This window comes from Terrabacter sp. C0L_2, from assembly GCF_036352015.1.
Lineage (GTDB): Bacteria > Actinomycetota > Actinomycetes > Actinomycetales > Dermatophilaceae > Terrabacter > Terrabacter tumescens.
The window spans coordinates 792,349-902,868 of sequence record NZ_CP143557.1 but is presented as its reverse complement, the minus strand read 5'-3'; the positions used below and the strand labels follow the sequence as shown (position 1 = coordinate 902,868).

The 110,520-nt window shown below is 72.6% G+C and carries 114 protein-coding genes, 1 pseudogene and 1 riboswitch (1 of these 116 only partly in view); of the genes and pseudogenes, 52 read left to right on the top strand and 63 right to left on the bottom strand.

The window, feature by feature from the left end; genetic code table 11:
• The 3 genes from U5C87_RS04265 to U5C87_RS04255 all read right to left on the bottom strand — a co-directional run.
• On the bottom strand, positions 1 to 177 hold the 5' portion of the coding sequence (locus U5C87_RS04265; protein WP_330475406.1) for a class I SAM-dependent methyltransferase. Its footprint begins 450 nt before the window's first position; the window shows 177 of its 627 coding nt (coding positions 1-177); the start codon lies at positions 175 to 177; its stop codon lies beyond the left edge, outside the window.
• Positions 178 to 187: 10 nt separating this feature from the next.
• Positions 188 to 1,327 (bottom strand): metallophosphoesterase, encoded by a 1,140-nt coding sequence (locus tag U5C87_RS04260; RefSeq protein ID WP_330475405.1) that lies wholly within the window; start codon positions 1,325 to 1,327, stop codon positions 188 to 190.
• A 91-nt stretch (positions 1,328 to 1,418) separates the two neighbouring features.
• Positions 1,419 to 1,694 carry a DUF2277 domain-containing protein gene (locus U5C87_RS04255; protein ID WP_330475404.1) on the bottom strand — a complete coding sequence of 92 codons (276 nt, stop codon included), beginning with the start codon at positions 1,692 to 1,694 and terminating at the stop codon, positions 1,419 to 1,421.
• A 158-nt stretch (positions 1,695 to 1,852) separates the two neighbouring features.
• On the opposite strand from U5C87_RS04255, the gene U5C87_RS04250 reads away from it, so the two are divergent.
• The 10 genes from U5C87_RS04250 to U5C87_RS04205 all read left to right on the top strand — a co-directional run bounded on the left by U5C87_RS04250 (position 1,853) and on the right by U5C87_RS04205 (position 14,795).
• Entirely contained in the window at positions 1,853 to 2,989 is a 1,137-nt protein-coding gene (locus U5C87_RS04250; RefSeq protein ID WP_330475403.1) for an ROK family transcriptional regulator, read from the top strand.
• Positions 2,990 to 3,149: 160 nt separating this feature from the next.
• Positions 3,150 to 4,517, top strand: coding sequence for an extracellular solute-binding protein (locus U5C87_RS04245; protein WP_330475402.1), 1,368 nt, complete (start codon positions 3,150 to 3,152; stop codon positions 4,515 to 4,517).
• 83 nt (positions 4,518 to 4,600) lie between these two features.
• The gene (locus U5C87_RS04240) at positions 4,601 to 5,548 is read left to right on the top strand and encodes a carbohydrate ABC transporter permease (protein WP_330475401.1); all 948 of its coding nucleotides are present in this window, start codon (positions 4,601 to 4,603) and stop codon (positions 5,546 to 5,548) included.
• Positions 5,545 to 6,408 carry a carbohydrate ABC transporter permease gene (locus tag U5C87_RS04235; RefSeq protein ID WP_330475400.1) on the top strand — a complete coding sequence of 288 codons (864 nt, stop codon included), beginning with the start codon at positions 5,545 to 5,547 and terminating at the stop codon, positions 6,406 to 6,408. The genes U5C87_RS04240 and U5C87_RS04235 overlap by 4 nt, the downstream gene beginning before the upstream one ends.
• Before the next feature lies 1 nt (position 6,409).
• Positions 6,410 to 7,834, top strand: a complete 1,425-nt coding sequence (gene nagZ / locus U5C87_RS04230; RefSeq protein WP_330475399.1) for a beta-N-acetylhexosaminidase — start codon at positions 6,410 to 6,412, stop codon at positions 7,832 to 7,834.
• Positions 7,831 to 8,865: an ROK family protein gene (locus tag U5C87_RS04225; protein ID WP_330475398.1), complete on the top strand. Its 1,035-nt coding sequence runs from the start codon at positions 7,831 to 7,833 to the stop codon at positions 8,863 to 8,865. The genes nagZ and U5C87_RS04225 overlap by 4 nt, the downstream gene beginning before the upstream one ends.
• Complete coding sequence (locus U5C87_RS04220) at positions 8,865 to 9,644, top strand: glucosamine-6-phosphate deaminase (protein ID WP_330475397.1); 780 nt, start codon at positions 8,865 to 8,867, stop codon at positions 9,642 to 9,644. The genes U5C87_RS04225 and U5C87_RS04220 overlap by 1 nt, the downstream gene beginning before the upstream one ends.
• A gap of 435 nt (positions 9,645 to 10,079) precedes the next feature.
• Positions 10,080 to 12,986, top strand: coding sequence for a replicative DNA helicase (gene dnaB, locus U5C87_RS04215; protein WP_330475396.1), 2,907 nt, complete (start codon positions 10,080 to 10,082; stop codon positions 12,984 to 12,986).
• A 374-nt stretch (positions 12,987 to 13,360) separates the two neighbouring features.
• Complete coding sequence (locus tag U5C87_RS04210) at positions 13,361 to 13,981, top strand: hypothetical protein (protein WP_330475395.1); 621 nt, start codon at positions 13,361 to 13,363, stop codon at positions 13,979 to 13,981.
• Between the two features lie 106 nt (positions 13,982 to 14,087).
• Entirely contained in the window at positions 14,088 to 14,795 is a 708-nt protein-coding gene (locus tag U5C87_RS04205) for a VOC family protein (protein ID WP_330475394.1), read from the top strand.
• Between the two features lie 24 nt (positions 14,796 to 14,819).
• Here the strand turns inward: U5C87_RS04205 and U5C87_RS04200 are convergent, their stop codons facing one another.
• On the bottom strand, positions 14,820 to 15,410 hold the full coding sequence (locus U5C87_RS04200; RefSeq protein ID WP_330475393.1) for a GNAT family N-acetyltransferase: 591 nt from the start codon (positions 15,408 to 15,410) through the stop codon (positions 14,820 to 14,822).
• A gap of 96 nt (positions 15,411 to 15,506) precedes the next feature.
• Positions 15,507 to 15,677, bottom strand: a complete 171-nt coding sequence (locus U5C87_RS04195) for a hypothetical protein (RefSeq protein WP_330475392.1) — start codon at positions 15,675 to 15,677, stop codon at positions 15,507 to 15,509.
• A gap of 959 nt (positions 15,678 to 16,636) precedes the next feature.
• Between U5C87_RS04195 and U5C87_RS04190 the strand changes: the two genes are divergently transcribed.
• The gene (locus tag U5C87_RS04190; RefSeq protein WP_330475391.1) at positions 16,637 to 17,161 is read left to right on the top strand and encodes a putative immunity protein; all 525 of its coding nucleotides are present in this window, start codon (positions 16,637 to 16,639) and stop codon (positions 17,159 to 17,161) included.
• Between the two features lie 36 nt (positions 17,162 to 17,197).
• On the opposite strand, the gene U5C87_RS04185 is transcribed toward U5C87_RS04190, so the two are convergent.
• The 5 genes from U5C87_RS04185 to U5C87_RS04165 form a co-directional block, all read right to left on the bottom strand.
• Positions 17,198 to 17,647: a VOC family protein gene (locus U5C87_RS04185; protein ID WP_330475390.1), complete on the bottom strand. Its 450-nt coding sequence runs from the start codon at positions 17,645 to 17,647 to the stop codon at positions 17,198 to 17,200.
• Between the two features lie 10 nt (positions 17,648 to 17,657).
• Positions 17,658 to 18,428 (bottom strand): MerR family transcriptional regulator, encoded by a 771-nt coding sequence (locus U5C87_RS04180; RefSeq protein WP_330475389.1) that lies wholly within the window; start codon positions 18,426 to 18,428, stop codon positions 17,658 to 17,660.
• Positions 18,429 to 18,478: 50 nt separating this feature from the next.
• The gene (locus tag U5C87_RS04175) at positions 18,479 to 19,249 is read right to left on the bottom strand and encodes an ABC transporter permease (RefSeq protein WP_330475388.1); all 771 of its coding nucleotides are present in this window, start codon (positions 19,247 to 19,249) and stop codon (positions 18,479 to 18,481) included.
• Positions 19,246 to 20,037 carry an ABC transporter ATP-binding protein gene (locus U5C87_RS04170; RefSeq protein ID WP_330475387.1) on the bottom strand — a complete coding sequence of 264 codons (792 nt, stop codon included), beginning with the start codon at positions 20,035 to 20,037 and terminating at the stop codon, positions 19,246 to 19,248. Before U5C87_RS04170 ends, U5C87_RS04175 begins: the two co-directional genes overlap by 4 nt.
• 79 nt (positions 20,038 to 20,116) lie before the next feature.
• Complete coding sequence (locus U5C87_RS04165; protein WP_330475386.1) at positions 20,117 to 21,013, bottom strand: hypothetical protein; 897 nt, start codon at positions 21,011 to 21,013, stop codon at positions 20,117 to 20,119.
• A 174-nt stretch (positions 21,014 to 21,187) separates the two neighbouring features.
• Here U5C87_RS04165 and U5C87_RS04160 point away from each other — a divergent pair, with 174 nt between their 5' ends.
• The 5 genes from U5C87_RS04160 (at position 21,188) to U5C87_RS04140 (ending at position 25,052) form a co-directional block, all read left to right on the top strand.
• Positions 21,188 to 21,859 (top strand): DUF4396 domain-containing protein, encoded by a 672-nt coding sequence (locus U5C87_RS04160; RefSeq protein ID WP_330475385.1) that lies wholly within the window; start codon positions 21,188 to 21,190, stop codon positions 21,857 to 21,859.
• Between the two features lie 172 nt (positions 21,860 to 22,031).
• The gene (locus tag U5C87_RS04155; RefSeq protein WP_330475384.1) at positions 22,032 to 22,814 is read left to right on the top strand and encodes a metal-dependent transcriptional regulator; all 783 of its coding nucleotides are present in this window, start codon (positions 22,032 to 22,034) and stop codon (positions 22,812 to 22,814) included.
• Between the two features lie 243 nt (positions 22,815 to 23,057).
• Positions 23,058 to 23,624, top strand: a complete 567-nt coding sequence (locus tag U5C87_RS04150; RefSeq protein ID WP_030197883.1) for a TMEM165/GDT1 family protein — start codon at positions 23,058 to 23,060, stop codon at positions 23,622 to 23,624.
• A gap of 72 nt (positions 23,625 to 23,696) precedes the next feature.
• Positions 23,697 to 24,563, top strand: coding sequence for a DinB family protein (locus U5C87_RS04145; RefSeq protein ID WP_330475383.1), 867 nt, complete (start codon positions 23,697 to 23,699; stop codon positions 24,561 to 24,563).
• A gap of 153 nt (positions 24,564 to 24,716) precedes the next feature.
• Complete coding sequence (locus tag U5C87_RS04140; RefSeq protein WP_330475382.1) at positions 24,717 to 25,052, top strand: twin-arginine translocase TatA/TatE family subunit; 336 nt, start codon at positions 24,717 to 24,719, stop codon at positions 25,050 to 25,052.
• Between the two features lie 78 nt (positions 25,053 to 25,130).
• On the opposite strand, the gene U5C87_RS04135 is transcribed toward U5C87_RS04140, so the two are convergent.
• On the bottom strand, positions 25,131 to 26,324 hold the full coding sequence (locus U5C87_RS04135) for a RimK family alpha-L-glutamate ligase (protein ID WP_030197895.1): 1,194 nt from the start codon (positions 26,322 to 26,324) through the stop codon (positions 25,131 to 25,133).
• Positions 26,325 to 26,348: 24 nt separating this feature from the next.
• On the opposite strand from U5C87_RS04135, the gene U5C87_RS04130 reads away from it, so the two are divergent.
• Positions 26,349 to 26,825: an ATP-dependent zinc protease family protein gene (locus U5C87_RS04130; RefSeq protein ID WP_330475381.1), complete on the top strand. Its 477-nt coding sequence runs from the start codon at positions 26,349 to 26,351 to the stop codon at positions 26,823 to 26,825.
• 74 nt (positions 26,826 to 26,899) lie between these two features.
• Here U5C87_RS04130 and U5C87_RS04125 read toward each other — a convergent pair whose 3' ends face one another.
• The 3 genes from U5C87_RS04125 to U5C87_RS04115 all read right to left on the bottom strand — a co-directional run bounded on the left by U5C87_RS04125 (position 26,900) and on the right by U5C87_RS04115 (position 30,230).
• Positions 26,900 to 28,399, bottom strand: a complete 1,500-nt coding sequence (locus U5C87_RS04125; RefSeq protein ID WP_330476655.1) for a SulP family inorganic anion transporter — start codon at positions 28,397 to 28,399, stop codon at positions 26,900 to 26,902.
• A 170-nt stretch (positions 28,400 to 28,569) separates the two neighbouring features.
• Entirely contained in the window at positions 28,570 to 28,971 is a 402-nt protein-coding gene (locus tag U5C87_RS04120; RefSeq protein WP_330475380.1) for a MerR family transcriptional regulator, read from the bottom strand.
• Between the two features lie 17 nt (positions 28,972 to 28,988).
• Positions 28,989 to 30,230: an MFS transporter gene (locus U5C87_RS04115; protein ID WP_330475379.1), complete on the bottom strand. Its 1,242-nt coding sequence runs from the start codon at positions 30,228 to 30,230 to the stop codon at positions 28,989 to 28,991.
• Positions 30,231 to 30,301: 71 nt separating this feature from the next.
• Here U5C87_RS04115 and U5C87_RS04110 point away from each other — a divergent pair, with 71 nt between their 5' ends.
• Complete coding sequence (locus tag U5C87_RS04110; protein WP_330475378.1) at positions 30,302 to 30,868, top strand: CGNR zinc finger domain-containing protein; 567 nt, start codon at positions 30,302 to 30,304, stop codon at positions 30,866 to 30,868.
• Positions 30,869 to 31,000: 132 nt separating this feature from the next.
• Here U5C87_RS04110 and U5C87_RS04105 read toward each other — a convergent pair whose 3' ends face one another.
• Positions 31,001 to 32,002: an NAD-dependent epimerase/dehydratase family protein gene (locus U5C87_RS04105; RefSeq protein ID WP_330475377.1), complete on the bottom strand. Its 1,002-nt coding sequence runs from the start codon at positions 32,000 to 32,002 to the stop codon at positions 31,001 to 31,003.
• 62 nt (positions 32,003 to 32,064) lie between these two features.
• Complete coding sequence (locus U5C87_RS04100; RefSeq protein WP_330475376.1) at positions 32,065 to 32,502, bottom strand: MerR family transcriptional regulator; 438 nt, start codon at positions 32,500 to 32,502, stop codon at positions 32,065 to 32,067.
• 60 nt (positions 32,503 to 32,562) lie between these two features.
• Here U5C87_RS04100 and U5C87_RS04095 point away from each other — a divergent pair, with 60 nt between their 5' ends.
• Positions 32,563 to 33,495, top strand: a complete 933-nt coding sequence (locus tag U5C87_RS04095) for an NAD(P)/FAD-dependent oxidoreductase (RefSeq protein ID WP_330475375.1) — start codon at positions 32,563 to 32,565, stop codon at positions 33,493 to 33,495.
• A gap of 33 nt (positions 33,496 to 33,528) precedes the next feature.
• On the opposite strand, the gene U5C87_RS04090 is transcribed toward U5C87_RS04095, so the two are convergent.
• The gene (locus tag U5C87_RS04090; RefSeq protein ID WP_330475374.1) at positions 33,529 to 33,972 is read right to left on the bottom strand and encodes a hypothetical protein; all 444 of its coding nucleotides are present in this window, start codon (positions 33,970 to 33,972) and stop codon (positions 33,529 to 33,531) included.
• 218 nt (positions 33,973 to 34,190) lie between these two features.
• On the opposite strand from U5C87_RS04090, the gene U5C87_RS04085 reads away from it, so the two are divergent.
• Positions 34,191 to 35,525: an aminopeptidase C gene (locus U5C87_RS04085; protein ID WP_330475373.1), complete on the top strand. Its 1,335-nt coding sequence runs from the start codon at positions 34,191 to 34,193 to the stop codon at positions 35,523 to 35,525.
• A 43-nt stretch (positions 35,526 to 35,568) separates the two neighbouring features.
• On the opposite strand, the gene U5C87_RS04080 is transcribed toward U5C87_RS04085, so the two are convergent.
• Positions 35,569 to 36,162 (bottom strand): dihydrofolate reductase family protein, encoded by a 594-nt coding sequence (locus U5C87_RS04080; RefSeq protein ID WP_330475372.1) that lies wholly within the window; start codon positions 36,160 to 36,162, stop codon positions 35,569 to 35,571.
• Positions 36,163 to 36,245: 83 nt separating this feature from the next.
• Here U5C87_RS04080 and U5C87_RS04075 point away from each other — a divergent pair, with 83 nt between their 5' ends.
• The gene (locus tag U5C87_RS04075; protein WP_330475371.1) at positions 36,246 to 37,163 is read left to right on the top strand and encodes an amidohydrolase family protein; all 918 of its coding nucleotides are present in this window, start codon (positions 36,246 to 36,248) and stop codon (positions 37,161 to 37,163) included.
• Between the two features lie 7 nt (positions 37,164 to 37,170).
• Here the strand turns inward: U5C87_RS04075 and U5C87_RS04070 are convergent, their stop codons facing one another.
• Positions 37,171 to 38,298, bottom strand: a complete 1,128-nt coding sequence (locus tag U5C87_RS04070) for an alpha/beta hydrolase family protein (RefSeq protein WP_330475370.1) — start codon at positions 38,296 to 38,298, stop codon at positions 37,171 to 37,173.
• Between the two features lie 169 nt (positions 38,299 to 38,467).
• Entirely contained in the window at positions 38,468 to 39,598 is a 1,131-nt protein-coding gene (locus U5C87_RS04065) for a glycoside hydrolase family 76 protein (RefSeq protein ID WP_330475369.1), read from the bottom strand.
• Between the two features lie 146 nt (positions 39,599 to 39,744).
• Here U5C87_RS04065 and U5C87_RS04060 point away from each other — a divergent pair, with 146 nt between their 5' ends.
• Genes U5C87_RS04060 through U5C87_RS04050 form a run of 3 tightly spaced genes read left to right on the top strand, consistent with a single transcriptional unit; the run spans position 39,745 to position 42,303 of the window.
• On the top strand, positions 39,745 to 40,140 hold the full coding sequence (locus U5C87_RS04060; protein ID WP_330475368.1) for a YciI family protein: 396 nt from the start codon (positions 39,745 to 39,747) through the stop codon (positions 40,138 to 40,140).
• A 13-nt stretch (positions 40,141 to 40,153) separates the two neighbouring features.
• On the top strand, positions 40,154 to 41,392 hold the full coding sequence (locus U5C87_RS04055; RefSeq protein ID WP_330475367.1) for an RNA polymerase sigma factor: 1,239 nt from the start codon (positions 40,154 to 40,156) through the stop codon (positions 41,390 to 41,392).
• Complete coding sequence (locus U5C87_RS04050) at positions 41,389 to 42,303, top strand: alpha/beta fold hydrolase (protein WP_330475366.1); 915 nt, start codon at positions 41,389 to 41,391, stop codon at positions 42,301 to 42,303. The genes U5C87_RS04055 and U5C87_RS04050 overlap by 4 nt, the downstream gene beginning before the upstream one ends.
• 268 nt (positions 42,304 to 42,571) lie before the next feature.
• On the opposite strand, the gene U5C87_RS04045 is transcribed toward U5C87_RS04050, so the two are convergent.
• Positions 42,572 to 43,534 carry a DNA gyrase subunit A gene (locus U5C87_RS04045; RefSeq protein ID WP_330475365.1) on the bottom strand — a complete coding sequence of 321 codons (963 nt, stop codon included), beginning with the start codon at positions 43,532 to 43,534 and terminating at the stop codon, positions 42,572 to 42,574.
• Positions 43,531 to 43,875 carry a hypothetical protein gene (locus U5C87_RS04040; protein ID WP_330475364.1) on the bottom strand — a complete coding sequence of 115 codons (345 nt, stop codon included), beginning with the start codon at positions 43,873 to 43,875 and terminating at the stop codon, positions 43,531 to 43,533. The genes U5C87_RS04045 and U5C87_RS04040 overlap by 4 nt, the downstream gene beginning before the upstream one ends.
• 86 nt (positions 43,876 to 43,961) lie before the next feature.
• Here U5C87_RS04040 and U5C87_RS04035 point away from each other — a divergent pair, with 86 nt between their 5' ends.
• Positions 43,962 to 44,786, top strand: coding sequence for an SDR family oxidoreductase (locus tag U5C87_RS04035; protein WP_330475363.1), 825 nt, complete (start codon positions 43,962 to 43,964; stop codon positions 44,784 to 44,786).
• A gap of 166 nt (positions 44,787 to 44,952) precedes the next feature.
• Positions 44,953 to 46,056 (top strand): SGNH/GDSL hydrolase family protein, encoded by a 1,104-nt coding sequence (locus tag U5C87_RS04030; RefSeq protein WP_330475362.1) that lies wholly within the window; start codon positions 44,953 to 44,955, stop codon positions 46,054 to 46,056.
• A gap of 29 nt (positions 46,057 to 46,085) precedes the next feature.
• Here U5C87_RS04030 and U5C87_RS04025 read toward each other — a convergent pair whose 3' ends face one another.
• Together U5C87_RS04025 and U5C87_RS04020 are read right to left on the bottom strand one after the other, a co-directional pair.
• A complete protein-coding gene (locus U5C87_RS04025; protein WP_330475361.1) occupies positions 46,086 to 46,553 on the bottom strand; it encodes a GNAT family N-acetyltransferase in 468 nt (155 codons plus the stop codon).
• A gap of 37 nt (positions 46,554 to 46,590) precedes the next feature.
• The gene (locus U5C87_RS04020) at positions 46,591 to 47,478 is read right to left on the bottom strand and encodes a DUF429 domain-containing protein (protein ID WP_330475360.1); all 888 of its coding nucleotides are present in this window, start codon (positions 47,476 to 47,478) and stop codon (positions 46,591 to 46,593) included.
• Between the two features lie 113 nt (positions 47,479 to 47,591).
• On the opposite strand from U5C87_RS04020, the gene gndA reads away from it, so the two are divergent.
• The 4 genes from gndA to U5C87_RS04000 all read left to right on the top strand — a co-directional run bounded on the left by gndA (position 47,592) and on the right by U5C87_RS04000 (position 53,454).
• Positions 47,592 to 49,043 carry an NADP-dependent phosphogluconate dehydrogenase gene (gene gndA / locus U5C87_RS04015; protein ID WP_330475359.1) on the top strand — a complete coding sequence of 484 codons (1,452 nt, stop codon included), beginning with the start codon at positions 47,592 to 47,594 and terminating at the stop codon, positions 49,041 to 49,043.
• A 112-nt stretch (positions 49,044 to 49,155) separates the two neighbouring features.
• Positions 49,156 to 50,550 (top strand): sigma 54-interacting transcriptional regulator, encoded by a 1,395-nt coding sequence (locus U5C87_RS04010; protein ID WP_330475358.1) that lies wholly within the window; start codon positions 49,156 to 49,158, stop codon positions 50,548 to 50,550.
• Between the two features lie 9 nt (positions 50,551 to 50,559).
• A complete protein-coding gene (locus tag U5C87_RS04005; protein WP_330475357.1) occupies positions 50,560 to 52,617 on the top strand; it encodes a vWA domain-containing protein in 2,058 nt (685 codons plus the stop codon).
• A 72-nt stretch (positions 52,618 to 52,689) separates the two neighbouring features.
• Positions 52,690 to 53,454: a GNAT family N-acetyltransferase gene (locus tag U5C87_RS04000; protein ID WP_330475356.1), complete on the top strand. Its 765-nt coding sequence runs from the start codon at positions 52,690 to 52,692 to the stop codon at positions 53,452 to 53,454.
• 2 nt (positions 53,455 to 53,456) lie between these two features.
• Here U5C87_RS04000 and U5C87_RS03995 read toward each other — a convergent pair whose 3' ends face one another.
• Both U5C87_RS03995 and U5C87_RS03990 read right to left on the bottom strand, forming a co-directional pair.
• Positions 53,457 to 54,401, bottom strand: coding sequence for an aminoglycoside phosphotransferase family protein (locus U5C87_RS03995; RefSeq protein ID WP_330475355.1), 945 nt, complete (start codon positions 54,399 to 54,401; stop codon positions 53,457 to 53,459).
• An 89-nt stretch (positions 54,402 to 54,490) separates the two neighbouring features.
• On the bottom strand, positions 54,491 to 55,039 hold the full coding sequence (locus U5C87_RS03990) for a thermonuclease family protein (RefSeq protein WP_330475354.1): 549 nt from the start codon (positions 55,037 to 55,039) through the stop codon (positions 54,491 to 54,493).
• Here U5C87_RS03990 and U5C87_RS03985 point away from each other — a divergent pair.
• On the top strand, positions 55,017 to 55,427 hold the full coding sequence (locus U5C87_RS03985) for a hypothetical protein (RefSeq protein ID WP_330475353.1): 411 nt from the start codon (positions 55,017 to 55,019) through the stop codon (positions 55,425 to 55,427). The genes U5C87_RS03990 and U5C87_RS03985 overlap by 23 nt on opposite strands.
• Before the next feature lie 98 nt (positions 55,428 to 55,525).
• Positions 55,526 to 55,960, top strand: a complete 435-nt coding sequence (locus U5C87_RS03980) for an iron chaperone (protein ID WP_330475352.1) — start codon at positions 55,526 to 55,528, stop codon at positions 55,958 to 55,960.
• A gap of 27 nt (positions 55,961 to 55,987) precedes the next feature.
• On the opposite strand, the gene U5C87_RS03975 is transcribed toward U5C87_RS03980, so the two are convergent.
• From U5C87_RS03975 to U5C87_RS03940, 8 genes are all read right to left on the bottom strand, one after another.
• Positions 55,988 to 56,269: a DUF427 domain-containing protein gene (locus tag U5C87_RS03975; protein WP_330475351.1), complete on the bottom strand. Its 282-nt coding sequence runs from the start codon at positions 56,267 to 56,269 to the stop codon at positions 55,988 to 55,990.
• Positions 56,270 to 56,388: 119 nt separating this feature from the next.
• The gene (locus U5C87_RS03970) at positions 56,389 to 57,735 is read right to left on the bottom strand and encodes an NAD(P)/FAD-dependent oxidoreductase (RefSeq protein WP_330475350.1); all 1,347 of its coding nucleotides are present in this window, start codon (positions 57,733 to 57,735) and stop codon (positions 56,389 to 56,391) included.
• Complete coding sequence (locus U5C87_RS03965; protein WP_330475349.1) at positions 57,732 to 58,802, bottom strand: semialdehyde dehydrogenase; 1,071 nt, start codon at positions 58,800 to 58,802, stop codon at positions 57,732 to 57,734. The genes U5C87_RS03970 and U5C87_RS03965 overlap by 4 nt, the downstream gene beginning before the upstream one ends.
• A 160-nt stretch (positions 58,803 to 58,962) precedes the next feature.
• Positions 58,963 to 59,163, bottom strand: coding sequence for a hypothetical protein (locus U5C87_RS03960; protein WP_330475348.1), 201 nt, complete (start codon positions 59,161 to 59,163; stop codon positions 58,963 to 58,965).
• 83 nt (positions 59,164 to 59,246) lie between these two features.
• The gene (locus tag U5C87_RS03955) at positions 59,247 to 59,837 is read right to left on the bottom strand and encodes a dihydrofolate reductase family protein (protein ID WP_330475347.1); all 591 of its coding nucleotides are present in this window, start codon (positions 59,835 to 59,837) and stop codon (positions 59,247 to 59,249) included.
• A 21-nt stretch (positions 59,838 to 59,858) separates the two neighbouring features.
• Positions 59,859 to 60,959 carry a DNA glycosylase AlkZ-like family protein gene (locus U5C87_RS03950; protein ID WP_330475346.1) on the bottom strand — a complete coding sequence of 367 codons (1,101 nt, stop codon included), beginning with the start codon at positions 60,957 to 60,959 and terminating at the stop codon, positions 59,859 to 59,861.
• 115 nt (positions 60,960 to 61,074) lie between these two features.
• Complete coding sequence (locus U5C87_RS03945) at positions 61,075 to 61,605, bottom strand: YceI family protein (RefSeq protein WP_330475345.1); 531 nt, start codon at positions 61,603 to 61,605, stop codon at positions 61,075 to 61,077.
• Complete coding sequence (locus tag U5C87_RS03940; RefSeq protein WP_330475344.1) at positions 61,602 to 61,937, bottom strand: hypothetical protein; 336 nt, start codon at positions 61,935 to 61,937, stop codon at positions 61,602 to 61,604. The genes U5C87_RS03945 and U5C87_RS03940 overlap by 4 nt, the downstream gene beginning before the upstream one ends.
• 179 nt (positions 61,938 to 62,116) lie before the next feature.
• Between U5C87_RS03940 and U5C87_RS03935 the strand changes: the two genes are divergently transcribed.
• From U5C87_RS03935 to U5C87_RS03925, 3 genes are read left to right on the top strand one after another with little or no spacing between them, the layout of a single operon-like run.
• Complete coding sequence (locus U5C87_RS03935; RefSeq protein ID WP_330475343.1) at positions 62,117 to 63,706, top strand: AAA family ATPase; 1,590 nt, start codon at positions 62,117 to 62,119, stop codon at positions 63,704 to 63,706.
• Positions 63,606 to 64,979, top strand: a complete 1,374-nt coding sequence (locus U5C87_RS03930; RefSeq protein ID WP_330475342.1) for a response regulator transcription factor — start codon at positions 63,606 to 63,608, stop codon at positions 64,977 to 64,979. The genes U5C87_RS03935 and U5C87_RS03930 overlap by 101 nt, the downstream gene beginning before the upstream one ends.
• 50 nt (positions 64,980 to 65,029) lie before the next feature.
• Positions 65,030 to 65,233, top strand: a complete 204-nt coding sequence (locus U5C87_RS03925; RefSeq protein ID WP_330475341.1) for a hypothetical protein — start codon at positions 65,030 to 65,032, stop codon at positions 65,231 to 65,233.
• 25 nt (positions 65,234 to 65,258) lie between these two features.
• On the opposite strand, the gene U5C87_RS03920 is transcribed toward U5C87_RS03925, so the two are convergent.
• From U5C87_RS03920 to U5C87_RS03905, 4 genes are all read right to left on the bottom strand, one after another.
• Positions 65,259 to 66,038 (bottom strand): methyltransferase family protein, encoded by a 780-nt coding sequence (locus U5C87_RS03920; protein ID WP_330475340.1) that lies wholly within the window; start codon positions 66,036 to 66,038, stop codon positions 65,259 to 65,261.
• A gap of 82 nt (positions 66,039 to 66,120) precedes the next feature.
• Positions 66,121 to 66,960, bottom strand: coding sequence for an alpha/beta fold hydrolase (locus U5C87_RS03915; RefSeq protein WP_330475339.1), 840 nt, complete (start codon positions 66,958 to 66,960; stop codon positions 66,121 to 66,123).
• A 238-nt stretch (positions 66,961 to 67,198) separates the two neighbouring features.
• On the bottom strand, positions 67,199 to 67,675 hold the full coding sequence (locus U5C87_RS03910; protein ID WP_330475338.1) for a DUF4440 domain-containing protein: 477 nt from the start codon (positions 67,673 to 67,675) through the stop codon (positions 67,199 to 67,201).
• A gap of 82 nt (positions 67,676 to 67,757) precedes the next feature.
• Positions 67,758 to 68,390 carry a dihydrofolate reductase family protein gene (locus tag U5C87_RS03905; RefSeq protein WP_330475337.1) on the bottom strand — a complete coding sequence of 211 codons (633 nt, stop codon included), beginning with the start codon at positions 68,388 to 68,390 and terminating at the stop codon, positions 67,758 to 67,760.
• A 205-nt stretch (positions 68,391 to 68,595) separates the two neighbouring features.
• Between U5C87_RS03905 and U5C87_RS03900 the strand changes: the two genes are divergently transcribed.
• Genes U5C87_RS03900 through U5C87_RS03890 form a run of 3 tightly spaced genes read left to right on the top strand, consistent with a single transcriptional unit; the run spans position 68,596 to position 70,228 of the window.
• Positions 68,596 to 68,949: a YciI family protein gene (locus U5C87_RS03900; protein ID WP_330475336.1), complete on the top strand. Its 354-nt coding sequence runs from the start codon at positions 68,596 to 68,598 to the stop codon at positions 68,947 to 68,949.
• A complete protein-coding gene (locus U5C87_RS03895) occupies positions 68,942 to 69,625 on the top strand; it encodes an N-acyl homoserine lactonase family protein (protein WP_330475335.1) in 684 nt (227 codons plus the stop codon). The genes U5C87_RS03900 and U5C87_RS03895 overlap by 8 nt, the downstream gene beginning before the upstream one ends.
• 9 nt (positions 69,626 to 69,634) lie before the next feature.
• Positions 69,635 to 70,228 carry a GNAT family N-acetyltransferase gene (locus tag U5C87_RS03890; protein WP_330475334.1) on the top strand — a complete coding sequence of 198 codons (594 nt, stop codon included), beginning with the start codon at positions 69,635 to 69,637 and terminating at the stop codon, positions 70,226 to 70,228.
• Positions 70,229 to 70,253: 25 nt separating this feature from the next.
• Here the strand turns inward: U5C87_RS03890 and U5C87_RS03885 are convergent, their stop codons facing one another.
• Positions 70,254 to 70,664 carry an MmcQ/YjbR family DNA-binding protein gene (locus tag U5C87_RS03885; protein WP_330475333.1) on the bottom strand — a complete coding sequence of 137 codons (411 nt, stop codon included), beginning with the start codon at positions 70,662 to 70,664 and terminating at the stop codon, positions 70,254 to 70,256.
• Positions 70,665 to 70,794: 130 nt separating this feature from the next.
• Here U5C87_RS03885 and U5C87_RS03880 point away from each other — a divergent pair, with 130 nt between their 5' ends.
• The 3 genes and pseudogenes from U5C87_RS03880 to U5C87_RS22635 form a co-directional block, all read left to right on the top strand.
• A complete protein-coding gene (locus tag U5C87_RS03880; RefSeq protein WP_330475332.1) occupies positions 70,795 to 72,651 on the top strand; it encodes a GMC family oxidoreductase in 1,857 nt (618 codons plus the stop codon).
• 71 nt (positions 72,652 to 72,722) lie between these two features.
• Entirely contained in the window at positions 72,723 to 72,875 is a 153-nt protein-coding gene (locus tag U5C87_RS03875; protein ID WP_330475331.1) for a hypothetical protein, read from the top strand.
• Between the two features lie 411 nt (positions 72,876 to 73,286).
• A pseudogene (locus U5C87_RS22635) lies at positions 73,287 to 73,625 on the top strand (hypothetical protein); the annotation flags it as partial.
• Positions 73,626 to 73,858: 233 nt separating this feature from the next.
• On the opposite strand, the gene U5C87_RS03870 reads toward U5C87_RS22635, so the two are convergent.
• From U5C87_RS03870 to U5C87_RS03850, 5 genes are all read right to left on the bottom strand, one after another.
• On the bottom strand, positions 73,859 to 74,992 hold the full coding sequence (locus tag U5C87_RS03870; RefSeq protein WP_330475330.1) for a VWA domain-containing protein: 1,134 nt from the start codon (positions 74,990 to 74,992) through the stop codon (positions 73,859 to 73,861).
• Between the two features lies 1 nt (position 74,993).
• Positions 74,994 to 75,998, bottom strand: coding sequence for a VWA domain-containing protein (locus U5C87_RS03865; protein ID WP_330475329.1), 1,005 nt, complete (start codon positions 75,996 to 75,998; stop codon positions 74,994 to 74,996).
• A 62-nt stretch (positions 75,999 to 76,060) separates the two neighbouring features.
• On the bottom strand, positions 76,061 to 77,083 hold the full coding sequence (locus U5C87_RS03860) for a DUF58 domain-containing protein (RefSeq protein ID WP_330475328.1): 1,023 nt from the start codon (positions 77,081 to 77,083) through the stop codon (positions 76,061 to 76,063).
• On the bottom strand, positions 77,062 to 78,207 hold the full coding sequence (locus U5C87_RS03855; protein WP_330475327.1) for an AAA family ATPase: 1,146 nt from the start codon (positions 78,205 to 78,207) through the stop codon (positions 77,062 to 77,064). Before U5C87_RS03855 ends, U5C87_RS03860 begins: the two co-directional genes overlap by 22 nt.
• Positions 78,208 to 78,277: 70 nt before the next feature.
• Positions 78,278 to 79,207: a S1C family serine protease gene (locus tag U5C87_RS03850; protein ID WP_330475326.1), complete on the bottom strand. Its 930-nt coding sequence runs from the start codon at positions 79,205 to 79,207 to the stop codon at positions 78,278 to 78,280.
• Between the two features lie 107 nt (positions 79,208 to 79,314).
• On the opposite strand from U5C87_RS03850, the gene U5C87_RS03845 reads away from it, so the two are divergent.
• Entirely contained in the window at positions 79,315 to 80,271 is a 957-nt protein-coding gene (locus tag U5C87_RS03845; protein WP_330475325.1) for a CHAD domain-containing protein, read from the top strand.
• Between the two features lie 167 nt (positions 80,272 to 80,438).
• On the opposite strand, the gene U5C87_RS03840 is transcribed toward U5C87_RS03845, so the two are convergent.
• The 5 genes from U5C87_RS03840 to U5C87_RS03820 form a co-directional block, all read right to left on the bottom strand.
• Complete coding sequence (locus tag U5C87_RS03840) at positions 80,439 to 81,926, bottom strand: sulfatase family protein (RefSeq protein ID WP_330475324.1); 1,488 nt, start codon at positions 81,924 to 81,926, stop codon at positions 80,439 to 80,441.
• The gene (locus U5C87_RS03835) at positions 81,923 to 82,552 is read right to left on the bottom strand and encodes a DinB family protein (RefSeq protein ID WP_330475323.1); all 630 of its coding nucleotides are present in this window, start codon (positions 82,550 to 82,552) and stop codon (positions 81,923 to 81,925) included. Before U5C87_RS03835 ends, U5C87_RS03840 begins: the two co-directional genes overlap by 4 nt.
• A gap of 67 nt (positions 82,553 to 82,619) precedes the next feature.
• On the bottom strand, positions 82,620 to 83,483 hold the full coding sequence (gene yidC / locus U5C87_RS03830; RefSeq protein WP_330475322.1) for a membrane protein insertase YidC: 864 nt from the start codon (positions 83,481 to 83,483) through the stop codon (positions 82,620 to 82,622).
• Positions 83,484 to 83,579: 96 nt separating this feature from the next.
• Positions 83,580 to 83,906 carry a hypothetical protein gene (locus U5C87_RS03825; RefSeq protein WP_330475321.1) on the bottom strand — a complete coding sequence of 109 codons (327 nt, stop codon included), beginning with the start codon at positions 83,904 to 83,906 and terminating at the stop codon, positions 83,580 to 83,582.
• Between the two features lie 28 nt (positions 83,907 to 83,934).
• Positions 83,935 to 84,468 (bottom strand): AAA family ATPase, encoded by a 534-nt coding sequence (locus tag U5C87_RS03820; protein WP_330475320.1) that lies wholly within the window; start codon positions 84,466 to 84,468, stop codon positions 83,935 to 83,937.
• 152 nt (positions 84,469 to 84,620) lie between these two features.
• Here U5C87_RS03820 and U5C87_RS03815 point away from each other — a divergent pair, with 152 nt between their 5' ends.
• On the top strand, positions 84,621 to 85,391 hold the full coding sequence (locus U5C87_RS03815; RefSeq protein WP_330475319.1) for a potassium channel family protein: 771 nt from the start codon (positions 84,621 to 84,623) through the stop codon (positions 85,389 to 85,391).
• 2 nt (positions 85,392 to 85,393) lie between these two features.
• Here the strand turns inward: U5C87_RS03815 and U5C87_RS03810 are convergent, their stop codons facing one another.
• Positions 85,394 to 86,392, bottom strand: coding sequence for a DUF389 domain-containing protein (locus U5C87_RS03810; RefSeq protein WP_330475318.1), 999 nt, complete (start codon positions 86,390 to 86,392; stop codon positions 85,394 to 85,396).
• Between the two features lie 86 nt (positions 86,393 to 86,478).
• Here U5C87_RS03810 and U5C87_RS03805 point away from each other — a divergent pair, with 86 nt between their 5' ends.
• On the top strand, positions 86,479 to 87,015 hold the full coding sequence (locus U5C87_RS03805) for a GNAT family N-acetyltransferase (RefSeq protein WP_330475317.1): 537 nt from the start codon (positions 86,479 to 86,481) through the stop codon (positions 87,013 to 87,015).
• A gap of 105 nt (positions 87,016 to 87,120) precedes the next feature.
• Here U5C87_RS03805 and U5C87_RS03800 read toward each other — a convergent pair whose 3' ends face one another.
• The 4 genes from U5C87_RS03800 to U5C87_RS03785 all read right to left on the bottom strand — a co-directional run bounded on the left by U5C87_RS03800 (position 87,121) and on the right by U5C87_RS03785 (position 91,417).
• A complete protein-coding gene (locus U5C87_RS03800; RefSeq protein WP_330475316.1) occupies positions 87,121 to 88,191 on the bottom strand; it encodes an alkene reductase in 1,071 nt (356 codons plus the stop codon).
• A gap of 265 nt (positions 88,192 to 88,456) precedes the next feature.
• Entirely contained in the window at positions 88,457 to 89,332 is an 876-nt protein-coding gene (locus U5C87_RS03795; RefSeq protein WP_330475315.1) for a CHAP domain-containing protein, read from the bottom strand.
• 4 nt (positions 89,333 to 89,336) lie between these two features.
• Positions 89,337 to 89,529, bottom strand: a riboswitch (cyclic di-AMP (ydaO/yuaA leader).
• Between the two features lie 284 nt (positions 89,530 to 89,813).
• Positions 89,814 to 90,620: a sortase domain-containing protein gene (locus tag U5C87_RS03790; protein WP_330475314.1), complete on the bottom strand. Its 807-nt coding sequence runs from the start codon at positions 90,618 to 90,620 to the stop codon at positions 89,814 to 89,816.
• A 17-nt stretch (positions 90,621 to 90,637) separates the two neighbouring features.
• Positions 90,638 to 91,417: a hypothetical protein gene (locus tag U5C87_RS03785; protein WP_330475313.1), complete on the bottom strand. Its 780-nt coding sequence runs from the start codon at positions 91,415 to 91,417 to the stop codon at positions 90,638 to 90,640.
• Between the two features lie 216 nt (positions 91,418 to 91,633).
• On the opposite strand from U5C87_RS03785, the gene U5C87_RS03780 reads away from it, so the two are divergent.
• Positions 91,634 to 92,017, top strand: coding sequence for a VOC family protein (locus tag U5C87_RS03780; protein WP_330475312.1), 384 nt, complete (start codon positions 91,634 to 91,636; stop codon positions 92,015 to 92,017).
• A gap of 40 nt (positions 92,018 to 92,057) precedes the next feature.
• On the opposite strand, the gene U5C87_RS03775 is transcribed toward U5C87_RS03780, so the two are convergent.
• The 4 genes from U5C87_RS03775 to U5C87_RS03760 form a co-directional block, all read right to left on the bottom strand.
• On the bottom strand, positions 92,058 to 92,429 hold the full coding sequence (locus tag U5C87_RS03775) for an iron chaperone (protein ID WP_330475311.1): 372 nt from the start codon (positions 92,427 to 92,429) through the stop codon (positions 92,058 to 92,060).
• A gap of 153 nt (positions 92,430 to 92,582) precedes the next feature.
• Positions 92,583 to 93,350, bottom strand: coding sequence for an alpha/beta hydrolase (locus U5C87_RS03770; protein WP_330475310.1), 768 nt, complete (start codon positions 93,348 to 93,350; stop codon positions 92,583 to 92,585).
• A 99-nt stretch (positions 93,351 to 93,449) separates the two neighbouring features.
• The gene (locus tag U5C87_RS03765) at positions 93,450 to 94,466 is read right to left on the bottom strand and encodes a zinc-dependent alcohol dehydrogenase family protein (RefSeq protein ID WP_330475309.1); all 1,017 of its coding nucleotides are present in this window, start codon (positions 94,464 to 94,466) and stop codon (positions 93,450 to 93,452) included.
• A 180-nt stretch (positions 94,467 to 94,646) separates the two neighbouring features.
• On the bottom strand, positions 94,647 to 95,645 hold the full coding sequence (locus U5C87_RS03760; RefSeq protein ID WP_330475308.1) for a pirin family protein: 999 nt from the start codon (positions 95,643 to 95,645) through the stop codon (positions 94,647 to 94,649).
• Between the two features lie 72 nt (positions 95,646 to 95,717).
• On the opposite strand from U5C87_RS03760, the gene U5C87_RS03755 reads away from it, so the two are divergent.
• Positions 95,718 to 97,013 carry an MFS transporter gene (locus U5C87_RS03755; protein ID WP_330475307.1) on the top strand — a complete coding sequence of 432 codons (1,296 nt, stop codon included), beginning with the start codon at positions 95,718 to 95,720 and terminating at the stop codon, positions 97,011 to 97,013.
• Positions 97,014 to 97,128: 115 nt separating this feature from the next.
• Here the strand turns inward: U5C87_RS03755 and U5C87_RS03750 are convergent, their stop codons facing one another.
• Positions 97,129 to 98,649 (bottom strand): S8 family peptidase, encoded by a 1,521-nt coding sequence (locus U5C87_RS03750; protein WP_330475306.1) that lies wholly within the window; start codon positions 98,647 to 98,649, stop codon positions 97,129 to 97,131.
• Between the two features lie 144 nt (positions 98,650 to 98,793).
• Positions 98,794 to 99,510: a hypothetical protein gene (locus tag U5C87_RS03745; RefSeq protein WP_330475305.1), complete on the bottom strand. Its 717-nt coding sequence runs from the start codon at positions 99,508 to 99,510 to the stop codon at positions 98,794 to 98,796.
• 293 nt (positions 99,511 to 99,803) lie between these two features.
• Here U5C87_RS03745 and U5C87_RS03740 point away from each other — a divergent pair, with 293 nt between their 5' ends.
• The 3 genes from U5C87_RS03740 (at position 99,804) to U5C87_RS03730 (ending at position 103,384) form a co-directional block, all read left to right on the top strand.
• The gene (locus U5C87_RS03740) at positions 99,804 to 100,142 is read left to right on the top strand and encodes a hypothetical protein (protein WP_330475304.1); all 339 of its coding nucleotides are present in this window, start codon (positions 99,804 to 99,806) and stop codon (positions 100,140 to 100,142) included.
• Position 100,143: 1 nt separating this feature from the next.
• Entirely contained in the window at positions 100,144 to 101,298 is a 1,155-nt protein-coding gene (locus U5C87_RS03735) for a hypothetical protein (protein WP_330475303.1), read from the top strand.
• 232 nt (positions 101,299 to 101,530) lie between these two features.
• On the top strand, positions 101,531 to 103,384 hold the full coding sequence (locus U5C87_RS03730) for a hypothetical protein (protein WP_330475302.1): 1,854 nt from the start codon (positions 101,531 to 101,533) through the stop codon (positions 103,382 to 103,384).
• Here U5C87_RS03730 and U5C87_RS03725 read toward each other — a convergent pair.
• Together U5C87_RS03725 and U5C87_RS03720 are read right to left on the bottom strand one after the other, a co-directional pair.
• Positions 103,356 to 103,745, bottom strand: a complete 390-nt coding sequence (locus U5C87_RS03725; protein ID WP_330475301.1) for an SRPBCC family protein — start codon at positions 103,743 to 103,745, stop codon at positions 103,356 to 103,358. The genes U5C87_RS03730 and U5C87_RS03725 overlap by 29 nt on opposite strands.
• A gap of 25 nt (positions 103,746 to 103,770) precedes the next feature.
• Positions 103,771 to 104,256 carry a cupin domain-containing protein gene (locus tag U5C87_RS03720; protein ID WP_330475300.1) on the bottom strand — a complete coding sequence of 162 codons (486 nt, stop codon included), beginning with the start codon at positions 104,254 to 104,256 and terminating at the stop codon, positions 103,771 to 103,773.
• 106 nt (positions 104,257 to 104,362) lie between these two features.
• Between U5C87_RS03720 and U5C87_RS03715 the strand changes: the two genes are divergently transcribed.
• From U5C87_RS03715 to U5C87_RS03705, 3 genes are all read left to right on the top strand, one after another.
• Positions 104,363 to 105,715 carry an FAD-dependent oxidoreductase gene (locus U5C87_RS03715; protein ID WP_330475299.1) on the top strand — a complete coding sequence of 451 codons (1,353 nt, stop codon included), beginning with the start codon at positions 104,363 to 104,365 and terminating at the stop codon, positions 105,713 to 105,715.
• A 78-nt stretch (positions 105,716 to 105,793) separates the two neighbouring features.
• Entirely contained in the window at positions 105,794 to 108,160 is a 2,367-nt protein-coding gene (locus U5C87_RS03710; RefSeq protein ID WP_330475298.1) for a glycoside hydrolase family 31 protein, read from the top strand.
• 126 nt (positions 108,161 to 108,286) lie between these two features.
• Positions 108,287 to 109,291 (top strand): cation diffusion facilitator family transporter, encoded by a 1,005-nt coding sequence (locus tag U5C87_RS03705; protein ID WP_330475297.1) that lies wholly within the window; start codon positions 108,287 to 108,289, stop codon positions 109,289 to 109,291.
• Positions 109,292 to 109,328: 37 nt separating this feature from the next.
• Here U5C87_RS03705 and U5C87_RS03700 read toward each other — a convergent pair whose 3' ends face one another.
• Positions 109,329 to 110,402, bottom strand: a complete 1,074-nt coding sequence (locus U5C87_RS03700) for a sodium:calcium antiporter (protein ID WP_330475296.1) — start codon at positions 110,400 to 110,402, stop codon at positions 109,329 to 109,331.
• Positions 110,403 to 110,520 lie beyond the last annotated feature (118 nt).

The following is a 110,520-nucleotide window of genomic DNA, read 5'->3' as shown; positions in this document are numbered from 1 at the left end:
GACGACGCGCGTCACGGCGGCCGGGTAGAGCCCGATGTTGTGCCCGCTGCCGAAGCCGAGCTCGACGACCTCACCGTGCAGGCCCGCGCAGGCGCGGGCACGCAGGGCGCGGATCTTCTCGTCCTCGCTGCCGGCCGCGACGAGCCGCGGCGTGACCTGGGTCGCCCAGATGCCCATGCCGGTCAGCCTAGGGTGCGCCCGCGCCCGCGTGCAGGGTGATGACCGGGATCTGCGGCGGCGCGAGGACGCGCACGGGCGGCCCCCAGGCGCCGGCGCCCCGGCTCGTCAGGACGGGCACGTCGCCGACCGCGTCGAGACCGTCGACGACCGGCTGCTGGAGCAGCACGGCATAGCGGAACGGCCAGAGCTGGCCTCCGTGGGTGTGCCCGGAGAGCTGGAGGTCGACCCCGCGCCCCTGCCCCGACTCGCCCGCCTTGGGCTGGTGCGCGGCGAGCAGGGTGAAGGCATCGGCCGGGATGCCCGACAGGGCCCGCTCGAGGTTGGGGGCGTCGGCGCCCGTGCCGGTCTCGTCGTGGATGCCGGCGAGCCGGATCGAGGTGGAACCCCTGGTCAGGGTGACGTTCTCGTTGCGCAGCACGTCGATGCCGAGCGTCTCCCAGTGGTCCATCCAGGCGTCGGCCTGCTGCGAGATGAACTCGTGGTTGCCGCTCACGGCATAGACGCCGAGCGGGGCCTCGAGGTCGGCGAGCGGCGCCAGGGCGTCGGACACCTGCGCCACCCTGCCGTCGATGAGGTCGCCGCCGAGCACGACGACGTCGGGCCGCTGGGCGTTGACCTGGTCGACGACGCGCCGCGTGAACGTGACGTCACGGACCGGGCCGACGTGCAGGTCGGTGACGAGGGCGACGCGCAGGCCGTCGAAGTCGGCCGGCAGGTCGGGGTCCGTCACGGTGACCGGGGTGACCGAGGGAGCCGCCGCCTCGTGGAGGCCGTATGCCGTCGTGCCGAGTGCCAGGAGCACGACGAGGGGGGTGCCCGTGCGCAGGACAGCCCGTCGGGCCTGCGGGCGGCCGGCGAGTCTCGTTGCGAGAGCGATGATCCCGAGGACGAGGACTCCGAGCAGGAGGTACCAGCTGAGGGCGAGCCACGTCATCCCGGCCCAGGCGAGCCACCGTGTGCCACGGGGGTCGATGACGCCGGCCTGGACGGCGAAGGCCGCGAGCGTCGCGGCCCACCCGAGGGTGAGGACGACCGCGACGGAGCGCCTGGCTGGTGTGGGCCAGCCGGGTGCGACGGCGAGGCGCCGGTGGAGCAGGACGGTGAGCAGGGCGAGCAGGGCCGCGACGGCAGCGACGAAGAACGACAAGGAGATCGGCCGGTTCCTGGGGTAGGCGGTCGGAAGTGGTTCGGGAGAGATTCGCGAGCGAGCTGGCAGTCAGGCGACCGTCAGGCGACCGTCAGGCGGGGGTGCCGAAGCGGACGGCGTTGCGCTCGCGCGCCTTCTGGCGCTCGACCTCGCGGTCCTTGGGCGGTGCGGACGTCGTCAGGTGCTCGAGCAGGTGGGCCGTCGCGTGGGCGATCGCCTCGACCGCCTCGTCGAACGCGGCCTGGTTGGCCTGGCTGGGCTTCGTGCTCCCGCTGACCTTTCGGACGTACTGCAGCGCGGCGTCGTGGACCTCGTCGCTCGTCGCGGCCGGCTCGAAGTTGTGGAGCTGTCGGATGTTGCGGCACATGCCTCGACTGTAGGTCGCGCCGGCCGTTTCGTGGGGTCGAGGTGATCGCGCGACCGGCGTCGGTGCCGGGATCACCTCGACCTGCAGCACGTGGGGCGGGCGGTGAATTCTCGGGAAACCCTTGCCAAGGTGAGAGTTAGTAAACTTTACTAACTCTCGTGACCACCGCTCTTCCCCGTGCCCGCCGGGTCTCGCCCCGCTCCGCCGTCCTGCCTGCCCACGGCCGGCGGCACAACCTCTCGCTCGTGCTCCAGATGCTCTACTCCGTCGGCGCGATGAGCCGGGCCGACCTCGCCCGCCGGCTCGGGATGAGCAAGGTGACGGTCTCGGACCTCGTCTCCGAGCTGATGGACAGCGGTCACGCGGTCGAGCTCGGTCCCTCCGTGGTCGTGCGTCCCGGCAAGCCCGGCACCCTCGTCGACGTCAACCGCACCGGTCTGCAGGCCATCGGCGTCGACCTCGCCGAGCACGAGGTGCTGCGCGCCGCCGTGCTCGACCTCGACGGCAACATCCTCGTCCGCGCCGAGCGGCCCATCGGCGATGACTCCGGCCAGGCCGTCGTCGACAAGGTGCTCGACCTCGTGCACGAGGTCATCGGGGCGGCCACCGCGCCGCTGCTCGGCATCGGCGTCGGCACGCCCGGCATCGTCGGGCTCGGCGGCGTCGTCGACACCGCCCCCAACCTCGGCTGGACCGACGTGCCGCTGCGCGACATCGTCGCGAACGCCACGGGCCTGCCCGTCTTCGTCGTCAACGACGCCGACGCCGCGGTGCACGCCGACTACACGCTCGGTGACGGCGGCGACGACCTCGTCCTCGTCAAGATCGGCCGCGGTGTCGGTGGCGGCCTCATCGTCGGCGGGCAGCGCGTCCGCGGCGCCCACTTCGCGTCGGGCGAGATCGGCCACGTCACCGTCGGCACCGACGGTGGCGCGACCTGCCGCTGCGGCAAGGTCGGCTGCCTCGAGACCTGGGTGTCGGCCCCGAACCTCGAGAAGGCGCTCGCCGCAGCATCCGGTGACGCCCCCCTCGAGCCCCTGCGCGAGGCCGGTGAGCGCCTCGGCATCGCCCTCGCACCCGTCGTCGCCGCCCTCGACCTCTCCGAGGTCGTGCTCAGCGGACCCGAGCACCTCCTCGGGGGCGTCCTGCGCGACGCCCTAGACGAGACGCTCCGGGCCCGCCTCCTGGCCCGCACCACCACCGACCTCACGGTGCGTCTCGCGCACCGCCCCGACGACATCGTCCTGCGGGGGGCGGCCGTCCTCGTCCTCTGGGACCAGCTCGGCGTCGCCTGACCGCCCGACCGGGCGGGACGGCATACGCCATCCCTCGACCACAGCGCCACGAAAGCACCACACAGCACCACCCCTCGACCTCCCCTCCACAGGGACACCCCTCCACTCGCGTCCAGCGAACAACCGGTCCGCACCGCGGCCCTTCGAAAGGAAGACAGGTATGAAGAAGACCCTGGGTCTGGCCGTCGCCACGACCACCGCGGCCCTCGTGCTCACCGCGTGCGGCGGCGGTGCGTCCGGCTCCACCTCCGACCCGTCGCCGAGCGCGTCGGGCACCGCCGGCAACGCCGGCAAGACGATCACCCTCTGGCTCGCGGGCTCCGACACCCCGAAGGAGCTGCGCACCTACCTGCAGGACACCTTCAAGGCCAAGACGGGCGCCACCCTCGCCATCGAGGAGCAGACCTGGCCCGACCTCGTCACCAAGCTGACGACGGCCCTGCCCGACCCGAAGAACACCCCGGACGTCACCGAGCTCGGCAACACCCAGAGCCCGACCTTCACCAACGTCGGCGCCTTCAGCGACGTCTCCGACCTCTACCAGGAGCTCGGGGGCAGCAAGCTGCTCCAGTCGTTCGTCGACGTGGGGACGGTCGACGGCAAGCAGTATGCGTTGCCGTACTACTTCGGGTCGCGCTACCTCTTCGCCCGCAAGGACCTCTGGAAGGAGGCGGGCGTCGCCCAGCCGAAGACGCTCGACGAGTTCGACACGGCGGTCAAGACGATCACGGCCAAGAACCCTCGGGGCATCAAGAACTTCTCCGGATTCTTCCTCGGCGGCCAGGACTGGCGCAACGGCATCTCCTGGATCTTCGCCAACGGGGGCGAGCTCGCCAAGCAGGAGAACGGCCAGTGGGTCTCGACCCTTGCGGACCCCAACACGGTCAAGGGCCTGACCCAGCTGCAGGACCTCTACCGCAACGCCTCCAAGGCGCCGGCCGACGCCAAGGACCAGACGCCGTGGCTCTACGTCAACGACGCCGACGAGATCCTCGACGCGAACCAGAAGGTCACCGGCAAGACCTCGCTCGCGGCCGCCACGATCATGGCCCCGGGCTGGGCGCACTGGTCGATCGGCGACCTCAAGGAGAAGGACGGCAAGAAGGTCCGCGAGTGGAACGACGCGACGTTCGGCGCGTTCGTGCTCCCGGGCAACGACGGCAAGCCGGCCCCCGTCTTCGCCGGCGGCTCGAACATCGCCATCTCCAAGGCCAGCCAGAACCAGGCCCTGTCGCGCGAGCTGCTCAAGATCATCTTCTCGGCGGACTACCAGAAGAAGCTCGGCGGCGCCGGCCTCGGCCCGGCCAACAGCGACTACGTCAGCTCGCTCGGTGACGACCAGTTCGCCAAGGCGCTCATCGAGTCCGCGTCGAACTCCAAGCTCACCCCGGCCGCTCCGGGCTGGGCGACGGTCGAGTCGAAGATGATCATGGAGGAGTTCTTCTCCAAGATCCGCGACGCCTCGGACCTCACGGCGCTCGCCAAGGAGTACGACGCCAAGATCACGCCGCTGCTCAACCTCACGTGACCTGACGCCCGCGTGACACCGCGTCCGGCGGCCGGGAACCCCTCCCAGCCGGCCGCCGGACCCCGGTCCGAAAGGCCCTCCCCATGACCTCCACGGCCACCGCGCCCCCGGAGACCGCCGCCGCACCGCAGCCGGCGCCGCCCACAACTCGGCCGCGCCGCCGCCTGCCCGCGCTGCTCGTCGTGCCCGCCGTCGTGCTCCTCGTCGCCGCCCTCGGCTACCCCGTCGGCTGGCAGGTCGTCACGAGCTTCCAGCACTTCGGGATGATGCAGCAGTTCGGCCAGCCGCCCGAGTGGGTCGGCCTGGCGAACTACACGGCCCTGCTCACCGACCCGAACCTCTGGGTCATCGTCGGGCGCTCCCTCGCTTTCTGCCTCGTGTGCGCGCTGCTGACCGTCGCCATCGGTCTCGCCCTGGCGCTGCTCATGGGAGCGGTCGGTCGCGCCGGTCGGCTGACCCTGCAGGTCGCACTGCTCCTCGCGTGGGCCATGCCGGTGGTCGCCTCGATGACGGTGTGGACGTGGATCGTCAACTGGCGCAACGGACTGCTCAACTGGGCCCTCGAGCGCGTCGGCGTCGACGCGCAGGGGCACAACTGGCTCGTCGAGCCGCTGTCGTTCTTCGTCGTCGCGGCCGTCATCGTCGTGTGGATGAGCGTGCCCTTCGTGGCGCTGTCGATCTACGCCGGCCTGACCCAGCTGTCGCCGGAGGTGCTCGAGGCCGCCGAGATCGACGGTGCCGGCGGGTGGAAACGCCTGCGGCACATCATCCTTCCGCTCGTGGCGCCCGTCATCTCGATCGTCCTGCTGCTCCAGCTGATCTGGGACCTGCGCGTCTTCACCCAGATCAAGCTGCTCCAGGACGCCGGCGGCGTCGCTAACGAGACCCACCTGCTCGGCACGTACATCTACCAGCTCGGCACGGGCGCAGGCGATTTCGGGATGGCCAGCGCCGTCTCGATCCTCATGCTGCTGCTCACCGTGGCCGTCAGCTGGTACTACGTCCGCTCCCTCATGAAGGAGGAGTCGTGAGTCGCACCCTCGGCCCCGCCCGGTCGCGCCACTCCACGCGGCGCACGGTGCTCACGGCAGTCGCCGTGGCCGTCGCCCTCGTCTGGGCGTTCCCCGTCTACTGGATGCTCAACTCGGCGTTCCTCGACAAGGTGACGCTCCAGTCGAGCACCCCGACGTTCCTGCCCTTCGGTGGCTCGCTCGACAACTTCGCGACCGTCTTCGGTGACCCGGGCTTCGTTCGGGCACTGGGGATCTCGCTCGCCGTCACCCTCATCACCGTCGCGGCCGCCATTGTCGTCGCCTTCCTCGGGGCACTGGCGATCAGCCGCTTCCGGTTCCGCGGGCGCCGCTCGTTCGTCCTCGCGCTGCTGCTCATCCAGATGCTGCCGGCCGAGGGACTGTTCATCGCGCAGTACAAGATGATGAGCTCGATCGGCCTGCTCAACAACATCCTCGGGCTCGCGCTGCTCTACACCGCGGCCGTCGTGCCCTTCACGGTGTGGATGCTGCGCGGCTTCGTGGCCGGGGTGCCGGTGGAGCTCGAGGAGGCCGCCATGGTCGACGGGCTCTCGCGCACCAAGGCCTTCCTGCGGATCACGTTCCCGCTGCTGGCTCCCGGGCTCGTCGCCTCCGGCGTCTATGCCTTCCTCCAGGCGTGGAACGAGTTCACCGTGGCCCTGGTCGTCATGACCGAGGAGCAGTCCCGCACCCTCCCGCTGTGGCTGCGGGGCTTCGTCCAGGCGAGCGCGACCCGCGAGACCGACTGGGGCCAGGTCATGGCCGCGTCGACCGTCGTGGCCGTGCCCGTCATCATCTTCTTCCTCGTCGTCCAGGGGCGCATGAGCAACGGCCTCGTCGGCGGGGCGGTGAAGGGCTGACATGACCACCTCACGAGAGGCGCTGCGGCGCCTCGCAGTCGGCACGCTCATGCCCGGATTCGTCGGCACCACCGTCCCCGCGTGGGTCGAGCGGGAGTATGCCGCGGGCCTGGCCTCCGTCTGCCTCTACGGCGCCAACGTGGTGGGTCCCGACCAGCTCGCGCAGCTGTGCGCGTCGCTCCGGTCGGTCGCTCCGGACCTGCTCGTCGCCGTCGACGAGGAGGGTGGCGACGTGACCCGGCTGCACTACCCGACCGGGTCCACCCAGCCCGGCAACGCGCTGCTCGGCCGGCTGGACGACACCGCGCTGACGCGGGACTCCGCGTCGGCCATCGGACGCGAGCTCGCGGCATACGGGATCAACCTCGACCTGGCGCCCGTCGTCGACGTCAACTCGGCCGACGAGAACCCGGTCATCGGCGTGCGGAGCTTCGGTGCCGACGCCTCGCACGTGGCGCGGCACTCGGCGGCGTACGTCACCGGTGTGCAGTCGGTCGGGGTCGCGGCCTGCGCCAAGCACTTCCCCGGGCACGGCGACACCGTGACCGACTCGCACCACGCCCTGCCTCGCGTGCACGTCGAGGCGCACGTGCTCGACGCGCGCGAGCTCGAGCCGTTCCGGGCCGCGATCGAGGCGGACGTGGCGTGCATCATGACCTCGCACGTCGTCGTCAGCGCCATCGACGCCGAGCGGCCTGCGACCTTCTCGGCGGCCGTGCTCGGGGACGTGCTGCGCGGACGGCTCGGTTTCGACGGGGTCATCGTGTCCGACGCCCTCGACATGGCCGGGGCCTCCGCCGAGACCGGCATCCCGGAGGCGGCGGTGCGCGCCCTCGTCGCGGGGTGCGACCTGCTCTGCGTGGGGTCCGAGACGACGGAGGAGTGCTACCTCGCGGTCGTCGAGTCGGTCGTCGACGCAGCAGCATCGGGGCGACTGCCGGTGGCGCGGCTCGAGGATGCGGTGGCACGAGTCGCATTGCTGTCCAAGCATTTTGGGGTCGAGGCGGCATTTGGGAGCGAGGGCAAGCGTGAAGCGCGTGGCTGGCTCAACGGCGCTCTCGTCGAGGGCTTCGAGGTCGGTGACGCGGTGCGGGCGTGGCTCGACGCGCCCGGGCAGCCGGTCATCGTGCAGGTGGCGTCGGACCCGAACCTCGCGGTCGGCCGCGTCGCCTGGGGACCGCGGGCCGTGGGGCTGACGACGGAGGAGGCCGACGTGCCCGCCGGCGCCAAGGTCGCGGTGGCAGGACGAGGGCTGTCGGCCGGTCACCCACTATGGGTTGTTGCGGACCGGCTTCGCGCGCAGGGACATCCGACGATTGTCGTGGACTGCGGGTGGCCCCGTGGCGGCGCCGATCTCGTGACCTTCGGTGGCTCCGTCGTCGTCGCCGAGGCGCTCGGACGCTATCTCGGGGTGCCGGCGGGATGACCGCCGGGCTCAGGCTCGGCATCGACATCGGTGGGACCAAGACCGCAGTGACCCTCGTGTCCGACGACGGCACGGTGCACGCGCTGCGCTCGGCTCCGTCGGGCCGCGGACCCGTCGGCGTCGTCGACGTGGCGGTGCGCGTGGCCCGAGACGTGCTCGAGGGGGGTGCCGCGGGATCGGCGGTCGACGTCGTGTCGGTCGGCGCATGCATGCCGGGGCTCGTCGACCCGGTGACCGGGCTCGCGCGGCACGCCGTCAACCTCGAGGTCGAGTCGCTCGACCTCGGCGGTGAGCTGTCGAGGCACCTCGGCGTGCCGGTCTGGGTGGAGAACGACGTCAAGGCGGCCGCGCTCGGGGCGTGGCGCCTGCGGACCTCAGCCGAAGGGCTTGTGCCGCCGGGCGATTCGTCGCCGGCGCTGGCCTACCTCAACCTCGGCACGGGGCTCGCGTCCGCCGTCGTCCGCGACGGTGTCGTCGTCCGTGGCATCGACGGTGCCGCAGGCGAGATCGGCCACCTCCCGGTGGGCGGCGACGCACCGTGCTCGTGCGGACAGGTCGGCTGCCTCGAGACGGTCGCATCCGGATCGGCCCTCGCACGGCTGTGGCCCGAGCCGCGACGACGGGCCCGTGACCCGTTCGCGGCGGCAGCCGCCGGGGACCTGCTCGCCGCGGCTGCCGTCGACGTGCTGTGCACGGGCGTGGGACTCGCCGTCCAGGTGCTCGCGCTCGCGTCCGGCGCCGAGCGCGTCGTCGTGGGTGGCGGTCTCGCGGGCCTCGGTGAGCCGCTGCTGCGTGGCGTCCGGGCCGACCTCGAGCGTCGCGGGCGCTCCTCACGGATCGTCGAGACCCTCGGGCTGCCCGAGCGGGTCGAGCTGCTGGCGGCTGACGTGCCGGTGGCCGCCCTCGGGGCCGCCTGGCTCGGGAGCGTGCGACCCGGGGCCGGACATCCTGCGTTCGGGACTGCCGGGACGGCTCGCACGACTGCGGACGCTGTCCGTGCGGTCGTCCCGTCCGGTGAGAGGGTGGGCTGATGGAGGTCCTCGTCCTGTCCACGCCCGCCGACGTCGCCCGCCGGGCCGCCGAGGTCGTCATCGACGGCCTCACCGCCGCAGGACGCCCCGAGCCGGCGCTCGGTCTCGCCACCGGGTCGTCGCCGCTCGGGCTCTACGCGGAGCTCGCGGCCGCCGTGCGGACGGGCCGGCCCGACCTGAGCCGGGCCCGCGGCTTCGCGCTCGACGAGTACGTCGGGCTGCCGGTCGGACACCCGCAGTCCTACCGCGAGGTGCTGCTGCGCGAGGTCTGCGGTCCCCTGGGGCTGCCTGCCGACCGCCTGCACGTGCCGGACGGCTCGGGCCGGACCGAGGCCGAGCTCGACGCCGGAGCCGCGGAGTACGAGCGTCGCATCGCTGCCGCGGGCGGGGTCGACGTCCAGATCCTCGGCATCGGGGCCAACGGCCACCTCGGCTTCAACGAGCCGGGCTCGGCCCTGTCGTCACGGACCCGGGTCAAGCGGCTGTCGGACCGGACCCGGCACGACAACGCGCGCTTCTTCGCCGCGATCGACGACGTGCCGACCCACTGCGTGACCCAGGGACTCGGGACGGTGCTCGACGCGCGGCGCCTCGTCCTCGTCGCGTCCGGGCCGGGCAAGGCCGACGCCGTGGCCGCCGCGCTCGAGGGCCCGCTGTCGGCGTCGTGCCCGGCCTCCGTGCTCCAGTGGCACGCCGACGCCACGGCCGTCCTCGACGAGGCGGCCGCCGTCGGCCTGCGCAACCGGGACTACTACGACGCCTCGGCCGCAGGACTGTGAGCACGGCGTGCACGGCCTTACCCCACGGCATACCCCACGCTCGGGCGTGTCGTGCGTGTCTGTGGACAACGCACAGGGGTGAGGAACTTGTTCTCCACACCCCGTGGACGGGCATCGGTGCAGGTCAGCGAGCACGGGAGGGTGTGACCGTCGCCACATGCCCACAGTTGTGCACACACGTTGTCCACACCTGTTGACGGCGTGTCGAGGGTGGCCGTCCACCGGTTGTCCACAGGCGTGTGGGAGTGAGGGGCTCGTGAGGTTGTTGTCGGCCGAGCAGCGCACCTACGGTGGGGCGGGTGCCCCACGGGAGGGCGGACGGACGGCCGGGAGGGCTACGTCCCGCCCCGGATCGGGCACTGTCAGGGCTGCGTTGTCTACTGGTGTGGACCGGGTTGGGCCGAGGTCATTCACCGTTCAGGGGAAGGGGAGCACGTGTCGCTCGACGAGCTGAGCACCAGTGCCTTTGCGTCGTCGTCGGCCCGTGATGGAGGGCCTCCGGACGACCGGCTCCCGCCCCAGGACGTCGGCGCCGAGCAGTCGGTCCTCGGCGGCATGCTGCTGTCCAAGGACGCCATCGCCGACTGCGTCGAGCAGCTCAAGGGCACCGACTTCTACCGGCCCGCGCACGAGCTCATCTACGACGCCGTGCTCGACCTCTACGGCCGTGGCGAGCCCGCCGACGCCATCACCGTCAGCGACGAGCTGACCAAGCGCGGCGACCTCGGACGCGTCGGCGGCCAGGCCTACCTCCACCAGCTCATCGCCTCGGTCCCCACCGCGGCCAACGCCGGCTACTACGCCCAGATCGTCGCCGAGCGCGCCGTGCTGCGCCGGCTCGTCGAGGCAGGCACCCGCATCGTGCAGCTCGGCTACGCCCAGGGCGGTGGCGACGTCGAGGACATCGTCAACGCCGCCCAGGCCGAGGTCTACGCCGTCGCCGACAAGCGCGGCGGCGAGGACTACCACGCCATCGGCGACATCATCGAGGCCACAGTCGACGAGATCGAGGTCGCGTCTGGCCGCTCCGGCGAGATGACCGGTGTGCCCACGGGCTTCACCGACTTCGACGCCCTGACCAACGGCCTGCACCCCGGCCAGATGATCGTCATCGCCGCCCGCCCCGCGATGGGCAAGGCGCTTGCACTCGACACGCCTCTCGCGGCCCCGGACGGCTGGACCACCATGGGCGAGGTCTCCGTCGGTGACTTCGTCATCGGGTCGGACGGACTGCCCACTCGCGTCGTGGCCGCCACGGAGGTCATGGTCGACCGTCCGTGCTACGAGGTCGAGTTCTCCGACGGGTCGGTGCTCGTCGCCGACGAGCAGCACCAGTGGTTCGTCGCGATCGACGGCAGTCCCGGTCGGGTGATGACGACTGCCGAGGTTCTGGGCGCCATTGAGCGCAGTGGCGTCGTGACGGTCGAGCGGCGACCGGCCACCGGCGTCACCGCCATCGACGCCACGGAGTGGAAGATCTCTGCGATCCGTCCGGTCGAGTCGGTGCCGGTCCGCTGCATCGAGGTCGCGGCGGCCGACCACCTGTACCTCGCAGGCGAGGCGATGATCCCGACCCACAACTCGACGATCGGCCTTGACATCGTCCGGTCGGCCGCGATCAAGCACAAGATGGCCGCCGTCGTCTTCTCGCTCGAGATGAGCCGCACCGAGATCACGATGCGTCTGCTCTCGGCCGAGGCCGGCATCCAGCTGCAGCACATGCGCAAGGGCACGATGCGCGAGGAGGACTGGACCCGCCTCGCCTCGACGATGGGCCGCGTCTCCGACGCCCCACTCTTCATCGACGACTCACCCAACATGTCGCTGATGGAGATCCGCGCCAAGTGCCGCCGGCTCAAGCAGCGCGAGAACCTCAAGCTCGTCGTCATCGACTACCTCCAGCTGATGAGCTCGGGCAAGCGCGTCGAGTCGCGCCAGCAGGAGGTCTCGGAGTTCTCGCGTGCGCTCAAGCTGCTTGCCAAGGAGCTCGAGGTCCCGGTCATCGCGATCTCGCAGCTGAACCGTGGTCCCGAGCAGCGCACCGACAAGAAGCCCGCGATGAGCGACCTGCGTGAGTCGGGCTGCCTCACGGCCGACACCCGCATCCTGCGCGCCGACACCGGCGCCACGATGTCGATCGCCGAGCTCGTCGACGAGTACGCCCGCCACCCGGACCGCGAGGTCCCGGTGTGGGGACTCGACGAGTCGCTGCGCTACGTCAAGCGCCCGATGACCACGGTCTTCTCCACCGGCGTGCGTCCGGTGTTCCGGCTGACGCTGGCGTCCGGCAAGACGGTCCGCGCCACCGAGAACCACCCGTTCCTCACGACGTCCGGCTGGACCCAGCTCGGTGACCTGCGCACCGGCAGCCGGGTCGCGGTGCCGAGGCACGTCCCCGCCCCCGAGATGTTCGACGAGGTCCTCGACGACGCCGACATCCGGCTCGGCGCGCTGATCCTCTCGTCGCGGACTCCCGACGACTCGCAGGGCCGCCTCGCGGCGCGCGGGTGCTCCATCGGGTTCGACGTGACCGAGATGAGTGCCCGCGCGCTCATGCCCGACATCGCGCACTTCCCGAAGCGGCAGATCGGGCTGCTCGTCGACGGGCTCTTCGCCCTGGACGGCGAGATCACCGTCGACGAGGAGGCGCGCGAGGGACGCATCGTCCTGCGCCACGCCTCGCGGCGGCTGCTCGACGACGTGGCCCACCTGCTGCTCCGCTTCGGCATCTCGACCGCCGTCGCCGCGCGCGACGACATCTGGGAGCTCGACGTGCGCGGGGTCGACGACCAGCGCCGCTTCCTCCAGGAGATCGCGGTCCACACCGAGAAGTCCGAGGCAGCCGAGCTGCTGCTGCAGATCGTGCGCGAGCGCTCCGGAGCCGACGTCCCCGAGGACGCTGCCGTGGCGACCCGCTCGTCCCGCCGCGTCGGCTTCCGTGCCGAGGACATCGCCGACGGCGTGCTCGACGACAACGGGATGAGCCTCGAGCGACTCGAAGAGGTCTTCCACAGCCTCGACCTCGACCTCGAGGCGGCCAACGACGTCCTGTGGGACGACGTCGTGACCATTGAGCCCGACGGGGTCGAGGAGGTCTTCGACGCCACGGTCATCGGCACGCACAACTTCATCGCCAACGGCATCGCCGTGCACAACTCGATCGAGCAGGACGCCGACATGGTGATCCTGCTCCACCGCGAGGCCGCCTACGAGAAGGACTCTCCCCGAGAGGGCGAGGCCGACCTCATCGTCGCCAAGCACCGAAACGGACCGACCGACACGATCGTCGTCGCCTTCCAGGGTCACTTCAGCCGCTTCACCAACATGGCCAACAACTTCTGACACCGGTGGACCGACGACGAGGGCGACCGCAGTCGCCCCTGTCGTCACCGCCCGAACGCGTAGAGCCGGTCGAGCCTCGAGGTAGCGCCGCGTCATCTCATCCGCCGCGCGATGCAGGGCAACGCATCGGCGCGCGACGACTCGACGACACGACGGAGGCAGCCTCAGCGCGCCCGGGGCAGCGGGAGGGCACACTCCAGGACATGACGTCAGGGGCAGCACGGACAGCGCGACGACCACGACCGGGGCGACGCGCCGCGGCCTACCTGATCGCGGCGGTGGCGGCGCTTGCCGTCGCCGGGTGCGACAGCCGTGGGTCGACCTCGCCGCCACAGCCGTCACCAGTCGGCGCTTCCACCAGTCCCGGACCGTCGATGACCGAGGTCGTCGACGCCGCGCAGTGCGCGATGCGCCGTGACCTCGGAACGGACACCACGGCCGAGCTTCCCTTCGGGGACCTGTTCGGCAAGGGCGTCTCACGGGGCATCGACCTCAACGACGAGTTCACCCCGGGACCGGACTCACGGGACGACCCGCGCTGCTCCAGGGGCTCGCTTCCCGGCGGCGACGCGGTGTGGTGCGGCCAGCCCCCACCGTGGTTGTCCGCCGACTGGATGGGCATGGTCGACGCGCTTGGGGCGGACCGGATCCGGCGCGCCTTCCTCAGCGCCGACGATGGCGCAAGTGTGGACGGCCAGATGCCGGGCCGCACGGTCGCCTACGTCGAGATCGAGCTGCGCCGGGGCGACCCCCGGGGGACCCTCGCGTTCCTCGAGTCGGCGTTCACGTCCTGCGCCGACGCGGCGCCGGGCACGGTAAGCGGCCTCAAGGTCATGGCCGGCTCCGTCCCCTCCGCACACGGCACGCAGGGTGAAGCGTCCGCGGTCGCGTTCCTGACGCCGGAACGAGCGGCATGGGTCGTCCTCGACGGCGGCGAGTGGACCAAGACCGAACGCGACCGCGCCCTCAGGGCGATCGCCGCCCACCTGGCCTGAGGGCCGCCGGCAGCGGTAACGGTGCGTTCCGTCCATCGAGGAGACCCACGAGGTCGCCACCGCCTTCCCAGCTATCGGACGACGATCGCGGATATGGTCCTCGCGTATGGACATGCTGACAGGGGAAGCGATCGCGGGGGCCCGTCTGGCCGACTGGCGCAAGCTCGCGCAGGGACTGCACGCGCGCTACGTGGTCGCGGACTTCGCCGCCGGCATACGCTTCCTCGCCGCGGTGGGTGAGGCGGGCGACGCCGTCGGGCACCACCCCACGGTGTCGATGGGTCGCGGTCACGTCGACCTCAAGCTGGTCAGCGACGACGCCGTCTACCGCGACGACGAGGGCACCGAGCACGTCGTCCAGTGGGTGACCCAGCAGGACGTCGACCTCGCCCGCCGGATCACCGAGATCGCCGCCGACCACGACCTCACCGCAGACCCGGCGTCCGTCAGCGTCATCGAGCTCGGTCTCGACACGGCGAGCTCCTCGACCATCGCCCCGGTGTGGGCCGCGCTGCTCACCGGGAGTCCGGAGTCCCAGGGCCACGGCTCACCCAGCGACGAGATCCGCGACGCCACCGGACGCATACCGAATCTGTGGTTCGGGGGCGCCGACGAGCACGAGAGCCCGCGACAGCGGTTCCACGTCGAGGTCTACGTGGCGCCGGAGGTCGCCGAGCAGCGAGTCGCCGCAGCCCTCGCCGCGGGTGGCACCGTGGTCGACGACAGCGAGGCACCGTCGCTCGTCGTCGTCGCCGACCAGGAGGGCAACAGGGGAGTCGTGTGCGTCGCCGCGCCCGCGGCACTGACGGACTGAGCTGCCCGCCGGGGGCCGCGAGCCTCAGGCAGGCTCGACGACCTTGACCATGACGCAGTTCTTCAGCCCTTTGGGCCGGTCGTAGGTGAAGCCGAGCCGCTCGTAGAGACGTCGGGTGCCGTTGTAGAGGAACGACGACGACATCTTCTTGGTCTGTTCGGTCAGGTCGTGCGGGTAGCTCTCCACCGTCCCGCCGCCGGCCCGGGCGATCAGGTCGAGCGCACCGGTGATCGCCAGCTCCGTGACGCCCTGTCGCCGGTGCCGCTTGTCGACGAAGACGCAGGTGATCCGGTAGTCGGGGTCCGCCGTCTTGGTGGCGTCGTACTCCTTGCGGTGGTGCAGGCTCGGCAGCTCGACCGGCGTGCCGTACTCGGCCCAGGCGATGGCCTCGTCGCCGTCCATCACGAGAGCGGCGTGCGCCTTGCCCTGCTCGACGTAGGACTTCTTCAGCGCCCGGTTGGCCTCCGCGCCCTGGCCGCGCTCGGGACCGTCGGGGTGGAACCAGATGCACCAGCAGCCGCCGAAGATGCCGTTGTGCCGCTGCACCAGCGCATCGAACGCGGGCCAGGTCTCGGGGCTGAGCGGCGCGATGGAGTAGGACGACTCGGTGGCCATTCCGCACGATAACCCCGCTCGACCCGTGGCGAGTCCCGTAGGCGGTGACCGGTCTCGACCGCGACGACGGCCGTGACCCCGAGGGCGGCGGGGCGTTCAGGCGCCTCCCTGGAAGAAGCCGAGGAGCGCCGGAGCCGGGTGCAGGGCCGTGCTGAGGTTTGCGGCCGTGATGACTGCGAAGGCCGCCGCCGACAGCAGCGCGACCGTGGCTCCGGCCGAGCGGACCCGTCGTGACGGTGCCGCCGCTGCCCCCGCGCGCGTCGCCACCAGCGCGCGGCCACCACGACGAGGCAGACGGTCACGATCGCTCCCAGCCACACCATGACGACGTGGTATGCCGTGAAGTCCTCCACGAGCCGCGTCAGGGCAGGCGTCGCCGTCCTTCCCGACGGGTTCTCGAGACCGTCCCTGATCTCGCGGAGGGTCGTCGCGACCGCGGGGTCGGTCGGGTGGACGTCGAGCAGGCCGAGGGCCGAGGACAGCGGGGCGAGAGCGCCCTGCACGTTGGCGACGACGAGGAGGGCGGCGAGCAGCACGAGGGGTGCTTCGACCAGGCCGGCGAGCGTGAACCAGGCACGGCGTCGTCCGCTGCGCGCGGTGACGCACTCGCTCCAGATCCGCCTCCCGAGCATGATGGCGAGCACGAGCAGCGGCACCGCGAGAGCGGCCTTGACGGCGTGGAACCGCGCCCAGAAGGCAACGGGCGCCGCGAGGCTCGGGGGCAGCTCCGGGGTGCCGCCCTGCCAGAAGTGCACGAGTCCGTCCGCGACGGCGGTCCCGAGCGTCGACACGTCCAGGTAGCCCCCGCCCGGACCCAGTCCGGCTGCGGGGAACGGCAGCACGGCAACAGCGGCGAGCGCGAGCGCGGTGCCGCCCGTGAGAGCTGCCTAGGCGCGCCAGCCCGGTCCGGTGACGGGCGGGTCGGTGACGGGCGAGCGGGTGACGGGCGAGCCGGCGCCGGGGCCAGCGGGTCTGTTGCGGGGGACGGGCTGCATGTCGGATCCTCCGGGTCGGTGGTGGTGGCGGCCGTCTGCAGCCGCAACGCTAGGCACGCCTCAGACCGGCGGCGTCTGACCCTGGAGCGATGTTGCGGGCTCCGCCGTGCGCCCCGGGTCGCAGGTGCGTACGACGTCGGGTGGAGGCCCGGCGCCTCCGGTCTCACCCACTGCGTGCCTGGCTGCGTAACCTCGACGGATGCAGTCGGCAGCGGTGACGGGAGCCCGCGCGTGATCCTGCCCGCGACCCCTGACCCGCGCCTCGTGACGATCCGTCGCGGCGGGACCCTGACGGACGCCGACCACCACCTGCTCGTCCTCTGGGCGGCGACGTGCGCGGAGCACGTGCTCGGGCTCTTCGAGTCCGAGCGCCCCGACGACCCACGGCCGCGCGACGCCATCGAGCACGCCCGCGCCTGGACGCGCGGCGAGGTGACGATGATGACGGCCCGCGCCGCGGGTGGTCACGCCATGGGTGCGGCCCGCGACCTGCGCGGCGCACCTCGCTTCGCGGCCTACGCAGCAGGGCAGGCCGCGTGCGTCGCGCACGTGGCTGCCCACGACCTGGGGGCGGCGGCCTATGCCATCAAGGCCGTTCGTGCCGCCGCGTCCGTAGACGCCCCAGCCGAGAGCGAGGCGGCCGGACGGCGCGAGTGCCGCTGGCAGCGCGACCAGCTCCCGTCCGCTGTCCGCGAGCTCGTCCTCGACGACCAGCGGGCGCGCAACGACATCTGCTGGTCGGTCTTCGACGACTGACGGCAGCCGCCCTGCGCACCCCGAGCGACGCGCCGCTCAGGACCCGTCGACGCGTTCGGCGAGCGACACGATGATGCCCTCGGGGCCGCGGACGTAGGCCATGCGCCACACGCCTTCGTACTCACCGACACCGCCGACGAGCCCGTGGCCGTCGGCAGCGAGACGATCGACCGTGGACCGCAGGTCGTCGACCTCGAAGGCGACGTTGCGCAGGCCCAGCTCGTTGGCCATCGCGTCCGGCGAGCCGGGCTCGTGGTCGGGTCGGACGAAGCTCGACAGCTCGAGGCACGTGTCGCCGCCCGGCGGGCGCAGCATGACGATCTCGGTGCGGGCGCCGGGGATGCCGATGACGGTGTCGAGGAAGTCGCCCTCGACCGTCATGCGCGGACCGGTCGGCTCGAGCCCGAGCCCGACGAAGAAGGCCGTCACCGTGTCGAGGTCGGCGACGGTGATGCCGACGTGGTCGAAGCGACGCACCGTGGTCATGGGTCCATCCTCACACCGTGGCCGTGCGACGGATGTCGGTCCACCCGGTCCAGCCGCGCTCCTCGAGCAGCTCGAGCAGGCGCGCCGCGCATGCGAAGGACTCGAGGAACGCTGCGTCGAGCAGCTCGACGAGCTCGGCGCTGACGGGGTGCTCCTCCTCGAGGCCCTCGCCCTGGGCCGCGGCGGCCTCGATGAAGGCGGCCACCCGGTCGGCCAGGACCGGCAGCCGCGGGTCGTCGGGACCGCAGTCGACGAGGTCGCCGATGTCGAGGTAGAGACGCCGCAGCGGCTCGTCGTCGATCTGGGTCTGCTTGATCGCCATGAGGGCCGCGACCGCGTCGGGCATCTGCGCGGAGATGAGGATCCAGCTGTCGCGCTCGACCTCGATGAGCCGCTCGGGGAAGCCGAGCTCGCGCATGCGGTCGACGTAGGCCACGACCTCGGGCGGCAGCGCCAGGCTCTCGCCCGCCGCGAGCTGGGCGATCCGCTCCCGGTGCCGCTGCCGCTCGCGGATCTCCGCGCGCAGGCGGCGGTCGATCTCCTCGACCGCCGCCGCGAACTCCTCGTCACCGGCCGTCAGCAGCTCCTGCACCCGCGAGAGGGGCACGCCCGCGTCGGCGAGGACGCGGATCCGCACGAGCTGCACGACCGCGGCCGCGTCGTAGCGTCGGTAGCCGGACCGGTCGCGCTCGGGCTCGGGCAGCAGTCCCTTCGCGTGGTAGTGCCGCACCGCACGCACGGTCACGCCGGCGTATGCCGCGAGCTGGCTGATGGTCAGCATGTGCCCATTCTCCTGTGGTGACGGTGTTCCCGCGCCTCGTCAGCGTCTGGTCAGCCGAGCTTGCGGCGGTAGGTGCGCATCGCCAGGGCGTAGGCGAGCACGAGCAGGCCGACGCACCAGGCGAGGGCGACCCAGACCTCGCTGCCGAGCGGCTGGCCGGCGAAGAGGTGGCGGATCGTGTCGACGATCGAGGTGACCGGCTGGTGCTCGGCGAACCACCGCACTGGTCCCGGCATGCCCTCGGTCGGCACGAACGCCGAGCTGATGAAGGGCAGGAAGATCAGCGGGTAGGAGAAGCCACTGACGCCGTCGACCGACGTCGCCGTGAGCCCCGGGATGACGGCGAGCCAGGTCAGCGCCAGCGTGAAGAGGACGAGGATCCCGAGGACCCCCAGCCAGGCGAGCACACCTGCGCCCGAACGGAATCCCATCGCCAGCGCGACGAGCACCACGAGCGCGAGCGAGACGAGGTTGGCGACGAGCGAGGTGAGCACGTGGCCCCACAGCACGGCGGACCGGGCGATCGGCATGGACTGGAACCGCTCGAAGATGCCGCTCGACACGTCGGTGAAGAGCCGGAACGCGGTGTAGGCGATGCCCGAGGCGACGGTGATGAGCAGGATGCCGGGCAGCAGGTAGTCGACGTAGCTGTCACCGCCGACGCGGATCGCGCTGCCGAAGACGTAGACGAAGAGCAGCAGCATGGCGATCGGGGTGATGGCCGTCGTGATGATCGTGTCGGGGCTGCGCAGGATGTGGCGCAGGGACCGCTTGAGCAGGACCGTCGTGTCGCCGGCGACGTGGGTGGGGGTGGTAGTCATCGCGAATCTCCTTGGGTGACAGCGTGGTCGGCGTCGTCGTGGCCCACGATCGCGAGGAAGACCTCCTCGAGCGTCGGCTGCTTCTCGACGTACTCGACGACGGTCGGGGGGAAGAGCTGCTGGAGCTCGGCGAGGGTGCCCTCGGCGATGATCCGGCCCTCGTGGAGGATGGCGATCCGGTCGGCGAGCTGCTCGGCCTCCTCGAGGTACTGCGTCGTGAGCAGCACCGTCGTGCCGTGGCCGGCGAGCTCGCGCACCGTCTTCCACACCTCGTTGCGCGACTGCGGGTCGAGGCCGGTCGTGGGCTCGTCGAGGAAGAGCACGGGAGGGTCGCCGATGAGGCTCATGGCGATGTCGAGGCGCCGGCGCATGCCGCCGGAGTAGGTGGCCGTCCGGCGCCCGGCCGCGTCGGCGAGCGCGAACCGCTCGAGCAGCTCGTCGGCGATGCGGTGGGGCTGCTCGAGCCGTCGCAGCTGCGCGACGAGCACGAGGTTCTCCCGCCCGGTGAGGATCTCGTCGACGGCGGCGAACTGCCCGGTGAGGCTGATCGACTCGCGCACCCGCGCCGGTTCGGCGGCGACGTCGAAGCCGTTGACGCTGGCGGTCCCGGCGTCCGCGCGGAGCAGCGTCGAGAGGATGCGGACGGCGGTCGTCTTGCCGGCGCCGTTCGAGCCGAGCAGGGCGAGGACGGTGCCGCGGGGGACGGTCAGGTCGACCCCCCGGAGCACCTCCTGGTCGCCGTAGGACTTGGTGAGTCCGGCGATCTCGATGGCGTGTGAAGTGGTCATGGACCAAGGCTGCAACCCTGACGCAGCGTCAAGGTCAAGCCTGCGTCGTGACCTCGTCACCCATCGCGCTCCGGGACGGTCAGCGGGCCTCGTCGAGGATGCGCTGCCGGACCGCCCGCACGGCCGCGGCGTTGGACGTGGACACCCGCTCGGGGTCGGTGAGCCAGTCCACGAGCGAGCTGTCGTCGGGTGTCAGCCCGGCCCGCTCGTCCGCGATGGCCGCCGCGAGCAGGGCGCCGGTGTGCGGCACCGGGAGCGCGTCGCCGAGGGCGGCGTCGGCCCAGAGGTCGGCCGAGCGCATGAGGTCGTCGTCGACGTGCTGCCGCCGCGTCCCGCCGAGGGCCGCCGCGCCCACCGGGAGGGAGCCCACGGCGTGCTCGCCCGCGACCGACTGCACCTCCGACACGAGGGCGTCGAGGTGGATCTCGAGCAGCCACGTCGGCATGCCGCGGGCGGCGAGCACGCGGGAGAGCCACTCCACCTGGTGGATGGCGCGCTCCGCGGAGAGGCCGGCCAGGGAGAGCAGCCACGCCGAGTCCGTCGTCGCGAAGCGCGAGCCCCGCGCCCCGTAGCGGGCGCCGTAGTAGGGCATCGCGTTGATCGACCCCTGGGCGGCGCGCACCGCGGCGCGGAGCAGGGTCGCATCGGTCGTGATCTCGTAGCCGCCCGAGGCCGGGTTGACCACGCCGGCGTCGACGGCCTGACCGGTCGCGCGACGGATGAGCCCCGCCGCGACGTGGCTGCGTCCCTCGGCGACGAGCTCGGCAACGTGGGTCTCGTCGGACCCCGGGACCGGCCTGCCGAGGAGCGCGTCGCGCAGGACCTGCGCGTCGGTCGATCCCGTTGCCACGACGAGGCGTTCGACGGCAACGACGGCGGCGACGACGGCCGGGTCGGTGAGCGCGCCCGTCGTGGCCCGGTCGGCCTGGGCGAGGAGGAGCTCGTGCACGTCGTCGGTGCTCTCGGGCGGGTTCATGGGCGCATTCTTGCGTGAGCGGGACGTCCCGATCCAGCGGGTCGCCCGCCGCGGGGAATAGCAGGGGAGCGCCCCTCGTTGTCTGACCGTACGGGATACCCATGGGGGGTATGCCGCGTGGTGACGACAGCGGGCCGGGAACGTCCCCGCCCCGACGACGGAGAGGCCGAGACCATGACCGACGCAGCCCACGCCCAGCACGCCGAACAGGCGGCCACCCACCAGCACGACCAGCACGACCAGCACGACCAGAAGGGCGGCCACAGCTCGCACGCGAGCCACGGGGGCGGCCTCGCGTCGATGGCGGCCAGCGCCACCCTGCACTGCCTCACCGGCTGTGCCATCGGTGAGATCCTCGGACTCCTCATCGGCACCGCCACCGGCCTCGGCAACGGCGCGACGATCGCGCTGTCGATCGGGCTCGCCTTCCTCTTCGGCTACACCCTCTCGAGCCTGCCGCTGCTGCGCGGGGGCCTGGCGCTCGGCACGGCGCTGCGGCTCGTCCTGGCCGCCGACACCGTCTCGATCCTCACGATGGAGGTCGTCGACAACCTCGTCATGGCCGTCATCCCCGGCGCGATGAACGCGGGTCTCGTCAACACGGTCTTCTGGGTCGGCATGGCGATCTCGCTCGTCGCGGCCTTCGCCGCCGCCTATCCCGTCAACCGCTACCTGCTCTCCCGCGGCAAGGGACACGCCCTGACGCACGAGCACCACGGCGGGAGCGGACCGGTCACCGGTGCGCGCCGGTTCATCCCGGTGCAGCCCACCGGTGCGCTCGCGGCCGCGATCGCCGCCTTCATGCTCGGCGGCTTCGTCGTGGCCCTCGCGGACAGCCTGACGTGACGCGCCTCTCGCGGGGGACCGGCGACGATCGGTCCCCCGCTAGGTGTGCCCATGATAAAAGTTGGGTATGCCGAACTCTGTGTCCCGACGTCTCCTGACGGGGGTGGCCGCGACGGTTTTCTTCGTCGGGTGCTTCGTGCTCGTCGCCACCCTGCTCCCGTAGTCTCTGGCGGTGGCCAAGACCGAGAACCGCACCGCGATCGAGGACTACCTCAAGGTCATCTTCAGTCTCGGCGAGTGGCAGGACGAGACGGTCAGCAACGCTGCCGTCGCCGCCCGGCTCGGGGTGTCCACCTCGTCCGTCTCCGAGATGGCCCGCAAGCTCGCCGACAGCGGCCTCGTCGCGCACAAGCGCTACGGCGGGATGCGCCTGACCGACGAAGGGCTCGAGCAGGCGCTGCGGATGGTGCGCCGCCACCGGCTCGTCGAGACCTTCCTCGTGACGTCGCTCGGCTACGCCTGGGACGAGGTGCACGACGACGCCGAGGTGCTCGAGCACGCGGTCTCGACCCTCATGGTCGAGCGCATGGACGCCCAGCTCGGCCACCCGTGGCGCGACCCGCACGGTGACCCGATCCCGACGGCCGACGGGGTGCTCCACCAGCCCACGGCCGAGCCGCTGGCGACGACTCCCGTCGGCCAGCGCCGTTTCGTGGCGCGCATCGACGACGACGACCCGGCCCTGCTGCGCTGGCTCGCTGAGACCGGGATCGCGGTCGACGCCGAGGTCGTCGTGCGCGAGCGGAAGCCGTTCGGGGGTGCGACCCGGCTCGACGTCACGGCTCCCGGCGCCGCGGCCGACGGACACCTCGTCGCCGAGCTCGGAGACCAGGCGGTGGCCGCGCTCCTCGTCAGCGTCGAGGCGGCCTCGCCGAAACCGTTGAACGCCAAGGGTTGTCACTACTCCGACTGTCGACACATAGGCGCCCCAAGGGTTTCCGAGAAGAATCGCTAGGCACACCGAGACGTTGCGCCCACGGCAGAGCTGCACCTACGGTCGTCACATCGAAAGGGAGTAGTCCCCAACGACCGCATCGACACACTGGCTCCGGCCCGGTGCGGCCGGCCCCGATCGCGACGCCCTCCGGGCAGGCGCGGCCCGCGGCGGACGAGACTTTCGACCTCGTGCCGACCCACCGACGGGCGCGCCAGGTCGAGGCTCCCCGGGTGCTTCGAGCGCGCGCCGAGGAGAACCACCGTGTCCGCCTTTCTGATCAGCGCCGCCGTCATCTTCGTCGCCGAGCTCGGCGACAAGAGCCAGCTCATGGCGATGACGTTCGCCACCCGCTTCAAGATGCTCCACGTCCTCGTCGGCATCACCATCGCGACTGCCGTCGTCCACCTGGGCTCGGTCGCCATCGGTGCCGCGATCGGCGACAACCTGCCGCGCGACGCCATCTCCGTCACCGCGGGTGTCGCCTTCCTCTTCTTCGCCGCGTGGACGCTGCGGGGCGACTCGCTCTCCGACGAGGAGGCGGCCGTCGCCCGCACGACCCGGCGCACCGCGATCATCGCCGTCACCGTCGCCTTCTTCCTGGCCGAGCTCGGCGACAAGACGATGCTCGCCACCATCACGCTCGCGACGCAGCACGGCTGGTTCGGCACGTGGCTCGGCAGCACGGTCGGCATGGTCGCGGCCGACGCGCTGGCCATCGTCGTCGGGGCCGCCCTCGGCAAGCGGCTGCCGGAGCACGTCATCAAGTGGGGAGCGGCAGCGGCCTTCGTCGTCTTCGGCGTGCTGCTCATCGTCGAGGGACTGCGCTGACCGGACGCCGATCGTCCGGGTCGGGTCCTACGCTGCCCCTGACGCGATGGCTGCGAGGCGAGGGAGACCGGGATGAGCGACGTCACGTACGAGGACCGGACCGGGACACGGTTCGAGCGGGTCCGCCTCACCGGGGCGAGCTTCGAGGACGTCCACCTCGACGGTGCCCGGCTGCACGACGTCGACCTCCGAGGCGCGTCGCTGCGCATGGTCGACCTGCGGGGCCTGCGGGCCCGTGACGTCTGGCTCGAGGACGTCGACATCACCGGCGACGTCGAGAACCTCGTCATCAACGGCGTCGACGTCGCGCCGCTCATCGACGCCGAGCTCGACCGCCGCGACCCGGACCGCCCGAAGATGCGGCCCACCGACGCCGCCGGCTATCGGGAGGCCTGGGACGTCGTCGAGCGGCGATGGGCCGAGACGGTCGAGAGGGCCCGCGCCCTCACGCCCGAGCAGCTCCACGAGCGGGTCGACGGCGAGTGGTCGTTCATCGAGACCCTGCGCCACCTCGTCTTCGCCACCGACGCGTGGGTGAACCGGGCGCTGCTCGGTGACCCGGAGCCGTGGGACGCCCTCGACCTGCCGCACGACGACATGCCCGACAGCCCGCCCGTGCCGCGCGACCGCGACGCCCGCCCGACGCTCGACCAGGTGCTGGCCCTGCGCGCCGACCGCATGGCCACGGTGCGCCGCGTCGTCGACGGCCTCACCGACGAGGCGCTCACCGCCACGACCGAGCCCGTCCTCGAGCCCGGCTACCCGGAGCCCGAGCCGTATGCCGTCACCCGCATCCTGCGCACGATCCTCAATGAGGAGTACCTCCACCGGCTCTACGCCGAGCGCGACCTCGCCGAGCTCTCGGAGCCTGCCGCAGTCGCCGCGACCCCGGACCCCACGCCGCCCTCGTCGGACGCACAGCCGGCCACGACCCCCTGAACGGACCAGCGGAGCGCAGCAGGTCACAGCAGGGCACAGCGGACTCCCGGCTGATTCGCGGCGGTCTCCCATCCGCGACTCCTACGGTGACGGCAGCAAGCGTGCGCGGGACGCTGACCGTCGTCCGTTCCCGCCGACCGTCAGGAGGTTCCCGTGGCCGATCTCGGGTGGCCGGAGCTCACCATCATCGCTATCGCCGTCGTGCTCCTCTTCGGCTGGAAGCGCATGCCCGACATGGCTCGCAGCCTCGGGCGCTCGGCCCGCATCTTCAAGTCCGAGGTGGACCAGATGCGGCCCTCGTCCGAGCCGTCGGGCACCCCGTCGCGCGAAAGCGTCCCCGACGCGGCCCCTCGCGCGGGGTTCGACGAGGACCGCGACGCGGCCCACGAGGCCGTGGCCCGCGCGGACGACCGCGTGGCCGAGGCCGACGCCGAGGTCGCCCGCCTGCGGGCCGAGCTCGTGCGGCGTCGCAACGTCAGCGGCAGCTAGCCCTCGTCACGGAGCGCGCCGGACGGCATACGCCATCGGGCGCGCTCGGGCGACCCTCACGCGGCCCTCCCGCGGCCCTCACGCGACGGTGTGGATCGGGTCGTTCGGCAGCTTGCGCACCTTGGCGCGCCGGCGGCGCCGCTCGGGGATCATCGAGCGCATCTCCTCGAGGCGGCCGAAGCACAGCAGCCGGTCCTCGGCCTCGAGCACGACGCGGCGGCGCGGGTTGGGGATGACGCTCGTGCCGCGGTGCAGCGTCAGCACCTGCAGGTCGCGCTCCTCGAGGCCGGAGTCGCCGATCGTCTTGCCGATGATGTCGGCGCCGGCGTGGACGACGAGCTCGGCGACGCCGTAGCCCGTCGAGACCGTGAGGCGCTGGCGCACGTCGATCTCGGGGAAGGCGACCTGGCCGGCGATGTGGTCGATGATCGCGCCGGCGACGTCGAGGTTGGTCGCGGTCTCGATGCCCTCGAGGCCGGGGGAGGAGTTGACCTCCATGACGAGCGGGCCGTCGTTGCCCTCGAGCATGTCGACGCCGGCGACGCGCAGGCCCATGATCTGCGCCGAGCGCACGGCGGCCTGCTCGTACTCAGGCGTCAGCTCGACCGGCTCGACGGTGCCACCGCGGTGGACGTTGGAGCGGAACTCGTCGCCGCTGGCCCGGCGGCGCATCGCGGCCACGACGCGGTCGCCCACGACGAGGGCTCGGATGTCGCGGCCCCGGCTCTCGGTGATGAAGCTCTGGATGAGGACGTTCTGCTTGGTGCTGTGCAGCGTCTCGATGATCGCCTCGGCGATCTTGATGTCGGGCGCGAGGATGACGCCGATGCCCTGCGTGCCCTCGAGCAGCTTGATGACGACGGGGGCGCCCCCGACGCGCTCGATGGCCGGCATGACGTCGGCGCGGTTGCGCACGAACGTCGTCGCGGGCATGCCGATCTGGTGGCGCGAGAGGATCTGCGCGGCGCGGAGCTTGTCGCGGGCGTTGGCGATGCCGTTGGCCGTGTTGGGCGTGTAGACGTCCATCTGCTCGAACTGCCGCACGACGGCTGTGCCGAAGTAGGTGATCGAGCTGCCGATGCGCGGCAGGATCGCGTCGTAGTCCGACAGCGGGCGGCCGCGGAACTGCAGGTCCGGCTCGGGCCCCGACAGGTCGATGGCGAAGCGGAGCGTGTTGAGCACCCGCACCTGGTGCCCGCGGTCGAGCGCTGCGGTGCGCAGGCGCTGCGTCGAGTAGGCACGCGGCGCGCGCGAGAGGATCGCGAGTTTCATGCTGGGTCCTGCCAAGATGGGCGGGTGTCTGGGCCGGCCTATTCAAGCACTCCCGTCGGGTGGCGGGAGTGGGTCTCCCTGCCCGGCGCGGGACTGCCGTGGGTCAAGGCCAAGATCGACACCGGTGCCCGCACGTCGTCGCTGCACGCCGAGGACGTCGAGGAGTTCGAGCGCGACGGCGAGCCGTGGGTGCGCTTCACCGTCCACCCGTGGCAGGACACCAGCGACGACGCGCACACCGTCGAGTGCCGGGTGCGCGACCGCCGCAGCGTGCGCAGCTCGTCGGGCCACGTGACCAAGCGCTACGTCGTGCGCCTGGACCTCTCGCTCGCCGGCCGCACCGTGCCCGCCGAGGTCACGCTGAGCAAGCGCGACCGGATGGGCTTCCGCATGCTCGTCGGCCGCGAGGCGTTGCGCCAGGGCTATGTCGTGGACCCCTCGCGCTCGTATGCCGGCGGCCGCCCCCCGAAGGACGTCCGCCGCCGCAACCGCGGCCGCTGACCGGCTCGCTCGACGAGCGCCTGCGCGCACCCGACCGAGGGCGTATGCCGGGTGGCCGGGTCCCCGAGCCGTCCTCAGTGCGCGCCGGTCAGCTGCCCACTGAGCCGGTCGTGCCGCTCCTGGCTGGAGTCGTTCAGGCCGGTGATCGTCACGGTCTTGCCCTTCGCGGCGTACTTCTCGGTGATGGCGTCGAGGGCCGCGACGGTCGAGGCGTCCCAGATGTGGGAGCGCGACAGGTCGATGACGACGTGGGCCGGGTCGCCGACGTAGTCGAACTGCGTCACGAGGTCGTTGCTCGAGGCGAAGAACAGCTCGCCCTCGACGGCGTACACGCGGGTGTCCGCGTCGGGGTGGGCGACGTCCACGACCCGCGTCAGGTGCGCCACGCGGCGGGCGAACATCACCATCGCGACGAGGACGCCGACGACGACACCGATGGCGAGGTTGCTGGTCGCCACGACGACCGCGACGGTGGCGAGCATGACGGTGGTCTCGCTGCGCGGCATCCGGCGCAGGGTGGCGGGCCTGATGCTGTGCCAGTCCATCGTGCCGACCGACACCATGACCATGACGGCGACGAGGGCTGGCATCGGGATGACCGCCACGATGTCGCCGAGCCCGACGACGAGGACGAGCAGGAAGGTGCCGGCCAGGAAGGTGGAGATCCGGGTGCGAGCACCCGAGGCCTTGACGTTGATCATGGTCTGGCCGATCATCGCGCAGCCACCCATGCCGCCGAAGAGGCCGGTGACGATGTTGGCCACGCCCTGGCCCCACGCCTCGCGGGTCTTCGGCGAGTGGGTGTCGGTGACGTCGTCGACGAGCTTGGCGGTCATGAGCGACTCCATGAGCCCGACGAGGGCCATCGCCAGCGCGTAGGGCGCGATCGTCGTCAGCGTGTCGAGCGTGAAGGGGACGTTGGGCACGAGGAGGCTCGGGAGCGACTCGGGCAGCTTGCCCTCGTCGCCGACGGTCGGCACGGCGATCGAGGCCGCGACGGTCAGGACGGTGAGCACGACGATCGCGACGAGCGGCGCCGGCACGACGGTGGTGACCCGCGGCAGCAGCACGATGAGGGCGATGCCGACGGCGACGAGCGGGTAGACCATCCACGGCACCCCGAGCAGGTGCGGCACCTGGGCGAGGAAGATCAGGATCGCGAGCGCGTTGACGAAGCCGACCATGACCGAGCGCGGGACGAAGCGCATCAGCTTGGCCACGCCGAGCAGGCCGAGGACGACCTGGATGACGCCGCCGAGGATGACGGTGGCGATGAGGTGGTCGAGGCCGTGGTCGCGCACGACCGGGGCGACGACGAGGGCGACCGCCCCGGTCGCGGCCGAGATCATCGCGGGCCGGCCACCGACGAACGCGATGGTGACCGCCATGGTGAAGGACGCGAAGAGTCCGACGCGGGGGTCGACGCCGGCGATGATCGAGAACGAGATCGCCTCGGGGATCAGGGCGAGGGCGACGACGAGGCCGCCGAGGACCTCGACGCGCAGCCGGCGGGGCGAGCGCAGGGCGGCGCGCACCGACGTCACGTCGGCCTCGTGCGCGAACGGCGGGGTCACCGCGCTGGTGGGGGAAGTGGTGGGGGTGGGCAAGGTCGGCTCCTGGTACGTGGGGGCGACACGGCATACCTCCTCGTCGGCTCTCGCCGGGGAGGGAACGGTCGCGGGGTCCGGGACGACGGTGTCCGGGTGGCTGTGAACTGCTCTGGGCTTCTGAACTGCTGTGTGGCTCAGTCGAGCTCGTCGCCGAGCTGGCGCGCGAAGGCCTCGGCGCTCTCGACGCGCTCGCGCAGGCGGCCGAGCTGCTGCTCGACGAGGGCGTGGTAGGCGCGCAGGCGCTCGGTCAGCTCGCCGCGCCGCGCCGTGCCGAGGCGGGGGCGGCCCAGCTCGTCACGGATGTCGATGAGGTCGCGCATCTGCTCGAGCGTGAAGTCGAGCGGCTTCATCCGCTTGATGAGCAGCAGGCGCTCGACGGCCAGCTCGGAGTAGAGGCGGAAGCCCCCGGGGCTGCGCTGCGGCTCGGGCAGCAGCCCGACCTCCTCGTAGTGCCGGATCGTGCGGAGGCTGAGGCCCGTCCGGTCCGCGACGTCGCCGATCTGCAGCAGGTCGGCGGACACTCGAGACTCTGGCACGACGAGGAACCCTACCCTCACGTGAGGGTAGGGTCCAAACGCGGCCGGCCATGCCGGGCGCGCAGCACTGCCGACGCGAGGAGCACGAGCGCCGCTGCGCCGAAGGGCGCTCCGGGGGCGTATGCCGTGCCGAGCGTCGTGAGGACGACCGGTGCGACCGAGGTGGCGAGTCCCCACGTCAGTCCCAGCACGGCGAGGTAGGTGCCGCGCGCGTGGTCGGGAGCGAGGGTGCCGGCGCGCGCCATCGTCGTGGCGATGACGAGCAGGCTGCCGATGTCGAAGGCGATGAGGCCGGCGGTCAGCCCGAGCGGATGGGTGGCGAGCGCGATCGTGCCGAGGCCTGCTGCGGCGACGACCTCGCCGACGAGGAGGACTCCCCGCTCGTCGGTGCGGCGGCGCAGCGCGGCCGCGACCCAGGCGCCGGGGACGCTCGCGGCTGCGCCGGCGGCGAGGATCCATCCGGTCGTCGCCGGCGCGAGGCCGCGCTGCTCGACGAGGAGCGGCACGCCGAGGACGACGAGCATCGTCACGGTGGCGACGACGGTGCCGAACGCGACGACCGGGCGCAGTCGCGGGTCCGTGAGGGCGCCGGCCCACCGGGCCCGGGACGACGTCGGGCTCGCCGGCGAGTCGTCCGTGCGCGCGGTCGCGTCCGACCCAGCGGTCCCTGCGGGGATCCGGGTCCCCACGAGCAGCGCCGCGGCGACGCAGGTGACGGCGTCGACGACGAAGAGCCACCGGAGCCCGAAGCCCGAGACGGCGGCGGCGACGAGACCGGCCAGCACGCCGGCGACGGCGAGCGAGGCGTTGAGGGCGGAGTAGGCGAAGGCGCGGTCGCGCGCGGGGACGAGGTCCGAGACCAGGGCCTGGGTGGGTGGCTCGACGATCTCGTAGGCGAGACCGAGCAGCACGGCGCCGACGAGCGTCCAGGTGACCGTCGGTGCCGCTGCGACGACGAGCTGGGCGACGGCACAGCCGAGCAGGCCGAGGACCATCGTCGACCGGTGGCCCCAGCCGTCGGCGAGGTGTCCCCCGAGGAGGCGCGACGGGATCGTCGCGACGCCGAAGCAGGTGAGCGCGAGGGCGGTCTCGCCGGGGCCGGCCCCGAGCTCGCGCACGAGCAGCACGCCGAGGAAGGCCATCGAGAAGCCGCCGAGCCGATTGACGCAGCGCGCGGCGATGAGCACCCACAGCCGAGCCGGCAGGGAGGACCGTCGGGAGGGTCGTCGAGCGAGCAGGGCTCGTGGAGTGGCGCTCACGGGAGATCATCCTGACTGTCGAACTACACTTTGGCAGTCATGAACCTACGATCGGACGGGTGACTGGTCAAATGAAGTTCGACAGTCACGTCGAGCGGCTCCTCGATGTCACGGTGGCGCTCGTCAACCTCGCGACCCCCGGCGAGGCCCGCGGGACGGCATACGCCCCTCCGGTGGGGACGGACCTCGTGCGGGCGGTGTCCGACGCGACGTCGACCCCCGACCGGCGCTCGCGACCCACTGCGGCGCAGGCCGAGGCCCTCCTCGAGGTGGTGCCGCAGGCGCGCGCCGTCTTCGAGACGGCGGCGCGCGACGACCTCGGCACGGCCGCCGGCATCGTCAACGACCTGCTCGAGTCCACCGCCGCGCGTCCGAGGCTCGACCCCGATGCGGAGGGGCGTTTCCAGCTGCACTTCCACGGGCCCGACGACGGCTACGTCCGCGGGTGGCAGGCCGGTCTGGCCTCGGGTCTCGCCGTGGCGCTCGGCAGCGACCTCGGCGGGCGGCTCGGCGTGTGCAGCGCGCCGGCGTGCGACCGCGTCTACGTCGACGGGTCGAAGAACGGGACCCGGCGCTTCTGCTCGACCCAGTGCCAGAGCCGCGTCAAGGCCGCCGCCCATCGCGCCCGCACCCGCTGACGCTGCGACCCACGCGTGCCTCACCCGCCGTCGAGTGGCCCCGTCGTCACACCGGTGCGTGGGAACGGTGTCGCAGGTGTCGTGTCGCGTGTGACGACGGGGCCACTCGACTGGTGGTGGCGTCGGGGCGGGTCAGGTGGCGGTGCGAGCCGCGTGGGCGGCCCAGAGGCGGGCCTCGGCGGCGGCGTCCATGGGCCCGCCGCCGCGGTTGGTCGGCCGCTCGGGCAGCCCCTCGCGCTGGAGCCACCCCCACGTGTCGGCCACCGTCTCGGTCATAGGCCGGCAGCGCAGTCCGGCCGCCGCGGCAGCCGACGTGTCCAGCGCGTGCAGCCCGGCCAGCTCGCCGGTGGGTGGCACCCAGATGGGCAGCTCGGTCCACGGCTCGACGCCCGCGGTCTCGACGGTCTCGGGGTCGAGCCAGACCAGCTCGGCGTCGCCGCCCGTCACGGAGCGCACCTGCTCGAGCAGGGCGCCGGTCGTCGTGTGGCCCGGCGCGCTCACCGTGTTGAAGGTGCCGATCGGCCGCGACCCGAGCACCCAGTCCGCGATGTCCCGGGCGTCGACGAGCTGCAGCGCCCGGTCCCGCGGCCCCGGCGCCGGCACGCGACCTCCTGCGGCGATCCGCCTGAGCCAGAAGGGCAGCCGGCCGACCATCTCGTACGGGCCGAGGATGAGCCCGGCCCGGGCGATCGCGACGTCGCCGTCGAACTCGGCGAGGACCGCGAGCTCCCCGCCCCGCTTGGCGGCAGAGTAGTCCGAGGCGTCCTGCGAGCCGGCGTCCGCGTCGACGACGGGTGCGCCCTCGTCGGACCCGGGCACGATGGGCCAGGTGTAGACCGAGCACGACGAGATGTACGTGTAGTGCGAGGCGCGTCCGCGAAGTAGTCGCGCCGAGGTCTGGACCGCGACCGGCGCCGCCGACCACGTGTCGACGACGGCGTCCCACTCGTCGTCGCCCAGTGCCGCGCTCAGCGCGTCGGGGTCGAGCCGGTCGGCGTGGCGGGCCTCGGCGCCCTCGACCGGCGTGCCGCTGACGCCGCGGGTGACCGTCGTGACGTCGTCGCCGCGGGCGACGGCGGCCTCGACGAACGCGCGACCGACGTGGTGGGTGCCTCCGAGCACGAGAAGTCTCATGGGCCCGATCCTCGCCGGGGACCGGCGTCCCGCCAAGGACCCTTCGCTCTCGGCGTGAGCGGCTAGGACCAGTCGGTGATGCGAGCCGTCGGCGCCCGGCCCTCGGTCAGGTCGGCGACGTGCTGCGAGAAGCGCGGGCACGCGACGATGTCGTGGGCCCGGCAGCGCAGCGCGTGCTCGGTCATCTCGCGCGACCGCTCGATCGAGCGGGCCCGCTCGGCCAGGTCCCGCAGGTGCGCCTCGAGCACCTCGTGCCGGCCCTGCGCCTCGCCGTCGAGCAGCACCCCGATCTGCTCGAGCGACATGCCGGCGGCCTTGTTGCGCAGGATGACTGCGACACGGACGAGGTCGCCGCGCCCGTAGCGGCGGTAGCCGGACGCGTCGCGCTCAGGCGCCAGCAGCCCGAGCGTCTCCCAGTGCCGCAGCACGTGGGTCGGCAGGTCGAAGCGGGCCGCCAGCTCGCCGACGGTCCAGGTCTCCTCGCGCGTGCTTGCCTTCATGTCGACCTGAAGGTACACGCTGGGCTCAGACCGGCATCCGACCTCGCCCGAGGAGATCCCATGGACTCAGACCCGAACACTGACCAGCGCACCCAGCTCCACACCGAGGTCGCCGTCGTCGGCGGCGGCCCGGCCGGCCTCCAGGCCGCCCTCAGCCTCGGCCGGATCCACCGCGACGCCGTCCTCTTCGACGACGGCACCTACCGCAACGCGACGGTCAGCCACATGCACAACGTCGTCGCGCACGACGGCACCCCGCCGGCGGAGTTCCGCACCGACGCGCGCAGGCAGCTCACGGCATACGACACCGTCACGGTGCGGGAGGAGCGGGTCGAGGCGATCGAGGAGGTCGACGGTGCGTTCCACCTGCGCGCGGCCGACGGCACGACGCTGACCGCGCGAGCCGTCGTCCTCGCGACAGGTGTGCGCGACGAGCTGCCGCCCGTGCCCGGCATCGAGCAGCTCTGGGGCGACCTCGTGGCGCACTGCCCGTTCTGCCACGGGCACGAGCTGAGCGGCGGGCGGGTCGGCATCCTCGGCGCCGCCGTGGCCCCGCACCTGTCGGCGATGCTGGGCCGCATCGCCTCTGAGGTCGTCGTCCTCACCGACGGCGAGGAGCTGCCGGCGGACTGGCAGGACCGGCCGACCGTGCGCACCGAGCGGGTCGTCGCGGTCGAGCGGCACGACGGGGGCGTACGCGTCGTGCTCGCGGGTGCAGACGGCGAGCAGGTGCACGAGCAGGTCGCCGGCCTCTTCGTGCGGCCCGCGCTGCACCAGTCGGCGCCGTTCGCGGAGCAGCTCGGGCTCGAGCTCAACCCGTCGGGCGGCGTGCGCATCGACGAGTTCGCGCGCACGAGCCGCGAGGGCGTCTTCTGCGCCGGGGACATGGCCCACCTCGCGGCCTACCCGATGCCGATGGCCTCCGTCGTGGCTGCTGCGGCGGCAGGTCAGCTGGCGGCCTCGGCGGCGATCATGTCGCTGCTGTCGCACTGACCGCCGCACCGACCACAGCGCTGACGGGGCCTCCTACAGGCGGGCCTCGGGTCGGCGCAGGCGTCGGCGCACCGTGCGGGCGATGTCCCACAGCCACCAGGCCAAAAAGGCGCCCGCCGCGACCAGGTAGGCGGCGATGAGGACCCAGAGGTCGGAGCCCGGCACGTGCACCTGCGCCGGGCTCGACTCGCCCAGGTAGACGACGGACACCCGGTCGCCGACCGCGCCGTCGCCGTCGAGGTGCGCGTCGGGGAGCGTCACGCTGCCGTCGGTGCTGACGTAGCGGCCGAACGGTTGGCAGCCACCCCTCGTGCACTGCTCGCGGGTGACCGTGACGGTCCCCGGCAGGCCCTCACCCCGCGAGGCGGCGAGGGCGGGTCCGAGGGCTCCGGCGCCGACCACGAGGGCCGTGAGCGCCATGATCGGGATGAGGATGCGGAGCACGCCGACGCGACCCACCCAGCCCAAGACCGACACCGCGGCAACGTAGCACCGGCTCCGATGCAGCGTGGCGGGCGGTCCGCGCGCGCCCCTGCGGACGGACGCAGCGGGCTGTGACGAGGCGCTGAGCCGACGGGAGTCGGGAGGGAGGTGCCGCGACGGGACGGGACATCGACGAGCAGGTCGGAGCGCCCGATCGGGCGGGACCCCCGGCATACGATGCAAGGATCCCGAGAAGCTCGAAGGAGTGGCCCATGCCGCACGACCTCGCCCCCGACCTCGTCGAGCGCCTCACGAAGGCGTTCGAGGCCGACCCCACCGCCCGCATGCTGCAGAACGCCGTCACGACGACCTCGGTCGACGACATCGCCCTCGACCGCCGGGTCGTGACGGGCATCGACCACTCGGTGTCGCACCTGCTCGACGACTGGGCCGCGACGTCGCAGGAGAAGAGCGGCCGCTGCTGGCTCTTCGCCGGCACCAACCTGCTGCGCGCCGGTGCGCGCGCCAAGCTCGGCGTCAAGGACTTCGAGTTCTCGCAGAACCACCTGCTCTTCTGGGACAAGTTCGAGAAGGCCAACCACTGGCTCGAGTCGGTCATCGCGACGGCCGACCGCGACGTCGACGACCGCACCGTCGCCCACCTGCTCGCGACGCCGGCCGAGGACGGCGGGCAGTGGAACATGTTCGTCGCGCTCGTCGTCAAGCACGGCCTCGTGCCCAAGGTCGCGATGCCCGAGACGAAGAGCTCGAGCAACACGCGCCTGATGAACCGCGACATCTCGACGATCCTGCGCCAGGCGGCACGCGACCTGCGCGCCCAGGCGGCCGACGGCGCCTCCGAGGCGGACCTGCTCGAGACCAAGGAGCAGGTGCTCGCCTCGATCCACCGCCTGCTGAGCATCCACCTCGGCACGCCGCCCGAGTCGTTCGTCTGGCAGTGGAAGGACACCGACGGCGGCTTCCACCGCGACGGCGCCATGACCCCGCTCGAGTTCGCCGAGCGCTACGTCACCGTGCCGCTCGAGGACTACGTCTGCCTCGTCAACGACCCGCGCGCCACCAGCCCCTACGGCCGCACGTTCACCGTCGAGCACCTCGGCAACGTCGTCGGCGCCCCGCCCGTCACCTACCTCAACGTCGAGCCCGACCTCATGAAGTCCCTGGCGGCGCAGGCGATCGTCGGCGGCGAGCCCGTGTGGTTCGGCTGCGACACGGGCCAGATGTCGCACGCCGACCTCGGTGTCTGGGACGCCGCCCTCTTCGACCACGCCGCGCTCTACGGCACCGAGCCGAGCCTCGGCAAGGCCGACCGGCTGCTCCACCACGAGTCGCTCATGACGCACGCCATGCTCTTCACCGGCGTCGACCTGCACGACGACGTGCCGCGGCGCTGGCGCGTCGAGAACAGCTGGGGCACCGAGAAGGGCGACAAGGGCTTCATGACGATGAACGACTCGTGGTTCGGCGAGTTCGTCTTCGAGGTGGCCGTGCGCCGCGACGCGCTGCCGGCCGAGCTGCAGGAGGCGCTGGACCAGGAGCCGATCGTGCTGCCCTCGTGGGACCCGATGGGCGCCCTCGCCGGCTGACCCGGCTCCCGTCCGGCTCGAGTCGACGAGCGCGCTGCCGCCCTCAGGCGGTGGCGCGCTCGTACGTCAGGATCACGGTGTCGCCGACCGCGGTGTGCTCCGTGAGCCGCCACGCGTGCGGGCTGAACTCCGCGCCGCGGCCGAGCAGGGGTATGCCGTCCCCGACCGTCACGGGGCCGACCTTGACGACGAGCCGGTCGATCTCGTCGACCAGCGCGGCGGCGAGACGTCCGCCGCCGACGAGCCAGAGGCCCTGGCCGTCCTCGGCCTTGAGGCGCCGGACCGCCTCGACGGGGTCGTCGGCCGTGATCTCGACGGAGGGGTCGTCCCCGCGCGGGAGGGTCGTCGAGAAGACGACGTGCCGCAGGTGCGGGTAGGCGTTCGTGACGCCCGCGTCGAGGCCGACCTGGTAGGAGCCGCGGCCCTCGAGGACCGTGTCGAAGTGCCGCCACGGGCCCTGGATGCCGAGCGCCTCGTGGGCCATGGCCGGCAGCGTCTCGGGGTACTCCTCGACGAGGTGGGCGACGTACTCCGGGGAGATGGGCCAGAAGCCGCCCGGTGCCGATGGGTCGCTGCCGTCGGGTCCGGCGATGAAGCCGTCGATCGTCGAGGCGATGAGGTAGGTCAGGGTGCGCACGGGCGGAGTCCTGTCGTTGCGGGTCTTCGTCAAGGGTCGTCCGGGCCGTCCACCCTGCCACACGGTCGCCTACGCTGCGAGACGTGACGACGGCTGACGCGACCACGACGACGCCGGGCCCGGCGACGGATGCCGAGGTGCCGTCCTACCTGCGCTCCCTCGGGCTGCCGGGGCTCGCGGACATCCACGTGCACTTCCTGCCCGACTCGATGCAGCGCAAGGTGTGGGGCTACTTCGACGAGGCCGAGAAGCACTACGGCGCGCCGTGGCCGGTCACCTACCGCGACGACGAGGCGCAACGGCTCGACACGCTGCGCACCTTGGGGCTCAAGGCGATCCCAGCGCTGGCCTATCCGCACAAGCCCGGCATGGCGCAGTGGCTGAACGACTGGTGCGCCGACTTCGCGCGGCGCGTGCCCGATGCCGTGCACTGCGCCACCTTCTACCCGGAGCCCGGTGTCGGCGACTACGTGGCCACAGCGCTCGACGACGGTGCGCGCCTGTTCAAGATGCACGTCCAGGTCGGTGACTTCACTCCCGACGACGAGCGGCTCGAGCCGGCGTGGGCGCACCTCGAGGCTGCACGCGTGCCGGTCGTCGTCCACGCCGGCTCGGCGCCGCTGCAGGGCACGCACACCGGCCCGGCGGCGGTGCGCGAGGTGCTGCGCCGGCATCCCGACCTCGTGCTCGTCGTGGCACACCTCGGCATGCCGGAGTATCACGAGTTCGCCGACCTCGCAGACGAGTTCGCAGGGGTGCACCTCGACACGACGATGAACGGCACCGACTTCACCAACCGCTTCGCGCCCTTCCCCGACGGCTACGTCGAGCGCCTCGCCGGCCTGCGTGACCGGGTCGTGCTCGGCTCCGACTTCCCGAGCATCCCCTATGCCTACGCCCACCAGCTCGAGGCGCTCGCGCGGCTGGGTCTCGGTGACGACTGGATGCGGGCGGTGCTGTGGCACAACGGTGCCCGCCTGCTGGGGCTGTCCGATAGCTGAGCAGCTCTCAGGTCAGGTGCTTGGCGAGGAAGGCCTCGGTGCGCCGGATCGAGGTGTCCCACTGGGGTGAGGTCAGCGTGTGCCGGCCGCCGGGATAGACGTCGAGCTCGACCGACTTGCCCTTGGCCCGCAGCGCCGCGACCGACTCGCGCGACCACGCGATGGGGCAGTCCTCGTCGGCCGTGCCGTGGTGGATGAGCAGCGGCTCGGTGATGCGCCCGAAGTAGGTCCGGGGGCTCGTGGCCGCCCACGCGGCCGGGTTCGCCTCCGGGGTGCCGAGCCGACCGATGACGGCACGGGCCGCGCCCGCACGGGAGGTCTCGCGCCGCACCCACTTGTCGAAGTTGTCGACGGTGTCGGAGCTCACCGGGGCGTAGGCCACGGCCGCGCGGAAGAGCCCGGGCCGAACGACGAGCACGTTGTAGACGACGCCGCCGCCCATCGAACGTCCGATGAGCGCGACCCGGTCGGGGTCGACGTACGAGGCCTTCTTCAGCGCGAGTCCGGCGTTGATCGCGTCGACGGTGTAGCCGGCGCGGAGGTTCGCGTCGTTGCGCGGGTCCTTGTCGGACTGCGCGTGGTTTCGGTAGTCGATGTGCAGCGTGACGTAGCCCTGGCGCGCGAGGCGGTCCCGCTCGCGAAGCATCGTCTCGCCGTTGGTGTAGACCGCCGGGTCGACGTAGCCGTGCGCGAGGACGACCGCCGGGAAGGGGCCCTTGCCGCGCGGGATGTTGACGCGCCCGGAGATGCGGAGGCCATTGCTCTCGTAGGTGACGAAGTACTGCCGGTAGGCGCTCGTGCTCCCGCGCTCGCCCCCGAGCCGCAGGTCACCGGGGTCGTAGCGGTTCGCGATGAGCGCCGCGATCGAGGCCGGGTCGGGCGCCGGCTTCGTCTCCGAGGGTGCCGGCGTGCTCGTCGTCGGCGCCTTCGTCGGGGTGGTCGCGCTCGTCGGAGGCGGCGGGGCGGTCTGGGTGGGGCCGGCCGACGTGCTGGCGTATGCCGTGGGGCGCGGTCCCGTGGTCCCGTCGCCGCCGTCGTCGCTCGGCCCCGGGGTGGAGCAGGCGCCGAGCAGCAGGCCGGCGGTCAGGCCGGCGACGGCGGTGACCGCAGCGGTGGCGGATCGGCGGGTGCGCACCCCTCGAGTCTCACCCGGGAGCGGCGCGATTCCCAGCCCGCTCCCAGCCTTCGTGCCCGAAGCGAGACCTGCCCGGCCGTCCGACGACCGTTGGTGCAGCCCGCCCGGCGACGCACCGCGCGACACGCGGAGATCGCGTCTGCCGGCATACCAACGGTCGTTCGTCGGCTCAGGGGAGCGTGGCGGCGGCCTCGAGGACGGTCCACGCCTGCAGCTGCGGCGACAGCTCGAGCGGCGGCGCCGGCGGGCGTCCGCCCGGCTCGACGGGGAAGACCGACGGGTCACGGGCACCCGCGACGGGCAGGCTGCCCCGACCACGCCACAGTGCGTCGGCCGTGCCGGAGACGAGCTGCCCGGCGGTGTCCCGCGCCGCCGCGTCGAGCGCCGGGGCGGCGGCCGCGAGCGCGAGGTGGCGCGCGAGGATGCCGGTGAAGAGGCCACCGTCACCGCCGCCGTGCGTGCGCAGCACCCGCACCCCGTCGACCTCGACGGTCAGCCTCGCGTCGACCGCGGCGACGAGCGCCGCGGCCCGGGCGAGGCTCTGGGGGTCACCGAGCGTGACGAGGGCGCCGAGCACCGTGCCCTGGTTGTAGGACCACACGTCGGGGACGAGCACCTCGGCGCCACCCTGCAGCCGGATGCCGTCGAGCACGAGCCCGCTCTCCGGCGACCACAGGCGCGCGTAGAGCCAGTCGACGAGCCTGCGGGCCTCGTCCGTCTCGCCGAGCCGCGCGAGGTGGAGGGCGGCCGGACCGGTCGCCGGGCTGTTCTTGAAGTCGCGGTCGCGGCTCCAGAAGAGGCCGCCGCCGAGGTCGTCGGTGTGCGCCGACCGGAGCTGGTCGGTGAGGTGGCGGTCGGCCGAGCGAAGGCGCCGGCGCCGGGCCGTGCGTCCGATCGCGTCGTGCAGGAGCCGGAGCCGGCCGGCGGCCAGGGCGAGCCACGCCATGTCGTCGTAGAAGTCGTTGGTCCAGCGCACCCGGTTGCGCAGCCGGATCGTGCTCAGCAGCCGGTCTCCGCGAGCCGCACGCTGGGCCGCGCCGGCCGGGTCGCCGGTCCGGAGCGCGCGGAGGCCGGCGTCGACGACGGCGTCGAGGTAGTGCGCCTGCCACCAGTAGTGCCACGTCCCGCGGAGGCCGCCGAGCGTGCGCGGCCCGGGTGCGGGGTGCACGATCCGGGCGAGGTGCGTCAGCGGCACACCGCCCAGCGAGCCGGCGAAGAGCGCCGTCACGGACCGCTCGGCCTCGGCGGCGCGGTCGTCGAGGGCGGTCGGGCGGTGGGGAGGGACGTCGCCGGCGGACACGCAGCGACGCTACCCCGAGCCGATCCGGACACCGGTGTGGAAGGGTCGGCAGCGGTGTCGAGATCGCGCCGCCCGCTCCGACGTCCCGGACGACACAGCGATGGCGAGGCCGCGCGACGGCGTGACGGCGTGACGAGGGAGTCGAGATGAAGTACCTGCTGATGATCTGGAGCAACCCGCAGACGTGGGGGCACCCGATCTTCCTGCGCACTCCCGAGGCCGCGGCCATGACCGACGACGAGCGCGCCGGGATGCTGCGCGACTTCGAGGAGCTCATGGCCGAGATCAGCGAGTCCGGTGAGCTCGTGACCGCCCAGGCGCTCGCCGACCCCTTGACCGCTCGCAGCGTGCGGGTGCGCGACGGCGAGAGCCTCGTCACCGACGGGCCGTTCGTCGAGTCGAAGGAGCAGATGGCGGGCTACTTCGTCGTCGACTGCGCGACGCCGGAGCGGGCCGAGGAGATCGCGGGGCGCTTCCCCGACGCCCGCTTCGCCGCCGTCGAGGTGCGACCGCTCATGGGCGGATCGGCCGAGGACCTCTGAGAAGGCTTGTGGCGTGGGCGCATCCGTGGTGACCGACGAGCTGTGGCGCAGCGTGCTGCCGCAGGTCATCGGTGCGCTCGTGCGCCGCTACCGCGACTTCGGCCGCGCCGAGGAGGCCGCGCAGGAGGCGCTGCTCGCGGCTACGGCCCAGTGGCCCGAGGAGGGCGTGCCTGACGACCCCAAGGCGTGGCTCATCCGCGTCGGCTCGCGGCGCCTCATCGACGGGCTGCGCAGCGACGAGGCGCGCGAGCGTCGTGAGCTCGCCGATGCGACGAGGGCGCCTGCCGACTCCCTGGTCGCACCGCCTGCGTATGCCGTGGGGCCGGCCGATCGCGACGACACCCTCACGCTGCTCCTCCTCTGCTGCCATCCGGCACTGGCCCCGGTCGCGCGGATCGCCCTGACGCTCAGGGCCGTCGGCGGACTGACGACGGCCCAGATCGCGCACGCGTTCCTCGTGCCCGAGGCGACGATGGCCCAGCGGATCAGCCGCGCCAAGAAGCAGATCCGCGACGCTGGGGCCGAGTTCCGCATGCCGCCCCCGGATGACGTGGCGGCACGGCTGAGGGAGGTCCTGCACGTCCTCTACCTCGTCTTCACCGAGGGCCACACTGCGAGCAGCGGTGGTGAGCTGCACCGGGTCGACCTGACGGCAGAGGCGATCCGGCTCGTCCGCCAGGTGCACGCCCTGCTCCCCGACGACGGTGAGGTGACCGGCCTGCTCGCCCTCATGCTGTTGACCGAGGCACGCCGCCCGGCCCGCACGAACGCCGCCGGTGAGCTCGTCCCGCTCGCCGAGCAGGACCGTTCTCGGTGGGACGCGGCATACGTCAGCGAGGGCGTCGCCCTCGTCAGCGACGCGCTGACCCGGACCAGGCTCGGGCCCTACCAGGTGCAGGCGGCCATCGCGGCCGTGCACGACGAGGCGCCGTCGGCGGCCGAGACCGACTGGGCGCAGGTGCTGGCGCTCTACGGGCTGCTCGAGCAGCTCGCCCCGGGGCCGGTCGTGAGCCTCAACCGGGCCGTGGCGCTCGCCATGTTCGAGGGCCCGGCGGCCGGGCTCGCCGTGCTCGACGACCTCGAGCAGGACAAGCGCCTGGCCCGGCACCACCGGCTGCACGCGGTGCGCGCACACCTGCTCGAGATGGCCGGTGACACCGAGCAGGCCCGCGTGAGCTACCTGCTCGCGTCACGCCTGACGACGAGCATCCCCGAGCAGGACCACCTCCGACGAAAGGCCGAAGGACTGTGACCGACACCCCGAGCACCCCGAGCACCCCGAGCACCCCCGTGACCGTGATCGAGAGCGACGTCGACCTCGGCGACGGGCACGTGCTGCACGTCTACGACACGGGGGACCCGGGAACCCCGGGCGTCGAGCCGCTCGTCGTCGTCTGGCACCACGGCACGCCCAACATCGGCGCGCCGCCCCGGCCGCTCTTCGAGGCCGCGGCCCGGCTCGGCGTCCGGTGGGTGTCCTACGACCGGCCCGGCTACGGCGGGTCGACCGCTCGCCCAGGTCGAGACGTCGCCTCGGCGGCGCGCGACGTGGCTGCGGTCGCCGACCACCTCGGCGTGGGTTCCTTTGCGGTGATGGGCCACTCGGGCGGTGGCACGCACGCGCTCGCCCCGGCGGCACTGCTCGCCGACCGGGTCCGCGGCGTCGTCAGCGTCTCGCCGGTGGCGCCGTTCGGCGCGTCCGGGCTCGACTGGTTCGCCGGCATGGCGCCGGGCGGAGAAGCGTCGCTGCGGGCTGCCGCGGCAGGGCGGGAGGCCAAGGAGGCGCACGAGGCCGCCGCCGCGCAGGTGCCGGAGGGCGAGGTCGACTTCGGGTTCGTGCCCGCCGACGAGGGGGCCTTCTCCGGGCCGTGGGGCTGGTTCGGGTCGGTCGTCGGCCCGGCCATGGCTGCCGGACCGGCTGCGCTCATCGACGACGACCTCGCCTACGTCTCCGACTGGGGCTTCGACCCGGCGGACATCGCGGCGCCCACTCTCGTCGTGCACGGCGCCGCCGACCGCATGGTGCCGGCGTCCCATGGCGAGTGGCTCGCCGGAGCCATCCCGGGCGCCGAGCTCTGGCTCCAGCCCGGCGACGGCCACATCTCGGTGCTGCGCACGGCCGAGGACGCCCTGACCTGGCTCGCCCGAGCGGCCCGCGCCTGACTCCTGACCCCTCACCTCGAACGGGCGGTGGGGTTGAAGGCCCAGAGGGTGTACTCGTCGAGCCACCGGACGATCGATCTGAGGCGGTTCATGGCTCCTCCTTCGCGGGATCACGACAGACGACCCCACGGCGGCCTCATCGCATGCACTCCGCGATCCCCGCGAAGCCGTCATCACCCACGCTGCACCCCCGACGTTGCGCCTCGGTGAGATCGGCGTGACAGCGGTGTTTCACCTCGCAAGACCTCGTGTGCTGCCTCGACGTGCCTCAGTCGGCCTCCGGCGCGACACGGCTGATGAGCTCGTCGAGCGCGTGCACCCCGCTCTTGTCGACGTCGTGCCACGTCGCGAACCGGTCGTACGTCTCCTCGTACGACGCGCAGTCGACGTGCACGGTGACGGGCCAGACAGACCTGACGCAGTCGACGGCGTCGATGACGTCGACACCGTCGGCGACCCTGATGACGATGCGCGTGCCCATCCGGCCGCTGCTCATGTCCAGGAGCTCGACGAACGGGACGGGCTCGGCCTCCATCCGGGGGGTTGGTCGCTGCGGGACCTGGGCGTCGTGCTGGAGCCGCGCACCCGCCTGGTGCGCTCGGTCGAGCAACGCAGTGACGATCGCGTCGGTGCCGACGAGGAACGGCGGTGACGTGATGACGAGCTCGGCATGGCCCCTGCCGGTGCGGATCGTCGCGCTCAGCTGGTAGCGCGTCAGCCATCGTCCCTGCCGCTCGAACCGACCTGCGGGGTCGCGCGTGATCGAGCCGGTCGGTGTCCGCGGCGTCCCCGGGCTCGCCGAGCCGTCGAGGACCGCGCGGACCGTCGCCGCCGGGTCGAAGGGCGGCAGCAGGCCACCGCGGTAGAGGGAACCCTCGACGAGATCGAGCGGCAAGGGGCCGACGTCGCCGCGCTCGGAGGTGAGGGCGAGCGCGCCGACTGCCGACAGGCGCACCTCGGTGTAGCGCGCGTCGGCCGGCTCGTCACCCGACATCGAGCCGAAGTTGCCGTAGCCGTCGACGAGGGGCAAGTGGCGCACCCACGGCACGGCGAGGTCGGCCAGGATCCGCTCGGAGTAGCGACGGCCCACCCCGGTCTCGGCGTCGACGCGCTCTAGGACGGCGAGCGTGCGCACATAGGGCGCGTCGGCGGCGCCACCGAGGTCCTCGATCGCCCGCAGCACCGAGATCTCCATGGGGGTGAGACCGCTCGCGGTCGGACGCGGGCTCATGCCGGCACCACTGCCAGCTGCCACGTCCGGCCTCCGCGGTCGTACTTCGCGACACGGGGCTGCGTCGTGTCGTCGACGAAGACGTCCAAGGGTCCCCATGACGTGTCGACATGCGACTGTCCGGCCAGGCCCAAGCGGTCAGCCGTGGTCGCCACGCCCAGCCCGGCGAGGGCGGTGGCGAGCACTGGGAGGTCGTCACGGCATACGGCCACGTCGAGGTCACGTGGGGTGCCGTCGCCGGTCGTGAGCCACCGCGCCGCGCTGCCCACGACGACGAACCTCGCTCCGCGCCGGTGCAGCTCGGTCGCGAGCTGGGCAGGTCGGTTGCTCAGGTCGGTCATGGCGTCACCCTAGGGACAGCGGCGCCGGCGAGGGGTCTAACGCGCAGCTTGCGTTGGAGCGCACTCGAAGTCATAGCGTCGAGCGCATGACGAAAACGTGGTTCATCACCGGAACGTCCCGTGGGTTCGGTCGCGAGTGGGCGGCCGCCGCCCTCGAGCGGGGCGACAACGTCGCCGCGACCGCCCGCGACACCAGCACCCTCGACGACCTCGCCCAGATCTACGGCGACCGGCTGCTGCCGATCGCCCTCGACGTCACCGACCGTGACGCCGACATCGCCGCCGTGAAGCAGGCGCACGAGCGCTTCGGCCGCCTCGACGTCGTCGTCAACAACGCCGGCTACGGCCACTTCGGCTTCGTCGAGGAGCTGAGCGAGGACGACGTCCGCGCCCAGATGGAGACCAACTTCTTCGGCGCGCTCTGGGTGACCCAGGCCGCGCTGCCGATCATGCGCGAGCAGGGCTCGGGCCACATCATCCAGGTCAGCTCGATCGGCGGCATCTCCGCCTTCCCGATCGTCGGCGCCTACCACGCGTCGAAGTGGGCTCTCGAGGGCCTGAGCCAGTCGCTCGCGCAGGAGGTCGCCCCCTTCGGCATCCACGTGACCCTCATCGAGCCGGGCGGATTCTCGACCGACTGGGCGGGTCCGTCGGCCAAGCACTCCGAGCCTCTCCCGACCTACGACGACATCCGGGAGCGCACCCACCGCGAGCGGGCGGCCCGCAACACGAGCGGTCCCGGCGACCCCAAGGCCTCGGCCGCCGCCGTCCTCAAGGTCGTCGACGCCGACGAGCCGCCGCTGCGCGTCTTCTTCGGCGCAGCCCCGCTCTCGATCGCCAAGGCGGACTACGCCTCGCGGATCGAGACGTGGGAGAAGTGGGACGACGTGTCCCAGCTCGCGCAGGGCTGAGCCCCCGCCACCCGCAGAGGAGGTATGCCGTCACGACCGTCGTGACGGCATACCTCCTCTCGCTCCACCTGCGTCCACGGCTGCAGGTGCGGGACTCCTCGCGTGACCTCGGCGGTGCCGGCCTCGTTCTCCTCACGAGACCGACACCGGACGAAGGAGTCCTGCCGTGCCCCGAACCTCACTCACCACCCGTCTCGCACGCACGGCGGTCGCGACCGCCCTGACCGTGGCCGCGGGCCTCGGCGCGACCGTGGCGCTGACCGCCCCCACGGCCCGGGCAGCGACGACGCCCCACGTGGTCCAGCTCGGCGACTCCTACTCGGCCGGTAACGGCACGGGGACCTACGAGGAGCGCAGCTGCTACCGCTCGCCCGACAACTACGGCTCGCAGGTCGCGGCCTCGATCGGCGCGAGCTACACCGACGTGGCCTGCAGCGGCGGGGTCGTCGCCGACCTCCTGCACCCCCGCGACCTCGGCAACGCCTTCACGAAGTCTGCGACCTACTCGATCGACCCGGCGGCCCACCCCGACCAGAAGAGCGAGTGGCTGAAGCGGGCCCAGGGCGAGCGGCTGTGCGGCGTGCCGGCCCAGCCCGACTTCTCGTACCGCTACACGTTCGCCGCCGGCGCGGGTGTGAACGACCTCTACACCGGCACCGTCTCGTGCCAGCTCGTCACGCGGGCGCAGATCGACGCGGTCACGCGGGACACCGACCACGTCTTCGTCACCATCGGCGGCAACGACATCGGCTTCTCGACCATCGTCGTCAACTGCCTGACGCTGCGCGACCCGTCCAGCTGCAAGCAGGCGCTGGACGCGGCCACGGCGAAGGCGCCGCAGATGGTCGAGAGCACGAAGGACGCCCTGCGCGCCGTCGAGCAGAAGTCAGGCGGCCACGCGCAGGTCTACCTCCTGAGCTACCCGTTCCTCATCAACTCCGAGAGCTACGGCATCCCCGAGGTCGCCCCGGTCTACGACGCCGGCACGGCGCTCAACGACCTCCAGCGCCTCGGCGACCAGCTCCAGGCCCAGGGCGTCGCCGAGCTCAACGCGGAGCCGGGCGCCGACAACTACCACTTCGTCGGCACGGTGAAGCAGGCCTGGGGCGGCCGCGTGCACGGGCTCGACCCGCACGTCGTCGCCGACAACTCCAAGGCGTGGCTCGTGCCCGTCGGCACCCCCGGTCGCGACACGGCCGAGTTCGTCCACCCGACCCAGCCCGGCTGGGACGCGACCGCCGGAGCCCTGCGGACCGCCGTCGGCAGCTGAGGCCCACCTCGCGGCTGACGTCTGCGTCGTCAGTCGCGAGGTCGGAGCTCGAGGGTCATGAAGGTGCTGAGCGGGTCGGGGCGGTAGCCGCCGAACGGCTCGCACTCGGTGAAGCCGTGCGCCGCGTAGAGCGCGCGGGCCGGCGCGAAGAAGTCGTCGGAGCCGGTCTCGAGGCTGACGCGGGCCAGTCCACGGCGGCGGGCCTCGGCGAGGATCTCGCCCAGCACCGCGCGAGCGACCCCGCGGCGCTGCGCGTCCGGGGCGGTGCGCATCGACTTCACCTCGCCGTGGCCGGGCCCGGCCTCGGCCAGGGCTCCGCACCCGAGCACCGCGTCGCCGTCGCGCGCCACCCAGAGCGTGACGCCCGGCGCTCGCAGCCCGTCGAGGTCGAGGGCGTGCGTGCTCTCCGGCGGCGACATCGACCGCAGCTGCGCGACGTGCCCGTGGAGCAGGTCGATGACGGCCGGGTCCGTCAGGTCGTCCACCGTGATCCGCATGGGGCCATGCTGGGGCACGCCCGCCGGTGGCCGACGATCAGGCCCAGATGGCGGCCGGGATCCCGTCGGAGAACACCTCGGGCGGGTCGGGGAGCGGCCGCGCCAGGCCTGCAGCGTGCCGGGCGGCCGACCACGCGACCGCACACGCGTCGAGGACGTCGTCGGCGGCATACCCCGAGCCCTTGAGCACGGACGGGCGCGCGATGCCCGCGGCAGCGAGGGCCTCGAGGCGCCGGTCGCGACCCTCGTCGGTCTTCTTGCTCGCGGCGATGGGCGCCCCGGTCATGGCCGCGAAGGACACCTCCGGGTGGACCTCCAGCACCGTGACGGTCGGCCGGGTGCGCAGCCACGCGTCGACCTCGACGATCTTGTCGCGCAGCGCGAAGGCCTGCGCGCCCACGCCCTGCCCGACGAGCCCGCGGTTGACGGCATCGGCCTCGAGACGGGTCGCCGCGGCGTACGCCGAGCGCGTCAGCGTCGAGAAGATCGACGACGCCTTGCCGGGGAGCGCCCGACGCGCGAGCTGGTCTGCCTGGCGGATCGTGCTGTCGGGCAGGCCGATCGGGATGTCGATGCCGACAACCCGGATGCCGGTCGACTCGCGAACCATCGCGACGAGCTCAGCGACGGTCGGCGCCACGACGATGCGCGGCCGGGGCGCACCGGGCTCGAGCAGCGCGCCCACCCAGCCGGCCTTGCAGCCGTCGACGCCGAGGACGGGCGCGACGACGTCGACGGGAGCCGGTCGGCCCGCCGCGGCCGCGTCCGAGGCCCGCTCGAGCACGTCGGCCAGCCGCCGCAGCGACGCGACGCCGTCGGCGAGGGCCTCGCGGACGCCCGGGTCGGCGTCCGCGGGCAGGCCGGACAGCTCGCCGGCCAGCTCGTCACCCAGCTCCACGACCCGCCGCTGCACTCCCACGTCCATGGGTCCACCCAACCCCATCGCCGGGCGGCCGGGCAGGGGTGGTGGCAGGGGTGGTGTGTGCCGAGGGGTGGACGGGATGGAATGCGCCGGCCGCCGAAGAGGTTGCCGCCCTCATGGAGACACGCGCAACGATCGGCGTCACCGGCCTCGCCACGATGGGCCGCAACCTCGCCCGCAACATCGCCCGACACGGCCACACGGTGGCGGTCCACAACCGCACGACCTCGCGCATGACGAGCCTCGTGGAGCAGTTCGGCGACGAGGGTGACTTCGTCGGCGCCGAGACGGTCGAGGACTTCGTCGCGGCGATCCAGAAGCCGCGGGCCATCATCGTCATGGTCAAGGCCGGCGCTCCGACCGACGCCGTCATCGACGAGCTCGTGCCGCTGCTCGACGAGGGCGACATCGTCGTCGATGCCGGCAACGCGCACTTCGCCGACACCCTCCGCCGCGAGAAGGCGTTGTCCGACAAGGGGATCCACTTCGTCGGCATGGGTGTCTCCGGCGGTGAGGAGGGTGCGCTCAACGGCCCGTCGATCATGGTCGGCGGCTCCGACCACGCCTACGAGCGCCTCGCGCCCGTCGTCGAGTCCATCGCCGCGCAGGTCGACGGCACGCCCTGCGCCGCGCACCTCGGCCCCGACGCCGCCGGACACTTCGTCAAGATGGTCCACAACGGCATCGAGTACGCCGACATGCAGCTCATCGCCGAGTCCTTCGACCTGCTCCGCAGCGTCCTCGGGCTCGAGCCGGCCCAGATCGCCGACGTCTTCCGTGAGTGGAACGAGGGCGACCTCGAGTCCTTCCTCATCGAGATGACCGCCGACGTGCTCGCCCACACCGACGCCACGACCGGCAAGCCGTTCGTCGACGTCGTCGGCGACGCGGCCGAGCAGAAGGGCACCGGTCGCTGGACCGTGCAGAGCGCCCTCGACCTCGGCGTGCCCGTCACCGGCATCGCCGAGGCGACCTTCGCCCGCAGCCTGTCCGGGCACACGAGCCAGCGCGCCGCCGTGCGCGAGACCTTCGCCGACCTCGCCGAGCTCGACCCGTCCACGCAGCGTGACGTGGACCGCGATGCCTTCGTCGACGACGTCCGCGCCGCGCTCTACGCCTCCAAGATCGTCGCGTACGCGCAGGGCTTCGACCAGCTCGCCGCCGGCTCGAAGGAGCACGGCTGGGACCTCGACCTCGGTGAGGTCGCGACGATCTGGCGCGGTGGCTGCATCATCCGCGCCCGCTTCCTCGACCGCATCAAGGAGGCGTATGCCGCCGAGCCCGGTCTCGAGACCCTCCTGACCGCGCCGTGGTTCGCCGACGCGATCGGCAACGGGGTGCAGGCCTGGCGCCGCGTCGTCGCCGTGTCCGCCGAGCGGGGCGTGCCGGCTCCGGCCTTCGCGTCGTCGCTCGCCTACTTCGACGGCCTGCGCCGCGACCGCCTGCCGGCCGCGCTCATCCAGGCGCTGCGCGACAACTTCGGCGCGCACACCTACACGCGCATCGACCGCGAGGGCACCTTCCACACCGACTGGGCGGGCGACCGCGCCGAGTCGTCGGCCGGCTGAGCCCGGGGCCTCGGGCATATGGCCTACGGCATACGGCATACGGCATACGCGGCGACGACCAGCCCTCGACGGATCCTTCGACACTGTCGGGAGTCGGACGTAGCGTGAAGCAATGACCCACCCCGACACCGGTGCCACCACCCTCGGCGAGCTGCGTGCCTCCGGCCACGTCCACCGCAGCGTCAAGAGCGAGATCCGCGAGAACCTCCTGGCCCGGCTGCGGGCCGGTGAGGACGCCTTCCCGGGGATGGTCGGCTTCGACGAGACGGTGCTTCCCGAGCTCGAGACGGCGCTGCTCGCCGGTCACGACCTCGTGCTGCTCGGCGAGCGCGGCCAGGGCAAGACGCGCCTCATGCGCACGCTCGCCGGCCTGCTCGACGAGTGGAGCCCCGTCGTCGAGGGCTGCGAGATCGGCGACGACCCGCACCAGCCGTCGTGCGTGCGCTGCCGGCGGATGACCGTCGAGCTCGGCGAGGACCTGCCCGTCGTGTGGCGCCACCGCAGCGAGCGCTACACCGAGAAGCTCGCGACCCCCGACACGAGCGTCGGCGACCTCGTCGGCGACGTCGACCCGGTCAAGGTCGCCCAGGGCCGCACGCTCGGTGACCCCGAGACGGTGCACTACGGGCTCGTGCCGCGCAGCAACCGCGGCATCTTCGGCCTCAACGAGCTGCCCGACCTCGCCGAGCGCATCCAGGTCGCGCTCTTCAACGTGCTCGAGGAGCGCGACATCCAGATCCGCGGCTACTCGCTGCGGCTGCCCCTCGACCTGCTCCTCGTCGCCACGGCCAACCCCGAGGACTACACCAACCGTGGCCGCATCATCACCCCGCTCAAGGACCGTTTCGGCGCCGAGATCCGCACCCACTACCCGACCGAGGTCAGCGACGAGGTCGCCCTCATCGCGCAGGAGTCCAACCTCGTCGCCAACGTGCCCGAGCACCTCCTCGAGGTCGTGGCGCGTTTCACCCGCGGGCTGCGCGAGTCCTCCGCCGTCGACCAGCGCTCCGGGGTGTCGGCGCGCTTCGCCATCGCCGGGGCCGAGGGGGTGGCCGGCTCCGCGCTGCGTCGCGCGGCCCGCACCGGGGAGGCGTATGCCGTCGCGCGCGTCTGTGACGTCCCCACCGTCGTGCCCACCCTCCTCGGCAAGGTCGAGTTCGAGATGGGCGAGGAGGGTCGCGAGCGCGACGTGCTGACGCACCTGCTGCGCCTCGCCGTCGCCGAGACCTACCGGTCGCGCCTGTCGGGCCTCGACCTGACCGGCTTCACCAACCTCTTCGCCGAGGGTGCCGTCGTCGAGACCGGAGAGCTCGTGCCCGGCTCCGACCTGCTCGCCCAGGTGGGTCCGGTGTCGGGGCTGTCCAAGGTGCTCGACCGGCTCGGCCACGGCGACGACGCGACGCCGGGACAGGTCGCGGCGGCCATCGAGTTCGTCCTCGAGGGCTTGCACCTGACCCGACGCATCGACAAGGACTCCGTCGCCGGCCGCACGGTCTACGGGGCGTAGGTCGTGCCGATGACACCGCCGATGCCACCACGAGGTCCGGGCGAGGGCGGTGACGTGCACGGGCGCTTCCGCTACACGCCGTGGCACGGTGGGCCCGACCCGCTCGCGCCGCCGTTCGACGTGCGGTCGGCCCTCGACGAGGTCGGGCAGGACGTCCTGGCCGGTGGCTCGCTGCGTGAGGCGCTGCGCGAGCTCATGCGACGGGGCATGGACGGGCGCCGCGGGCTCGACGACCTCGTCGACCGCGTCCGCCGGCTGCGGGAGGCCGCGCGCCGCCGTGGCGACCTCGGCGGCACGCTCGACCAGGTGCGCGCGATGCTCGACCAGGCCCTCGCCGAGGAGCGCGACACCCTCGCCGGCGAGTCCGGCGACGACGCCCGCCTCGCGGAGATGGACCTCGCGACGATCCCCGACGACGTCGCCGGCGCCGTCCGCGCCCTCGGGGGCTACGCATGGCACTCGCCCGAGGCGCAGCAGACCTTCGAGCAGATCCAGCAGATGCTCCAGCGTGAGGTCGTCGGCGCGCAGTTCGAGGGCCTCAAGCAGGCGCTGTCGGGCAACGACCCGCAGGCCATGCAGGCTGTCAAGGACATGCTCGCCGACCTCAACCAGCTGCTCGCCGCGCACGCCCGCGGCGAGGACACCGAGGACCAGTTCCGCGACTTCATGGACAAGCACGGCGACCTCTTCCCGGAGCAGCCCGGATCCGTCGACGAGCTCATCGACGCCCTCGCCCGGCGCCAGGCCGCGGCCGACCGGCTGATGGCCTCGCTCAGCCCCGAGCAGCGCGAGCAGCTCGGCCAGCTCATGTCCGACGCCCTCGGCGACCCCGACCTCGCCTCGCAGATGGCGCAGCTGTCCGACAACCTCCGGGCACTCAGGCCGGGTCTCGACCGACGCAGCCCGGTGCAGCAGGGGCAGGGCGAGCCGATGGGCTACGGCGACGCCGTCGGCGCGGTGGCCGAGCTCGCCGACCTCGAGCAGCTCGGCGAGCAGCTCGGACAGGGCTACTTCGGCGCGACCCTCGACGACGTCGACGTCGAACGGCTCGAGCAGTACCTCGGCGCCGACGCCGCCCGAGACATGGAGGCCCTGCGCCAGCTCGAGCGCGAGCTCGAGCGGCAGGGCTACGTCTCGCGCGGCGACGACGGCCTGCGCCTGACACCGCGGGCCGTGCGGCGGCTGGGGGAGACGGCGCTCAAGCGGGTCTTCGAGCGGGTCGAGGCAGCGGGACGCGGCGACCACGACGACCGCGCCGCCGGGCAGGCCGACGAGCTGACGGGCCTCAGCCGGCAGTGGGAGTTCGGCGACGAGCTTCCCATCGACACGGTCCGCACCGTCTCCAACGCCCTGCAACGCAACGCGCGCTCGGGTGGGGGAGCCTCCCCGGCAATGGGCGACCCGGCATTCCGGCGCAGAGCGCCGGCTCCAGGGAGCGGCGGGGTGGAGCTGCTCGTCGAGGACTTCGAGGTCGCCGAGACGGAGCGGCGGGCCGTCGCCGCGGTCGCGCTGTGCGTCGACATGTCCTTCTCGATGATGCAGGAGGGGCGGTGGGGGCCGATGAAGCAGACGGCGCTCGCGCTCTCGCACCTCGTGCAGACCCGCTTCCGGCACGACGCGCTGCAGATCATCGGCTTCAACCTCACGGCGCGGAGGCTGACGCCCACCGAGCTCACCGAGGCCGAGCCCGAGTGGGTGCAGGGCACCAACCTCCAGCACGCCCTCATGCTCGCGTCGCGGCACCTGCGCCGGCACCCCGACGCCGAGCCGGTCGTCCTCGTCGTCACCGACGGTGAGCCGACGGCGCACATCGAGGTCGACGGGCGGCCCACCTTCCACTGGCCCGCGACGCAGCAGACCGTGCGCGCGACGGTCGCCCAGGTCGACGAGCTGCGACGGTCCGGTGCCCAGCTCAACGTCTTCATGCTCGGCGACGACCCGGGGCTCGCGCGCTTCGTCGATGCCGTGGCGCGCCGGGCGGGCGGTCGGGTCTTCACGCCCGACATCGCGCGGCTCGGCGAGTACGTCGTCGCCGACTACCTGCGCACCCGTCGCGGGCGGCGCTGAGCGGGCCGAAGGGCACTGGGGCGCGCGTCAATTCGGTCGCTCCGAGAGGGCAGCGCCTGTCATGGTGACGCCATGGGGCGAGCTCACGACGCGCGGCTGGACCGCATCGAGGCGTACTACGACTGCGTGCCGCGCGCCGTCGCCTCGGCCGAGGAGGTCGGGCCCTTCACGCTCTTCGTCGCCGACGAGGGCACGGGGTGGCAGTTCTACGCGCGGCCGCGCCTGGGTGGCCGGGGCGTCTTCACGCCCGACGACGTATGCCGTGTGCTCGAGCGCCAGCAGCAGCTCGAAGTCCCGCGGGCCATCGAGTGGGTCGACGAGGTCACGCCGTCGCTGCTGCCCGCGGTGCGCGCGGCCGGTCACGAGCCGCACCTCTACCCGCTGCTCGTCATGCCGGCCGACGTGGTCGTGGCGCAGGACCCGCGAGCCCGGGCGCTGCAGCCGGCCGAGCCGCACCTCTCGCTCGCCCTGGGCTCGGTGTCGGCGGGGTTCGCCGGGCACGACGAGGTGAAGCCGAAGGACCCGGGGCGGCGCCCCGAGCTCATGGAGCGCGGCGACCTCGTCGTCGTCGCCTCGTTCGAGGACCACCGTCTTTGCGGCGCGGGGTCGGCGGCTCCCCGCGGCGACGTCGCCGAGCTGATGGGGATCGCGGTGCCGCCGGGTCACCGGGGGCGCGGTCACGGCACGGCGATCACGAGCACGCTCGTCGCCTCGTGCCGCGAGCGCGGCGTCGACACCGTGTTCCTCTCGGCAGGATCCGACGCGGCAGCCGACATCTACCGCCGCGTGGGCTTCGTCGACGTCGGCACGGCCTGCATCCTCGGCCTCGACGACTGAGGTCAGCCGACCTCGGCGAGTGCCTCCGTGAGGTAGGGGCGGAAGGCATCGGCCCACCGCGCGCTCGTCGCGGGCAGGGTCGGCAGACTCTGCGGTGCCGGCTCGGTCGACCTCGACACGAACGACATCGCCGCGGCGGCGGCGAGGGCGAGCAGGTCCGCCGGGTCCCGGTCGCGCAGGGCGGGGTCAGCGTCTGCCAGCTCGGCCGTGGACGTCTCGCTGCCGCTCATGGAGCAGTCGAGCGCGAGCATCGCGTGGTCCATCCACGCCGCACCCCGCCGTGCCTGCCCCCAGTCGACGAGGACGGTCCGGTCCGGCGTCAGCACGACGTTGTCGGCACGGATGTCGCAGTGCACGAGGGCATCCCCGTCGATGAGGCCGGCGGCGCGCTCGGCGTGGTGGGCCAGGGCGTCGTGGTGCGCCGCCCACCACGGGTCGACGAGGTGGAGCTGGTCAGCCAGCGCTCGCCACCGGGTCAGGAAGATGGGTGAGGACTCCACCGCCGCAGGCACGTCGCCGACGTCGACGGCGTCCAGCACCGACCGCGCTTCGGCGAGTGCGTCGCTCACCCGGACCAGGTCGGCGTGGCGCCAGGGAGCCGGGGGTGGTGAGCCGGGCAGGTCCTCGATGAGCAGCACGACCCAGTCGCCGTCGTCCTGGACGTCGAGCAGGCGCGGCAGGCAGGGGTGCTCGGGCAGTGCGGCCAGCACTCGCGCCTCGGCGCGCAGCAGGTCCGGGGTGTTCGGGTTGAGGCCGGCGCCACAGGCCTTGACGAAAGCGGCCGACCCCGAAGCGGTGCGGACGCGAGCAGCCGGTCCGGGCGACATCCCGCCGACGCAGTCGATGACCTGCGCGAGGTCGCCGCCGAGCCGGTCCTCGACCCAGCGCTGCACGTGGCCCGGGGCCTGCGCGTAGGGGATCCGGACTCCGACGGCGTGACCGCTCATCGGGCGAGCATGCCGACTCGGCGGAGCGGACTCAACCGGTTGTGCGGGTCGTCATTGATGGGCGGCACGGGACGGGACGCCAATGATGCTCAGACCTTGGCGGGTCGGAAGCCGGCGGCCTCGGCGGCGGCCATCGTCGCGAAGCACTGCTCGGGCTTGGTGACGTTGTAGTAGCGGTCGGTCGGCTCGTGGGCGATCATCGAGCCCTCGTTGCCCTTGACCGGTCGCGACTGCGGACAGGGGTACTTGTCGCCAGCCTGGGGCCAGGTGCCGGCGAGGCCGTTGCCGCTCGTGCCACCCGACGTGCTGCCGGCGTTCGGGTCGACACAGGCCGCCTTCGGGCTCGCGGCGTCGGCGCGCACGTAGGCGCCCTCGCGCGGATGGGACCCGTAGCCGTCCCGCGAGTCGTAGCGGGCGACGGCATGCCCCTGCTTGATGAGGCGCAGGCCGGCGTCGACCCCGTTGACGTCGACGTAGCGCAGGGCCCGGCCGTAGCGGTCGACGTCGGTCCGGGCGCCCGGGGTCCGGGTGACTCGCTGGCCGCCGATGATGCCGCGCAGGGCGTTGCGGGCCTCGGTGAAGCCGCACTGACCCGTCTCCGGGGTGTCCATGCCGATGAAGCGGACCTTCTCGGTCACGCCGCCACGTGAGGCCCAGATCGTGTCGCCGTCGACGACCTTCGTCACCACCCATGTCGTGGCGGCAGAGGTCGACTTCGTCGTGCTCTTCGGCGTGGCCTTCGACGTCGTCCCGGTCGTCGCCGGCACTGTCGCCGCGGCCTTCGCGGTCGGCGTCGTCGAGGTGGTTGCGGGCGCGGAAGGGGTCGTCACCGGGGACGCCGGCGGCGCCGGGGTGTGGGTGACCGTGACGAGCGGCTCGGCCCCCGAGCCGGCGAGCGCCACGTCGCCGGACCCGCGCGTCGCGTTGCCGCCGATCGCGGCCAACGCCACGAGGGCGGCGATCGTGACGAGTCCCTTGGTCCTGCGCATGGTGCTCCCTGGTCCCCTGGTGGTCGGCTCACGCTAGGCGATCGCCGCACCGGTGTCCGGCGAATCGACCATGGCCGCAGGGGACGCCGTCCGTCACACTGGCGAGGGGCAGGGTGGTGACGACGAGGGGGACCGATGGCCGAGGCAGAGACGACACCCACGAAGCCACCCACGAAGGCGCCCACGAACGCATCCGCGAAGGCACCCGCGACCAAGGACACGGCGGCGCCGACGTCGGTGACGGCATACCTCGACGGGTTTCCCGCCGAGCAGCGCGAGGTGCTCGAGCAGGTGCGCACAGCGATCCTGCGGGCCGTGCCGGGTGGCGAGGAGAAGATCCGCTACGGCATGCCGGCCGTGATGTTCGCCGACCGCTACGGACTGCACTTCGCGGGATGGAAGAAGCACGTCGGGCTCTACCCCGTCGGCGAGCTCGACCCGGACCTCGAGGCCGAGGTCGCGCGGCACCGTAGGACGAAGGACACGGTGCGGTTCTTCTACAAGGACCCGGTGCCCTACGACCTCGTCGAACGGATCGCCCGCGCGCTCGCGGCTCGCCACACCAGGTGACGGAGCCGCGACTGCGCGGACGAGACCTCAGTCGGTGACGGTGACGCCGCGCCAGAAGGCGACGCGGTCCTGGATCTGCGCGGCGGCGCTCTTCGGCGTCGGGTAGTACCACGCGGCGTCGCGGTTGGTGTCGCCGTCGACGGCGATCGAGAAGTAGGAGGCCTGGCCCTTCCAAGGGCACGTCGTCTGCGTGCTGCTCTCGACGAGCACACTGTCGTCGACGGACTCGCGGGGGAAGTAGTGGTCGCCCTCGACGACCACGGTGTCGTCACTCTCGGCGATGACCTTGCCGTTCCAGATCGCGCGCACGTTCAGCTCCTCGTCGGTCGATCCCCGGGGTGGGGACGTCTGAGGCGACAACGGAGGGGCCTGGCGAATCCTTCCGAACGTTGGACAACGTGGGCCTGCTCGGCCGATGCCGGCCGTCGTCAGGCGGTGCGGACCCCGGCGAGGTCGGCGTCGGCGGGTGCGGTGGTCGGAGCGCTACGGCCGTGTGTGGCGTGGCGGGCGAGGTCGACCACGACCTGGGCTGCCTTGCGCCGGCTCGGCATGAACCGCAGGAAGAACGTCAGCCGCAGCACCCACGCGACCCAGCCAGTGAACGGGATGCCGTAGAGCTCCGAGATCGACCGGCCGAAGCCGAACGACGCCGCCTGGCCGAGGCCGCGGTACGCGAACGGCCGGGTCGGGCGACCGCGCAGGGTCCGCGCGAGGTTGCGGCCGACGTGCTCGCCACCCTTGATCGCCCACAGCGCGTTGGCCGGCACGGGTTCGCCACTCGTCGGGTGGACGACGCACGCGGCGTCGCCGGCGGCCCAGACGCCGTCGACGACCGACAGGTCGGGCCGCGTCACGAGCCGGCCCCGGGGGTCGCGGTGGGCGTCGATGCCGGGGACCAGGACGGGTCGCTGGCCGAGGGTCGCGATGACGGTGCTCGCCGGGAGGGCCGTGCCGTCGGAGAGGTACGCGTGGTCCTCGGTCACTGAGGCGAGGCGCACTCCCAGCCGGACTCGGACGCCGAGCCGCTTCAGCTCCTGCTCGGCGCGGCGGGCCAGACGGGGCTGGTCGTCGCGCAGCTCGGGCAGGATGCCGTCGCCCGAGTGGACGAGCTCGACGCGGACCCGCGCGCCGCCGAGGTCGGCGACCGCCGCAGCCATCTCGACGCCGGCCATCCCGCCACCGGCGACGAGCACCGTCTGCCGGCGCAGCCCGCGGTGGGCGGCTGCCGCGCGGACGCGCTCGGTCAGCACGGCGATGTCTCCGGGCGCGCGCAGCGTGAAGCCGTGCTCGGCCAGTCCCGGCACCGCGGCGGCGGGCTCTCGCCCACCGGTGCCGACGACGAGCGCGTCGTAGTCGAGGACCCGTTCCGTGCCCGACTCGCCGGACCCTCTGGTCTCCCCGTCCGAGCCGGACGCGGCGGCGAGCTCGTAGCGGACGACACGGCGCTCGGCGTCGATCGAGGTCACCCGCCCGAGGACGACGTGCGCGTGCGGCATCGCCTCGACGAGGGGAGTCCGGGTGCGGTCGTAGGGCAGCAGGCCCGCGAGCACTTCGCCCGTGAAGCCATGGAAGCTGTGGGCGTCGTCGGTGCTGATGACGACGACCTGGACGTCGCCGCGGCGGACGGCACGTCCGGCGTGACGCATCAGACCGGCATACGCGTGGAGGGTGACGTAGCCGCCGCCGAGGAGGACGACCCGGTGGCTGGCACGGTGGCTGGCACGGTGGCGGGCTCGCTGGTGAGCGGGACGACCACCGCGGGCGAGGGTCGTCACGACGCCACCGCCAGAGTCGGAGCGGTCGTGGCACGGTGGGCGGTGACGGGCCGGCCGAAGCTCGTCGGCTCCGCGGCCCGGAAGCCGAGGTGCGCGAGGTCGGCAGCCATGCCGCGGGTGGCGTCGACGAGCTCGAGCGTCGGCACGCCGATGGAGAAGTGGCCGCGATGTCCCGAGAGGGCGAGCAGTGCGGTCTCGGCGAAGCACGCGTAGGAGCGGCCGTCGGGCAGTCCGATGTCGCCGCCGACGAGGCGCAGGCTCGGGATGTCGACGACCCCGCCGTCCACGACGAGCACGTCGGGCCGTTCGTCGACGAGCGAGGGCGAGGTGTTGCGCGGCTGGGTGGCGTCGAGCACGACTGCGCCGGGCGCGAGGTGCTGCGGCCCGAGGAGGGCGTCGGCCGAGGCGGTGAGGAGGATGACGAGGTCGGCGGTGGCGACGGCGTCCAGGGTCGTGGCCGTGGTCGTCGGGACCTGCCGGCCGACGTCGGCGGCGAGTGCGTCGAGGCGTCCGGCCCCGCGGGCGACGAGGGTGAGGCGGGCGACGGCCCGGTCGCGGGCGAGCAGCCGGGTGACCGCCGCGCCGACGCTGCCGGTGGCTCCGACGACGGCGACGTGCGGGTCGGACGCGTGGCCGACAGCGTCGCGCAGGAGCCGCCGGGCCTGGTCGTCGACGATGGCGGCCGTGAAGGCGTTGCCGTTCGTGACGCCGATGTCGGTACGGCTGCGCAGCGAGACCCCGCCCGCGGTCACCGTGGCGGTCAGCGCTCCGAGCCCCACGACGTCGCAGCCGAGGGCGCGGGCCTTGTCGACCGCACGGTGAACGCGGGCTCGGCCTTCGCCGGGCGAGGTGAGCAGGTGGCGCGCCCCGAACGGGACGAGCACGACGTGGCCGACGGAGGCCCCGCCGATCTGGATGCCGGCCATGGCGACCGGGCGCAGCGGGAGACGGCGCAGTGCCGCGTCGTAGACGGGGTCCGGCACGCGGCCGAGGGGCGACCAGACGCGGGCGAGGTCCTCGCCGAGGCGGGCCCGCGGGTGGACGGTGAAGGCGAACGTGCTGCTCACGTGGTGCTCCTGAGGGGTCTGCGTGTGCCGGGTGGCGCGGGTCCGCCGGATCTTGGGTCACGGGGTCGGCGCCGTTGCAGGAGAGGAGGAGCGGACGGAAGGGGTGATACCTCGCGAAGGGCAGCGGACGGCATACGTCCTCGGATCTGGGTACGCGTGCCTAGGCTGGGCGCATGCCGAGGTCACGCAGGGGGAAGTGGTCGATCGCGTCGAGGGACTCGTTCCTGTCGATCGGGTCGACGGGGTCGGTGCTCTCGATCGGGAGCGTGGGCTCGGTGCTGTCGATCGGCGGCGTCGGCTCGTTCGCGTCGTTCCTGTCGATCGGGTCGTCGATGAGCGCGGTGTCGCTATTGTCGAACATGTCCCGGCTGTCGGTGCTCTCGCACCAGAGCGACGCGTCGATCCTGTCGGCGCAGTCGAAGCGGGCGGTGCGCGGCTACCGCGTCAACGGGACGCTGGGGCGTCGCCCCTAGGGCGGTAGACGAGCCACAGCGCCCCGGTGGGCGTCGGCGTGGCGCTGACCAGCGCCAGCCGCTGCAGGTCGGTGGCCCGCTCGAAGAGCCGACGGCCCTCGGGGTCGACGACCGGCGCTACGGCGAGGTGCAGCTCGTCGACGAGGCCTTCGGCGATCAGTGACTGGGCGAGCTCGATGCTGCCGTGCACGCCGATGTCGTTGCCGGGCAGGGCTTTCAGGTCGCGGACGGTGTCGGCGAGCGTGCCGTGGACCGCCTCTGCATCGCCCCACTCGGTGGTGAGCGGCGTCGAGGTGACGACGTACTTCTTGACGCCGTTGATGAAGTCGGCGAAGGGCTGGACGTCGGAGGTCGGCCAGTAGCGCGACCACGCGTCGTACATGTGGCGGCCGAGGAGCACGGCGTCCTGCTGCCCGATGAGCGCGCTCTCGCGGGCGATGAGCTCGTCGTCGAAGGTGGGCGGCTCGGGGTGGTCGGGGTCGACGTCGGCCGGGAAGAGGCGGTTCGGGTCGTCGACGGCGCCGTCGAGAGAGGTGATGACGTAGGCGACGATGCGACGCACGGGGGCTCCTGGTGTCGGGGTCTAGGGCGCGGCGGGGCCGCTGAGGGTGAGGCCGAGCCACGCTGCGAGGTCGGCGATCTCGCGGTGGACGGCCGTCGTGATCGCCTTGGTGAAGCGGACGTCCTCGTGGATGGCGTTGACGACGAGGGTGCCGGCCTTGCGGTCGGCCTGGGCGTCGAGCTTCCCGACGAGCCGGTCGTGGTGCAGGATCGGCAGCGCGAAGTAGCCCCAGCGGCGCTGGGGCTTGGGCTTGTACATCTCGAGGATGTACTCGAAGCCCCACAGCTGCTCGGCGCGGGCCCGGTCGTGGATGAGCCGGTCGAAGGGGCTCAGCAAAGCCGTGCGCCCACGGAAGTCGTCGACGACGTCGAGGTATGCCGGGTGGACGCGCCACGTGCCCGGTACCCCTTCGACCTCGGCGGGCTCACCCGCCTCGCCGACGAAGGGACCCTCGCCCGGCATGACGGTGCCGCTCGAGGGGGCGATGCCGAGGGCGGCGAGGCGGCGCTCGTTGCGGTGGGCGATGGCCTGCTCGAGGGTGAGCCGCGGCAGGTCGGGCGGGTAGACGCGCTCGGGGAGGTCGAAGTAGCGCTGACGCCCCTTGCGGCCCGCGATGGCGACCTCGCCGCGCAGGGCCAGGGCCTCGAGCATCTTGGTGATGTTGCGGTTGTTGGTCCAGCCGGTCGAGGGCCACGGGACGACGCTGGTGTCGGGGATGTCGCGCGAGAGCAGCGGCCCGTCGGCCTCGAGGGTGGCGAGGATGTCGCGGCGGAAGGAGTCGTTGGCCTCGAGCCAGTCGGCCATGAAGGGGTAGGGCTCGGCCTCGCGGACCTCGGCGAGCACGGCCGGGACGTCCTTGGGGCTGCGCACGTAGGCGACGGTCTCGACGAGGGAGCGGTCCTGCTCGATGGCCGCGGTGAGGTGGGCGGGGTCGTAGGTGCGGCCGAGCCGGCTCCAGAGGACGAGGTCGGCGCTGGGGGCGATGGCCGCCGTCGGGTCGATCTGCAGGATGGTCAGCCGCTCGACGGTCGCGACGAGGTCGGTGGGGCGCGGACGGTCGAGCAGCTGCGCGTGCACCGCGATGCGGCGTGCATTCTCGACCGTGAGCTGGTGGGCCACCATGCCGCCGACCCTAGCCACCCCCACCGACACGTGCCGGTCGGAGCGCCGGGCGCGACTGGACGCGGGCTCGCGGCCCCACCCGCGAGCCCGCGAGTCCGACGGGGTGCGCTCGTGCTCAGCCGCGGGTGAGCACGAGGTCGACGTCGAGCTCGACGTCGCGAGCGACGATGAAGGTCGGCACCCGCATACCGAGGCCGGTGCGGTCGAGGCGTCCGGTCACGTGCACCCGCACGTGCTCGTCGTCGAGGGTCGTCGGCGTGACCTCGAGGTCGAGGGGACAGGAGGCCCCGCGAGCCGACAGGTGCGCGTGCACGGTCCATCCGCCGTCGCTGGTCGTGGTGGTCCCGGCCTCGACGACGATGCGGGGGTGGGCCCCGGCGTCGAGGAAGTGACGGCCCAGCAGGTCGCGGTCGCGGCGGCCGTTGCCGGTCATGATGCCGGCCGTGTCGAGCTCGACCGTGGCGCTGACGACCTGCGCGGCGACATCCGTCACGACGGCACCGGTGGTGACGGGCAGGCTGCCCCGGACGGTGTGGACGAGCTTGTCCTTGATGGCGAAGCGCGCCGTGCTGGCGGGTCCGTCGACGGTCCACGTGCCGGCAGGGACGTCAGCCGGTCGGAGGGCCCTGTCGGCCTGGCTGCTCATCGCGCACCCGCCGTCTCCGCGACGAACGCCTCGGCCACGGTGTAGCGCTCGGCCCGGGACGCCCCCGGAAGCAGCGCCGGGTCCTCCCCGGGGACGAGGTTGGACGTCATGATGAGCTCCGTCATCGCGTCGAGGGTGGCCTCCGACCCGGTGACGGTGAGCATGGCGCGACCGCCGTCGGGCTGGCGCAGGTCGTAGCGCGCGACGATGTCGTCGCGGATCTGCGGGTGGGACTCGACGAGCGGCCTGATGCGTTGCGAGTCGGCGAGCTCGGCGGCCGCGAGCAGCTCGGGCGACTGCGGTCCGTCGAAGATGACGAGCTGGGCGTGCATGGTGTCTCCTCGGGTTGGCTGTCCCGGTTTCGGGTGCCCCGGACGGGCGATTCGGTGGCCCGGTCGGGCGATGCGACCACCGTCCCGCTCGGGGGGCAGGTCGCGCCTCAGTGGAGCCACGGAGGTCGCCACTGAAAACGCGGGCGACGGGCGACCGTGGCGGGCGGGATACTCGCCTCGTGGTCGCGATCGTCGGTCGCTCCGAACAGCTCGCCGTCATCGACGGGGCGCTCGCCGCCGCGGCGGCGGGCCGGGGCGGTCTCGTGCTCGTGACCGGTGAGAGCGGCATCGGCAAGACATCGCTGGCTGACGCGGCCCGGCAGCGGTCGGCGGCCCTGGGCCTGCAGGTCGCCCACGGGTATGCCGTCGACGACCCGGGTGCGCCCGTGCTGTGGCCCTGGCGCCGGGTCGGCACGCGCATCCCGGAGCTGGAGGAGGTCCTCGCGACCGTGACCGCGCCGGATCTCGACGACGATGCGGTGCGTTTCCGCGTCAGCGAGGCCGTGGCCGAGGGGCTGCGGCGGGCAGCGGGCGCGTCGGGGCTGCTGATCCTCCTCGAGGACCTGCACTGGGCCGACTCGCTGTCGGTGGCGCTGCTGCGACACGTCGCGCTCGACCTCGCGACGTCGCCGGTGCTCGTCGTGGCGACGGCTCGCGATGACCCGTCGACGCCGGTCGGTCGCACGTTGCCCGACCTGTTGCGGGGGAGCGCAGCCGAGTCGCTCCCGCTGCGGGGGCTCAGCCCAGACGAGGTGGTGCAGTGGCTGGCGAGCGACGAGGCGACGGCGGCATGGTGTCCGCTCGCCGACGAGCTCGTGACCCGGACCGACGGCAACCCCTTCTACATCCGCGTCCTCACCTCCGAGGCCCCGCCGCAGTCGGGCAGCCTCGACGACCTGCTGGCCGAGCGCAGCGGGATGCGGGGACTCCTCGTCGCGCCGCTCCTCCGGCTGGCCGACGACGCGCGGCACACCATCACCAGCGCCGCGCTGATGTCCGAGCGGATCTCGCCGACCCTGCTGGCCGCGGCCACGGACCGGACGGTCCCGGTCGTCAGCGACCACATCGCGGCTGCCACGCGGGCGGGCCTGCTGCGACACGGAGCGACGGGCCTGTCGTTCGTGCACGCGCTCGTGCGCGACGCGGTCGTCGCCCACACGGACCCGCAGGAGCGCTTGGGCGCAGAGGCCGCCATCGCCGCGGCGATGGCGGCGACGGGGGACGAGCTGCTCCTCGGGGCTGCTGCCGCGCACTGGGACCGGGCCGGCACGCCCGAGGCGTCGCTGCGCTGCCGCGACAGCGCGCGGACCGCGGCTGCACAGGCCGCCACCGCGCGCGCCCACGAGGAGGCGGTGGCCTTCGCCCGGATGAGCCTGCGCCACGCGCGACGACTCGGTGTCGAGGGAGCCGACCTGGCCGAGCGCCTGGGTCGAGCTGGCGCGCTACGAGTGGCTGGCCAACCTCGTGCCCGACGCGGTCGCGACGTGCGTCGAGGCCGTCGACGTGGCCGAGGCCTCTGGGCGCCGGGACCTCATGGCGCGGGCAGCCTTGGTGCCGCAAGGGATCGGCTCCGTGGAGACCGCGCAGGTCGCCGGCCGGCTGTGCCGACGGGTGCTGGCCCTCATCCCGGAGGACCGGCTGGCCGAGCGGTCCGGGCTGATGTGTCTCATGGCCGTGGCCGCCGCGGACGAGGCTGTCGACGAGAGCGCCGGACCCCTGTCGGCCAGCGCCTTGGACCTCGCGCGACGGTCCGGCTCGGCGCAGGCTGAGCTCGAGGCGGTGGCCGCCCGCCACTACGTCCTGTCCTATCCGCAGGCCATCGAGGAGCGCACGCTGCTCGCCGACCGGGCGGTCGAGCTGGGGCGCACCTCGACCACGGCCATGGGCGAACTGTGGGGACACCTGTGGCAGTGCGAGATCGCCCTGCAGCGCGGTGACCTCGGGGCGTTGAACCGATCGATCGAGGAGGTCGAACGCGTTGCGGCCCAACGGTCCTCGCCCGTCGGGCGCTGGCACACCCATCGGCTGCGGGCCGCGCTGGCCGCCATGACCGGTGCCTTCGACGAGGCACGGCGCGAGTCCGACGCCGGCCTGCAGATCGCCGAGCGCGTCGGTGACGTGTCGATGGTCGGCATGTGCCACGCCCTGCGCATCCAGCTGGCCATCCTGCGCGGGGACACGAGCGACGTGCCCGAGGGTGCCTTGCCGCTCATGGAGAGAGGCGCTCCCCCCATCCCGATCCTGACGGCCTCGATCGCCCAGACCCTGGTGCTCGTGGGCGAGCGCGACCGGGCTGCGGCCGTGCTCGAGCCGTTGCGCGACCTGCCGGGCCGGATGCCGCTCGGGCCCCGCTGGATGGGCACCGTCGGCCAGATCGGGCTCGGTGCAGCGGCAGTCGGTGACGCGGAGCTGGCGCGCCGCTGTCATGCGCTGCTGGCCCCGATCGCGCACTGGGGCACCGGCGACGGCGGCGGGAGCCCGTTCTTCTACGGCTCGAGCGAGTACCTCATCGGCACGCTCGCGCTCGGCGGCGGCGACCTCGACGTGGCCGCAGGCCACTTCCGGCGCGCGGTCGATGCCGACCTGCGCCTCGGCGCTCGCCCGTTCGTGGCGCTGTCCCGGCTCCGCTGGGCGCAGTGCCTGTCGCGCCTGCCGCGCGCGCCGGCCCCGACGACCCCGACGAACCGGACGAGCCCCACGAACCAGACGGAAGCGACCAGGCCGCCCTCCTCGCCGTCGGTCCGTGCGCTGGCCGAGTCGGCGGCGGAGGACTTCCTCGTCCTCGACATGCCGGGGCCGCTCGACGAGGCCGGACGCCTCCTTTCCGGGCTCGCGCCGGACGGTGAGGCCGGCCCGCTCACCGCCCGCGAGCTCGAGGTGGCGCGGCTCGTCGCCGACGCCTGCACCAACCAGCAGATCGCCGAACGTCTCTTCCTGTCGGTGCGCACCGTCGAGTCCCACGTGCGCAGCGCCCTGGCAAAGCTGGGCTTCAGCACGCGGACCGAGCTGGCCCTCTGGGTGCGCCACCACTCCCGCGGCTGAGACCCGGTCGTTCGGTCCGGTCCTCGCCGCGACGCCACTACTGTGGCGGCATGGCTGGTGAGGTGCAGGCGCCCTTCTGGGCCAAGGTCATCGCGACGTTCACCGGGTGCGCGTCGATCGGGGCGCTCGTCGGGCTCATGGGCGGCGCGCTGACGAAGGACGTGGGCCGTGGGCTCGTGGTCGGCATCGGCGCCGGGATCGTCGTCGCGGCGGCGCTCGTCGTGCTCAAGCCGGAGCGCATCCGGGGGGAGTGACGTCCGCCGGTTCGGCCGCGACCGCTCAGGCCTGACCGCGTCGTGACGGCGCGACCGCCGCCCTGCCCCGTCCCACGCGGAGCCCGGGCACGAACGCGGGGACGCGGGCGGCATACGCCACGTAGGCGTCACCGAAGGTGCGGCGCAGGTCGCGCTCCTCGAAGCTGGTCCCGACGGCGATGTAGCCGGTCGCGGCGACGGCGAAGAGCAGGTGCGGCGCGCTCATCCGCGGGGTGGCCCAGAAGGCAAGCACCATCCCGGTCATGAGCGGGTGGCGCACGATCGCGTGCAGGCCGCCGACCTCCAGCGCCTCGGGCGCGCCGGCGTCGGGACGGGGTCGGCCGCCCCAGCCGGCCTGCCGAAGGCCGAGCAGCTCGAGGTGGTCGACGGCGTAGGTCGCCGCGATCGCGAGCGCCCAGCCCGCCGCGCTCAGCGCCCAGAGGCCGTATGCCGCGACGCCATCGACGTGCCAGACCGCCTGGTCCCAGGGTTGCCAGAGTGCGAGCAGCAGGGCGAGGCAGACGTCGGTGGCGAGGACGTAGGTGGTGCGCTCCAGCTCGGCGGGGACGTGACGGCGCAGCCACGCCTTCGCGGGGCGACGGGCCATGACGGAGTGCTGGATGGCGAAGAGCAGCAGGAGGGCGAGGTCGACCGCGACCGCCCACCCGGTCGGGATCCGGACTGGACCGTCGACGGTCCGGCGGAGCCCCACTCCGGCGAGGAAGGCCATCGTCCACACGGTGACGGCGACGAAGCCGCACCACGCGGCGGCGGAGACGGTCAGCAAGGCGATGCGTCGTGACATGACTTCAGGCTGGCCGGACGCGGTGGGGGAGGCAGCCGTGGAACTACCCCACTTCCCTGGGTTCTGCGTCCGAAGGTCACGTCTATCGGGTGCGCGCGACGTACCAGGCGGCGACCTGCGAGCGGGAGCTGAACCCGAGCCGCAGCCGGATCCGCTCGAGGTGCGACTCCGCGGATCGCTCTGAGATGCCGAGCCGCTCGGCGATCTGGCGGTTCGTCAGGCCCTCGGCGACGAGGGCCGCGATCTCGGTCTGGCGTTCCGTGAGACCCGTCGGCACGGCGCGGCGCAACGTCGGCAGGCCGAGGAAGCGCCGCACCTCGTCGACCACCGCCTGCGCGTCGCCGATGGCCGGGAGGTGTGAGCGACCTTCGAGCTCAACGACTTCCGCGCCCGGGATGGCATCTGCGAGGGCCAGGCCTCCGGCCAGGGGTGCCGCCCGGTCGCCACGCCGGTGCAGCACCAGGGTCGGCGCGCGGACCTGGCCCAGGAGCGGGCGCACGTCGAGGGCATACGCGAGCTCCAGCAGCGCGACGGCCGTCCCGGACGAGGAGGCCGCGCACTGGTAGGTCGCGAGGGTCCGCCGCGTGCCGGCGTCCGCATCGGGGGCGAAGAGCTCGGTGAGCAGGTCGGACCCGAGCCCCCAGTGCGTCGCGAGCAGGCCGAGCACGTGCCGCCGGCTGTCGGCGTCCCCGATGGACTCACCGGCGGGCCAGCCGCCGTAGAGCACAAGTCGCGAGACGCTGTCCGGCCGTTCGGCGGCCCACTGCACGGCGGCCGCGGCGCCGAGCGACCAGCCGAGCAGGTCGAAGCGGTCCGCGCCGACCGCCTCGGTCACGGCCGCGATCGTCGCCATCTCGAGCTCCATCGTGCGCGGGCCGTCGTAGGCGTCCGACAGCCCGCAGCCCGGCCGGTCGTAGCGCACGAGGGTGCGTCCCGACGACAGTGCCTCTGGAACATCCGCTCGGCGGGGATGGCCCAGCCCACCTCGAGGTGACTCAGCCACCCCGGGGCGACCACGAGGAACGGACCACTGCCCGTGACGGCATACGCCACCCGTCGCCCGTCCGTCAGGAAAGCGGTCCTCAGGCGCTGCACACCCACGTTGCCCAGTGAACCGCACGACGCCCGTGAGGGTCAGGCGCGCAGGTCAGGCGTGCGGGTCAGGAGGGCGGCAGCTCCAGGCCGTCGCGCTCGTCGTCCCACGCGGCCGCGCTGATGCGCCAGCCGCCGGCCGTGCGGACGAGCTGGATCGTCTTCATCCCGCGCCCCGTGAACGGCTCGCCGTCCTGCTCGCCCGCCTTGGCGTAGCTGCCGAACCAGTGCGCGATGTCGCCGAAGACCTCGACGCGTCCCTCGACCGGCCACTCGCGGAAGTGCTCCAGCGTCCCTCCGGTGAGCAGCGCCTCGCGCGGGGCGATGAACTCCTCGACGCCCATGACCGCCGGCTCCAGACCGCACGTCCGCACGACGACGGCCTGCGGGAGCAGCAGCGCGCGCAGCCCGTCCATGCGCTCGCCGCAACCGGGTCCGGAGACGAACGCGCCGAAGAACGCGTCGACGATCCTGAGGACCTCTGCCCGGTCGCTCGCCGTCGTGGTCGTGGTCGCCGTGGTGGTCGTCGTCGCGTCGGTCGTCACGGCGCACACGCTAGCCGCGGCGAGGCCACCGATGGCGTATGCCGTGTGGCCGGGTCGGTGGGGGGGTCGACGCGCGCGACCGTCAGGAGGTCTTGCGCGTGAAGGTGACGTGCGTGACGCCGCTCGGGGAGGCGACCGTCTCGACGTCGAAGGCCTCCTCGACGCCCTCGAGCCCGTCCCAGAGGCGGACGCCGCGACCGAGCACGATCGGGACCTGGACCAGGTGCAGGTGATCGACCAGGCCGGCGGCCAGGAAGTCGCGGACCACCGTGGCGCCACCGCCGATCCGCACGTCCTGCCCGTCCGCGGCCGCCCGTGCCGTCTCGAGCGCCTCGGCGGGGGAGGCCTCGAGGAAGTGGAAGACGTTGCCGCCCTCCATCTCGAGCGGCGGGCGCGTGTGGTGGGTGAGGACGAAGACCGGGGTGTGGAAGGGCGGGTTGGGGCCCCACCAGCCCTTCCAGTCCGGGTCGTCGTGCCAGCCGGGAGGGCCGAACTTGTTGGCGCCCATGATCTCCGCGCCGATGCCCGGACCGTGGCGTTCGGCGAAGGCGTTGTCGACCCCGTCGGTCCCGTCGGGGTCCCAGTACCGCGTCCGCATCATCCAGGTGTGCAGGCGCTGGCCGGCATGGCCGAAGGGGGCCTCGAGCGACTGCGGCTCGCCGGTGGCGAAGCCGTCGAGGGAGATCGAGAAGTTGTGGATCCGGGTGCGTGACATCGATGTCCTCCGTGGTGGTCCCGGGCGCTCGCCGGTCGTGGTCGCCGTCGAGGTGCTCGGTGACCGAGCCCGACTCTAGTGCCGGCAAAGAAATCTCGAACGGGATGTCGAAGAGCGCCACAGCCGCTCGACGAGAGAGTACGAAGGACACTCGAAAGCAACCAGAGGAGAGATCGACATGCCGCGTTTCATGGGATTCGTGAGGATGGAAGAGGGAATCGGGACGCCGCCCCAGGCACTCTTCGACGCGATGGACGTCCACATCGGCGAGCGCGCCGCCAAGGGCGTGTTCCTCGACGGCGGAGGCCTGTACGGGACGGAGGACGCCGTGAACTTCGTCGTCGACAACGGCACTGTGACGCGGGTCGATGGGCCGTACGCCGAGTCCAAGGAGATCGTCGGCGGCTGGGCGATCATGCAGTACGGCTCGCTCGAGGAGGCCGTCGCCGACCAGCGCGAGTTCGCCGAGCTGCACGCGAAGCACTGGCCGGAGGTCAAGGTCGTCGCGACGCTGCGCCAGATCTCGGACGGTCCCGACGCGCCCGGCGAGCATGGCTGAGTCACGGACCGTGACGGGCGAGGTGCCCGAGGGTGGCTCGGCGGCGGTGACGGTCACGCCCGTCCTCGTCGCCGAGCTGCTCGCCGACGGTGAGCGGATGCCGGTCTACGTCCACGTCATCGACCATCCCGCCGGGCGGGTGCTGGTCGACACCGGCCTGACGCAGCTGCACCCTGCGGTCGAGGATATGGATCCGCAGCTGATGCCACTGAGCGCGCAGGACGGCTTCGACGTGGCCGGGATCGACGTCGTGGTCAACACCCACCTGCACTTCGACCACTGCGGCGGCAATTACCTCTTCGCCGGCAAGCCGGTCTACGTCCAAGGCGTGGAGCTGGAGGAGGCTCGGAGTCGGGACGACTACACGATCCGCGAGTGGGTCGAGGCGCCGGGAGTGGACTACGTGGCCGTGCACGGCGACCACGAGCTGCTGCCCGGCGTCCGGCTCGTCCCGACTCCCGGCCACACGCAGGGGTCGCAGGTCGTCGTCGTGCAGACCGGGGGCCGCTCTGTCGTCATCGCCGGTGACACGGCGGTCTTCTTCGACGAGCTCGACCGTCCACGGACCGAGGGTCAGCGACTGATCCGGGAACTGGCTCCCGACGAGGTGTGGCTCTCGCACCAGCACGAGCCCTGGCGCCCCGCGAACGCGTCACGGGCCGTGCTGGCGGACTAGCCTCGCGACGTGCCCGCGTTCAGCTGGAGACCGGCCAACGAGGCGACGACCGGGGACGTCGACGCCGTGTTCGACGCCGGCGGCGCGCGCAGGTGCCGCTGCCAGGCGCTCAAGGTCCCGGGCTGGATCTGGCGCGACACGACCCAGGGCGAGCGCGACGCTGCCCTCGTGGAGCAGACCGGCTGCGGCACGAGCGGTCCCACGTCCGGTCTCATCGGCTACGTCGACGGTGAGCCGGCCGGCTGGGTCGCCGTCGAGCCGCGGGAGAACTACGTGAGGATCTGGGCCCGGCAGAAGCCGTGGATGCGTCAGGATCCCGAGGCCGAGGGCGTCTGGTCGGTCACCTGCTTCGTCGTGCGCAAGGGCTTCCGTCGCCAGGGACTGATGTACGAGCTTGCTGCCGCCACCGTCGAGTACGGCCGGCAGGTCGGCGCCCGCGTCCTCGAGGGCTACCCGACCGAGCCGACGCCGGGAAAGACCGTGATCTGGGACGAGGCGTCGGTCGGGCTGCTCCAGGTCTTCCTCGACGCCGGCTACGAGGTCGAGTCGTCGCCCACCCTGCGGCGGAGGGTGGTGCGGCACCGGCTCGGTGCGTCGTCCTGACGGTCGGCGCCGTCCCGGCTGGACGTCAGCGACCCAGTCGCTGCTTCAGCATCTGGGGTGCGCAGAACCGGTAGCTCTCGGTCACGAGCTCGGCGACCTCGTCCCAGTCGGTGTCACCGTCGAGCACCATGCCGACGACGGTGGGCGACCACGGCGGCCGGTAGAACGGTGGCCCGGCGTTGACCAGAGCCGACAGCTCGTCGCCGGACGACCGGAAGGTCAGCACCGTGGTCGGCTCGGTCACCCCGGTCACGTCCCGGTACGCCGAGGTGTAACCCTCCTGGGCGACCAGGACGTGGGCGAAGGTCTTGCTCCGCACCCGCCACCGGACGCCGGTCCAGGCGTCCTCCTCGTATGCGTCGGGCAGGCTCAGCGCGATGGAGCCGATGCGCTCGACGACGTCGCCGGAGGGCTCGATGCGCGGCGGCCTGGACACACCGCGAGTCTGGCAGCGCCCACCGACGCCGGGGAGCCCTCGACGACTCCCTTGTCTCCCCTGCCGGAGTGTGGTTGCGTGGCGAGACCGTCCCCGCCGCTCGGCGAGGCACCACGACGAGGTGGTATCGATGGGCTCGACGTACGACTACGTGATCGTTGGCGCGGGATCGGCGGGCGCCGTGGTGGCTGCCCGGCTGAGCGAGGACCCGGATGTCACGGTGTGCCTGCTCGAAGCCGGTGGTCCGCCGCCGCCCGCGGAGCTCGTGCCGGCCGCCGTGGCGAGCCTGCAGAACAACCCCGCGACCGACTGGATGTTCAACGCCGACCCCGGTGGGGTCGGCAAGGGCCTGGTCGGCGGCCAGATGATGGTGCCCCGCGGCAAGATGCTCGGCGGCTCGTCCGGTCTCAACTACATGGCATACGTGCGCGGGCACCCCGGCGACTTCGACTCGTGGGCCGCCGGTGGCGCGGAGGGCTGGTCCTACGCGGACGTGCTGCCCTACTTCCTCAAGGCGGAGGGCTTCGTGGACAGCCCCGAGCTGCAGCCTGACCGCGACAGGCACGGCCATGACGGACCCGTGGGGGTGTCGGTGCGCCAGCCGATCCTGCGTGCCTCGAACCAGTTCGTCGAGGCCGCGGGCGCCACGGGTCTGAAGCAGGGCGACTACAACGGCCGCGACCGCCTCGACCCCGAGGGGGTGGCCTCGCTCTTCCAGACGACGACGAAGGACGGCCGACGCAGCTCGACCTTCCACGCATACCTCGAACCGGCGATGGACCGCCCGAACCTCACCGTGGTCACCGGCGCGCTCGTCGAGCGGATCGTGCTCGAGGTGGACGGGGAGTCGGACGGGCAGGTGGACGGCGGGGAGGTTCGGGCCACCGGGGTCGCCTACCGCACCGAGGACGGCGCCCACGAGGAGGTGGCCGCCGGCACCGAGGTGGTGCTGTGCGCGGGTGCCATCGGGTCGCCGCACATCCTGCTGCTCTCCGGGGTGGGCGCCCGTGACGAGCTCGCCGCCGTCGGGGTGGACTGCGTCGTCGACCTCCCGGACGTCGGCCGGCACCTCAAGGACCACCTCCACACGCCGCTGATGTTCGCCGCCGACGGCATCGGCGAGACGATGACCGAGGTGGCCATGTCCCTCGGCCCGGACGCGTTGCGGGCACCGGCCGGCCCGCTCCCCGCCGACCCCGCCGACGACGTCGACCTCCCCGAGCCGCTCGCGGCGGCGAAGGCCGAGGCCGAGCGCCGCATCGCCGAGTGGTTCACGACCGGTCGTGGCCTCGCGTCGTCCTCCCTCTACGACGCCGTCGCGTTCTTCTCGACCGGGCTGGGCGACGAGCACACCCACGACGCGCAGATCGGCTTCCTCGCCACCGGCTACACGCCGCCGATCTGGGAGGCCGTCTTCCGGCTGCCGCCGTCAGCGTTCTTCGAGGACCCGGAGTCCTTCCTCGACCCGACCCGTGGCCAGGTCGTCGTGCTGCCCAATCCCGTGCAGCCGCACTCCGAGGGTTCGGTGACGTTGGCGAGTTCGGACCCTGCCGTCCCGCCACGCATCGAGCTGAACTACTTCGACGACCCGCACGACGTCAGGGTCATGGTCGCCGTGATGCGCCGCGCCCTCGAGATCGCGAAGGCGTGGCCGGGCGGTGGTCTGGGTGAGCCCGTCATCCCGCCCCACCTCGCGCAGGCCCACGGCCATCAGGCCGGCTCCGAGCCGAGCGACGCGCTGCTGGAGGACATGGCCCGCCACTACGCGCTGACCGTCTACCACGAGACGTCGACGTGCCGGATCGGTGAGGTTGTCGACCCACGGCTGCGGGTGCACGGCATCGAGGCCCTGCGCGTGGCCGACGCGAGCGTCATGCCGAACGTCGTCAGCGGCAACACCAACGCTGCGGCGATCATGATCGGTGAGAAGGCTGCCGAGCTGATCGCCGTGGACCACGGCGTCCGCCTCCACGAGATGGTCGGCTGACGATTGAGGAGTGCGCGGCCGACTGAGCCGAAACGGGCGCGCGTTTGGCGGTGCCCGAGCAGACTGGAGAGATGAGGCTCCGGAACATCGGGTGCTGGGTCATGGGCCACATGTTCCGCGTCAAGGCGGGCGACAAGGAGATACTCGTCTGCCAGCGATGTGGCAAGCAGGAGCTCGTGGCGATCAAGCGGATGCGTGACAACACCGACCGGCCGTGGGTCTAGCCGCGGGCCTGCCGGGGCGGTGGAGTGGATCATGCCGCCCGCCTCGGACTCGGGAACGCTGCGCGGAGAAGACGGTGGTGCGAGCATGCCACCATGACGACTCTCCCTGACGGAATCCCGTCGGACGAGGCCACGCTCTGGGACGATCCCCGCGGCAGCTGCCCGTCGTGCGGGGGTACCGAGGTCCGGCACCTCGTGATCGGGCTTCCGGGCGACCCAGAGGCCATGACTCGGACGCCGAGCTGGGTCGAGTGGGTGGGCTGTGGGCATCCGGGACACGACCGAGAGTGTGATTGGTGCGGACTGCAGTGGGACTCGGAGGGGTCAGCGTCCTGACGCAAGGGCCGGAGACACGCGTCGGGCAGGGCCGTCTTCGACGCGGGAGACGGCTCGATCCGGCACAGTGACGACATGTCATGGATGGACAGGCTGGGGCGACGGTGGGAGGCGCGGCAGAGGGGCACCGAACCCATCCGCGTCGACACCGACGTCGTCATCTCGGCCACGAGGGAGCGCGTCTGGTCTTTCGTCATGCACCCGGGCAGCGCCCGGCTCCTCGACCCGGAGGTGGTCAACACGTTCCGGGTGCCCGGTTCCCCTGAGATGGCGGTCGGCGAGCAGCACTGCACGGTGCTCCGGCACGGATCGATGCTGGCGGCTCACATCACCGAGGTCGTCGAGATGGACGCACCCCGGTCGGTGTCGTTCCAGTCGTTGACCGCGCCCGGGGGTTTCGTCGCGAGCTACGTGCTCGAGGAGCTCGGGAGCAGGACCCGCTTGACCTATCGGGTGGAGGGCCAGGTGGCGGCCGGGACGAAGGCACAGGCCGAGGAGTCGGCCCGAACCAGCGCCGCTCATGCCCTGAACCAGCGCCGCTCATGCCCTGAACCAGGTGCGTGCCGTGGTGGAGAGCGGTGCCAGTCTCTCCTCGGACGCGTGAGCTCGGCTTCGGCCACCTGCCCCGCCTCGGCACTGGCACCGGGTCAGGACGTCGAGCGGCGAAGTGCGAGGCCCAGTCCTGCCAGGAGCAGGGCGGCGGCGACGATGCCGCCTGCGGCACTGAGGTCGATGTCCTGCTCGGCGACGGTGACGTGTTTGGGCAGGTCGGCGAGGACCTGGGTCAGGCCATCGGCATCGGTCGCGGCGAAGTACTCGCCGCCGGTCGTCTGAGCGACGTTCTTCAACGCCGGTTCGTCGACGACGAGGAAGCTGCGGCCTCCGATCGTTCCGCCCCCGGCGCCTCCGAAGTCGCGCATCCGCGGGGTGAACCCGCCGTACTGCTCGCGGGTGCACGCCATCTGCGTCGGGTTCGTCGTGCCGAAGCCGATCGGGTAGACACGCACCCCGCGCGCGGCGGCCTGCTCGGCCGCCTGGGCCGGGGTCACGCCGCGCGTGTTGGCGCCGTCGGTCAGCAGCACGATGATCTCCGGGGCCACGTCCGCCGTCGCGCCCGTGCCACCAGCGCCGCCAGCGCCGCCACGCCCACCCGCGGACGGGGTCGGTGCGGGCGCCGGGTCGCCGAGGCCGGGGCCGTCCGTCGACGGCTCGTCGACCGGGTCTGACGGCGCCACGTTCGGGTCGAGCTCGGCGATCGCGTCGATGGACCGGAGGATCGCCGCCCCGATCGTCGTCCCGCGTCCCGTTGTCACGGCATCGAGCGCGGCGAGCAGCTCGTCCCGGTCGGCGGTGGGCGCCACCGCCAGCTGCGCGAACCCGGAGAAGACGACGAGCCCGATCTTCGTCTCGTCGTCCCGCCCCTCGACGAACGAGCGCACCGCAGCCTGGGCTGCGCTGAGCCGGTTGGGCGCTACGTCCGTCGCGCACATCGAACCCGAGACGTCCAGGGCCAGGATCACCGTCGCGCTCGAGGTCGGCACGCTCGCCCGCACGGTCGGTCGGGCGCTCGCCAGCCCCAGCAGCGCCAGCGCCCCGAGCACCAGCGCGATCGGCACGTGCCGCCGCCACGACGCCGAACCGGCGCCGGCCGCCCGCAGCAGCGCCACGTTCGAGTAGCGCACCGCCTGACGTTTCCGCCGCCGCCACTGCCAGACGTAGACCCCGAGCAGCACCGGCACGAAGACCAGCGTTCCGAGCAGCAACGGCACACCGAAGCTCACCTCAGATCACCCGCCCCTGCCGCAGCACCGACACCGTGGCGCCGCCGAGCAGCAGCACCGCCGCCAGAGCCGCGACCCAGGACGTCACCTCGTGCGGCACCGTCCTCGTCGTCCACTGCAGCTCGATCGCGTCGTAGACCGCGGCCAGGGACGCCGCGTCGGACGGCCGCCGGTACGTCCCGCCCGTCGTCTCCGCGACCGCTCGCAACGCCGACTCGTCGAGCGCCGTCGCGAGGGTGAAGCCGTCCACCGTGATCGTCGTCCCGGTCGGCGTGCCGAGCCCGATCGGCTCGATCTTCACCCCGGCTGCCGACGCGAGCTCCGCTGCGCCCGAGGGGCTTTCGTCGGTCGTGTCCTCACCGTCGGTCAGCAGCACGATCGCGGTCCCGCCGTGGTAGCCGACCGGCGACTCCTCCGCCGCGCCTGTCCCCGCACCCTGCTCGGTGTCGCTCGGGGGCTTCACCGGCTTGCCGACGATCGCGCTCAGCCCGCCGAGGATCCCGTCGGTGAGCGACGTGTCACCCGCCGGCCGGAGCCGCGCCACGGCCGCCAGCACCGCGGCCCGGTCGTCCGTCGGCCGCTGCGTCACCAGGCCGGTGCCACCGAACGCGACGACCGCGATGCGCACCGACGCCGGCTGCTTCGCCACGAAACCCCGCGCCGCCGCCTTGGCCGCCTCCAGCCGCGACGGCTTCACGTCCGTCGCCGCCATGCTGCCCGACACGTCGAACGCGAGCACGACGGTCCCCTCCCGGTGCGGCTCCGCGACCGACGCCACCGGCCGCGTCAGCGCCAGCACCATGACGCCGAGCGCCCCGATGAGCAGCGCCGGGCCGAGGTGACTCCATCGCGACCGAGCCGGCGCTGGGATGACGAGCCCGTTAGCCGCCAACGCAGCCCGACGCGCTTCCTGCTTCCGCAGCACCCGGCGGTAGCCGAGCACGAGCAGCGGCACGACGAGCAGCCCCACGAGCGCCCACGGCCACGTCAGCGACAGCTCGCTCATCGCCGCCGCCTCATCGCGCCCACCTCATCGCGCCCACCTCATCACGCACCTCATCGCGCACCTCATCGGCGCCGCCTCCGTCGCAGCTCGGAGACCCGCAGCAGCGAGCGCACGAGGTCGTCGTCCGTCCGCACCGGATAGAGGTCGACCCCGGCCTTGCGTGCCCGTGCCTCGAGGTCCGCCTGTCGCGCCCCCGCCACCTCGGCCAGTCGCGCCCGGAACCCGGCGTCGCTCGTGTCGACGAAGATCTGCTCGCCCGTCTCCGCGTCCTCGACGTAGATGCCACCCGCGTCGGGCAGCTCGCTCTCGCGCGGGTCGACGACCTGGAGCGCGACCACCTCGTGCCGCTGCGCCATCCGCGCCAGCGGCGCCTCCCATCCGTCCGCCGTGATGAAGTCCGACACGACGAGCACGAGCGAGCGCCGCTTGACGATCCCGTATGCCGCCGCGAGCAGCGCCCCGAGGTCCGTGACCGTCCCCGACGGGGTTGGGACTCCAGCGGACGCGCCGCGACCCAGCACCCGGCGTAAGCCGCGACGCAGCGGCGACGCCCCTTCCCGGTTTGTGGCCTTTCGACGGTCGGAGGGGGTGGGGGTGGGGGCGGAGGTGCGGGACTCGCGGCGGTCGAGGAGCGTCTTGGCGATCCGCAGCACCTGGTTGCGTCCCGACGCCGGCGGGATGACGAGGTCGACGCCGGTGTCCATGACGATCGCCCCGACCCGGCTGCCGCCGCGTGTCAGCACGTGCGCGAGTGTCGTCGCCACCTCGGCGAGCACGAGGTCCTTCTGCCGGTCGACCGGACCGAAGCCCATCGACGCCGAGTGGTCGAGCAGCAGCCATGCCGTCAGCTCCCGGTCCTCGACGAACTCGCGCACGTAGGGCTCGTCGAGGCGCGCCGTGACGTTCCACTCGATGTGCCGCAGGTCGTCGCCCGGCACGTACTCGCGCAGGTCGGTGAAGTCGAGCCCCGCCCCGCGGAACAGGGTGCGGTAGTCGCCCTGGAGTCGCCCGTCGAGCCGCCGCACCACCCTCCACTCGAGTCGGCGCAGCAGGCTCTCGGCGCTCAGCGGGGTGGTCGCGCCCATGTCGAGTCACCCGGTCCCGCCGTGCCGCCCGCCGGGATCCCGCCCGACTCGACGCCGTACGTCCCGCCGTTCGACCCGCCGTTCGATCCAGCCGCCGTCCCACCGGGGCCGGCCCGCATGGCCTGCCGCTCCTGCTCGCGCAGCGGAGCCGTCGGCGCCGGCACCGCCTCGAGGATCGGCGTGAGCAGGTCGTCCGCTGTCAGGTCCTCGGCGAGCGCCTCGTAGGAGAGGACGATCCGGTGGCGCAGCACGTCCCGCGCGAGGTCGCGCACGTCGCCCGGCAGCGCGTAGTCCCGTCCCCGCAGGAAGGCCAGCGCCCGCGCCGCGAGCACGAGGTTGATCGACGCGCGGGGGCTCGCGCCGTACGTCAGCAGCCGGGCGAGGTCGTCCCGGCCGACGCCCGCCGGCTCGCGGGTCGCGGTGGCCAGCCGGACGGCATACTCGATGACTGCCGGGTCGACGTAGACGGCGTCCGCCTCGCGCTGGAAGCCGCGCAGCATCTCCGGGTCGAGCACCTGCACCGTCGCCGCGGCGGCCGAGATCTGGCGCTCGACGACGACGAACTCCTCAGCGGCAGAGGGATATCCGATGAGCACCTTGAGCATGAAGCGGTCGACCTGCGCCTCGGGAAGCGCATACGTCCCCTCCGACTCGATGGGGTTCTGCGTCGCCATGACGAGGAACGGGTCGGGCGCCGGATAGGTCTCGCGCCCGATGGTCACCTGCCGCTCCTGCATGACCTCGAGCAGCGCGCTCTGCACCTTCGCCGGCGCCCGGTTGATCTCGTCGGCGAGCACGAGGTTGGCGAAGACCGGCCCGAGCGAGACCTGGAACTCACCGTCCTTCTGGTTGTAGATCCGCGTCCCGACGAGGTCGGCCGGCACGAGGTCGGGCGTGAACTGGATGCGCTGGAAGTCGCCGCCGATCGCCTGCGCGAGCGTCTTGACCGCCATCGTCTTGGCCAGCCCCGGCACGCCCTCGACGAGCAGGTGCCCGCGCGCGAGCAGCGCGACGAGCATCCGCTCGACGAGCAGGTCCTGCCCGACGATCGTCCGCTTCACCTCGTAGAGCGCCTGCTCCAGCGCGTGCCGTGCGTGCGGGCCCGTCGATGTGTCGCCGTCCATGCCGTGCTCCTGCCGTTCGGGGGTGCTGTTCGCGTATGCCGTGTGCTCACCTCCGCGCGGAGGTGTCGTCTCAGCGGGGCGGGCTGCCCGCGGCCCCTCCCGCGGTCGCGATGGGCACCGCGAAGCCGATGCCGACGAAGAGGCTCTGGTCGGTGGGGTTGGCGAGGCCCGTGACGATGCCGACGACCTGGCCGGCCCGGTTGAGCAGCGGGCCTCCGGAGTTGCCGGGGTTGACCGCCGCGTCGATCTGGATGAGGTGCTCGAGCTTGCGGTTGCCCTCGACCCGGACCGTCCGGTCGAGCGCGGAGACGACCCCGGCCGACAGCGAGTCGGTGAGGCCGAGCGGGTGGCCCACGGCGAAGACGGGCGCCCCGACCGGCACCGCACCGCCGAGCACCGCCGGCACGACGGTCTGCGGCAGCCGCGTCGGCGTGAGGGTGGCGATGTCGCTCTCGGGCTTCGCGCTCTCGACCTTCGCCGGAGAGGTCGTGCCGTCGGCGAAGGTCACGGTGATCGCCGTCGAGCCCTCGACGACGTGCAGCGCGGTGAGCACGGTGCCGTCGGCGTTGACGACGACGCCGGCGCCGCTGCCCTCGGCCGGGCGGCCGCCGATGGTGTCGCGCGTCTGGATCAGGACGAGGGACGGAGCGATCGCGGCGTGCGCGACGGTGCCGTCCGCCGGGGCGGCCGCCTGCGCCTCGGCCTGCTTCGCGATCCCGCGCTGGACGCTCGTGTCGACGTCGCGCTGGTTCAGCACGGGTGGGCCGGGAGGACGGGTGACGGCATACGCGATGACGAGCGCGACGATGACGACAAGCGCGACGAGGCCCCACCACGCGGCACGCGGCACGCGGGACAGAGGGCCCAGACGGGCGCGGATCCGGTCCCAGCGGCCGGGCGGGGGAGGCTCCTCGGGCTGCGGGTCGGGCGCGCGGAGCAGAGGCCGGGCGCCAGGGGCGACGGCGGCGTCGATCGCAGGGGGAGCGGTGACCCGTGCCACCTTTTCGACGATACGTTTCCCGCGACGCGAGCGGCAGAGGGTTGTTGACCCTTCACAGGATCCGGCGAAGCGAGGACGGGCGCCATGCGCTCCGGGTATAGAGAGGTATGCCGACCGTCGGGACCCTCGTGCGACAGCGCCTCGCCGACCAGCGCGATGCCCTGCGCGCGGCCGAGGCCGCCGTCCGCGCCGGCGAACCCACGGGGCTGCACGACCTGCGCGTCGCCATGCGCCGCATCCGCTCGCTGCTCGCGACCTTCCGCCCGGTCTTCGACCAGTCCGTCACCGAGCCGCTCCGCGCCGAGCTCAAGGACGCATCACGGCGGCTCGGGTCGTCCCGCGACGCGGAGGTCGCCACCGACAACACCGACCGCATGCTCGAGGACGTCGAGCTCGCCGGCATCGACGAGGACGACGTGGCCGGCTTGCGCGCGCGGCTGCGGCTCGATGCCGTGGCCGCCGGTGACGTCGTCGAGGAGACGCTCGACTCGACGCGGTATGCCGCGCTGACCCTCCTGCTCGACGAGCTCGTCACGCACCCGCCCCTCGTGGACGCCAAGGCGCAGCGCGACGCGGCCGAGGTCGCGTTCAAGCGGGTGCGCCATGACGGCCGCCGCTTCTCCGACGTCGCAGCCGCCGCCCGCGCGGAAGCGGGGGCCGACCAAGACGGCAGAGGAGGCAGGGACGGCACTGAGGTGGCCGGGCAGGACCACGGGTCGTCCTCGCATCCCGCCCTCGACCATCCGGCCCAGCTCCACGAGGTGCGCAAGGCAGCCAAGCGCCTGCGCTACGCCGCCGAGACCGCCCGCCCGGTCGACGAGGAGGCGATGAAGCCCGTCGTGAAGAAGGCCAAGGCCGTGCAGTCGGCACTCGGCGAGCACCACGACGCCGTCATGACGCGCGCGGTCCTGCGCCACCTCGCGCTCGACGAGGCGGTCGGCGAGGCTGCCGCTTTTCTCCTCGGTCACCTCGACGCCGACGAGCAGCGCGCCATGGTCGAGCTCGAGCAGCGGGCCTGGGCCGCGGTCGACGACCTCCAGGACACCCTCGACGCGACCCTCTGACGACCCGCGCACGCCCGAGCCCCACCCGTCACCGTCGAGTGCTCAGTTCTCGACGTCGGAAAGTGGGCACTCGACGTGAACGAGCGTCGAGTGCTCAGTTCTCGACGTCGGAAAGTGGGCACTCGACGTGAACGAGCGTCGAGTGCTCAGTTCTCGACGTCGGGAACTCAGGTGGTCGTGGCCTCTGCGATGAGGCGCGGGACGGGCTGGTCGGGGTGCGGCTCGTCGCCGACCTCCTTCTGGGCCAGCCACATCCGCGCCTCGAGCTCGTCACGCACCTGCGCGTAGGCCGGGTCGTCGGCGACGTTGACCAGCTCCTCCGGATCGGCCTCGAGGTCGTAGAGCTCCCACTCCTGGGCGAAGCGCCGGTCGGAGCAGCCCGGCAGACCGAGTCCGTCGTTGTAGAAGAAGATCAGGGTGTAGCGGTGCGTCCGGTAGCCGTAGTGCGCCCCGACCTGGTGGCTGCGGTCGTCGTGCATCCAGTAGCGGTAGTAGAAGCCCTCGGCTTCGCGGTCTCGGTTCGACCGTGCCGCAACAGGATCGGTGAGGTCAGGCCAGAACGACCGGCCCTGCATGCGCGCCGGCACCTCGACCCCCGCCGCCTCGAGCAGCGTCGGCGCGATGTCGACGTTGGTGACGATCCGGTCGAGGGCCTGCCCCGCTGCGATGCCCCGCGGGTAGGACAGCACGAACGGCATCCGGATGGACTCCTCGTACATGAACCGCTTGTCGAACCAGCCGTGGTCGCCGAGGAAGAAGCCCTGGTCGGAGGAGTAGACGACGATCGTGTCGTCGAGGTCGCCGCGCTCCCGCAGCCAGTCGGTGATGCGGCCGACGTTGTCGTCGACGGACGCCACGCACGCGAGGTAGTCCTCCATGTAGCGCTGGTACTTCCACAGCGCCTCCTCGTCGTGGCTCAGCCCTTCGGGCACCGGCTGCTTGAGGTCCTCGGCCGTCAGGTGGTCGGCGACGCGCATCGCGGCGCGGCGAGCGGTGTCGGAGCGACCCGCGAGGTCGTCGGTGAACGTCGCAGGCACTGGGATGGGCGCGCCCCCGAGAGGGCCGCCCTCGGCATACAACCCCTCGTGGGCGGCGTCGGGCTCCCACGGCCGGTGCGGCGCCTTGTGCCACACGAGCACGCACCACGGGTCGTCGCCCTCGAGCCCATCGACCCAGCGCTGCGCGAGGTCGGTGATGAGCTCGGTGGCATAGCCCTGCTCGACCCGCAGCCCGTCGGGGGAGAGGAAGCGCGGGTCGTGGTACTCGCCCTGGTCGATGAGCGCGTCCCAGCGGTCGAACCCCTGCGGGTCGTGCTCGACCCCGCCGCTCGAGCCCTGCCCCATGTGCCACTTGCCGACGAACGCCGTGCGATAGCCGGCCTCGCGCAGGGCCGTGACGAACGTCGGCTGCGACGCGTCGATGAAGGTGTCGAGCGTCGTCACGCCGTTGACGTGGCTGTATGTGCCGGTGAGGATCGAGGCCCGGCTCGGCGCGCACAGCGAGTTGGTCGCGAAGAGGTTGTCGAGCCGCGCGCCCGCTCCGGCCACCGCGTCGATGTGCGGGGTGCGGTTGACGACCGAGCCGTAGGTGCCGATGGCGTGCGCGGCGTGGTCGTCGCTCAGCACGAAGACGATGTTGGGCCGGCGGGCGCTCACGACCCGGCCTCCGCGCCGGACGGCGTCTCACGGTGCGCGTCGGCGGCGCCCTGGATGCGGGCGAGATGCGCGGTCCACCACTCCTCGCCGCCCATCTCGTCATGGTCCCGGCCGCCGCGCCCGTCGACCGACTCGCGCAGCACGTCGGCGTGCCCGGCGTGCTGCGACACCTCCGCCACGCACCGCACGAGCAGCGAGCCGAGCGTCGTGCGGCGACGATCCTCAGGCCACCACGCGACGCTCGCGGGGGAGTCGAGCCCGAGCTCGCGCACGACGGCGTCGCAGTGCGCCCACGCCCGGCGGTAGAGCGCGACGAGGTCGTCGCGGGACTCCTCGGCGGTCGCCCACATGTCGGCGGAGTCCCAGATCGAGCCGTCCTCGACCCACGGCAGCCGCTCGCCCGACGGTCGCCCCACCGAGTCGCCGAGGTAGGCGAGCTCGACCCCGGCCACGTGCTTGACGAGCCCGAGCAGGTTGGTGCCGCTGGGCGTCAGCGGCCGCCGCACGTCGTAGTCAGCGAGGCCGTCGAGCGACCGGAGCAGCGCGTCGCGCCCCTGCTGGAGGTAGCGCAGCAGCTCCTCGGTCAGGGACGGCTGGGCGAGGGTCGTGCTCGTCTCTGAGGTCACCTCGCCCACGCTAGACGCCACCCCCGACGCCCGCGGGGGGCCCGGCGTACGCCGTGTGCCCGGCTCCTCAGGAGCTCGCACCTTCCAGCGCCGTGGCCTCGCGACGCGCTGCCGCCGGCGAGCCGGGCGTCGGCGCGAACCGCCAGACCAGGCCCTGCTGGGCGAACGTCCACGCGTTGTTGAAGAACCAGTAGACGACGAGCCCGGCCGGTACGAAGGCCGCCGCCGCGAGCACGCCGACAGCGCCGAGCCACGGCAGGAGCCGCTGGACCGTCGCCATCCCCTCGGGCAGGTCGGCGACATTCGTCATCGGCAGCACGAACCAGCGCTGCGTCAGCAGGCTGAGCGCGGCGGCCGCGAGCGCGACGCTGACGAGCACGAGCCCGGCGACGGGGTTCGACGCGATGGTCGAGCCGAGGTGGCTCGTCAGGTGCAGGCCCGCGACCGAGGCCGCCGACGCCGAGGCGACGAGCCCGGCATCGAGCGCGCCGACCGCATGAACGGCCGACTGACCGGCCGTGAGGTCGGAGACGACGCGGTAGAGCGCGTAGAAGAGCGGCAGCTGCAGCAGGGCCGGCGCGAGGCTCCACCCCGAGACGCCGTGCTCGGCGTGGATCGCCTTCTGCTCGGCGCGCATCGCGGTCAGCTGCTCGAGGTCCCGGCTGCCGGCATACCTCTGGCGCAGCTCGCGCAGCTGGGGCGCCGCGTGGGCGCGGGCGTGCGACGAGCGGACGCCGTGGATGGTGACGGGCAGCAGGACGGTGCGCACGACGACGACGAGCAGCAGGATCGCTAGCAGCCAGGCGCCGGCGGAGCCGGGACTCAGGCCGATCGCGCCGGCGACGTCGTGGGTGGCCGCGAGGACCGCGGCGACCGCATGGGTGACGGGGGACAGCAGGGCAGGAAGGACGTCGGACATCTGGGCAGGCATGGGTGAGCTCCTCGGCTCGGCCCGCTCGTGACGGCGGGCCGGTTCTCGAACTGGGTCAGGGCAGTGGCCCGACCGCCGCGGTTGCGGCGGGCGGGGTCAGTGCCGACCCGGGGCTCGAGGTCGCTGCGGACAGCTCGGCGCGTCGAGGGCGCACCAGTAGGCCGTCGAGGCGGGCACGGCACCCGGGACCCCCGAGGAGTGCACGCGCACGGGGACCGGCGGCGCGACCTGCCGGCCGGCCGACGCCATGACGGCGGTGAGCAGGCCGACGGCTGCGGCGGTGAGGAGCACCTGGCCGGCGCTCGCGTCGGTCACCGAGCCGACGAGCGACCCGACGAGGACGACGACCGTCGCGGCCAGGCTGGCCACGAGAGCGGGCATCGCGGCTGCGACGGAGGAGGCGCGCTCGCGCAGGACGCTCATGCGTCGTCTCCTCCCACTCGTCGTCGACTCACCTCGAGCGTACGTCACTGGCCGCGCCACACCGCCACACGGCTTCTACGGCCGAGGCCAGTCCGTCGGCGTCGAGGTCACCGGTCTCGAGCACGTGGTCGGCAGCGAGGTCGAGCGACGCGTCGGTCGCATGGAGGGCGTCGAACTCTTCGTCGGTCAGCCACACCGGGCGCGTGGTCGCGCGCCGACGCGCCTGCTCGATCGGCACCCGCAGGTGCACGACGAGGCACCCCGGCAGCAGGTCGCGGTAAAGCCCGACCGTTTCGGAGGTCAGCACGTCGGTGACGACCACGTCGAGGGCCGCGGCCACGAAGTTGCCGGCGAGGGCGCACGCGTTGCGCACGCCGAGGCGCTGCTGCCGCAGCCCCTCGTCGCCGTCCCACGGCGCCGCGCCACCCGACACGACGAGCTGGCGCACGTCGTCCACGTCGACCACCGCGCACCGTTCCCGCGACGCCGCGAGCGCGCGGGCCGTCGTGGACTTGCCGACCGCGGGCGGCCCGGTGAGCACGAGGACGCGGCGGGACGGCATACGACCCATGCTCTCGTACGGCCTGCTCTCGTATGCCGTGTGGCGGGCTCCGTCCGCTGCCGGGCCGCGCGTGACGACCTGCCCGCGCGGACGGGCCCGCCGCCCTATCCTCGGTCTCAGGGCGTCTGCCTCACGAGCGAGAGGAGGCGCGCATGGCCACCGCCCGCACGCCGCCGCGTCTCCGACGCGAGCCGCTCGCCGGCACACGGCTGCTCGACCGCTTCGACCTCGTGCTGCTGCTCGTCCTCGCCGTCATCGTCAGCCAGGCGCTGGTCGACACGCGCGGCTCGGTCTGGGGCTCGCTCGTGACGCACTCGGTCACCGGGCTCGCGCTCGTCGTCGCGACCCGGGCGTCCGGGGCCCGGCGACGGGTCCGGCGCATCCTCGACGCGCTCGTCGTCGTGACGCTCGTCAGCAACATCGCGCTGCTCGTGCCGTTGGGCGGCGTGCCGGTCCCGCCCGACTCGCTGCAGCCCGAGGGGGTGTGGGTGCTGCCGGCTCTCGTCCTGCCCGTCATCATCGGCCGGCGCCTGCTCGAGCACCAGGTGGTCCGTGTGCAGACGGTCCTCGGCGCCGTCGCCGCCTACCTGCAGATCGCTGTCGCCTACGCCACGCTCTTCCAGAACATCGACGGCCTCACCGCCGCGCACTTCTTCGGCGAGCAGGTCTCGACGACCGTCTACACCTATTTCAGCCTGACGACGATCTCGACGGTCGGCTACGGCGACTTCACCGCGACGACCGACCTCGCTCGGCTCGCGGCGACGAGCGAGGCCGTCATCGGGCAGGTCTTCCTCGTCACTTTCGTCGCCCTCATCGTGTCGCGCTTCGCGGCCGGACCGGGGCGGGGCGCCGTGTCGGACAGCACGTCGGAGAACGCACCGGACGGTGCCGGCGGCGCCACCGACGACGTGACCGGCTGAGCTCAGGTCGTCGAGCCGAGGTCGATGCTCTCGCCCACCGACCTCTCGAGCACGACGGGTATGCCGGTCGGCAGCTTCGCGCTGAGCTCGCTCATGAGCGTCGTGGTCGGGGGCAGGTCGTCGGGGGCTCGGACGTGGACGACGAGGGTGAAGCCCTGGTTCGTGATGTCGACGACCTCCGCGCCGCGCGTCGACGCGAGCCAGGTGCGCGTCGTCTCGCGCCCGATCTCGGTCAGCTTCGCGACGGCCAGGCTGATGACCGAGTTGAGGACGACGGGCACGAGGACGAGCAGCACGAGCAGCCCGAACGTGACGCGCACCTTCCGCCGGGAGGGGCCGCCCTGCTCGCGGATCGCGCTCGTGTAGCCCAGCGTCGTGAAGACGAGGCTGCCGGCGAAGACGAGCGCGAGGAAGTTCGAGAGGAAGAGCACGAGCGCCCCGAACGCGAGGCTGAGGCTGCCCTCGGCGAGGCAGATGCCGACGACGCAGAGCGGCGGCACGAGCGAGATCGAGATGGCGACGCCCGGCAGGATCGCGGCGACGTCCCGCCGCGCGAGGGCGATGGCGCCCGCGAAACCGGTGGCGAGGGCGCCGAGCAGGTCGACGAGGCGGGGGCTCGTGCGCGCCGCGACCTGGGAGTTGCTGAGCAGGTCGTAGGGGCTCGGCAGCATGAGCGAGAAGAGCGCCCCGACCGCCATGACCATGAGGCCGCCGAGCACGACGAACTTCACGCCCCCGGTGCGCTCCCGCTTCACGAGCGCGAGGGCGGTCCCCATGATCGGCGTCGAGAGCGGCGCGATGATCATGGCCCCGATGACGGTCGCGGTCGAGTCCGCGATGACTCCCGCGCTCGCGATGCAGGCGGCGAGGAAGAGCATCGTCCAGTACGCCGACCGTTTCGCCCGCAGGTCGCCCTCGTTGAGGTCGAGGTCCGAGGTGAGCTCCTCGAAGGTCCGGCGCTGGTTCTCGGGCAGCACGCGGGCCCGGATCGCGGTGAGCATGGCTCAGTCTGTCGGAGCAGCAGTTTGACCGTCCGTGGTTCGTGCCGCGTTCATGGGTCCTCCGTGCGCGCCCTAGCATCGGCGACATGTCCGAGCTGCTCGTGCGTGACGCCACCGCCGACGACGCCGAGGCGTGTGCGGCGATCTACGCGCCCTACGTCACGGGCACGACGATCACCTTCGAGACCGAGCCGCCCGACGTGCCGGAGATGGCGCGTCGGATCGCCAAGGCGCAGGCCCGGCACGCCTTCCTCGTGCTCGAGCTGGACGGCGCCGTCGTCGGCTATGCGTATGCCGGGCCGTTCAAGGAGCGCGCCGCCTACCGCTGGTCGTGCGAGGTGTCGGTCTACCTCGCGACCGACCGGCAGGGACGGGGTGGTGGCCGTAGGCTCTACGAGGCGCTGCTCGAGCGGCTGACTTCACGCGGCTACCGGATGGCCGCCGCGGGGATGACCCAGCCCAACGAGGCGAGCGGCCGCCTCCACGCGGCGATGGGTTTCGAGCCGGTCGGCACCTACCGCGCCATCGGCTGGAAGCTCGGCGCCCCGCGCGACGTCCTCTGGGTGCAGCGCGCGCTCGGCGACCCCCTCGCCCCGGGCGAGACACCGCCCGAGCCCACCTGACCCGCGCGCGAAAGTGCCCACTCGACGTGAGACGTCGAGTGGGCACTTCGTCACCAGCGGTCGTATGCCGCGTGGCCGGGCTGGTCAGGCCGTGTCGAGCCGATGTCAGGGGAGGGCGGGGTAGTCCGTGTAGCCCTCGGCGCCGCCACCGTAGAAGGTCTGCGGGTTCGGCTCGTTGAGCGCGGCACCCTCGCGCCAGCGACGGACGAGGTCCGGGTTGGCGAGGAACTCGCGGCCCACGGCGACGGCGTCACCGAGGTCGCGCTCGAGGATGTCCTCGACGTCGGCGAGCTCGGTCACCTTGCCGAAGCCGGTGTTGAGGATGACCGGACCGCCGAAGCGCTTGCGCAGGTCGCGCACGATGTCGGACTCCGGGTCGCCGAGGATGCTGAGGTAGGCGAGGCCGAGCGGCGCGATGCCCTCGACGAGCGACTCGTAGGTCGCGGCGGTGTCGGCCTCGTCCTCCTCGAGCACGCCCTGGATGTTGTGCGCGGGCGAGATGCGGATGCCGACGCGGTCGGCGCCGATCGCCTCGGCCACGGCCTTCGTGATCTCGACGGTCAGGCGCGCGCGGTTCTCGGGCGAGCCGCCGTAGGCGTCGGTGCGCTGGTTGCTGCTCGGGGCGAGGAACTGGTGCGGCAGGTAGCCGTTGGCGGCGTGGACCTCGACGCCGTCGAGCCCGGCCGCGACGGCCTGACGCGCAGCGTGGACGAACTCGGCCACGAGCGCGGGGATCTCGTCGGTCTCGAGGGCGCGCGGGACGGCATACGCCTGCTGACCCTTCGGGGTCACGATCTCGCCCGGCGCGGCGATGGCGCTCGGGGCGACGCTCTCGAGGCCACCCTTGTTGTCGGGATGGGCGACGCGGCCGGCGTGCATGAGCTGGACGACGACGTGGCCGCCGCCCTGGTGCACGGCGTCGGCGACGAGGCGCCAGCCGGCGACCTGCTCGTCGGAGTGCATGCCGGGGGTGTCGAGGTAGCCCTGGCCGACGGCGCTCGGCTGGGTGCCCTCGGTGATGATGAGGCCGGCGCTGGCGCGCTGGCCGTAGTACTCGGCGTTGAGCTCTGTCGGCGCCTGGCCCTCGCCCGCGCGGTTGCGCGTCAGCGGTGCCATGACGAAGCGCTGGGGGAGGTCCCAGCGGCCGATGCGGATGCTCTCGAAGGCCGTGGACACAGGCCTGCTCCTCACGTGTAGGGGGCTGTCGATGACGGTTGGCGGCACCACCGTGATCGATGGAGCCTTCAACTACCTAGTCGACAAGGCGTGCAGGGCGGCGATCATTCCCGCGTGTCCAGGGTTGGGCGTGTGGGCGATCCCACCCGCCTGCGGCGTTCGTGGCGGCAGGTCGGTGGGGACATGACGAAGGGGAGGATGCCGCAGCATCCTCCCCTTCGCGTGCGCTCAGTTCGCGTGGAACTCCGCGGTCATCGACGGACCGTCACGGCGCGTAGATGTACTTCATGCCGGGACCGTCGGTCAGCGTGCGCGTGTTGTAGTTGTACGCGCCGGCGAGGGCGTTCATCTCGATGATGGTGACCTGGTTGCCGCTGACGCCGGTGACCCAGGCGACGTGGCCGACGCTCGAGGAGCCGTGGACGCCGGGCTCCATGACGAGGATCGAGCGCGTGCGGGGCGTGCCGCTCACGGTGTAGCCCGCGGAGGCTGCGCCGGTGTCCCAGACCATCGCGTTGCCGGTCCAGCCGCCGGGGTAGTAGCCCTCGGACTTGTACCACTGGGCGAGAGCGCCCCAGGTGCACTGGCCCGCGGTGGCCCAGTTGTGCGAGGAACGCATGCCGGACGAGGCGCTCGGCACGTTGCCGTTGACCGTCGACTTGACCGACGAGGTGGTGCCGGTCAGCGTGCGGCGGGTCAGGTCCCGCGAGGCGCGCTGTGCGGCGAGCTTGCGCTCGGCGGCCGCCTTCTTGGCGGCGGCGCGCTCGGTCTTGACCTGGACGTCCTCGATGACCTGCGGCTTCGGCTTGGCGACGCGCTGGGCGACGGACTGCTGCACCGCGGGGGCGTAGCCGATCTTCGACAGGGCGGTCGACACGGCGGGAGCCGCGGCGGTCGCGGGGCCGACAGCAGCCGGGGCCGCGGCCTCGGAGCCTGCAGCAGCGACGTTGCCCGAGTTGGGCGACAGGGTGTCGGCGCTCGCCGGGTTGGCGAAGGTGGCGACGAGGCCACCCGTGGCGGCGACGACGGCACCGGCCTTCATGGCCGGCTGAGCCGACTCACGGGCGAGGAGCTTGAGTTCGTTGAGGGGATTGTGGCGGCCAGGTGCACGGTGGCGACCGCGGATGTTCTCTGAGTTCACGCTTGATGCCTCTCCGCGCCTACGAAGTTAGCTGTCGGGTTCGGGCGGAAAGGTGCCCGGCCTCGGACCCGAGAGACGTGACTTCGTCGCGCGGGGGCCAAGGCTTAACCCCAAGGACGTCCGGAGTCGTTGCGCCGGACGCCCGGAGAAACGTGTGGTTCCTCCGCTCCTGTCACAAGGTTTGATCTCTCTCGTCAGGCGGTGACAGGACTAGGCGGTCCACCTCACGAGAGCCCGACCTGGTGGCCGGACTTGGGAAGAGTAAACGAGTCAACTGGCAAATGTCACGCCACGGTAACGACGACGCGCGGGGAACGCCCCTGAATGTCCGGAGTGCGTGCCTATACCCGCGCTTTACCTTGCGTTGGCTGAGACGTGGATCACAGCGGATCGTCGTATCTCGACATGAGGCGGCGGGTAGTCCGCCGGACCCTGGGAGCTGGCCCGACGGCATACCTCGGGTGGTCGCCGCCGCGCGGCCTCAGCTCGTGCCGGTGAGGTGGCCGAAGACCACGACGTTGTCGCGGTACTCGTTGCGGCTGTCGGTCGGCCCACCGCACGTCACGAGACGGATCTCCGCCTTGGTGAAGTCGCCCCGATAGACGGCCTCGGTCGGGAACTGCGTCTTCCTGTAGGCCGCGACCTTGTCGACGGTGAAGCGCAGGTGCGTGCCGTCGCGGCGCGACACCTTGACGACGTCGCCGGCGCGGACCCTGCCGAGCTCGTAGAAGATGCCCGGCACCCCGGACGGGGTGTCGACGTGCGCGGCGAGGACCGCGGGGCCGAGCTGCCCCGGGGTGGGGCCGGCGTCGTAGAGGCCGACCTCCTGGGCCGTGCCAGGCACCGAGATCGTGCCGTCACGCTGGATGCTGAGCGGCACGAAGTGCGACGAGCGCACCCCGATCGACGGGATCTCGATCGACGTCGGCTCGGACGCCTCGAGGAAGTCCCCGAAGCCGTTGGGGTCGCTCGCGCCCGGCTCGGCGCTCGGCCTGGTGCCTGCCGAGGTGCTCGAAGATGGGCCGGCTGACGGTGTCCCGCCCTGACCCGGGGAGGTCGGCGGGCTCGAGGTGGACGTGCCGGCCGAGGGCACCCCGGCCGCCGCAGGCTGCGGCGGGCCGGGGGTCCCCGACGTCCCTCGGAGGCCGAGGACGAGCGCGATGACCCCGACGACGACCAAGACGGCCGTGACCGCGACGGCTGCCCTGACACCCGCGCCACTCACGCCACTTCGGCGGGCGGGGCGGGTGGGGCGGTCACCGTCCGGGGACTGGGTGCGCTCGCTCACGGGAGGAGTCCCGTCGCTCAGGCGCGCGAGCGTGCGCGACGGGCGGCGAAGGCGCCGGACCCGGCCGCGGCGAGCAGGGCGCCGCCACCGACGAGCATCAGGGCCTCGTTCTGGCCGCCGCTCTTGAGGTTGTCGGCGGCGAGGCCACCACCGGTGTGCATGCCGCCGGCGGGCGCGACGCGAAGAGCGCCACAGAGGGCCGGGTCGGTCGCCTCGGTGGGCAGCGACGGCATGAGGTCGCTCTTGGTGTCGCCGGAGTACTTGCCGTCCTTGTTGTAGTCGACACCGTGGATGACGACGACGGACTCGCCGGCCGAGATCGCCTTGGCCACGGCGCTCGAGACCTTGATGCTGCCGCGCTGGTAGGCGATCTTGCCGCCGGGGGCGGTGCTGAAGCGGTCGATGGCGAGTCCGGACTTAGGGCTCGTGTCGCCGGTCTTGGTCAGCGAGACGACGATGTCGCCGTAGGCCGGTCCGCCCTCGGTCGTGTTGAGGTGGCCGTCGCCGTTCTTGTCGTCGGACAGGACCGGGCACTCGTGGCGGGCCTCGGCGCCGAAGTGGATGTGCGCGGCGTGCGGGTTGTCGGGGAGCAGGCCGTTGGCGGCCATCGTGACGGTGATCGTGTTGCCCTGGACGTCGACCATGGCGGTGCCGCTGCCGTTGACGCCGTTGCCGGCGACGGGCTTGAGGTTGGCGCTGACCCAGGTGTCCGCGGCGAAGGCCGGTCCGACGCTGAGGGCCATGGCTGCTGCCGCGGCGAGGCTGGCGCCGGCGATACGAGTGGTGGTGGTGCGCATCTGTGTTCCTCCTTGATGAGGAGACAAACCGTCCATCCTGCTCTGCTTCAGACGGGGGGTCGTCGTCGACCGTCTCCGCGCGGGGGTTCGCCGCGCAGGGCGTGACTGGATTGGGGTTCCAGCGAAGTTTCTCGACGGGAACCCCGCCACGACCGGCGGCCGAGGTCTTGACTGGGTGGAGCGGGCGCACCCCGCGCCCCGGAGAGAGGACCGACCGTGCTCCAGGACTCCCACGCGTTCAGCGGCTTCTCCGTCGACGACATCTCCGCGGCCAAGGCGTTCTATGCCGACACCCTCGGCCTGCGCGTCACCGAGGAGAACGGGATGCTGACGCTCCACCTCGCCGGAGACGGCGGCGACCGCCCGACACTCGTCTATCCCAAGCCGAACCACGAGCCGGCGTCGTTCACGATCCTCAACTTCCCGGTCGACGACGTCGAGGCCGCCGTCGACGACCTGACCGCGAGGGGCGTCACCTTCGAGACCTACGCGGGCACGCCGATGGAGACCGACGCCAAGGGCGTCTTCCGCAAGGGCGGCCCGCTCATCGCCTGGTTCACCGACCCCGCCGGCAACGTCCTGTCGGTCGTCGAGCGCTGACCTGCCCGCGCCCCGCCCCCGCCCCGCCCCTGGACCGGCGTCAGGCGTCGGAGTCGTCGGCGGCGGCCCGCCGCTCGAGGCACAGCGCCGTGATCTGGGAGATCAGCTCGAGCGGCACCGGCCGGTTGATCGGGAAACGCACCGTGTCCTTGGCCCGCCGGTAGGGGGCGATGGCCCGCTCGAACGCCGCATCGCCCGTGGGCACGGGGTAGAGCCCGACGTGGTTCTTCCAGCCGGCGTAGTAGATGAGGGGCTTGCCGTCGACCGTGAAGGTCGCCATGCCGTAGCTGATCTTCTCCCGGGCGTGGGGCGCCGCGTCGTAGATGGTGCGCCGAACCTCCGCAAGCTGGGTCCGCGTCTCCTCGGGGTAGGAGGCGATGTAGTCGTCGACGGACGCAAATCTCGGGGCCAAGCCAGGTCCTCACCTAGTTCCGGACCGGTCGGTGGAGGGGATGCCCCCGACTGTATTGGCCCAAAGGGGCGTCTGCAAAGGAAGTTCGCATTGCAGGACCTAATGGTCACTCATTCCCAAAAGGGGCATCCGGCCGGGGTGAGCCTCTCGGCCTCAGACGTCGACCCACTCCTCGCCGGCGAGGATGCGGCCGACGACGCCGCCGGGGTGGCGTCCGAGCAGGGTCGCGGCGGCGAAGTCGGCAGCGAGCTGGTCGAAGACCTGGCCGCGGCGCAGCATCGCGTGCTTGCCGCCCTCGACGGTGACGTAGCCGACCACCTCGGCGGTGCGGGCGAGGTCGCGCGCGACCGCGGCGGAGTTCGTCGGTCGGGCGATGCGGTCGTCGTCGCCGTGGACGACGAGCACCTGCCGGCCGGTCAGGTCGAGTCGTCCCTCGGTGGGGTAGACCCACGGGTTGAGCGCGACGGCGCTGACGACGCGGTCCTCACCGGCGGCGAGCAGCGCGGCGCGCCCGCCGAGCGAGTGCCCGACGAGTCCCACGGGCAGGTCGGGGCCGAAACGCTCCGCGACCTGCCCGAGCGCCCACCGCACGTCGTCGACGGGGGTGTGGTGCGCGTCCCAGCCGCGGGTCGAGTTGAGCAGCCGCAGCACGGCGAGCTCGCCCTTGGCGGCGCGCGCGATCCGAGCGGCGATCGGCACCATCCGCAGCACCGACAGCTGGGTCGGGCTGACCCGCATCGGACGCCGCCGCGCGGCGCCACCGTGGAGCACGAGCGCGACGCCGCGGGGCGCGCTCGGCGCCGCCGTGTCGATGAGCCGCGCGTGCGTCACGGGGTGCTCCGCCTTCCGGGCCTCGGCCTCGGTGTGGGTTCTCTGGCTGGGTTCGATGAGGTATGCCGTGTGCTCGGGTTCGGGGGTCACGTCCGGACTTCGGAGCGCGAGCGTCCACGGCTTGGTGCGCACACGGCATACCCGATCGGTGTCGCCGGCCGGCGGCTGTCCAGGGTTGCAGGCGCTCCCTCAGGGGCGCAGGAGGACCTTGATGGCGCGGCGCTCGTCCATGGCCCTGTAGCCTTCGGCGACGTCGGCGAGCGGGAGGGACAGGTCGAAGACCTTGCCCGGGTCGATGCGTCCGTCGAGGACGCGCTCGAGCAGGTCGGGCAGGTAGGTGCGCACGGGCGCCATGCCGCCGGCGAGCCCGACGTTGCGCACGAACATCTGCCGCACCGGGAGCTCGACGCCGTGCGGGGCGCCGACGAAGCCGACCGTCGAGCCCGGGCGGCTGATGCGGAAGGCGGTCTTCATCGACTGGTCGGTGCCGACGCACTCGAGCACCGAGTCGGCGCCAACGCCGCCGGTCAGCTCCATGACGGCCTCGACGCCGGCGTCGTCGCGCTCGGCGATGACGTGGGTGGCGCCGAACTCGCGCGCGAGGGCCTGGCGGGGCTCGTGGCGCGACATGGCGACGATGCGCTCGGCGCCGAGCTCCTTGGCGGCGATGACACCGCACAGGCCGACGGCGCCGTCACCGATGACGACGGCGGTGCCGCCCGGCTGCACGCGCGAGCTGACGGCGGCGTGCCAGCCGGTCGCCATGACGTCGGCGAGGGTCAGCAGCGACGGGATGAGCGCGTCGTCGGGCATGCCGTCGGTCTTGACGAGGCTGCCGTCGGCCTGGTTGACGCGGACGAGCTCGGCCTGGCCGCTCTCGGTCCAGCCCTGGTGGTCGCAGACCGACGTCATGCCGGCGAGGCAGTGCGGGCACGTGTTGTCGCAGTGGACGAACGGGATGACGACGAAGTCGCCCTTGGCGAAGTGGCTGACGTCGGAGCCGATCTCCTCGACGACGCCGACGGCCTCGTGGCCGATGGTCGAGCCGGCCTCGATGGGGTTGGCGCCGCGGTAGGGCCAGAGGTCCGAGCCGCAGATGCAGCCCGCCACGACGCGCACGATGGCGTCGGTGGGCTCCTCGATGGTCGGGTCGGGAACGTCGGTCAGGCGGATGTCGCCGGGGGCATGGATCGTCGTCGCGCGCATGCGGCCATCCTCCCCCACTCACCCGACTGCCCCATTCGGTCGAGTGCCCAGTTCCCCTCGTCGGGAAGTGGGCACTCGACCAGAAACTCGACCAGAGACTCTCGTCGAGTGCCCAGTTCCCCGCGTCGGGAAGTGGGCACTCGACTGGTGTCTGGCGTCGAGTGCGCGGTTTCCGATGGGTCAGCCGCGGGAGCGGAGGCGCAGGTTGGGCAGCCCCGGGGCGGGGAGGGTGTGGTCCCAGGCGTCCGGGAAGGTGCCGTAGGCCTCGGAGCCGCCCGTCTCGCGGGCCTGCTGCCAGGCTTCGCGGAAGCCGACGACCTCGTCGTGGCTGCGGCCGATGAAGTTCCACCACATGACGATCTGCTCGCCGAACGGCGCTCCGCCGAGCACGAGGAAGCGCGCCGGCTCGTCGGGGCCGGCCGTGGCTGTGATGCGCTCGGTGCCGACGGCGTGGAAGGCGATCTCGCCCGGCTTGGCCGTGGCCTGACCGACCGTGAGCAGGCCGGTGTCGCATAGGAGCCCGTGCTCGTGCTCCGGATCGACGTCGAACGTCAGCGAGGCCCCGGGCTCGAGCATCACCTCTGCCCCGACGAGGTCGGAGAACATCGTCACCGGTGAGGTCTGGCCGAAGAGCGTGCCGAGGAAGACGAGGACGCGTGCGCCGTCGACCTCGGTGACCGGCGGCGCGTAGTGCTCGAAGCCCGGCTCAGTGGAGCGGTCGGCGTCGGGCAGGGCGACCCACAGCTGCGCGCCGTGCAGGACGGTCGTGGCCGGGGTCGAGTACTCCGAGTGGGCGATGCCGCGACCCGCCGTCATGATGTTGAGCTCGCCGGGCCGGACGAACGCGTGCACACCGGTCGTGTCGCGGTGCTCGACCTCGCCGGTGAAGAGCCACGACACCGTCTGCAGCCCGGTGTGCGGGTGGCCGGGGACGACCATGCCGCCGGTCTGCGACACGTCGTCGGGACCGTAGTGGTCGACGAAGCACCAGGCCCCGATGAGCGAGCGCTCGCGCTGCGGCAGGCTCCGGCGGACCGGCATCGCGCGCGGACCGCCGAGCGGCACCTCGCGGTAGGGAAGCACGACGGCCTCGGGCTGCTGCTCCGATGCTGGCTGCGACGACGGGGACGCGTTCTCTCCGCAGACGATCTCGGTCGGGTGGCGGTCGGGGTTGCTCACCTCATCAGGCTAGGCCCGCTGGGAGATCCGGTGGGAGGCCCGTTGGCAGGTCCGGTTGCTAGGTTGCCGCGCATGACCGACGCGACCGCTGCTCTTCCCGACGCCGGAAGCCCGGGCCGCTGGTCGGCCTGGCGCGTCGTGTGGTGGTTCGGCTTCGTCAGCCTGGCCGCCGACATGGTCTACGAGGGCGCGCGCTCGATGTACGGCCCGCTGCTCGCCTCGCTCGGGGCGACCGCGCTCGTCGTGGGCCTCGTGACCGGCGCCGGCGAGGCGATGGCGCTCGTGCTGCGCCTCGTCTTCGGGCCGCTCGCCGACCGGACCGGCCGCTACTGGGGCCTGACGATCGCCGGCTACGGCCTCACCGCGGTCTGCGTGCCGCTGCTCGCCGTGACGCCCTTCATCAGCGGCGCGGGCCTCGTCGTGGCCGCCGTCCTCATCCTGCTCGAGCGCTCCGGCAAGGCCGTGCGCAGCCCGTCGAAGTCGGCCCTGCTCGCGCACGTCGCCTCGGCCGTCGGTCGCGGCCGGGGCTTCGGCGTGCACAAGGCACTCGACCAGGTCGGCGCCTTTGCCGGGCCGCTCCTCGTGGCCGCCGTCATCGCGGCGGCCGGCGCCATCTGGCCGGGCATGGCCGTGCTCGCGATCCCGGGGGTGGCAGCCATGCTGCTCCTCGCCGTCATCCGCTCCCGCGTGCCCGACCCGTCCGTCTACGACGTGGAGCCGGTGGCAGCGAGCGACCCTGCGGCACAGCCGGTTGCGGACGCGTCACCAGCGCGCGGGGGTCTGCGTGGCTGGTTCGCCGATGCCGTCGGGTCAGGTCTGCCGCGCGAGTTCTTCGGCTACGCCTTCGCCGCCGGGCTCATGACCGGCGGGCTCGTCACGTTCGGGATCATCGGCTACCACCTCACCGCCCGCGGGCTCGTCCCCGTCGCCACCGTCCCGGTCGTGTACGCCGGCGCCATGGCCGTCGAGGCGCTCGCGGCCCTCGGCGTGGGCCTCGTCTACGACCGCCGCGGCGGCGCCGTGCTGTATGCCGTGCCGATCCTCGTCGCCCTCGTGCCCCCGCTCGCGCTGGCCGGGTCCGTCTGGCTCTCGCTCGTCGGGGTCGCGCTCTGGGGCCTGGCCTACGGCGTGCAGGACTCGACCGTGAAGGCGCTCGTCGCGGAGGTCGTCGAGGCACCGAGGCGCGCGACGGCATACGGCGTCTTCGCAGGGGTGCAGGGAGCGTTCGCGATCATCGGCGGCCTCGTGGCCGGCTGGCTCTACGACCGGTCGCTGCCGGCGCTCGTCATCGTCGTCGCGGCGACCCAGCTCGTCGCGCTCGTCCTCCTCGTCCGCACCGTCCGCTCCCTCCACCACCGGACCGTGTGACGACGAGGCCACTCGAGTTGGCGCCCTGACCGTCGAGTGAGCGCCCCGCCCCACACGAGTGAGCGCCCCGCCCCACAGAAGCGTGGGACGGGGCGCTCACTCGAGGTGTTGAACGTCAGCTCACGGCGTCGAGGGCGTCGACGACACCCTCACCGAAGAAGCTGTTGTCGGTGACCGGGCCGACGCAGGCCGGACCGGCCGTCGTCGTGCCGCACGCCTTGTCGTCGGCCTGCTGGCGCAGCTTCTCGATCATCTGCGCGGGCGTCCACGTCGGGTGGACCGACTTCATGAGCGCGAGCACACCCGCGACGTGCGGTGACGCCATCGACGTGCCGCTCTTGAGGCCGTAGCCGTTGTCGCGCACGATCGTCGAGAGGATCGACGAGCCGGGGGCGGCGACGTCGATCTTGCCGAGGCCGCGGTTGCTGAACGACGAGAGCCGGCTGTCCATCGTGCCGGCCGGGAAGCGCTGCATCGAGCTGACCGTCACGACGCCGTCGAGCTCGGTCGGGATGTCCTCGCAGCCGCTGTTGAGCGTGCGCGTCACCGGCGTCCCGTCGTCGGGGCTGCCCGTGTCCTTGAACGACGACTTGTCGCTCAGGTCGTGGGCGGAGTTGCCGGCCGCGGCGGCGTGGACGACACCCTGCTTCGTCGACCAGGTGACCGCGCGGCGCACGGCCTCCTTGGCGGCGTACTGGTCGGGCTGGTCCTCGCAGTAGAACTCGAACGGGTCCACGTAGTAGCTGTTGTTCGTCACGTCCATGTGCTTGAGGCCGGCCTCGACGAAGCCGCACACGGCGTACTCCGGGTAGATGAAGCCGTCGTCGTTGACGACCTTGACCGAGGCGAGGCGCACGTTCGGGGCGACGCCGACGGTGCCGACCTGGTTGCGCGCGGCCGCGATGGTGCCGGCGACGTGGGTGCCGTGGTCGCTCGTCGTCGGCTCCCAGCCCGTCGTGCTGGGCCGGCCGGCGTCGCTGCAGTTGACCGAGTTGGCGACGTCGAGGTTCTTCACGAGGTCGGGGTGGTCGGCGTCGATGCCGCTGTCGAGCACGCCGACGAGGACGTTGCGGGAGCCGTCGGTGATCGCGTGGGCCAGGTCGGCCTTGATCATCTTCATGTCCCACTGCTCGGTCTCGCGCGGGTCGGTCGTGGCGGCCGGCGAGGCGTCGGACTCGACGTCACCGTTGAACGCCTTCTTGGCGCCCTTCATGTAGCCGGAGGCGCCGCGCCCCCAGGACGCCCCGACGGCCTCGGGGGTGCCCTCGGTGACGGCGACCGTGCGGCTGGCCCCGACCGACTCGACGGCGTTGCCGCCCTTGGCGACGACGTCGGCGCGGAAGGTCGAGACCTTCGAGTGCGCGACGACGACACCGATCTGCGGCCACGACTGGACGACGACGCCGCCGGCGGCACGGACGGCCGCCTCGACGAGACGGGTCTGGCCGGGGTTGGCGATGCGCGCGTTGACGATGTAGCTCATCAGCTGCCCGTCCGGCGTGCTGATGGTGACGGGCGTCGAGACCGGTTCGGCGTCGGTCGAGGCGACGGCGACCCCACCGACGGCTGCGGTGGAGGCGAGGGCGAGTGACGCGACGGCGACGGCGCCGCGTCTGGTCAGGCTGAGGTGTCGCATGTGGTGAGCTCCCAGGGTGTGAGTGGGACTGTGCCGGCGCCCGGTTTCGGGCGCACCGTCACATCCTCGGGGGCTACTCGCCGGTTCGGGGCCGAGAGACCGGGGCAATTTCCGGCGGCTCTGGAAAGCCTGCTCGGGGCGGCTTCAGACCGTCTCGGCGGACTCGGGCCGGGTCAGTGGAGCGAGCGCGATGAGGAGCACGAGGGAGCCGAGCGGCCCCAGCCCCCAGGGCAGCACGAGCAACAGCGCGCCGAGGGCGGCGAGCGCGAGCGAGCCCACCGGCATACGACCCTCGAGCGCCAGCGCGACGAGAACGGCCGCGAGCGCCAGACCGGTGAGCACGGCGCCACCCGACGCGAGCGCCGACGGGATCGTGTCGTCGAGCAGCCCGGTGAGCCGGCCCAGCCAGACCGTGCCCGTGGCGCCGGCGCCGAAGGCCGCGAGCAGCGCCGTCGGCACGGCGAGCGGCAGGTGGCGCAGCCGGGCGCCGAGGCTCGTCGTGAGCCACGCGAACCCACCGACGGACAGCACGAGCAGCACCCCCGCCGCCACGGAGAGCGCGCCCTCGGCGTGCGCGGCGGCCAGGCCGCCGAGCCCACCCAGGTTGCCGAGCCCAGCCGCGTCGTCGAGCGTGTCGAGGCCGTCGACCCACTCGACGATCCCGTGCGCGAAGAGCAGCAGGGGCGTCAGCAGCGCGAGCAGCGGCACCCGGTCGGACGACACCCGGGCCGCCGTCGCCGCAGGTGCGGTCGGGTGGGACGTCGTCGGCCGGGACTTGGTCGTATGCGTGTTAGCCGGTCGCGTCGTCACCGTGGCCGTCTGCGTCGGCACCCGTGCGGGGGCCAGCGTGCTCGTCGTCATGCGTCCAGCGTGGCCGTCGGCGGCGGTGGTGCCCATCGGGGTCGACCCCGAGCCGTCCCCCAGCGTCCCCTGAGACAGGCACTGAGTCAGGCACTGAGAGGACCGGTGGGGCGCCGGGGTGTTTTTGTCCATTTCGGAGACTTTGACCGCCTTTGGTCGTAGCGTGCGGCTGAGGGGTCGAGGTCAGGGTCGGCCCCCAGGCTCTGGTCAAAGGGGTAGACATGTCGGTGCGCTTCAACGCTCCTCCGGGATGGCCGGTTCCGTCGTCGTCGTGGGCTCCGGGTGACGACTGGATGCCCGACCCCAGCTGGCCCACCCCGCCGCGCGGGTGGACCTTCTGGATCGTCGACCGTCCGGTCGTGTCCGCCCCCGGTGATGCCGGGCTGCCCCGCTTCGGCACGCCGCCCCGCTCGACGGCCGCCACCGCTACGTCCTCCGCCGTCAGGTCCGGCGCCTACGGCACCGACCGCGGCAGCTGGCTCGCGAACCTCCGGGCGCGCGCCGCGTCCGAGTCCCTCGTCGCAGCAACCTCGTCGGAGCCGGCCACCGAGCCGGTGCGCCAGCGCAAGGTCGCAGACAGCGCCTGGGAGCTGGACGGCCTGCTCGCGTCTGCGGGCCGGCTGGACCTCTGAGGTGGATCTGCTGCTCAGGGTCGCACCCGAGGTGCGACTCAGCTCCTCGACGTCCGGACTGCGTGCCTCGCTCGAAGGCGCCACCGTCCGGGTCGGCACCGGCGTCGGGTCCCGGACCCTGTCGCCCGGCACGGCCGACGGCAACGCGGTGCACCACAGCCTGACCGAGCTGGAGACGCGGGCCCGGCAGGCCCAGGAGTCCGGAGACCTGCACGCGCTCGGCTCGATCGAGGAGGCCTTCGGCTCGCTCCACCTCGAGCACCACCCGCCGCGTCGCCGCCCCGAGCCGCCGGAGCCTGCGACGATCTCCGCCAAGGAGCGGAGCCTGCTCCAGCGCAAGGCGTTCCGGGCTGCCCTCCCGCAGGTGTCGGTGTTCCGGCGCGTGGCGCGCACCAAGGCCCGGGCCATCGCCGAGACCGAGGCCGACAGCTTCAGCCACACCCTCGACCTCGCGCACACCGTCATCGCCCAGCACCGCGCCGCGGCCCTCGACGACCAGTGGAACGACCTCGCCGACCACGACCGCTGCGCCGTCATCGCCGAGCTCGAGGCCGAGTTCGAGTCGGCGGCGTGCGGCTGCACGTGCGTCGACGCCGGGTGGGAGCCCGACACCTCGCGCGGCTACGTCACCATCGTCTCGCGCTATCCCGGCTTCGACATCGTCGCCGAGCGCGGGCCCGGCGTCTCGTCGAGCGGCCGCCGGATGCTGCGCCGCCGCACCCGGGCCGAGCGCAACTCCCTCTACCTCAGCGGTCTCGCGTCGTTCGCGCTCGCCGCCGCCCGCCGGGCCATCAGCGTCGCCGTCGCCGCCGACGACGTGCACCTCGTCATCGTCCGCCCGACCGAGGACGGCTCGGGTCTCGAGCCCATCTACGTCGGCACCCTCAGCCGTGAGGCCGTGACCCTGCGGCCGTCGCTCGCCGACCCCGTGCCCCTGCTCCTCGGCTCGGCCGTCCGGCCCCTGCAGTTCGAGGGTCCGGCGCACGACCTCGTGGCCGTCGCGCCGGACGGAGACGTCATGGACATCGTCCGGCTCTGCGCCGAGGCCATCGCTCTGGAGTCCATCGACCTCGAGGCCGTCGGCGACGTCGGCGGCGTCGGCGGCGGTCCGGACGACGCCGTGGTGCAGGCGGCGAGCCTGCAGGACGTCGACTGAGCCCCGGTCGCCGCGGTCGGCACCCTTGGGAGCCGGCGGCGGAGCTCGTCCGCCGGTAACAGCCGCAGGCACGGATTCGGCCGCTACGCTGCGACGACGGGCTCGCGGACTTCCGGACCGTCCCTCCGCCGCGTGCCCGTGAGCGCGACGTTGCCCGGCGGGGAGGGCCATGAGGGGTGGCCGAGGGGGCCGTGCTGTGACCATTCGCTTCAACCCGCCGCCGGGGTGGCCGATGCCACCTGCGACGTGGGTGCCGCACGACGAGTGGCTGCCCGACCCGGACTGGCCCGAGCCCCCGCCCGACTGGACCTTCTGGTCCGCGACCACGCCGCAGCAGGCGGCCGGCGCCTCGGGTGCCGGCGACGGTGTGCGCACCGGTGGACGTGGCAGCGGGAGCGGCGGCCGTCCCGGCCGCGTGTCGTTCCCGATCGCGACGGTGGCCGCACAGTCGACGGTGTCGCTCGCGGCGCTCTTCCCCGATCGCGGCCGCGCGGGCGGCACGACGAACGGCGGCTACGGCAGCTCGGCTGGCGCGGTCGCAGGGGTGCGTGGGGCGACGGGTCCGACCAAGGCGGGCCGGGAGTACTACCAGCCTCGGAGCGAGCGCTCCGCCTCGACCATCCAGGTCGTGGGCGGTGGCGGGCCCGGGGGTTCGGGTGGACCCGACGGCTCGGGGCCGGGCGGGTCGGTGCTCGACGGCGCCGGTGGCGTCCTCGTCGACATCGCCGAGACCAGTGCAGGAGGGGCCGCTGGCCCCGAGAGCTCGGGCTCCGGAACCTCCGTGACCGAAGCCCAGGAGACGGCGAAGACGCCGGGCATCCGGCTCTCACCCATCCTGCGACTCGTGGCCCACCCGTCCGGCCTTCGGGCCCAGTTCCGCGTCGGTGGCCCGGTTGCGGCGGCACTCGCCGACGTCATGACCCCGGCCATCGAGGCCGCCACACCCGGCCTCGCCCGTGTCGGCGTTGACGAGCGCGACTTCGCTGACCGTGCCGGGGGCGACGGACCCGGTCGGCGTGGGGGAGGGCTTCGGCGGCTCCTCGGTCCCCGCCGGAACGAGGGTCGGAGCCACCAGGGCCCCGGCGCGGGAGTCCGCAGCGGCTCGGGGGGTGGGCCCGACGATGGGCAGGCGTCGGCCGGGGTGCTGTCGATCCACGAGCTCGCGCGCCGGGCGCTCGCCGCTCGCCGGGACGCCGACCGGGACGAGGCGCTCGCGGTCGAGCGTGACCTCTGCAGCCTGCACCGCCACGGGTTCACCGCGATCCACCCGCCCGCGGTGGAGCCGTTCGCGCCGGTCTCGGCGGCCGAGGAGTCGGCCATCCGCGGCAAGGTGCTCGCGGCGACCGGCGCCACGGCGAAGGGCCTGTCACGCACCGAGAGCGCCGAGCTCAAGGCGCTCGCGGCCGAGCGTGCTGCGGCCGTCGTCCGCGCGAGCAACGTCGCGCGCCGCGTCTTCGCCGACCGGCGGACGGCCCTCGCGACCGGCGCCTGGCAGCTGCTCGAGGCGCACGACCCGGCGGCTGTCGTCGCCGTCGTCGACGAGGCGTTGCGCCGGTCGGGCAGCGACGTCACGTGCCTCGACGCCGGCACCGACCCGGTGACCCGCCGCGGCTACGTCACCGTGCTCGTCCGCTTCCCGACCATCGGGATCGTCGCCGAGGAGCAGCGTGCCGCCGGACCCTCCGGTCGGGCAGCGTGGCGCCCGCGGACGGCCCGCGAGCGCAACGCCGTGTATGCCGCGGGTCTGGCCTCCGCCGTCCTCGCCGCTGCGAAGCACGTCGTCACCATCGCCCCGGCCACCGACGACGTCAACGTCGTCGTCGTCCGGCCGACCCGCAACGGTCGAGGGGTCGAGCCGGTCTACGTCGGCCGGCTCGACCGTGAGGACGTGTCGTTGCGGCATCCCGACGCCGACCCGGGGCCGCTCGTGAGGAGCTCGGCGGTGCCACACGGCATACGCGTCCACGGTCCCGACCGGGAGGTCACCGCCCTCGAGCACGTGGCCGACGTCGACGGCGCGCTGCGCGAGATCGTCGACGCGTGCCGGGCGGCCGACGCTAGAGGTCGGACCGGACCAGGCGCCTGAGCGCGAGGGCCGCCAGCGGGCGGTAGCCGATGACGGCGAAGGCCGGCGCGTCGATGACGAGCTCGGTGCTGCAGCCGCCCGGCGCGGGCCGCACGGCGTGGTCGAGCGTCGCGTCGACGGGGCCGGGGCGCACGTGCCAGCTCCACTCCATCGCCTCGGCGTCGACCGACAACACCTCGAACGGCACGCGGATCCCGAGCGGCCCGACGACGAGCCCGTTGAGTCCGGGCGCGATGCGCGGGGTGGCGGCGATGACCTCCTGGATCTGCGGTGACCACGTCGTCCACAGGGCGAGGTTCTCGTAGCGGCTCCACGCGACCGCCGGGTCGGCCCCGCCGGTCTCGGTGATCGTGGTGCGCATCGCGGGACTCCTTGTCGCCGAGGGCTCAGTGGCCGTCGGAGGTGCTGTCGGAGGTGCTGTCCGAGGTGCTGCCCGAGGTGCTCGCCGGTGCTGGGCCGTCGACGTTGACCGTCGGGGTGCCCGACCCGCAGCGCACGACGACGGCGCGGGACGTGTCGTCGCCGGGGTTCGACTCGCGGTGCACGGCGCCCGCCGGCACGCGCAGGAAGTCGCCGGGGCCGGCCTCGACGACGACCTCGCCGCCCGGGCCCGACTCGAGGCGCATGCGCCCGGAGACGACGTAGAGGGTCGTGTCGTGGTCGCCGTGGTGGTGCCACCCGGAGACGGCGCCGGCCTCGGTGTCGACCGTGCCCGACCACATCGACTCGGTGTGCAGCGCCACTTGGCGGCTCATCCCCGGCGTCGGGTCGGCCGGGCTGAGGGCGTCGCCCGCGACGTGGGTGCACGGCTGGGCCGCGACGCCCTGCTCATCGGGTTGCGCGTCGGGTTGCGCGTCGGGGTGCTCGGTCATGTCCCCATCAAACCCCCACCAGACCCACATCGACTCTCCGGAGTCCTAGCCTTGTCGTGTCCGTGAGCGAGATGGTGGCGTGTCCGTCGGCGAGATGAGGTAGCCCATGACGGGTGGACGTGCGGGTCGGGTCGTCGTCGTGGGCGGCAGCATGGCCGGGCTGCTCACGGCGCGCGCGCTGGCCGACCACGCCGAGTCGGTCGTCGTGCTCGAGCGCGACCACCTGCCCGACGCCGTCGCGCCGAGGGCGCGCGTGCCCCAGGGCCGGCACCTGCACGCGCTGCTGTCGGCGGGCCTGGACCTGCTGCGCGACTGGTTCCCGGGCATCGAGGAGGAGCTCGAGGGCCACGGCGCCGTCCGGATCGACGGCGAGTCCTCATGGGTCCACCAGGGTGGCGCCTACCGGGCGCGCGGCTACTGGGGACGCCCGGGTCTGGGGATGACCCGGCCCCTGCTCGAGCACGTCGTCCGGGGCCGGGTGGCTGCGCTGCCCCAGGTCACGCTCGAGGACGGCGTCACCGTGGAACGCGTGTCTCTCGACGGGCGTCGCGTCACGGGGGTGGTGGTCGACGGGCAGACACGCCCCGCGGAGCTCGTCGTCGACTGCTCGGGACGCAGCTCACGCATCGCCCATGAGCTCGCGGCATCCGGAGTCCTCGACCCACCGACGACGCGCGTCGGCATCGACATCGGCTACACCTCCTTCTTCCTGCGCCGCTCACCCGGCGACTTCGAGGGGCTGCTCCTGCTCAGCATCGAGAACCCGGGCTCCTTCCGCGGCGGGGCCGTCGTGCCGGTCGAGGGGGATCGCTGGCAGGTGACGCTCTCGGGCGTCCACGGCGACGTGCCTCCCGCGACCGACCCCGAGATCCGGGACTACGCCGCGACCCTGTCCTCACCGGCGATCGCCCAGCTCATCGCGCACTGCGAGCGGGTCTCCGACATCGAGGTCTACCGCTTCCCGTCGAGCCAGCGTCGGCACCACGAGAAGGTGGCCGCCCTGCCGCCCGGTCTCGTCACGCTCGGCGACGCCGCCAGCAGCTTCGACCCGATCTACGGGCAGGGGATGACGTCCGCGGCGTTGCAGGCCGCCGCGCTGGGCGACGTCGCGGGTGGGGTCGGTGTGCTGGCTGACGATCTGCCGAAGCGCTTCCACCGCAAGGCTGCTCGCATCATCGACGCGCCGTGGCGCATCGCCGTGGGTGGCGACTTCGGGCACCCTGCCACGGTGGGCGAGCGACCCTTCGGCACCGGCTGGCTCAACGGCTACACGAAGCGGGTCATCCACGCGGCGCACACGTCCCTGCCCGTCGCGCGCACCTTCAACCGCGTGCTCCAGCTGGCCGACCCGCCGCCGACCCTCGTGCGCCCCGACGTTGTCGCGCGCGTGCTCCTGGCGTCCCGGCATTCTCCGGTCGCGACGGGCGCCGAGGTGCGCCACCCCCGCGTCGGCGCCTGACATCCGCCTGACGCCGGCCTGACACACGGCGGGCGGGCGCCTGTCGTCAGCGGGCCCGGTCTTTGACAGGGTGGTCGCATGAGGACCGACCACTTCATCCGATTCGAGCGTGTCGACTCCGTCGAGGAGGCCGAGCACGGGCTGCTGGCGCGGTTGCACGGTGAGCTGCTGCGCATCGACGCGGTGCGCCCCGACGTCGTGCGCATCCAGCTGAGCCGGGGCGGGTCCTTCGACCCCAAGCCGACGTATGCCGTGTGCGTCGACCCGCTCGCGACCGACCTCGACGGGCCGGTGACGTGGCGGACCGAGCGTGAGGACGTGGACGGCGAGGACGTGTGGCGGCTCGTGACGGACGAGCTCGTCGTGACGCTGTGGCTCGACCCGTTCCGCATCGACGTGCACCGCACCGACGGCTCGGTCGTCCTCGAGTCGACCCCGGACGCCGAGGGCCGCTACTGGACCTACGCGACGCTCAACGACGCGTGGACGACGCGGCGCCGGATCGGCCGAGACGACGCGATCTACGGCCTCGGCGAGAAGGGCGGTCACCACAACCGTCGCGGTCGCGACTTCACGATGTGGAACACCGACGTGCTCAACGAGCACGCGACGGCCGAGTTCCGGGCCGGCCTGGCGGCGGACGACCCGCGCGCCGACATGTCGAGCACCGAGTTCGACCCGTACTACGTGACGATCCCCTTCTTCTACCAGCGCGACGCCGAGACCGGTTCTGCGGTGGGCTCGTTCGTCGACAACGGCTACCGGGGGGAGTACGAGTTCAGCCGCGACGACGAGTACCGCGTCACCTTCCACGGCGGGCAGTGGACCGAGTACGTCTTCGGCGGACCGTCGATGGCGAGCATCCTCGAGCGCTACACGTGGCTGACGGGTCGGGCGTCGCTGCCGCCGATCTGGGCGCTGGGCTACCACCACTGCCGGTGGCACGCCTACAAGCAGCAGGACATCGAGGTCATCGCGAGGCGCTACCGCGACGACGAGTTCCCTTGTGACGCAATCTGGCTCGACATCGACTACATGGACGGCTACCGCGTCTTCACGTGGGACTCCGAGCGCTACCCCGACCCGGCCGGCATGCTCAAGGGCCTGGCCAACCAGGGCTACCGCGCGATCTCGATCGTCGACCCCGGCGTCAAGCACGACCCCGGCTATGCCGTCTACGACGACGGGCTCGAGAAGGACGTCTTCTGCCGCACCGAGGGTGGCGACACCTACGTCGGGCAGGTCTGGCCGGGCAACACCGTCTTCCCCGACTTCGCGACGCCCGAGGCTCGCTCGTGGTGGGGCGCGCTCAACGCCAAGCACGTCGAGTCGGGCCTGGCCGGCATCTGGAACGACATGAACGAGCCGGCGACCGGCGAGATCCCCTCTCACACCATGCTGTTCGACAAGGGTCGCGCCTCGCACGACCGCTTCCACAACCAGTACGCGCTGCTCATGGCGATGGGCACCATCGAGGGGCTCAAGGCCGCCCGCCCGCAGGACCGCACCTTCATCCTGTCCCGCGCCGGCTTCGCCGGGATCCAGCGCTACGCCGCGAACTGGATGGGCGACAACCAGGCCCGCTGGGACCACCTCTGGGTCAGCATGCCGATGGCGTGCGGCTTCGGCCTGTCGGGCCAGCCCTTCGTCGGCGCCGACATCGGCGGCTTCCAGGGCGACACGAACCCCGAGCTGTTCCTGCGCTGGATGCAGATGGGGGCGCTGACCCCCTTCTGCCGCAACCACTCCGAGACCGACAACATCGACCAGTACCCGTGGTCGTTCGGTCCCGAGATCCACGACCTGGCCCGTGAGGCGGTGCGCCTGCGCTACCGGCTGCTGCCCTACATCTACTCCGCCTTCGTCCGGGCGAGCGAGACGGGCGAGCCCGTGCAGCGCCCGCTCGTCCTCGACCACCAGGGCGACCCGCAGGTCGTGGACATCGACGACCAGTACCTTTTCGGTCGCGACCTGCTCGTCGCACCGGTCACCGAGCAGGGGCAGACCTCGCGCAGCGTCTACCTCCCCGAGGGCGACTGGTACGACTGGCACACCGGCGAGCTGCACCCCGGCGGCCAGCGGATCACCGTGGAGACGCCGCTCGAGCGCATCCCGCTCTACGCCCGCGCCGGCGCCGCGATCCCGATGTGGGCCGAGGCGCCCGCCTCGACTGCCGGCCATCACCCCGAGAGCGTCGAGCTGCACGTCTTCGACCCGGTCGTCGACGGCCGCTGGGAGTCCCTCCTCGTCGAGGACGACGGCCTGACCGTCGTCGCCGAGGGCGCGGGGTCGAGTGCTGACGCTGCCGAGCCCGAGCGCCTGACGACCACCGTCGTCGTCACCCGCGCCGGCGGCGACGTCACGGTCGAGCACGAGACCACCGGACGGGGATATGCCGGCCACGCGCGGACCCGCTTGGACGTCGTGCGCCACGCCCCGGCGTGAACGGGGCGGTCGCTGGGACGGGCCGAACGGCATACGCCCCCATCGGGTATGCCGTTCGGGATGTCCCGCTCGAGCGCCACCCGGCGCCCCTTGAGCGGGTGACCCCCGGACGGAAGATTGACGAGCATGGCTGACACGGCGGAGCACGAGCAGGGCCAGAAGAGCGAGAGCCTCACCACCGTCCTCATCGCGCTGGCGGCCAACACGCTCATCGCGATCGCGAAGTCGGTAGTCGCCGTCATCACCGGCTCGGCCTCGATGGTCGCCGAGGCGGCGCACTCGTGGGCCGACGCCGGCAACGAGATCTTCCTGCTCACGGCAGAGCGTCGCGCGGCCAAGCCGCGCGACGCGACGCACCCGTTCGGCTACGGGCGCGAGGCGTACGTCTGGTCGATGTTCGCGGCCTTCGGCCTCTTCGGCGCAGGCGCGGTCGTGTCGGTGTGGCACGGCATCTCGGTGCTCGGGCACGAGGAGCCGGAGACGTCGTACACGTGGGCGTATGCCGTGCTCGCCATCGCCTTCGTGCTCGAGAGCGTCTCGTTCGTGCAGGCCACGCGGCAGACCCGGTCCGAGGCCAGGGCGCGCGGGCTGCGGCCGCTGAAGTTCATCGCCAACACCTCGAACCCGACGCTGCGCGCGGTCTTCGCCGAGGACGCCGCGGCGCTCGTCGGCCTGCTCATCGCCGGCATCGGGATCTTCCTGCACCAGGTCACCGGCAACGCGGTGTGGGACGCGGTCGGCTCGATCCTCGTCGGCCTGCTGCTCGGCGTCGTCGCGATCTTCCTCATCGGGCGCAACCGCGACTACCTCGTCGGCCAGGCCGTGCGGCCCGAGCTGTGGCGCCAGGCCTACGACGAGCTCAACGGCAGCGACGAGGTGGAGCGCGTGACGTTCCTGCACCTCGAGTTCGTCGGGCCGGGGCGCGTCTTCCTCGTCGCCGCCGTCGACCTGACCGGCGACGACACCGAGTCGCGCTTGGCCGGCCGGCTGGCCGAGCTGGGCCGGTTGATCGAGGAGCGCGAGCTCGTCGAGCGGGCCATGATCACGCTGTCGCGCAGCGACGCCCCGACGCTCGACCCCGACGAGTCCGCGACGCCGGCGACCCGCCCGGCCGGCGGGCGCATGTCCTGACGCGCCGCCGCGGCCTGAGGAGGCCGGGACCAGGGCGCTACTGGGGCAGGAAGACCAGCCCGACGACACCGAGGGCGTAGAGCGCGAGCACGGCGATGCTGTCGATCCCGAGGCGGGCGTGCTCCTTGGCCGGCCGGAAGACGAGGCCGCCCATGTAGACGATGGTCAGCAGCGCGGCGAGTCCGGTGAGGTAGATGTCGGCAGAGTGCGCGTTGGGCAGGACCGCCTTGCCGGAGACGAGGACCGCGAGCAGGAACAGCACGGGCAGGAAGGCGTTGCCGCCGAAGATGTCACCGAAGGCGAGCTTGTAGTCCCCCTGCCGGGTCGCCGTGAGCCCGGTGCTGAGCTCCGGGAGCGAGGTGGCGGCCGCCAGGACGGTGGCGCCGAACAGCGCCCCGGAGAGCCCCACCTGTTCGGCGGCCGCGGACCCGCTCTCCTCGGCGAGCGCGCCGGCGATGAGGGTGGCGAGGGCTGCGGCGCCGAAGACGAGGACGACCCGCGTGGTGCTGACGCCTCGTCGGTTCGCCTCGTCCGAGCGGGCCTTCTTCGAGTGCCCGCGGGGTTTCGGCTGGCTGTCGGGCGCCTCACCGCTGTTCGACCACGGCAGCCTCGACCCGGCCCGCTGCGTGAGCATCAGGCCGACCACCCAGACCACCGCGATGAGCACGACGTCTGGCGAGAGCCGGGCAACGACGAGGTCCTTGGGCAGCTGGGTGCCCATGACGACGACCACGAGGACCGCGAGCACGATCGCGCCCTCGATGACGAGCACGAGGCTCGCGGCCTGGTAGGTCAACGGCCGTCGCTCGCGCACGCCGAAGGCGTCGAGGGCGACGAGCACCACGGTCTGGATCGCGATGCCGCCGAGGATGTTGCTCACCGCGACATCGAGGTGGCCGCTCGCGGCGGCGCTGTAGGTGATGGCGATCTCGGGAAGGTTGGTCGCGACGGCGAGCAGGATGAGCCCCCCGAGCGCCTGCCCGAGGTGGAGGCGGTCGGCGAGGATGTCGGTGTAGTTCGACAGCGGGATCCCGGCACCCCAGATGACACCGGCGCTGGCGACGAAGACGAGGAGCTCGGCCCAGAGTGGCAGGTGAGGTAGCAGGTTCACCTGGCCACCGTAGGGACAGACCTTGACAACAACCTCAAAGCCCGCGTATTTCGCATGCGCACCGTGCGCGGGGTAGTCAGGTCCGTGTGCGGGCCGGGTAGAGCCGCCGCAGGTAAAG

What these genes read in the sequence shown, in the direction of transcription:
- U5C87_RS04255 (WP_330475404.1), bottom strand. Translation starts at nt 1,694, where the DNA reads ATGTGCCGCAACATCCGACAGCTCCACAACTTCGAGCCGGCCGCGACG.
- U5C87_RS04245 (WP_330475402.1), top strand. Translation starts at nt 3,150, where the DNA reads ATGAAGAAGACCCTGGGTCTGGCCGTCGCCACGACCACCGCGGCCCTC.
- U5C87_RS04240 (WP_330475401.1), top strand. Translation starts at nt 4,601, where the DNA reads ATGACCTCCACGGCCACCGCGCCCCCGGAGACCGCCGCCGCACCGCAG.
- nagZ (WP_330475399.1), top strand. Translation starts at nt 6,410, where the DNA reads ATGACCACCTCACGAGAGGCGCTGCGGCGCCTCGCAGTCGGCACGCTC.
- U5C87_RS04225 (WP_330475398.1), top strand. Translation starts at nt 7,831, where the DNA reads ATGACCGCCGGGCTCAGGCTCGGCATCGACATCGGTGGGACCAAGACC.
- U5C87_RS04220 (WP_330475397.1), top strand. Translation starts at nt 8,865, where the DNA reads ATGGAGGTCCTCGTCCTGTCCACGCCCGCCGACGTCGCCCGCCGGGCC.
- U5C87_RS04210 (WP_330475395.1), top strand. Translation starts at nt 13,361, where the DNA reads ATGACCGAGGTCGTCGACGCCGCGCAGTGCGCGATGCGCCGTGACCTC.
- U5C87_RS04205 (WP_330475394.1), top strand. Translation starts at nt 14,088, where the DNA reads ATGGACATGCTGACAGGGGAAGCGATCGCGGGGGCCCGTCTGGCCGAC.
- U5C87_RS04200 (WP_330475393.1), bottom strand. Translation starts at nt 15,410, where the DNA reads ATGGCCACCGAGTCGTCCTACTCCATCGCGCCGCTCAGCCCCGAGACC.
- U5C87_RS04185 (WP_330475390.1), bottom strand. Translation starts at nt 17,647, where the DNA reads ATGACCACGGTGCGTCGCTTCGACCACGTCGGCATCACCGTCGCCGAC.
- U5C87_RS04180 (WP_330475389.1), bottom strand. Translation starts at nt 18,428, where the DNA reads ATGCTGACCATCAGCCAGCTCGCGGCATACGCCGGCGTGACCGTGCGT.
- U5C87_RS04175 (WP_330475388.1), bottom strand. Translation starts at nt 19,249, where the DNA reads ATGACTACCACCCCCACCCACGTCGCCGGCGACACGACGGTCCTGCTC.
- U5C87_RS04170 (WP_330475387.1), bottom strand. Translation starts at nt 20,037, where the DNA reads ATGACCACTTCACACGCCATCGAGATCGCCGGACTCACCAAGTCCTAC.
- U5C87_RS04165 (WP_330475386.1), bottom strand. Translation starts at nt 21,013, where the DNA reads ATGAACCCGCCCGAGAGCACCGACGACGTGCACGAGCTCCTCCTCGCC.
- U5C87_RS04160 (WP_330475385.1), top strand. Translation starts at nt 21,188, where the DNA reads ATGACCGACGCAGCCCACGCCCAGCACGCCGAACAGGCGGCCACCCAC.
- U5C87_RS04145 (WP_330475383.1), top strand. Translation starts at nt 23,697, where the DNA reads ATGAGCGACGTCACGTACGAGGACCGGACCGGGACACGGTTCGAGCGG.
- U5C87_RS04135 (WP_030197895.1), bottom strand. Translation starts at nt 26,324, where the DNA reads ATGAAACTCGCGATCCTCTCGCGCGCGCCGCGTGCCTACTCGACGCAG.
- U5C87_RS04110 (WP_330475378.1), top strand. Translation starts at nt 30,302, where the DNA reads ATGAAGTTCGACAGTCACGTCGAGCGGCTCCTCGATGTCACGGTGGCG.
- U5C87_RS04105 (WP_330475377.1), bottom strand. Translation starts at nt 32,002, where the DNA reads ATGAGACTTCTCGTGCTCGGAGGCACCCACCACGTCGGTCGCGCGTTC.
- U5C87_RS04100 (WP_330475376.1), bottom strand. Translation starts at nt 32,502, where the DNA reads ATGAAGGCAAGCACGCGCGAGGAGACCTGGACCGTCGGCGAGCTGGCG.
- U5C87_RS04095 (WP_330475375.1), top strand. Translation starts at nt 32,563, where the DNA reads ATGGACTCAGACCCGAACACTGACCAGCGCACCCAGCTCCACACCGAG.
- U5C87_RS04085 (WP_330475373.1), top strand. Translation starts at nt 34,191, where the DNA reads ATGCCGCACGACCTCGCCCCCGACCTCGTCGAGCGCCTCACGAAGGCG.
- U5C87_RS04060 (WP_330475368.1), top strand. Translation starts at nt 39,745, where the DNA reads ATGAAGTACCTGCTGATGATCTGGAGCAACCCGCAGACGTGGGGGCAC.
- U5C87_RS04045 (WP_330475365.1), bottom strand. Translation starts at nt 43,534, where the DNA reads ATGAGCCCGCGTCCGACCGCGAGCGGTCTCACCCCCATGGAGATCTCG.
- U5C87_RS04040 (WP_330475364.1), bottom strand. Translation starts at nt 43,875, where the DNA reads ATGACCGACCTGAGCAACCGACCTGCCCAGCTCGCGACCGAGCTGCAC.
- U5C87_RS04035 (WP_330475363.1), top strand. Translation starts at nt 43,962, where the DNA reads ATGACGAAAACGTGGTTCATCACCGGAACGTCCCGTGGGTTCGGTCGC.
- U5C87_RS04025 (WP_330475361.1), bottom strand. Translation starts at nt 46,553, where the DNA reads ATGCGGATCACGGTGGACGACCTGACGGACCCGGCCGTCATCGACCTG.
- U5C87_RS04020 (WP_330475360.1), bottom strand. Translation starts at nt 47,478, where the DNA reads ATGGACGTGGGAGTGCAGCGGCGGGTCGTGGAGCTGGGTGACGAGCTG.
- gndA (WP_330475359.1), top strand. Translation starts at nt 47,592, where the DNA reads ATGGAGACACGCGCAACGATCGGCGTCACCGGCCTCGCCACGATGGGC.
- U5C87_RS04010 (WP_330475358.1), top strand. Translation starts at nt 49,156, where the DNA reads ATGACCCACCCCGACACCGGTGCCACCACCCTCGGCGAGCTGCGTGCC.
- U5C87_RS04005 (WP_330475357.1), top strand. Translation starts at nt 50,560, where the DNA reads ATGACACCGCCGATGCCACCACGAGGTCCGGGCGAGGGCGGTGACGTG.
- U5C87_RS04000 (WP_330475356.1), top strand. Translation starts at nt 52,690, where the DNA reads ATGGGGCGAGCTCACGACGCGCGGCTGGACCGCATCGAGGCGTACTAC.
- U5C87_RS03995 (WP_330475355.1), bottom strand. Translation starts at nt 54,401, where the DNA reads ATGAGCGGTCACGCCGTCGGAGTCCGGATCCCCTACGCGCAGGCCCCG.
- U5C87_RS03985 (WP_330475353.1), top strand. Translation starts at nt 55,017, where the DNA reads ATGAAGCGGACCTTCTCGGTCACGCCGCCACGTGAGGCCCAGATCGTG.
- U5C87_RS03980 (WP_330475352.1), top strand. Translation starts at nt 55,526, where the DNA reads ATGGCCGAGGCAGAGACGACACCCACGAAGCCACCCACGAAGGCGCCC.
- U5C87_RS03960 (WP_330475348.1), bottom strand. Translation starts at nt 59,163, where the DNA reads ATGTTCGACAATAGCGACACCGCGCTCATCGACGACCCGATCGACAGG.
- U5C87_RS03950 (WP_330475346.1), bottom strand. Translation starts at nt 60,959, where the DNA reads ATGGTGGCCCACCAGCTCACGGTCGAGAATGCACGCCGCATCGCGGTG.
- U5C87_RS03945 (WP_330475345.1), bottom strand. Translation starts at nt 61,605, where the DNA reads ATGAGCAGCCAGGCCGACAGGGCCCTCCGACCGGCTGACGTCCCTGCC.
- U5C87_RS03940 (WP_330475344.1), bottom strand. Translation starts at nt 61,937, where the DNA reads ATGCACGCCCAGCTCGTCATCTTCGACGGACCGCAGTCGCCCGAGCTG.
- U5C87_RS03930 (WP_330475342.1), top strand. Translation starts at nt 63,606, where the DNA reads ATGGCCGTGGCCGCCGCGGACGAGGCTGTCGACGAGAGCGCCGGACCC.
- U5C87_RS03925 (WP_330475341.1), top strand. Translation starts at nt 65,030, where the DNA reads ATGGCTGGTGAGGTGCAGGCGCCCTTCTGGGCCAAGGTCATCGCGACG.
- U5C87_RS03920 (WP_330475340.1), bottom strand. Translation starts at nt 66,038, where the DNA reads ATGTCACGACGCATCGCCTTGCTGACCGTCTCCGCCGCCGCGTGGTGC.
- U5C87_RS03905 (WP_330475337.1), bottom strand. Translation starts at nt 68,390, where the DNA reads ATGTCACGCACCCGGATCCACAACTTCTCGATCTCCCTCGACGGCTTC.
- U5C87_RS03900 (WP_330475336.1), top strand. Translation starts at nt 68,596, where the DNA reads ATGGAAGAGGGAATCGGGACGCCGCCCCAGGCACTCTTCGACGCGATG.
- U5C87_RS03895 (WP_330475335.1), top strand. Translation starts at nt 68,942, where the DNA reads ATGGCTGAGTCACGGACCGTGACGGGCGAGGTGCCCGAGGGTGGCTCG.
- U5C87_RS03880 (WP_330475332.1), top strand. Translation starts at nt 70,795, where the DNA reads ATGGGCTCGACGTACGACTACGTGATCGTTGGCGCGGGATCGGCGGGC.
- U5C87_RS03875 (WP_330475331.1), top strand. Translation starts at nt 72,723, where the DNA reads ATGAGGCTCCGGAACATCGGGTGCTGGGTCATGGGCCACATGTTCCGC.
- U5C87_RS03865 (WP_330475329.1), bottom strand. Translation starts at nt 75,998, where the DNA reads ATGAGCGAGCTGTCGCTGACGTGGCCGTGGGCGCTCGTGGGGCTGCTC.
- U5C87_RS03860 (WP_330475328.1), bottom strand. Translation starts at nt 77,083, where the DNA reads ATGGGCGCGACCACCCCGCTGAGCGCCGAGAGCCTGCTGCGCCGACTC.
- U5C87_RS03855 (WP_330475327.1), bottom strand. Translation starts at nt 78,207, where the DNA reads ATGGACGGCGACACATCGACGGGCCCGCACGCACGGCACGCGCTGGAG.
- U5C87_RS03845 (WP_330475325.1), top strand. Translation starts at nt 79,315, where the DNA reads ATGCCGACCGTCGGGACCCTCGTGCGACAGCGCCTCGCCGACCAGCGC.
- yidC (WP_330475322.1), bottom strand. Translation starts at nt 83,483, where the DNA reads ATGCCTGCCCAGATGTCCGACGTCCTTCCTGCCCTGCTGTCCCCCGTC.
- U5C87_RS03825 (WP_330475321.1), bottom strand. Translation starts at nt 83,906, where the DNA reads ATGAGCGTCCTGCGCGAGCGCGCCTCCTCCGTCGCAGCCGCGATGCCC.
- U5C87_RS03820 (WP_330475320.1), bottom strand. Translation starts at nt 84,468, where the DNA reads ATGCCGTCCCGCCGCGTCCTCGTGCTCACCGGGCCGCCCGCGGTCGGC.
- U5C87_RS03815 (WP_330475319.1), top strand. Translation starts at nt 84,621, where the DNA reads ATGGCCACCGCCCGCACGCCGCCGCGTCTCCGACGCGAGCCGCTCGCC.
- U5C87_RS03810 (WP_330475318.1), bottom strand. Translation starts at nt 86,392, where the DNA reads ATGCTCACCGCGATCCGGGCCCGCGTGCTGCCCGAGAACCAGCGCCGG.
- U5C87_RS03805 (WP_330475317.1), top strand. Translation starts at nt 86,479, where the DNA reads ATGTCCGAGCTGCTCGTGCGTGACGCCACCGCCGACGACGCCGAGGCG.
- U5C87_RS03785 (WP_330475313.1), bottom strand. Translation starts at nt 91,417, where the DNA reads ATGCGCACCACCACCACTCGTATCGCCGGCGCCAGCCTCGCCGCGGCA.
- U5C87_RS03765 (WP_330475309.1), bottom strand. Translation starts at nt 94,466, where the DNA reads ATGCGCGCGACGACGATCCATGCCCCCGGCGACATCCGCCTGACCGAC.
- U5C87_RS03755 (WP_330475307.1), top strand. Translation starts at nt 95,718, where the DNA reads ATGACCGACGCGACCGCTGCTCTTCCCGACGCCGGAAGCCCGGGCCGC.
- U5C87_RS03750 (WP_330475306.1), bottom strand. Translation starts at nt 98,649, where the DNA reads ATGCGACACCTCAGCCTGACCAGACGCGGCGCCGTCGCCGTCGCGTCA.
- U5C87_RS03745 (WP_330475305.1), bottom strand. Translation starts at nt 99,510, where the DNA reads ATGACGACGAGCACGCTGGCCCCCGCACGGGTGCCGACGCAGACGGCC.
- U5C87_RS03740 (WP_330475304.1), top strand. Translation starts at nt 99,804, where the DNA reads ATGCCCGACCCCAGCTGGCCCACCCCGCCGCGCGGGTGGACCTTCTGG.
- U5C87_RS03730 (WP_330475302.1), top strand. Translation starts at nt 101,531, where the DNA reads ATGCCACCTGCGACGTGGGTGCCGCACGACGAGTGGCTGCCCGACCCG.
- U5C87_RS03725 (WP_330475301.1), bottom strand. Translation starts at nt 103,745, where the DNA reads ATGCGCACCACGATCACCGAGACCGGCGGGGCCGACCCGGCGGTCGCG.
- U5C87_RS03720 (WP_330475300.1), bottom strand. Translation starts at nt 104,256, where the DNA reads ATGACCGAGCACCCCGACGCGCAACCCGACGCGCAACCCGATGAGCAG.
- U5C87_RS03715 (WP_330475299.1), top strand. Translation starts at nt 104,363, where the DNA reads ATGACGGGTGGACGTGCGGGTCGGGTCGTCGTCGTGGGCGGCAGCATG.
- U5C87_RS03710 (WP_330475298.1), top strand. Translation starts at nt 105,794, where the DNA reads ATGAGGACCGACCACTTCATCCGATTCGAGCGTGTCGACTCCGTCGAG.
- U5C87_RS03705 (WP_330475297.1), top strand. Translation starts at nt 108,287, where the DNA reads ATGGCTGACACGGCGGAGCACGAGCAGGGCCAGAAGAGCGAGAGCCTC.